This window comes from Bacillus sp. BHET2, from assembly GCF_005938125.1.
In the GTDB taxonomy this organism is placed as follows: domain Bacteria; phylum Bacillota; class Bacilli; order Bacillales; family Bacillaceae_B; genus Rossellomorea.
On the sequence record NZ_VCQN01000001.1, the window covers coordinates 57,672 to 173,014 of the forward strand.

The 115,343-nt window shown below is 41.2% G+C and carries 118 protein-coding genes, 1 riboswitch and 1 other annotated feature (1 of these 120 only partly in view); of the genes, 94 read left to right on the plus strand and 24 right to left on the minus strand.

Translation table 11 applies throughout. The annotated features are described in order from the left end of the window. The 4 genes from ahrC to spo0A form a co-directional block, all read left to right on the plus strand. Nucleotides 1–448, plus strand: the 3' portion of a protein-coding gene (ahrC, locus tag FGG79_RS00285; protein ID WP_138777482.1) for a transcriptional regulator AhrC/ArgR. 2 nt of this gene lie to the left of the window's left edge; only the last 448 of its 450 coding nucleotides appear in the window; only part of the start codon is in view: it crosses the left edge, with 1 base visible at nucleotide 1; the stop codon is at nucleotides 446–448. 115 nt (nucleotides 449–563) lie between these two features. After that, nucleotides 564–2,273 carry a DNA repair protein RecN gene (recN, locus tag FGG79_RS00290; RefSeq protein WP_138775496.1) on the plus strand — a complete coding sequence of 570 codons (1,710 nt, stop codon included), beginning with the start codon at nucleotides 564–566 and terminating at the stop codon, nucleotides 2,271–2,273. Nucleotides 2,274–2,399: 126 nt separating this feature from the next. Next, nucleotides 2,400–3,689 carry a SpoIVB peptidase gene (gene spoIVB, locus FGG79_RS00295; RefSeq protein WP_138775498.1) on the plus strand — a complete coding sequence of 430 codons (1,290 nt, stop codon included), beginning with the start codon at nucleotides 2,400–2,402 and terminating at the stop codon, nucleotides 3,687–3,689. A gap of 327 nt (nucleotides 3,690–4,016) precedes the next feature. After that, nucleotides 4,017–4,796 (plus strand): sporulation transcription factor Spo0A, encoded by a 780-nt coding sequence (spo0A, locus tag FGG79_RS00300; protein ID WP_138775500.1) that lies wholly within the window; start codon nucleotides 4,017–4,019, stop codon nucleotides 4,794–4,796. Between the two features lie 259 nt (nucleotides 4,797–5,055). Here the strand turns inward: spo0A and FGG79_RS21560 are convergent, their stop codons facing one another. Next, a complete protein-coding gene (locus FGG79_RS21560; RefSeq protein ID WP_171050729.1) occupies nucleotides 5,056–5,391 on the minus strand; it encodes a hypothetical protein in 336 nt (111 codons plus the stop codon). Between the two features lie 103 nt (nucleotides 5,392–5,494). On the opposite strand from FGG79_RS21560, the gene FGG79_RS00310 reads away from it, so the two are divergent. Beyond that, nucleotides 5,495–6,229, plus strand: coding sequence for a glycerophosphodiester phosphodiesterase (locus tag FGG79_RS00310; protein ID WP_138775504.1), 735 nt, complete (start codon nucleotides 5,495–5,497; stop codon nucleotides 6,227–6,229). A gap of 15 nt (nucleotides 6,230–6,244) precedes the next feature. Here the strand turns inward: FGG79_RS00310 and FGG79_RS00315 are convergent, their stop codons facing one another. Then, on the minus strand, nucleotides 6,245–6,484 hold the full coding sequence (locus FGG79_RS00315; protein ID WP_138775506.1) for a DUF2627 domain-containing protein: 240 nt from the start codon (nucleotides 6,482–6,484) through the stop codon (nucleotides 6,245–6,247). Nucleotides 6,485–6,609: 125 nt separating this feature from the next. Here FGG79_RS00315 and FGG79_RS00320 point away from each other — a divergent pair, with 125 nt between their 5' ends. The 18 genes from FGG79_RS00320 to FGG79_RS00405 all read left to right on the plus strand — a co-directional run bounded on the left by FGG79_RS00320 (nucleotide 6,610) and on the right by FGG79_RS00405 (nucleotide 32,204). Further along, a complete protein-coding gene (locus FGG79_RS00320; protein WP_138775508.1) occupies nucleotides 6,610–8,679 on the plus strand; it encodes a sigma 54-interacting transcriptional regulator in 2,070 nt (689 codons plus the stop codon). A gap of 133 nt (nucleotides 8,680–8,812) precedes the next feature. Beyond that, nucleotides 8,813–9,721 (plus strand): phosphate butyryltransferase, encoded by a 909-nt coding sequence (gene yqiS, locus FGG79_RS00325; protein ID WP_138775510.1) that lies wholly within the window; start codon nucleotides 8,813–8,815, stop codon nucleotides 9,719–9,721. 42 nt (nucleotides 9,722–9,763) lie between these two features. Next, on the plus strand, nucleotides 9,764–10,861 hold the full coding sequence (gene bcd / locus FGG79_RS00330) for a branched-chain amino acid dehydrogenase (RefSeq protein ID WP_138775512.1): 1,098 nt from the start codon (nucleotides 9,764–9,766) through the stop codon (nucleotides 10,859–10,861). Nucleotides 10,862–10,994: 133 nt separating this feature from the next. Beyond that, nucleotides 10,995–12,116, plus strand: a complete 1,122-nt coding sequence (gene buk, locus FGG79_RS00335) for a butyrate kinase (protein WP_171050730.1) — start codon at nucleotides 10,995–10,997, stop codon at nucleotides 12,114–12,116. Nucleotides 12,117–12,135: 19 nt separating this feature from the next. Next, nucleotides 12,136–13,560 carry a dihydrolipoyl dehydrogenase gene (lpdA, locus tag FGG79_RS00340; protein ID WP_138775517.1) on the plus strand — a complete coding sequence of 475 codons (1,425 nt, stop codon included), beginning with the start codon at nucleotides 12,136–12,138 and terminating at the stop codon, nucleotides 13,558–13,560. An 80-nt stretch (nucleotides 13,561–13,640) separates the two neighbouring features. Beyond that, the gene (locus tag FGG79_RS00345) at nucleotides 13,641–14,639 is read left to right on the plus strand and encodes a thiamine pyrophosphate-dependent dehydrogenase E1 component subunit alpha (RefSeq protein WP_138775519.1); all 999 of its coding nucleotides are present in this window, start codon (nucleotides 13,641–13,643) and stop codon (nucleotides 14,637–14,639) included. A gap of 14 nt (nucleotides 14,640–14,653) precedes the next feature. Further along, the gene (locus FGG79_RS00350; protein WP_138775521.1) at nucleotides 14,654–15,637 is read left to right on the plus strand and encodes an alpha-ketoacid dehydrogenase subunit beta; all 984 of its coding nucleotides are present in this window, start codon (nucleotides 14,654–14,656) and stop codon (nucleotides 15,635–15,637) included. A gap of 44 nt (nucleotides 15,638–15,681) precedes the next feature. Beyond that, entirely contained in the window at nucleotides 15,682–17,025 is a 1,344-nt protein-coding gene (locus FGG79_RS00355; protein WP_138775523.1) for a dihydrolipoamide acetyltransferase family protein, read from the plus strand. Between the two features lie 512 nt (nucleotides 17,026–17,537). After that, complete coding sequence (locus tag FGG79_RS00360) at nucleotides 17,538–21,890, plus strand: S8 family serine peptidase (RefSeq protein WP_138775525.1); 4,353 nt, start codon at nucleotides 17,538–17,540, stop codon at nucleotides 21,888–21,890. 211 nt (nucleotides 21,891–22,101) lie between these two features. Further along, nucleotides 22,102–23,892 (plus strand): methylmalonyl-CoA mutase family protein, encoded by a 1,791-nt coding sequence (locus FGG79_RS00365; RefSeq protein WP_138775527.1) that lies wholly within the window; start codon nucleotides 22,102–22,104, stop codon nucleotides 23,890–23,892. 16 nt (nucleotides 23,893–23,908) lie between these two features. Continuing rightward, on the plus strand, nucleotides 23,909–26,041 hold the full coding sequence (scpA, locus tag FGG79_RS00370; RefSeq protein WP_240794227.1) for a methylmalonyl-CoA mutase: 2,133 nt from the start codon (nucleotides 23,909–23,911) through the stop codon (nucleotides 26,039–26,041). Beyond that, nucleotides 26,041–27,090, plus strand: a complete 1,050-nt coding sequence (gene meaB, locus FGG79_RS00375) for a methylmalonyl Co-A mutase-associated GTPase MeaB (RefSeq protein WP_138775531.1) — start codon at nucleotides 26,041–26,043, stop codon at nucleotides 27,088–27,090. Before scpA ends, meaB begins: the two co-directional genes overlap by 1 nt. Nucleotides 27,091–27,193: 103 nt before the next feature. Then, nucleotides 27,194–27,631 carry a BrxA/BrxB family bacilliredoxin gene (locus tag FGG79_RS00380; protein WP_138775533.1) on the plus strand — a complete coding sequence of 146 codons (438 nt, stop codon included), beginning with the start codon at nucleotides 27,194–27,196 and terminating at the stop codon, nucleotides 27,629–27,631. Nucleotides 27,632–28,371: 740 nt separating this feature from the next. Then, nucleotides 28,372–29,142: a transporter substrate-binding domain-containing protein gene (locus tag FGG79_RS00385; RefSeq protein WP_138775539.1), complete on the plus strand. Its 771-nt coding sequence runs from the start codon at nucleotides 28,372–28,374 to the stop codon at nucleotides 29,140–29,142. Between the two features lie 76 nt (nucleotides 29,143–29,218). After that, nucleotides 29,219–29,878 carry an amino acid ABC transporter permease gene (locus FGG79_RS00390; protein WP_138775541.1) on the plus strand — a complete coding sequence of 220 codons (660 nt, stop codon included), beginning with the start codon at nucleotides 29,219–29,221 and terminating at the stop codon, nucleotides 29,876–29,878. Beyond that, nucleotides 29,871–30,587: an amino acid ABC transporter ATP-binding protein gene (locus FGG79_RS00395; protein WP_138775543.1), complete on the plus strand. Its 717-nt coding sequence runs from the start codon at nucleotides 29,871–29,873 to the stop codon at nucleotides 30,585–30,587. Before FGG79_RS00390 ends, FGG79_RS00395 begins: the two co-directional genes overlap by 8 nt. Before the next feature lie 106 nt (nucleotides 30,588–30,693). After that, nucleotides 30,694–31,680, plus strand: a complete 987-nt coding sequence (locus tag FGG79_RS00400) for an aromatic acid exporter family protein (RefSeq protein WP_138775545.1) — start codon at nucleotides 30,694–30,696, stop codon at nucleotides 31,678–31,680. Nucleotides 31,681–31,700: 20 nt separating this feature from the next. After that, complete coding sequence (locus FGG79_RS00405; protein ID WP_138775547.1) at nucleotides 31,701–32,204, plus strand: L,D-transpeptidase; 504 nt, start codon at nucleotides 31,701–31,703, stop codon at nucleotides 32,202–32,204. Between the two features lie 63 nt (nucleotides 32,205–32,267). Here FGG79_RS00405 and prli42 read toward each other — a convergent pair whose 3' ends face one another. Further along, nucleotides 32,268–32,363, minus strand: coding sequence for a stressosome-associated protein Prli42 (gene prli42 / locus FGG79_RS21565; protein ID WP_171050731.1), 96 nt, complete (start codon nucleotides 32,361–32,363; stop codon nucleotides 32,268–32,270). 188 nt (nucleotides 32,364–32,551) lie between these two features. Here prli42 and mce point away from each other — a divergent pair, with 188 nt between their 5' ends. The 6 genes from mce to gndA all read left to right on the plus strand — a co-directional run bounded on the left by mce (nucleotide 32,552) and on the right by gndA (nucleotide 39,389). Next, nucleotides 32,552–32,971, plus strand: a complete 420-nt coding sequence (gene mce, locus FGG79_RS00410) for a methylmalonyl-CoA epimerase (protein WP_138775548.1) — start codon at nucleotides 32,552–32,554, stop codon at nucleotides 32,969–32,971. Further along, nucleotides 32,971–34,518 (plus strand): acyl-CoA carboxylase subunit beta, encoded by a 1,548-nt coding sequence (locus FGG79_RS00415; RefSeq protein WP_138775550.1) that lies wholly within the window; start codon nucleotides 32,971–32,973, stop codon nucleotides 34,516–34,518. Before mce ends, FGG79_RS00415 begins: the two co-directional genes overlap by 1 nt. Before the next feature lie 76 nt (nucleotides 34,519–34,594). Beyond that, nucleotides 34,595–35,719: a tripeptidase T gene (locus FGG79_RS00420; protein WP_138775552.1), complete on the plus strand. Its 1,125-nt coding sequence runs from the start codon at nucleotides 34,595–34,597 to the stop codon at nucleotides 35,717–35,719. Nucleotides 35,720–36,037: 318 nt separating this feature from the next. Continuing rightward, the gene (locus tag FGG79_RS00425) at nucleotides 36,038–36,508 is read left to right on the plus strand and encodes a chemotaxis protein CheW (RefSeq protein WP_240794166.1); all 471 of its coding nucleotides are present in this window, start codon (nucleotides 36,038–36,040) and stop codon (nucleotides 36,506–36,508) included. Between the two features lie 19 nt (nucleotides 36,509–36,527). Beyond that, on the plus strand, nucleotides 36,528–37,781 hold the full coding sequence (locus FGG79_RS00430) for a DNA polymerase IV (protein ID WP_138775554.1): 1,254 nt from the start codon (nucleotides 36,528–36,530) through the stop codon (nucleotides 37,779–37,781). A 201-nt stretch (nucleotides 37,782–37,982) separates the two neighbouring features. Continuing rightward, complete coding sequence (gene gndA, locus FGG79_RS00435; RefSeq protein WP_138775556.1) at nucleotides 37,983–39,389, plus strand: NADP-dependent phosphogluconate dehydrogenase; 1,407 nt, start codon at nucleotides 37,983–37,985, stop codon at nucleotides 39,387–39,389. Between the two features lie 131 nt (nucleotides 39,390–39,520). Here the strand turns inward: gndA and FGG79_RS00440 are convergent, their stop codons facing one another. From FGG79_RS00440 to FGG79_RS00450, 3 genes are read right to left on the minus strand one after another with little or no spacing between them, the layout of a single operon-like run. Further along, nucleotides 39,521–40,627, minus strand: a complete 1,107-nt coding sequence (locus tag FGG79_RS00440; protein ID WP_138775558.1) for a Ger(x)C family spore germination protein — start codon at nucleotides 40,625–40,627, stop codon at nucleotides 39,521–39,523. Continuing rightward, nucleotides 40,624–41,703, minus strand: coding sequence for a GerAB/ArcD/ProY family transporter (locus FGG79_RS00445; RefSeq protein WP_138775560.1), 1,080 nt, complete (start codon nucleotides 41,701–41,703; stop codon nucleotides 40,624–40,626). Before FGG79_RS00445 ends, FGG79_RS00440 begins: the two co-directional genes overlap by 4 nt. 10 nt (nucleotides 41,704–41,713) lie before the next feature. Then, the gene (locus tag FGG79_RS00450) at nucleotides 41,714–43,210 is read right to left on the minus strand and encodes a spore germination protein (RefSeq protein WP_138775562.1); all 1,497 of its coding nucleotides are present in this window, start codon (nucleotides 43,208–43,210) and stop codon (nucleotides 41,714–41,716) included. A gap of 116 nt (nucleotides 43,211–43,326) precedes the next feature. Between FGG79_RS00450 and FGG79_RS00455 the strand changes: the two genes are divergently transcribed. After that, entirely contained in the window at nucleotides 43,327–44,163 is an 837-nt protein-coding gene (locus FGG79_RS00455; RefSeq protein WP_171050732.1) for a DUF2935 domain-containing protein, read from the plus strand. Between the two features lie 240 nt (nucleotides 44,164–44,403). After that, nucleotides 44,404–45,507, plus strand: coding sequence for an NADH:flavin oxidoreductase (locus FGG79_RS00460; protein ID WP_138775566.1), 1,104 nt, complete (start codon nucleotides 44,404–44,406; stop codon nucleotides 45,505–45,507). Between the two features lie 165 nt (nucleotides 45,508–45,672). Here FGG79_RS00460 and FGG79_RS00465 read toward each other — a convergent pair whose 3' ends face one another. Both FGG79_RS00465 and zwf read right to left on the minus strand, forming a co-directional pair. Beyond that, entirely contained in the window at nucleotides 45,673–46,293 is a 621-nt protein-coding gene (locus FGG79_RS00465; protein WP_138775568.1) for a cyclase family protein, read from the minus strand. A gap of 16 nt (nucleotides 46,294–46,309) precedes the next feature. Continuing rightward, a complete protein-coding gene (gene zwf, locus FGG79_RS00470) occupies nucleotides 46,310–47,812 on the minus strand; it encodes a glucose-6-phosphate dehydrogenase (RefSeq protein ID WP_481747245.1) in 1,503 nt (500 codons plus the stop codon). 310 nt (nucleotides 47,813–48,122) lie between these two features. On the opposite strand from zwf, the gene rnz reads away from it, so the two are divergent. Genes rnz through FGG79_RS00485 form a run of 3 tightly spaced genes read left to right on the plus strand, consistent with a single transcriptional unit; the run spans nucleotide 48,123 to nucleotide 50,394 of the window. Beyond that, nucleotides 48,123–49,049: a ribonuclease Z gene (gene rnz / locus FGG79_RS00475; protein WP_138775572.1), complete on the plus strand. Its 927-nt coding sequence runs from the start codon at nucleotides 48,123–48,125 to the stop codon at nucleotides 49,047–49,049. Nucleotides 49,050–49,062: 13 nt separating this feature from the next. Further along, nucleotides 49,063–49,611 carry a histidine phosphatase family protein gene (locus tag FGG79_RS00480; protein WP_138775574.1) on the plus strand — a complete coding sequence of 183 codons (549 nt, stop codon included), beginning with the start codon at nucleotides 49,063–49,065 and terminating at the stop codon, nucleotides 49,609–49,611. 27 nt (nucleotides 49,612–49,638) lie between these two features. Further along, nucleotides 49,639–50,394: a GNAT family N-acetyltransferase gene (locus FGG79_RS00485; protein ID WP_138775576.1), complete on the plus strand. Its 756-nt coding sequence runs from the start codon at nucleotides 49,639–49,641 to the stop codon at nucleotides 50,392–50,394. Nucleotides 50,395–50,542: 148 nt separating this feature from the next. On the opposite strand, the gene namA is transcribed toward FGG79_RS00485, so the two are convergent. The 3 genes from namA to proC form a co-directional block, all read right to left on the minus strand. Next, nucleotides 50,543–51,559, minus strand: coding sequence for an NADPH dehydrogenase NamA (gene namA / locus FGG79_RS00490; protein ID WP_138775578.1), 1,017 nt, complete (start codon nucleotides 51,557–51,559; stop codon nucleotides 50,543–50,545). Between the two features lie 96 nt (nucleotides 51,560–51,655). Continuing rightward, nucleotides 51,656–52,807, minus strand: coding sequence for a glycosyltransferase (locus tag FGG79_RS00495; RefSeq protein ID WP_240794167.1), 1,152 nt, complete (start codon nucleotides 52,805–52,807; stop codon nucleotides 51,656–51,658). 74 nt (nucleotides 52,808–52,881) lie between these two features. Beyond that, nucleotides 52,882–53,700 carry a pyrroline-5-carboxylate reductase gene (proC, locus tag FGG79_RS00500; RefSeq protein ID WP_138775582.1) on the minus strand — a complete coding sequence of 273 codons (819 nt, stop codon included), beginning with the start codon at nucleotides 53,698–53,700 and terminating at the stop codon, nucleotides 52,882–52,884. 144 nt (nucleotides 53,701–53,844) lie between these two features. Beyond that, nucleotides 53,845–54,065, minus strand: a binding site (T-box leader). 261 nt (nucleotides 54,066–54,326) lie between these two features. Between proC and FGG79_RS00505 the strand changes: the two genes are divergently transcribed. From FGG79_RS00505 to FGG79_RS00535, 7 genes are all read left to right on the plus strand, one after another. Further along, a complete protein-coding gene (locus FGG79_RS00505; protein ID WP_138775584.1) occupies nucleotides 54,327–55,286 on the plus strand; it encodes an MBL fold metallo-hydrolase in 960 nt (319 codons plus the stop codon). 16 nt (nucleotides 55,287–55,302) lie between these two features. Then, nucleotides 55,303–56,097: an SDR family NAD(P)-dependent oxidoreductase gene (locus FGG79_RS00510; RefSeq protein WP_138775586.1), complete on the plus strand. Its 795-nt coding sequence runs from the start codon at nucleotides 55,303–55,305 to the stop codon at nucleotides 56,095–56,097. Nucleotides 56,098–56,146: 49 nt separating this feature from the next. Beyond that, nucleotides 56,147–56,671 (plus strand): DUF3221 domain-containing protein, encoded by a 525-nt coding sequence (locus FGG79_RS00515; RefSeq protein WP_138775589.1) that lies wholly within the window; start codon nucleotides 56,147–56,149, stop codon nucleotides 56,669–56,671. 273 nt (nucleotides 56,672–56,944) lie between these two features. Next, nucleotides 56,945–57,796 (plus strand): GRP family sugar transporter, encoded by an 852-nt coding sequence (locus FGG79_RS00520; RefSeq protein ID WP_138777486.1) that lies wholly within the window; start codon nucleotides 56,945–56,947, stop codon nucleotides 57,794–57,796. A 13-nt stretch (nucleotides 57,797–57,809) separates the two neighbouring features. Beyond that, entirely contained in the window at nucleotides 57,810–58,595 is a 786-nt protein-coding gene (locus tag FGG79_RS00525) for a glucose-1-dehydrogenase (RefSeq protein WP_138775591.1), read from the plus strand. Nucleotides 58,596–59,173: 578 nt separating this feature from the next. Next, nucleotides 59,174–60,436: a Y-family DNA polymerase gene (locus tag FGG79_RS00530; RefSeq protein WP_138775593.1), complete on the plus strand. Its 1,263-nt coding sequence runs from the start codon at nucleotides 59,174–59,176 to the stop codon at nucleotides 60,434–60,436. A gap of 21 nt (nucleotides 60,437–60,457) precedes the next feature. Then, a complete protein-coding gene (locus FGG79_RS00535) occupies nucleotides 60,458–60,790 on the plus strand; it encodes a YolD-like family protein (RefSeq protein WP_138775595.1) in 333 nt (110 codons plus the stop codon). 58 nt (nucleotides 60,791–60,848) lie between these two features. On the opposite strand, the gene FGG79_RS00540 is transcribed toward FGG79_RS00535, so the two are convergent. Further along, complete coding sequence (locus FGG79_RS00540; RefSeq protein ID WP_138775597.1) at nucleotides 60,849–61,064, minus strand: CDGSH iron-sulfur domain-containing protein; 216 nt, start codon at nucleotides 61,062–61,064, stop codon at nucleotides 60,849–60,851. Nucleotides 61,065–61,195: 131 nt separating this feature from the next. On the opposite strand from FGG79_RS00540, the gene FGG79_RS00545 reads away from it, so the two are divergent. Beyond that, nucleotides 61,196–61,528 (plus strand): iron-sulfur cluster biosynthesis family protein, encoded by a 333-nt coding sequence (locus FGG79_RS00545; RefSeq protein WP_138775599.1) that lies wholly within the window; start codon nucleotides 61,196–61,198, stop codon nucleotides 61,526–61,528. A 40-nt stretch (nucleotides 61,529–61,568) separates the two neighbouring features. On the opposite strand, the gene FGG79_RS00550 is transcribed toward FGG79_RS00545, so the two are convergent. The 4 genes from FGG79_RS00550 to FGG79_RS00565 form a co-directional block, all read right to left on the minus strand. Next, a complete protein-coding gene (locus FGG79_RS00550) occupies nucleotides 61,569–61,997 on the minus strand; it encodes a hypothetical protein (RefSeq protein ID WP_138775601.1) in 429 nt (142 codons plus the stop codon). Nucleotides 61,998–62,085: 88 nt separating this feature from the next. Continuing rightward, nucleotides 62,086–62,949, minus strand: coding sequence for an aminoglycoside phosphotransferase family protein (locus tag FGG79_RS00555; RefSeq protein WP_481747260.1), 864 nt, complete (start codon nucleotides 62,947–62,949; stop codon nucleotides 62,086–62,088). 32 nt (nucleotides 62,950–62,981) lie between these two features. Beyond that, complete coding sequence (locus tag FGG79_RS00560) at nucleotides 62,982–63,914, minus strand: alpha/beta hydrolase (RefSeq protein WP_138777488.1); 933 nt, start codon at nucleotides 63,912–63,914, stop codon at nucleotides 62,982–62,984. A gap of 287 nt (nucleotides 63,915–64,201) precedes the next feature. Next, the gene (locus FGG79_RS00565) at nucleotides 64,202–65,104 is read right to left on the minus strand and encodes a hydroxymethylglutaryl-CoA lyase (protein ID WP_138775605.1); all 903 of its coding nucleotides are present in this window, start codon (nucleotides 65,102–65,104) and stop codon (nucleotides 64,202–64,204) included. Nucleotides 65,105–65,277: 173 nt separating this feature from the next. Here FGG79_RS00565 and FGG79_RS00570 point away from each other — a divergent pair, with 173 nt between their 5' ends. The 5 genes from FGG79_RS00570 to FGG79_RS00590 all read left to right on the plus strand — a co-directional run bounded on the left by FGG79_RS00570 (nucleotide 65,278) and on the right by FGG79_RS00590 (nucleotide 68,933). Beyond that, entirely contained in the window at nucleotides 65,278–66,465 is a 1,188-nt protein-coding gene (locus FGG79_RS00570; protein ID WP_138775607.1) for an acetyl-CoA C-acetyltransferase, read from the plus strand. A 36-nt stretch (nucleotides 66,466–66,501) separates the two neighbouring features. Further along, a complete protein-coding gene (locus FGG79_RS00575; RefSeq protein ID WP_138775609.1) occupies nucleotides 66,502–67,194 on the plus strand; it encodes a CoA transferase subunit A in 693 nt (230 codons plus the stop codon). 33 nt (nucleotides 67,195–67,227) lie between these two features. Continuing rightward, complete coding sequence (locus tag FGG79_RS00580) at nucleotides 67,228–67,875, plus strand: CoA transferase subunit B (RefSeq protein ID WP_481747261.1); 648 nt, start codon at nucleotides 67,228–67,230, stop codon at nucleotides 67,873–67,875. A gap of 303 nt (nucleotides 67,876–68,178) precedes the next feature. After that, nucleotides 68,179–68,409, plus strand: a complete 231-nt coding sequence (locus FGG79_RS00585; RefSeq protein ID WP_138775613.1) for a YqkE family protein — start codon at nucleotides 68,179–68,181, stop codon at nucleotides 68,407–68,409. Then, entirely contained in the window at nucleotides 68,388–68,933 is a 546-nt protein-coding gene (locus FGG79_RS00590) for a GrpB family protein (RefSeq protein WP_240794169.1), read from the plus strand. Before FGG79_RS00585 ends, FGG79_RS00590 begins: the two co-directional genes overlap by 22 nt. Before the next feature lie 29 nt (nucleotides 68,934–68,962). Here FGG79_RS00590 and FGG79_RS00595 read toward each other — a convergent pair whose 3' ends face one another. Both FGG79_RS00595 and mciZ read right to left on the minus strand, forming a co-directional pair. Then, nucleotides 68,963–69,886 (minus strand): aldo/keto reductase, encoded by a 924-nt coding sequence (locus tag FGG79_RS00595; protein ID WP_138775615.1) that lies wholly within the window; start codon nucleotides 69,884–69,886, stop codon nucleotides 68,963–68,965. Between the two features lie 78 nt (nucleotides 69,887–69,964). Next, nucleotides 69,965–70,090, minus strand: coding sequence for a Z-ring formation inhibitor MciZ (gene mciZ / locus FGG79_RS00600; RefSeq protein WP_138775617.1), 126 nt, complete (start codon nucleotides 70,088–70,090; stop codon nucleotides 69,965–69,967). A gap of 82 nt (nucleotides 70,091–70,172) precedes the next feature. Between mciZ and FGG79_RS00605 the strand changes: the two genes are divergently transcribed. Beyond that, nucleotides 70,173–70,721, plus strand: coding sequence for an NUDIX hydrolase (locus FGG79_RS00605; protein ID WP_138775619.1), 549 nt, complete (start codon nucleotides 70,173–70,175; stop codon nucleotides 70,719–70,721). A gap of 450 nt (nucleotides 70,722–71,171) precedes the next feature. Here FGG79_RS00605 and FGG79_RS00610 read toward each other — a convergent pair whose 3' ends face one another. Then, on the minus strand, nucleotides 71,172–71,762 hold the full coding sequence (locus tag FGG79_RS00610; protein ID WP_138775621.1) for a GNAT family N-acetyltransferase: 591 nt from the start codon (nucleotides 71,760–71,762) through the stop codon (nucleotides 71,172–71,174). A 132-nt stretch (nucleotides 71,763–71,894) separates the two neighbouring features. On the opposite strand from FGG79_RS00610, the gene spoIIM reads away from it, so the two are divergent. The 18 genes from spoIIM to FGG79_RS00695 all read left to right on the plus strand — a co-directional run bounded on the left by spoIIM (nucleotide 71,895) and on the right by FGG79_RS00695 (nucleotide 86,941). Continuing rightward, on the plus strand, nucleotides 71,895–72,548 hold the full coding sequence (spoIIM, locus tag FGG79_RS00615) for a stage II sporulation protein M (RefSeq protein ID WP_138775624.1): 654 nt from the start codon (nucleotides 71,895–71,897) through the stop codon (nucleotides 72,546–72,548). Nucleotides 72,549–72,659: 111 nt separating this feature from the next. Further along, nucleotides 72,660–73,118 carry a ferric iron uptake transcriptional regulator gene (gene fur / locus FGG79_RS00620; RefSeq protein ID WP_138775626.1) on the plus strand — a complete coding sequence of 153 codons (459 nt, stop codon included), beginning with the start codon at nucleotides 72,660–72,662 and terminating at the stop codon, nucleotides 73,116–73,118. Between the two features lie 184 nt (nucleotides 73,119–73,302). Beyond that, a complete protein-coding gene (locus tag FGG79_RS00625) occupies nucleotides 73,303–73,530 on the plus strand; it encodes a YqzK family protein (protein ID WP_138775627.1) in 228 nt (75 codons plus the stop codon). 6 nt (nucleotides 73,531–73,536) lie between these two features. Further along, nucleotides 73,537–74,430, plus strand: coding sequence for a site-specific tyrosine recombinase XerD (gene xerD / locus FGG79_RS00630; RefSeq protein WP_138775629.1), 894 nt, complete (start codon nucleotides 73,537–73,539; stop codon nucleotides 74,428–74,430). 200 nt (nucleotides 74,431–74,630) lie between these two features. Further along, nucleotides 74,631–75,815 carry a phosphopentomutase gene (gene deoB, locus FGG79_RS00635; RefSeq protein ID WP_138775631.1) on the plus strand — a complete coding sequence of 395 codons (1,185 nt, stop codon included), beginning with the start codon at nucleotides 74,631–74,633 and terminating at the stop codon, nucleotides 75,813–75,815. Between the two features lie 98 nt (nucleotides 75,816–75,913). Continuing rightward, a complete protein-coding gene (locus FGG79_RS00640; protein WP_138775633.1) occupies nucleotides 75,914–76,729 on the plus strand; it encodes a purine-nucleoside phosphorylase in 816 nt (271 codons plus the stop codon). 67 nt (nucleotides 76,730–76,796) lie between these two features. Beyond that, nucleotides 76,797–78,101: a pyrimidine-nucleoside phosphorylase gene (locus FGG79_RS00645; protein WP_138775635.1), complete on the plus strand. Its 1,305-nt coding sequence runs from the start codon at nucleotides 76,797–76,799 to the stop codon at nucleotides 78,099–78,101. Nucleotides 78,102–78,184: 83 nt separating this feature from the next. Beyond that, on the plus strand, nucleotides 78,185–78,316 hold the full coding sequence (locus FGG79_RS22230; protein WP_276607942.1) for a hypothetical protein: 132 nt from the start codon (nucleotides 78,185–78,187) through the stop codon (nucleotides 78,314–78,316). 319 nt (nucleotides 78,317–78,635) lie between these two features. Beyond that, on the plus strand, nucleotides 78,636–79,802 hold the full coding sequence (locus tag FGG79_RS00650; RefSeq protein ID WP_138775637.1) for a D-alanyl-D-alanine carboxypeptidase family protein: 1,167 nt from the start codon (nucleotides 78,636–78,638) through the stop codon (nucleotides 79,800–79,802). Nucleotides 79,803–79,934: 132 nt separating this feature from the next. After that, nucleotides 79,935–80,285, plus strand: coding sequence for an anti-sigma F factor antagonist (gene spoIIAA, locus FGG79_RS00655; RefSeq protein WP_044340116.1), 351 nt, complete (start codon nucleotides 79,935–79,937; stop codon nucleotides 80,283–80,285). Between the two features lies 1 nt (nucleotide 80,286). Beyond that, complete coding sequence (spoIIAB, locus tag FGG79_RS00660) at nucleotides 80,287–80,730, plus strand: anti-sigma F factor (RefSeq protein WP_138775639.1); 444 nt, start codon at nucleotides 80,287–80,289, stop codon at nucleotides 80,728–80,730. A 12-nt stretch (nucleotides 80,731–80,742) separates the two neighbouring features. Then, complete coding sequence (gene sigF, locus FGG79_RS00665) at nucleotides 80,743–81,507, plus strand: RNA polymerase sporulation sigma factor SigF (RefSeq protein ID WP_138775641.1); 765 nt, start codon at nucleotides 80,743–80,745, stop codon at nucleotides 81,505–81,507. A 228-nt stretch (nucleotides 81,508–81,735) separates the two neighbouring features. Further along, complete coding sequence (locus FGG79_RS00670; protein ID WP_138775643.1) at nucleotides 81,736–82,356, plus strand: stage V sporulation protein AA; 621 nt, start codon at nucleotides 81,736–81,738, stop codon at nucleotides 82,354–82,356. Continuing rightward, nucleotides 82,346–82,768 (plus strand): stage V sporulation protein AB, encoded by a 423-nt coding sequence (locus tag FGG79_RS00675; protein WP_138775645.1) that lies wholly within the window; start codon nucleotides 82,346–82,348, stop codon nucleotides 82,766–82,768. Before FGG79_RS00670 ends, FGG79_RS00675 begins: the two co-directional genes overlap by 11 nt. 22 nt (nucleotides 82,769–82,790) lie before the next feature. Beyond that, entirely contained in the window at nucleotides 82,791–83,387 is a 597-nt protein-coding gene (spoVAEA, locus tag FGG79_RS00680; RefSeq protein ID WP_138775647.1) for a stage V sporulation protein SpoVABEA, read from the plus strand. Beyond that, nucleotides 83,353–84,831: a spore germination protein gene (locus FGG79_RS00685; protein ID WP_171050733.1), complete on the plus strand. Its 1,479-nt coding sequence runs from the start codon at nucleotides 83,353–83,355 to the stop codon at nucleotides 84,829–84,831. The genes spoVAEA and FGG79_RS00685 overlap by 35 nt, the downstream gene beginning before the upstream one ends. 76 nt (nucleotides 84,832–84,907) lie before the next feature. Further along, nucleotides 84,908–86,209, plus strand: a complete 1,302-nt coding sequence (gene lysA / locus FGG79_RS00690; protein WP_138777491.1) for a diaminopimelate decarboxylase — start codon at nucleotides 84,908–84,910, stop codon at nucleotides 86,207–86,209. Between the two features lie 357 nt (nucleotides 86,210–86,566). Further along, complete coding sequence (locus FGG79_RS00695) at nucleotides 86,567–86,941, plus strand: GNAT family N-acetyltransferase (protein WP_138775651.1); 375 nt, start codon at nucleotides 86,567–86,569, stop codon at nucleotides 86,939–86,941. Nucleotides 86,942–86,970: 29 nt separating this feature from the next. Here the strand turns inward: FGG79_RS00695 and FGG79_RS00700 are convergent, their stop codons facing one another. Next, nucleotides 86,971–87,489, minus strand: coding sequence for a DUF309 domain-containing protein (locus FGG79_RS00700; RefSeq protein ID WP_138775653.1), 519 nt, complete (start codon nucleotides 87,487–87,489; stop codon nucleotides 86,971–86,973). A 168-nt stretch (nucleotides 87,490–87,657) separates the two neighbouring features. Here FGG79_RS00700 and FGG79_RS00705 point away from each other — a divergent pair, with 168 nt between their 5' ends. From FGG79_RS00705 to FGG79_RS00780, 16 genes are all read left to right on the plus strand, one after another. Continuing rightward, nucleotides 87,658–88,422 carry a segregation/condensation protein A gene (locus FGG79_RS00705; protein ID WP_138775655.1) on the plus strand — a complete coding sequence of 255 codons (765 nt, stop codon included), beginning with the start codon at nucleotides 87,658–87,660 and terminating at the stop codon, nucleotides 88,420–88,422. Further along, nucleotides 88,409–89,002, plus strand: coding sequence for an SMC-Scp complex subunit ScpB (gene scpB, locus FGG79_RS00710; RefSeq protein ID WP_138775657.1), 594 nt, complete (start codon nucleotides 88,409–88,411; stop codon nucleotides 89,000–89,002). The genes FGG79_RS00705 and scpB overlap by 14 nt, the downstream gene beginning before the upstream one ends. A gap of 149 nt (nucleotides 89,003–89,151) precedes the next feature. After that, nucleotides 89,152–89,634: a DUF3907 family protein gene (locus FGG79_RS00715; protein WP_138775659.1), complete on the plus strand. Its 483-nt coding sequence runs from the start codon at nucleotides 89,152–89,154 to the stop codon at nucleotides 89,632–89,634. A gap of 165 nt (nucleotides 89,635–89,799) precedes the next feature. Beyond that, entirely contained in the window at nucleotides 89,800–90,966 is a 1,167-nt protein-coding gene (locus tag FGG79_RS00720) for a D-alanyl-D-alanine carboxypeptidase family protein (RefSeq protein WP_138775661.1), read from the plus strand. Beyond that, nucleotides 90,959–91,552, plus strand: a complete 594-nt coding sequence (locus tag FGG79_RS00725; RefSeq protein ID WP_138775663.1) for a nucleoside recognition domain-containing protein — start codon at nucleotides 90,959–90,961, stop codon at nucleotides 91,550–91,552. The genes FGG79_RS00720 and FGG79_RS00725 overlap by 8 nt, the downstream gene beginning before the upstream one ends. Continuing rightward, nucleotides 91,553–92,080: a spore maturation protein gene (locus tag FGG79_RS00730; protein WP_138775665.1), complete on the plus strand. Its 528-nt coding sequence runs from the start codon at nucleotides 91,553–91,555 to the stop codon at nucleotides 92,078–92,080. It begins immediately after the preceding gene. 247 nt (nucleotides 92,081–92,327) lie between these two features. Then, nucleotides 92,328–93,059 (plus strand): pseudouridine synthase, encoded by a 732-nt coding sequence (locus FGG79_RS00735; RefSeq protein ID WP_138775667.1) that lies wholly within the window; start codon nucleotides 92,328–92,330, stop codon nucleotides 93,057–93,059. A gap of 258 nt (nucleotides 93,060–93,317) precedes the next feature. Beyond that, entirely contained in the window at nucleotides 93,318–93,848 is a 531-nt protein-coding gene (resA, locus tag FGG79_RS00740) for a thiol-disulfide oxidoreductase ResA (protein ID WP_138775669.1), read from the plus strand. Nucleotides 93,849–93,882: 34 nt separating this feature from the next. Then, the gene (gene resB, locus FGG79_RS00745) at nucleotides 93,883–95,553 is read left to right on the plus strand and encodes a cytochrome c biogenesis protein ResB (protein ID WP_138775671.1); all 1,671 of its coding nucleotides are present in this window, start codon (nucleotides 93,883–93,885) and stop codon (nucleotides 95,551–95,553) included. After that, nucleotides 95,534–96,709, plus strand: coding sequence for a c-type cytochrome biogenesis protein CcsB (ccsB, locus tag FGG79_RS00750; RefSeq protein ID WP_138777493.1), 1,176 nt, complete (start codon nucleotides 95,534–95,536; stop codon nucleotides 96,707–96,709). The genes resB and ccsB overlap by 20 nt, the downstream gene beginning before the upstream one ends. A gap of 120 nt (nucleotides 96,710–96,829) precedes the next feature. After that, nucleotides 96,830–97,546, plus strand: a complete 717-nt coding sequence (locus tag FGG79_RS00755) for a response regulator transcription factor (protein WP_138775673.1) — start codon at nucleotides 96,830–96,832, stop codon at nucleotides 97,544–97,546. Then, a complete protein-coding gene (locus tag FGG79_RS00760) occupies nucleotides 97,543–99,309 on the plus strand; it encodes an ATP-binding protein (RefSeq protein ID WP_138775674.1) in 1,767 nt (588 codons plus the stop codon). The genes FGG79_RS00755 and FGG79_RS00760 overlap by 4 nt, the downstream gene beginning before the upstream one ends. 275 nt (nucleotides 99,310–99,584) lie before the next feature. Continuing rightward, on the plus strand, nucleotides 99,585–100,139 hold the full coding sequence (gene sigX / locus FGG79_RS00765) for an RNA polymerase sigma factor SigX (RefSeq protein ID WP_138775676.1): 555 nt from the start codon (nucleotides 99,585–99,587) through the stop codon (nucleotides 100,137–100,139). Then, on the plus strand, nucleotides 100,111–101,337 hold the full coding sequence (locus FGG79_RS00770; protein ID WP_138775678.1) for a hypothetical protein: 1,227 nt from the start codon (nucleotides 100,111–100,113) through the stop codon (nucleotides 101,335–101,337). The genes sigX and FGG79_RS00770 overlap by 29 nt, the downstream gene beginning before the upstream one ends. Before the next feature lie 226 nt (nucleotides 101,338–101,563). Next, the gene (locus FGG79_RS00775; RefSeq protein ID WP_138775680.1) at nucleotides 101,564–102,427 is read left to right on the plus strand and encodes a peptidoglycan DD-metalloendopeptidase family protein; all 864 of its coding nucleotides are present in this window, start codon (nucleotides 101,564–101,566) and stop codon (nucleotides 102,425–102,427) included. A 115-nt stretch (nucleotides 102,428–102,542) separates the two neighbouring features. Then, a riboswitch (FMN riboswitch) is annotated at nucleotides 102,543–102,676 on the plus strand. Nucleotides 102,677–102,827: 151 nt separating this feature from the next. After that, on the plus strand, nucleotides 102,828–103,397 hold the full coding sequence (locus FGG79_RS00780) for an ECF transporter S component (RefSeq protein ID WP_138775682.1): 570 nt from the start codon (nucleotides 102,828–102,830) through the stop codon (nucleotides 103,395–103,397). 113 nt (nucleotides 103,398–103,510) lie between these two features. Here FGG79_RS00780 and FGG79_RS00785 read toward each other — a convergent pair whose 3' ends face one another. Further along, nucleotides 103,511–103,759 carry a ferredoxin gene (locus tag FGG79_RS00785; RefSeq protein ID WP_138775684.1) on the minus strand — a complete coding sequence of 83 codons (249 nt, stop codon included), beginning with the start codon at nucleotides 103,757–103,759 and terminating at the stop codon, nucleotides 103,511–103,513. Between the two features lie 223 nt (nucleotides 103,760–103,982). Here FGG79_RS00785 and FGG79_RS00790 point away from each other — a divergent pair, with 223 nt between their 5' ends. The 7 genes from FGG79_RS00790 to FGG79_RS00820 all read left to right on the plus strand — a co-directional run bounded on the left by FGG79_RS00790 (nucleotide 103,983) and on the right by FGG79_RS00820 (nucleotide 110,250). After that, entirely contained in the window at nucleotides 103,983–105,047 is a 1,065-nt protein-coding gene (locus tag FGG79_RS00790; protein ID WP_171050734.1) for a YpbB family protein, read from the plus strand. Continuing rightward, nucleotides 105,025–106,497 carry a RecQ family ATP-dependent DNA helicase gene (locus FGG79_RS00795; RefSeq protein ID WP_138775688.1) on the plus strand — a complete coding sequence of 491 codons (1,473 nt, stop codon included), beginning with the start codon at nucleotides 105,025–105,027 and terminating at the stop codon, nucleotides 106,495–106,497. Before FGG79_RS00790 ends, FGG79_RS00795 begins: the two co-directional genes overlap by 23 nt. Nucleotides 106,498–106,506: 9 nt before the next feature. Then, complete coding sequence (locus FGG79_RS00800) at nucleotides 106,507–107,106, plus strand: CPBP family intramembrane glutamic endopeptidase (RefSeq protein WP_138775690.1); 600 nt, start codon at nucleotides 106,507–106,509, stop codon at nucleotides 107,104–107,106. Next, the gene (locus FGG79_RS00805) at nucleotides 107,099–107,767 is read left to right on the plus strand and encodes a LysM peptidoglycan-binding domain-containing protein (RefSeq protein ID WP_138775691.1); all 669 of its coding nucleotides are present in this window, start codon (nucleotides 107,099–107,101) and stop codon (nucleotides 107,765–107,767) included. Before FGG79_RS00800 ends, FGG79_RS00805 begins: the two co-directional genes overlap by 8 nt. 194 nt (nucleotides 107,768–107,961) lie before the next feature. Beyond that, a complete protein-coding gene (locus FGG79_RS00810; protein ID WP_240794228.1) occupies nucleotides 107,962–108,480 on the plus strand; it encodes a phosphatase PAP2 family protein in 519 nt (172 codons plus the stop codon). Nucleotides 108,481–108,521: 41 nt separating this feature from the next. After that, on the plus strand, nucleotides 108,522–109,667 hold the full coding sequence (locus tag FGG79_RS00815; RefSeq protein WP_138775696.1) for a glycosyltransferase family 4 protein: 1,146 nt from the start codon (nucleotides 108,522–108,524) through the stop codon (nucleotides 109,665–109,667). A 127-nt stretch (nucleotides 109,668–109,794) separates the two neighbouring features. After that, complete coding sequence (locus tag FGG79_RS00820; RefSeq protein ID WP_138775698.1) at nucleotides 109,795–110,250, plus strand: DUF2663 family protein; 456 nt, start codon at nucleotides 109,795–109,797, stop codon at nucleotides 110,248–110,250. A gap of 104 nt (nucleotides 110,251–110,354) precedes the next feature. Here FGG79_RS00820 and FGG79_RS00825 read toward each other — a convergent pair whose 3' ends face one another. Genes FGG79_RS00825 through FGG79_RS00835 form a run of 3 tightly spaced genes read right to left on the minus strand, consistent with a single transcriptional unit; the run spans nucleotide 110,355 to nucleotide 111,434 of the window. Next, the gene (locus tag FGG79_RS00825; RefSeq protein ID WP_138775700.1) at nucleotides 110,355–110,924 is read right to left on the minus strand and encodes a manganese catalase family protein; all 570 of its coding nucleotides are present in this window, start codon (nucleotides 110,922–110,924) and stop codon (nucleotides 110,355–110,357) included. A 21-nt stretch (nucleotides 110,925–110,945) separates the two neighbouring features. Beyond that, entirely contained in the window at nucleotides 110,946–111,206 is a 261-nt protein-coding gene (locus FGG79_RS00830; RefSeq protein ID WP_138775702.1) for a spore coat protein CotJB, read from the minus strand. A gap of 6 nt (nucleotides 111,207–111,212) precedes the next feature. Continuing rightward, the gene (locus FGG79_RS00835; RefSeq protein ID WP_138775704.1) at nucleotides 111,213–111,434 is read right to left on the minus strand and encodes a spore coat associated protein CotJA; all 222 of its coding nucleotides are present in this window, start codon (nucleotides 111,432–111,434) and stop codon (nucleotides 111,213–111,215) included. A 257-nt stretch (nucleotides 111,435–111,691) separates the two neighbouring features. Between FGG79_RS00835 and FGG79_RS00840 the strand changes: the two genes are divergently transcribed. The 5 genes from FGG79_RS00840 to FGG79_RS00860 all read left to right on the plus strand — a co-directional run bounded on the left by FGG79_RS00840 (nucleotide 111,692) and on the right by FGG79_RS00860 (nucleotide 115,192). Further along, entirely contained in the window at nucleotides 111,692–112,327 is a 636-nt protein-coding gene (locus tag FGG79_RS00840) for a CBS domain-containing protein (RefSeq protein ID WP_138775705.1), read from the plus strand. A gap of 60 nt (nucleotides 112,328–112,387) precedes the next feature. Then, entirely contained in the window at nucleotides 112,388–112,771 is a 384-nt protein-coding gene (locus FGG79_RS00845; protein WP_138775707.1) for a hypothetical protein, read from the plus strand. After that, on the plus strand, nucleotides 112,764–113,528 hold the full coding sequence (locus FGG79_RS00850) for a metallophosphoesterase (RefSeq protein ID WP_138775709.1): 765 nt from the start codon (nucleotides 112,764–112,766) through the stop codon (nucleotides 113,526–113,528). Before FGG79_RS00845 ends, FGG79_RS00850 begins: the two co-directional genes overlap by 8 nt. 96 nt (nucleotides 113,529–113,624) lie before the next feature. Beyond that, nucleotides 113,625–114,536 carry a MerR family transcriptional regulator gene (locus FGG79_RS00855; RefSeq protein WP_138775711.1) on the plus strand — a complete coding sequence of 304 codons (912 nt, stop codon included), beginning with the start codon at nucleotides 113,625–113,627 and terminating at the stop codon, nucleotides 114,534–114,536. A gap of 71 nt (nucleotides 114,537–114,607) precedes the next feature. Continuing rightward, the gene (locus tag FGG79_RS00860; protein ID WP_171050735.1) at nucleotides 114,608–115,192 is read left to right on the plus strand and encodes an adaptor protein MecA; all 585 of its coding nucleotides are present in this window, start codon (nucleotides 114,608–114,610) and stop codon (nucleotides 115,190–115,192) included. The last annotated feature ends 151 nt before the right edge of the window (nucleotides 115,193–115,343 follow it).

A 115,343-nucleotide genomic window follows, 5' to 3' on the forward strand; every position in this document is an offset into this window, starting at 1 on the left:
GAACAAAGGGCAAAGACATATAAAAATTAGAGAAATTATTACGAATAGAGATGTGGAAACACAGGATGAGTTAGTGGAAAGCCTGAAGAATGCAGGCTTTAATGTGACCCAGGCGACCGTATCCAGGGATATTAAGGAGTTACATCTGGTGAAGGTCCCATTGATGGATGGAAGATACAAATATAGTTTACCAGCTGATCAGCGTTTTAACCCTCTCCAAAAACTAAAGCGCACACTTACCGATGCTTTCGTAAAAGTGGATCAGGCTGGACATATGTTAGTAATGAAAACATTACCGGGCAATGCCAATGCTATCGGAGCTTTGATTGATAACTTGGATTGGGAAGAAATCCTCGGTACCATTTGTGGAGATGATACGTGCTTGATCATCTGTCGAACAGAAGATGAGACCAAAATCGTCTCTGAACGATTTTTAGACATGTTATAAAGGTAAATTATATATAAACCGTATTGGGCTCTATAGCCCTTCATACAAAATCCAATAGGACGCTTTTCTTTTATGTTATTTGAGGGAAAGTTCCTTTTTATTTGAGGTGGATGTTTTGCTACAAGAACTATCAATCAAAAATTTCGCCATTATCGAAACTCTATCTCTTTCCTTTGAGGAAGGGTTGACCGTATTGTCTGGTGAGACTGGTGCAGGTAAATCCATCATCATTGACGCTATTCATCTATTGGTAGGCGGTAGAGGATCCTCTGAGTATGTTCGACATGGGGAGAAAAAGGCTGAAATTGAAGGGTTATTTATTCTTGATAATGAAACTCATCCTTGCTTTTTGAAAGCGGCAAGTTTCGGGATCGAAATCGAGGAAGGTATGATTGTCCTTCGCAGGGACATCTCGAGTACAGGTAAGAGTGTTTGTCGAATCAATGGTAAGCTCGTGACGATTGCCATCATGAGGGAAATTGGAGCTTCGCTCATCGATATTCATGGGCAGCATGAGCATCAGGAATTGATGAATGAAAGTCTCCATCTTTCCTTATTGGATCAATTTGGAGGAAAGGATATACTTTCATGCTTATCGAGTTATGGGCAAGTATACAAAGAATACCTTTCGATTTATAAACAACTGGGCAGGCTTAATGACAACGAGCAAGAGATGGCACATCGTCTCGATTTGATCCAATTTCAATTGAAAGAGATCCATGATGCGAATCTTCTACTGAATGAGGACGAAGAGCTTCAGGAAGAGAAACGGAAGCTCATGAACTTTGAAAGGCTATTTGAAGCTCTACAAACATCCTATGACAGCATCCAAGGTGAAAGAAAAGGGATGGACTGGGCAGGACTGGCGATGAGTCATCTTGAGACAGCTGCAGAGGTTGACTCGCAGCATGAAAAGACGCTGGAATCTGTATCGAATGCATATTATATGCTTGAAGATGCTGCTCATCAAGTGCGTGGGGCGTTGGATCAATTGGAATTCGAGCCGAATCGTTTGGATCATATCGAGTTGAGATTGAATGAAATCAATGGGTTGAAAAGAAAATATGGATCTTCCGTAGAAGAAATTCTGGCATATAGTTCCAAGATTGAAGAAGAAATTGAAACCATCATGAATAAGGACTCCCATGTCGAACAGTTACAGAGTAAATTACAGTCCCTTGAGAAAGACTTATCATTAGAAGCGAAAAATCTGTCACAAACTAGAAAAATATGGGCGAAGAAATTGACTGCAAGTATTCATGAACAATTAAAGCAGCTTTATATGGATAAAACGAAATTTGACGTGCGGTTTGTAAAGAGTGGAGAAAATGAAGAATTTTCGTTTCAGCATTTTAAGAAAGATGGATGGGATACGGTAGAATTTTACATATCAACTAACCCTGGTGAGCCATTGAAGCCCTTGTCAAAAGTGGCGTCAGGGGGTGAACTTTCCCGTATCATGCTCGCTCTGAAAACCATTTTTTCAAAGCACCAAGGGATTACTTCTATCATTTTTGATGAGGTCGATACAGGTGTCAGTGGAAGGGTCGCTCAGGCAATAGCTGAAAAGATTTATCAAGTTGCCGTACATTCTCAGGTCATGTGTATCTCTCACTTGCCACAAGTAGCTGCAATGGCAGATTGTCACTTGTTTATTTCGAAAAAGCTTTCAGGTGGAAGAACGAGCACGATGGTGAAGAACTTGCAAGAAAAAGACAAGATCAGAGAAATCTCCCGGATGATTTCAGGTGTTGAAATTACCGATTTAACATTAGAACATGCCAAGGAACTGCTCCAATTAGCAGGTTCCATTAAAGAGACATGAAAAGCTATCCAATTCGGGTAGCTTTTTTTTCATGATTACCAGTTATAAATGTGGCTCTTAAAGGCAAAATTAAAACTGTAGCCAATAGTTAGTGTTTGTGGATCAGAAGCGAGGAGAGTGAATATAGTGAGATTAGATTGGTTAAGAAAATGTATAGGTGGAATTCTCCTTGTTTCGCTTTGTCTTATTGGTTTTTACAAACCGGTTCAACAACTTGTCAATACACCGAACTCGGTAAGGGTGATGGAAGGGGATCAAGTTGCTCTCCCTAAGGCTACGTCCGTTACGGCTATGAGTTCGTCGCATAATGAACATGTTAAAGTTAACGAAGGGAAAGGTCAGCTGTCGATTCAAGGAAGTTCTGTAGGTAAGGACGAAGTTGTTTTCGAGCTAGCTGGACTACCCATTAAAAAGGTCGATGTTGAAGTACTGAAAGATTTTAAAGTGATTCCGGGTGGTCAATCAATTGGGGTCAAATTAAATACAGTTGGGGTGTTAGTAGTAGGGCATCATCTAGTTGAAACAGATTCAGGAAAGTTGTCACCTGGCGAAAAAGCAGGAATTCAGGTAGGGGACATGATTACGGAAATAAACGGAACAAAAATTGAAAAGCTTGCTGATGTTGCTCCTTTTGTTCAAAAAGCAGGGGAAGAAACAAAATCTCTTGACCTTGTCTTAAAACGTGAACAAAAGACAGTTAAGACACAATTGCTTCCGTTGAAAGAAAAAGGGGAAAATAACTTTAAATTAGGATTATATATACGTGATTCTGCAGCGGGAATTGGTACAATGACGTTCTATGATCCAAAGTCCAAGAAATATGGAGCGCTTGGTCATGTGATTTCTGACATGGATACGAAAAAGCCAATCGTAGTTGAAAATGGAGAAATTGTGAATTCAGAAGTGACCTCGATTCAGAAGGGTGCGGATGGAAAGCCTGGGGAAAAGTTAGCTCGTTTTTCATCCGATCGAAACGTTATCGGTAATATCACTCGAAATAGTCCCTTTGGGATATTTGGAGAATTAAACCAGTCCATCGAAAATGATTTACTTGATAAGCCGATGCCTATTGCTCTTTCTCATCAGGTAAAAGAGGGGCCGGCGCAAATCTTGACTGTTGTTGATGGGAAAGAAGTAGAAATGTACGATATAGAAATTGTCAGTACCATTCCTCAGAAATACCCTGCAACCAAGGGGATGGTATTGAAAGTGACTGATCCTGAGCTGTTAGAGAAAACAGGAGGCATCGTTCAAGGAATGAGTGGAAGTCCCATCATTCAAAACGGGAAAGTCATTGGTGCTGTCACCCATGTGTTTGTAAATGACCCGACCAGCGGCTATGGTGTACACATTGAGTGGATGTTAAGTGAAGCAGGAATCGATATTTATAAAAAAGATCATAACAGAGCAAGCTGAATATGAAAAACCCTTAGCAGAGTACCGAACGTGGGTGCTTATAAGGGTTCTTTTTTAGTCTAACGATACTTGGCCCTAAGCTGTTGGAAAATAAAGAATGTTTGCCAAAAGGAGCTGTATCTTGTTAAAATAAAGATTATTCGACAAACAGGATCGTTGGTATCGAATAGGGTCGAAATATAAAGAAAAAGTAAGGAAATCAAAGAAAATATATTATTTTTCAAGTTTTTTTCAAAAATAAAAGGAATTTAGGTTGCATTGTCGAAAAAGTAATTTAGAATAAAAAATACAGAGATGAATTAATTAGGATTGAGGAGGAAACCTGTAGTGAAATCGATTAAAGTATGTGTTGTGGATGATAACCGTGAACTAACGTCATTATTGGAGGACTACATTGCTTCGCAAAATGATATGGAAGTAGTAGGAATTGCTCATAATGGTCAAGATTGTTTAGACTTATTAGAAGAAGTGGATCCGGATGTCCTGGTCTTAGATATTATTATGCCTCATTTGGACGGTCTGGCTGTGCTCGAGAGACTTCGTGAAAGGAAGAATATTCCTAACGTAATCATGCTTACTGCGTTCGGACAAGAAGACGTCACGAAGAAAGCGGTTGACCTTGGAGCTTCTTATTTTATTCTAAAACCATTTGATATGGAGAACCTAGTGAGTCATATTCGTCAAGTTAGCGGGAAATCAAACTCAATCATCAAAAAACCTTCCTCATCCAGAATGAATACAGAGCAAAAGCCAAGAAACTTAGATGCAAGCATTACAAGTATTATCCACGAAATCGGTGTGCCGGCACATATTAAAGGTTATTTATATTTAAGAGAAGCAATCTCAATGGTTTATAACGATATCGAATTACTTGGTTCAATCACAAAGGTACTCTACCCCGATATTGCCAAGAAATATAACACAACGGCATCACGGGTGGAACGAGCGATCCGTCACGCAATTGAAGTGGCTTGGAGCAGAGGGAATATCGATTCCATTTCATCTTTATTCGGGTATACAGTAAGTATGTCAAAGGCAAAACCGACAAACTCAGAATTTATTGCCATGGTGGCTGATAAGCTTCGCTTAGAGCATATGGCTTCATGAAAGAGTAAGGATTAGTCTGTCAGTTCGGTTTCCATACTGAATAGTCCGAATGTAAAAACCCTATGAGCCCGATGGTTCGTGGGGTTTTCTGGTTCAACGGCCTTTAATTAAAAATGGCCAATTCCCATGAAATTCCTCTCCTCCCTATTATCATCTCTCCACACACCCTATACTTTAATTCCAGCCCACATCAATCTTGTCAGTAACAACCGCCTCTTTTCATTAGTAAATAGTGGTTAGCCCTTACAGCTTGTCCGTATCAACATAAGATACAATGTAAGGCAAAAACCTTAGTGAGGGAGGTGAGACTATGGGTAACTATCGTAATCGTGACAACGTAGGTGGAGCGTCTGATCGTTGTAGAAACAATGACGTGGCTGGTGCTTCCGACAACAACTTTAGAGTTCCTGTTAGAGCTTATATTAGAGGAGAAGATTTCTGTAGAGCTGTACGTCGCTGTAGTGATAACGACGTAGCTGGTGAAATGGACAACCGTCGCCGTAGATGTCGTTGCAATTGGTTCTAATGAACTAACACCATACTCAATCAATAAAAATCCTGAGATTCTCAGGATTTTTTTAATAATTTGGTTCAAAAAGTTCATCCTTTGAGGAAGGATTAAATAAGTATATAATGAATACACTCACACAATTCGAAGAATAAAGGGTTGTACATATAGATAAAGAGGGAGTGAACTCATGACACTAATCATTGCTCACCGGGGATCAGCAGGGACTCACCCGGAAAATACAATGGAGGCTTTTTATGAGGCTGAAAGAGTGAAAGCTGATGGAATTGAATTGGATGTCCAACTGACGAGAGATGGCGAAATTGTCGTGATTCATGACGAAACGGTTGATCGAACGACAAATGGAAAAGGGTTTGTCAAAGATTACACATTTAAGGATATACAAAAACTTCAAGCCAATTACAAATATAAAAGTAAATTATTTAAAAAAAATCGCGTTCCTTCATTGAGAGAAGTTTTTCAGTGGATGAAAGGTAATGAATTACTCTGTAACATTGAGTTGAAAAACAGCATTATGGATTATCCAGGCATGGAAGAAAAGGTGATTGAGTTGATCTGGGAGTTTGGATTCCAGGATCGTATCATTATTTCCTCTTTTAATCACTATTCGATTGTGGCTTGCTATCGTTTAGAACCTGAAGTAGAAATTGCACCACTGTATTCTTCCGGTTTATTTATGCCTTGGATATATGCTCAATCTTTAAGGGCGAGGGCTATACATCCCAATTTGAAGGCGGTTCGGGATGACATTATCATTGAAGCGATGAATAACGGGATCGCCGTCAGGCCCTACACGGTAAACAAGGTGGAGCAGATGGAGAGATTACTGGACTTAGGATGTTCTGCGTTCGTAACAGATTTCCCTGAGAAAGCAAGGAAACTGAGAGAAAGCAAAAAAGGCTAGCGCATACACATAGCGCTAGCCTTTTTTGTTGAATCGGGATTGGACTTTATTTTGTTTACGGTCGCGGTGCAGAACAAAACCAGCAATGAACCCTAAACCACATAAAAAGAAAACCAATCCAAGGATGAATTGCAGCCAAAGAAAAGGGATTGGGGACTGAAGAATTCCAAATAGCATATCTCTCATCAATTTAATTCCAAGTGCAGCAAGTGCTCCGGGAATCAGCATGATAATTAGGGCAATTAAACGGATCATGGGATTAATAACTCCTTTACGTTTCCATAATAAAATTTTAACGCCAAGTAGAGAATTGTCAAGTTATGAAAAGTAGTGTAACATTATGATTGTGAAAAAAATTGCATGTGTCGGGGTGAAGAATATTGCAAGAGGTTCTAATTGTCGGTGGTGGTAAGGGTGGAACAGCCATATTGCAAATCCTCCACGAAGTCTCCGTCATGAAAGTGATTGCAGTAATAGACCTAAATGAAAGCGCTTCAGGTATGAAAATGGCCGAAAAGCTTGGAATTCCCGTGGGTAAGGATTGGCGACCATTTCTTAGTGAATCTGTAGACATAGTGATCGAAGTGACTGGTGACCAAGAAGTGTTTGAAACCATCCGGGATAAACGGGGAAAGAATACGGTATTAATTCCTGGAAGTGTAGCCTTCCTCATCTCGAAGCTACTCGAGGATAAAGAAGACCTTATACACCAGTTAACGAGTGAATCCTTTAAAAGGGATCTTATATTTAATTCTACTGATGATGGCATGGTGGGGATCGATGATAAAGGGATTGTGATGCTCTTTAATAAAAGTGCAGAGCGAATGATCGGAAAGAGCGAGGAAAATGTCATTGGTCTTCATATATCGGATGTGATTCCTGAAAGTAAGTTAACCACCACGATCGAAACGAGACGAACTGAAATTCATCAGGAGGTTGTCTTAGGGAACGGGTTGAAAATCATTTCAAATCGAATTCCGATGATTACTGAACGGGATGAAATTATTGGAGCTTTTTCTGTATTTAAAGATATCACCGAAGTAGTGAATCTGGCAGAGGAAATAACCAATCTTAAAGAAATCCAGACGATGCTTGAAGCTATTATCTATTCCAGTGATGATGCAATTTCTGTCGTGGATGAAGAGGGGAAAGGTATCCTGATAAACCCTGCATACACAAGGATTACAGGACTTTCTCAAGAAGAAGTGATCGGTAAACCTGCAACAACAGACATTTCTGAAGGAGAGAGTATCCATCTTAAGGTCCTCCAGACCAGGAGGGCAATTCGTGGGACGAAGATGCGGGTAGGTCCGAAACGGAAAGAAGTCATCGTCAATGTGGCGCCTATTATTGTGAATAACAAGCTTAAAGGAAGTGTAGGTGTTATCCATGACATGTCTGAAATCCAGTCCCTTACCCAGGAGTTGGATCGTGCAAGGAGAATCATTCGTACCCTTGAAGCAAAGTATATGTTTGAAGATATAATTGGTGATTCAGAGGAAATGATGATAGCGGTTGAGCAAGCCAAACTAGGGGCGAAAACACCCGCGACAGTTCTTCTTAGAGGAGAATCTGGGACGGGGAAAGAATTATTTGCACACGCCATACACAATGCGAGTGATCGGAAATTCAATAAATTTCTGAGAGTCAACTGTGCTGCCTTATCTGAGAGCTTATTAGAAAGCGAATTATTCGGATATGAAGAAGGAGCATTTTCAGGTGCGAAGCGAGGCGGTAAGCGAGGGTTGTTTGAAGAAGCGAATAACGGCAGCATCTTCCTTGACGAGATTGGAGAGTTAAGTGCCAATACTCAAGCGAAGTTGCTGCGTGTCCTCCAGGAACACGAAATTGTGCGGGTAGGTGGGACCAAGTCAATTCAAATCAACGTCCGGGTCATTGCAGCCACCAATGTTAATCTTGAAAAGGGAATGGCGGATGGGTCATTCAGAGAAGATCTTTATTACCGTCTCAATCGAATGCCTATCCAGATCCCGCCGCTTAGACAAAGGAAGTCCGACATACCCATGATTTCAGAAGCCCTAATCACCAAAATCAATCAGGACTACGGTAGAAATGTCGAAGGGATCACTGAAGTGGCCATGAACAAGCTAATGAATTATCATTGGCCAGGGAATGTGAGAGAGCTTGAGAATGTTCTTGGCAGAGCCATCATTTTTATGAAATATAATGAAGTGAATATCGATGCTAAACATCTGCCGCAATTAGAAAACACCGCAAATCCAGTCGTTGCAATGCCCGCTACTTTTTCTAAAGGTGAAGTGGAAGATCTTGCGACCCAAGTGGAGCAGTATGAAAAAAATATAATTCAAAAGGTTTTAGAGCAGAATAATGGTAACAAAACGGCCACTGCTAAAGCATTGAATGTTTCTGTTCGAAATTTGTATTATAAAATTGAAAAGTATAACATTGAAATAAATAGCATGAAATAAATTGCGTGGTATGAAAAAAGTTGCAGGTGTTATGAGAGAGAGATAAAGCGTTTTCAACGTTTTTAAAGTTGGCATGCTTCTTGCATAATGTTAAATGGAGTCGAAAAAAGAAAAAGGGGTTGAAATAACTTACATGAATCTACAATCTTTAGTGGAAAAAGCAACCCAAATCGAACATTCAACTGTAGCAGTTGCAGCTGCAGGAGATAAAGAGGTGCTTGGAGCTGTCGCGATGGCAGTTGAAAAAAAGATGGCCGAATTCCTATTGTATGGGGACAAAGAGGAAATCCTTTCCCTTATGAAAGAGGTCGCACCACAGCTCCAATCTCATAGTAATATTAAAATCAAGCATGCATTTTCTCCGCAGAAAGCAGCTGAGCTTGCTGTGAAAGCGGTCAAGGAAAATGAAGCAGATGCGTTAATGAAAGGGAATGTCCCCACAGCTGTCATCTTAAAAGCAGTATTGAATAAAGAATGGGGACTCCGTACAGGCAGTGTATTATCACATGTTGCAGCATTTGAAGTAACTGGATTCGATAGGCTTACGTTCATTACCGATGCAGCAATGAACATTGCTCCTGATCTACAGCAAAAAGCACAAATCATTGAAAATGCAGTAGGGGTCGCTCGATCAATCGGTATAAGTCATCCAAAGGTTGCCCCGATAGCTGCAGTTGAGGTAGTGAACCCTTCCATGCAAGCAACGGTCGATGCAGCTTCTCTTACGATGATGAATCAAAGAGGCCAAATCCGACACTGTGTTGTCGATGGGCCGTTAGCCCTTGACAATGCTGTTTCCCACCATGCTGCAGAGCATAAAGGGATCGAAAGTGAAGTGGCAGGACAAGCGGATATCTTGCTTGTACCGAATATCGAAACAGGCAATGCTCTATATAAGTCCTTAATTTATTTTGCCAAGGCAAAAGTAGGAGCGGTCATTGCCGGAGCAAAAGCACCAATTGTATTAACATCCAGAGCGGACAGTGCAGAAAGTAAATTGTATTCATTGGCACTGGCTATATGCTCTGCTTCTTATAAATAATAATTAACACCAAAATTAATAACATTACAGGGGGAAATAATAATGAAAATTTTCAGCTATATGGAACAATACGATTATGAGCAATTGGTATTCTGTCAAGATGAAGCATCTGGATTAAAAGCAATAATCGCCATTCACGATACAACACTTGGACCTGCACTTGGAGGAACTCGTATGTGGACATATGAATCGGAAGAAGCTGCGATTGAAGATGCTCTTCGTCTTGCAAAAGGTATGACATACAAAAATGCAGCTGCCGGACTTAACTTAGGTGGAGGTAAAACGGTTATCATCGGTGACCCACGTAAAGATAAGAATGAAGAAATGTTCCGTGCATTTGGCCGCTATATTCAAGGGTTGAACGGTCGTTATATCACAGCAGAAGATGTGGGTACTACGGTTGCGGATATGGACTTGATCCATGAAGAAACGGATTATGTAACAGGAATTTCGCCAGCCTTTGGATCTTCTGGTAACCCATCACCTGTAACAGCTTATGGTGTATATCGTGGAATTAAAGCAGCAGCTAAAGAAGCATTTGGAACAGATTCCCTTGAAGGAAAAACAATTGCCGTTCAAGGTATTGGAAATGTTGCATACAATATGTGCCGTCATCTTCACGAAGAAGGGGCAAACCTGATTGTAACAGATATCAATAAAGAAGCTGTTCAACGCGCTGTTGATGAGTTTGGTGCAAAAGCTGTTGATATCAATGAAATTTATGGGGTTGAATGTGACATCTTTGCTCCATGTGCATTGGGAGCGATCATCAACGATGAAACCATTCCACAACTTAAAGCGAAAGTCATTGCTGGAGCTGCGAATAATCAGCTGAAAGAAACACGTCACGGTGACGCAATCCATGAAATGGGTATCGTCTATGCACCTGACTATGTTATCAACGCTGGTGGAGTCATTAACGTTGCAGATGAACTTTACGGATATAATAGTGAAAGAGCGATGAAAAAAGTAGAGCAGGTTTACAATAATGTAGAGCGTGTTATCGAAATTGCGAAACGTGATAACGTTCCTACTTACGTAGCGGCTGATCGTATGGCAGAAGAGAGAATTGATAAAATGCGCCGTTCAAGAAGTCAGTTCTTACAAAACGGACAACATATTTTAAGCAGACGTGGATAATTACAAGGAAAAACGCTTTACTTTGCTAAGAGTGAAGCGTTTCTTCCCTGTAAATGGGATATAGAATAGATTAAGGGGTTATCTATCATAGGGGGAAATTTCTACGTGCAAACATTACAATCTAGCTACCCAAATGGAGGTAACAAAAGTGCAAGAAAACAAACATCGAATACTCGTCATTAATCCTGGGTCGACCTCAACCAAAATTGGTGTCTTTGATGATGATCGCTCAATATTTGAAAAGACGATCCGTCATGATGCAGAAAAAATTAATGAATTCCCCAATATTATCGATCAATATGAATTCAGAAAAAATACCATTCTTCAAACATTGGATGAAGAAGGAATCAACATTTCCAAGCTAAGTGCTGTATGTGGACGTGGAGGACTTTTAAGACCGATTGAAGGTGGAACTTATTTAGTGAATGGAGATATGTTGAAGGATCTTAGAGAAGGATATTCAGGTCAGCATGCTTCTAATCTTGGTGGTATCTTAGCATTTGAAATCGCATCTGGATTAAATATTCCATCCTATATTGTTGATCCAGTTGTAGTGGACGAACTACAATCACTCGCAAGGGTTTCAGGGTTTTCACTTATTGAAAGAAAGAGTATCTTCCATGCTTTAAATCAGAAAGCAGTGGCAAGAAGAGTCGCGAAGCAAATCGGCAAGAAGTATGAGGACCTAAACCTGATCATCACGCATATGGGTGGTGGAATAACCGTAGGGGCACATCGATTTGGAAAAGTGGTTGATGTGAATAACGGATTACACGGTGATGGCCCATTTAGCCCTGAAAGAGCAGGGACTGTTCCGGCAGGCGATCTAGTTGATTTATGTTTCTCAGGAGATTATTATCGTGATGAAATCATGAAAAAACTTGTGGGTCAAGGTGGTTTAGTTGGGTATCTTGGGACAAATGATGCAGTCAAAGTAGAGAAAATGATTGAAAATGGCGATGAGGATGCCAAAGCTATATATGATGCGATGGCTTATCAAATTGCGAAAGAAATTGGTTCAGCCAGTGCGGTCCTCAATGGGAAAGTGGATGCCATTGTATTAACAGGAGGACTTGCATACGGGAAAGAATTTGTTAAAGCAATAAGCGATCGTATCAACTGGATAGCAGATGTCGTGATTCAGCCAGGTGAAAATGAACTGCAAGCTCTTGCTGAAGGAGCATTAAGAGTCTTACGAAATGAAGAGGACTATAAGGTGTATCCCGGAAATGTAAAGAAGGAAGCAAGAGTATAAGAACAAGGAGGACTCAAGATTGGCAGAAGAATATGATTTAGTCATTCTAGGGGGAGGTACAGGTGGTTACGTAGCTGCCATCCGTGCTTCTCAACTTGGTTTAAAAACAGCAATCGTGGAAAAAGGGAAGCTTGGAGGAACATGCTTACATAAAGGATGTATACCTAGTAAAGCCTTGCTTCGCAGTGCTGAAGTATATGCAACAGCTAAACATAGTGAAGACTTTGGAGTGAAAATCAATGGAGTAGAACTTGATTTCACGAAAGTTCAATCAAGGAAAGACGGGATTGTGGAACAGCTTCATAAAGGCGTTCAACACCTGATGAAACAAGGGAAAATCGATGTCTTTGAAGGACTTGGACGTATTCTTGGACCTTCCATCTTCTCCCCAATGCCTGGAACGGTTTCTGTGGAAATGAATAATGGTGATGATAACCCGATGCTTATTCCGAAGAATGTCATTGTCGCTACTGGATCAAGACCACGCTCACTGCCTGGACTAGATATAGATGGTGAATATGTATTATCTTCTGATGAAGCGCTTACACTAGAGGAGCTTCCAAAGTCGATCATCATCGTTGGAGGCGGAGTCATCGGAATCGAATGGGCTTCCATGCTTTCAGATTTTGATGTAGATGTAACCGTTGTTGAATATGCGGATGCAATCGTTCCTACTGAAGACCATGAAATTTCAAAAGAAATGCAGCGTTTAATGAAGAAAAAAGGAGTCAAAATCGTTACAGGAGCAAAAGTGCTTCCTGAGTCTCTGGAAAAAGGGGACGGAGAAGTTACGATTACTGCAGAGCATAAAGGAGAGCAAAAATCCTTTACAGCAGAAAAGATCCTTGTATCGGTTGGTCGTCAGGCAAATGTGGAAGGAATCGGGCTTGAAAATACTGATATTAAAATCGAAAGAGGTTTCGTACAAGTCAATGATTCCTTCCAAACAAAAGAATCTCACATTTATGCGATCGGTGATGTGATTGGTGGTCTTCAATTAGCGCACGTCGCTTCTCATGAGGGAATCAATGCCGTTGAACATATGGCGAATGAAAAACCTCATCCGATTGACTACTCACTGATTTCAAAGTGCATCTACAGTAACCCTGAGATCGCAAGTGTCGGGATCACCGAACAGGAAGCGAAAGAAAAGGGATATAACGTTAAGGTTGGAAAATTCAGCTTCAGGGCAATTGGTAAAGCGCTTGTTTACGGTGAATCAGACGGCTTTGTCAAAATTATTGCAGACTCTGACTCAGATGACATACTTGGCGTGCATATGATTGGTCCGCACGTAACCGACATGATTTCAGAAGCAGGACTGGCTAAAGTGTTAGATGCAACACCATGGGAAATCGCACATACGATCCACCCGCATCCATCCCTTTCCGAAGCCATCGGAGAAGCGGCCCTTGCAGTGGATGGTAAGGCAATTCATTCATAAGAAAATTAATTATTTAAATAGAAAAGGTAGAAATCCTTTCTACCTTTTTCAACCATTAGATTGTGTAGGAGGTAAAGAATATGGCAGAGAATCGTCATGAAGAATTAGGGCTTTCCAATGAGAAAGTATTAGAAATGTATGAAACCATGCTACTTGCCAGAAAAATCGATGAGCGCATGTGGTTACTGAATCGTTCAGGTAAAATTCCGTTTGTTATTTCTTGTCAAGGGCAAGAAGCGGCTCAAGTAGGTGCTGCGTTCGCATTAGATCGTGAAAAAGATTATGTTCTTCCGTATTATCGTGACATGGGTGTTGTTTTAGCATTCGGGATGACGACCCAAGAATTAATGCTTTCTGGATTTGCAAAAGCAGAGGATCCAAACTCCGGTGGACGTCAAATGCCTGGTCACTTTGGACAAAAGAAGAATAATATCGTAACTGGTTCATCTCCTGTAACCACTCAAGTGCCACATGCCGTTGGTATTGCGCTTGCAGGTAAAATGGAGAAGAAAGACTTGGTTACCTTCGTGACATTTGGTGAAGGATCTTCCAACCAAGGGGATTTCCATGAAGGTGCAAACTTTGCAGGTGTACATAAACTACCGGTTATTTTCATGTGTGAAAATAATAAGTACGCGATATCGGTTCCTATTGAAAAACAATTGGCGTGTGAGAATGTATCTGATCGTGCGATTGGATATGGAATGCCTGGAATCACGGTTGATGGAAATGATCCAATTGAAGTGTATAAAGTTGTGAAAGAAGCAGCGGATCGTGGTCGTCGTGGGGAAGGTCCGACTCTTGTTGAAACAGTTTCGTATCGCTTGACCCCTCACTCTTCAGATGATGATGACAGAAGTTACCGTTCTCCAGACGAAGTAGCGAAAGCGAAAACAAATGATCCAATCATCACGTTTGGTGCTTATCTGAAAGAAACAGGCGTTATGAATGACGACATTGAAAAAGAAATCAATGATCGTATTATGAAACTCGTGAACGAAGCAACGGATTATGCAGAAAACGCTCCATATGCTGAAGCAGAATCAGCAATGAAGTACGTTTACGCAGAAGAGAAGTAAGGGGGAATTCAATCATGCCAGTAATTTCATATATCGATGCTGTAACAATGGCAATTAGAGAAGAAATGGAACGGGACGATAAAGTATTTGTTCTTGGAGAAGATGTTGGTAAAAAAGGTGGAGTATTTAAAGCGACTCACGGATTGTACGATCAATTTGGGGAAGAACGTGTCATTGATACACCACTAGCAGAATCCGCAATCGCAGGAGTCGGAATTGGAGCTGCGATGTATGGAATGAGACCGATTGCTGAAATGCAGTTTGCTGATTTTATTATGCCTGCAGTGAACCAAATCATTTCTGAAGCTTCACGTATTCGTTATCGTTCAAATAATGATTGGAGCTGTCCAATGGTCATACGTGCTCCTTATGGTGGTGGAGTGCACGGAGCTCTTTATCATTCACAATCCGTCGAGGCCGTTTTTGCGAATCAGCCTGGATTGAAAATTGTCATGCCATCAACACCTTATGATGTAAAAGGGTTATTGAAAGCGGCTATCCGTGATGAAGATCCGGTTCTATTCTTTGAACACAAACGGGCTTACCGTCTAATCAAAGGTGAAGTGCCTGATGATGATTATACCCTTCCAATTGGAAAAGCAGATGTGAAGCGTGAAGGAGAAGACATAACGGTCATCACGTACGGACTTTGTGTTCACTTTGCTCTTCAAGCAGCCGAAAAGCTTGCCGAAGACGGAATTGAAGCTCACATCTTGGATTTACGTACAATCTATCCATTAGATAAAGAAGCAATTATTGAAGCGGCTTCTAAAACAGGAAAAGTCCTTCTTGTGACAGAAGACAACAAGGAAGGAAGCATCATGGGTGAGGTTTCTGCAATCATTGCCGAAAACTGTTTATTCGAGCTTGATGCTCCGGTTAAACGTCTTGCGGGTCCAGATGTACCTAGTATGCCGTATGCACCGACAATGGAGAAATACTTTATGATTAACCCGGACAAAGTTGAAAAAACAATGCGTGAACTTGCAGAATTTTAATAACAATATTTAACCATTAAACGCACAGTAAGGAGGGTTCCTCATTGGGTATTGAAAATATGAAAATGCCTCAGCTAGGGGAAAGTGTTACAGAAGGTACAATTAGTAAATGGTTGGTGTCACCTGGTGATACCGTAAATAAATACGATCCGATTGCAGAAGTTCAGACGGATAAAGTAAATGCAGAAGTGCCATCATCCTTTACAGGAACAATTAAAGATTTAATTGCTGAAGAAGGAGATACCCTCGAAGTCGGAGAAATCATCTGTTCGATCGAGATTGAAGGAGGAGGCTCGGCACCTTCAAAAGAAGCTCCAACAGAAGCTCCAACAGAAGCTCCAACAGAAGCTCCAAAAGAGAAAACCGGTGAAGCAGATCAAGTTGCTCCAAAACCACAAGCTCCTAGCAAAGATAGTGGGAATAAGGCAAGGTATTCTCCAGCGGTATTAAAGCTTTCTCAAGAGAACGATATTGATTTGAACCAAGTGGAAGGCACTGGTAATGGTGGTCGAATCACTCGGAAAGATTTAAAGAAAATCATTGAGTCTGGTAATATTCCGAAAGCAGGCGAAGCTCCTTCTCCTAAGACGGAAGCTCCTGCCACCCAGCAGGCATCTGTGAAGGCAGATACGCCACAACAGCCAGCCAAACAAGCTGCTCCTGCAGGTAATGTTCCTGTTAGTCCGGGGGATATTGAAATCCCTGTTTCAGGGATTCGCAAAGCCATTGCAGCGAACATGGTTAGAAGTAAGCATGAAGCACCACACGCGTGGACGATGATGGAAGTGGATGTAACGAATCTTGTAGATTATAGAAATTCTCTCAAGACAGACTTCAAACAGCGTGAAGGATTTAACCTGACATTCTTCGCATTCTTCGTGAAAGCTGTAGCTCAAGCTCTTAAAGAGTATCCACAAATCAATTCTATGTGGGCAGGCGACAAGATTGTTCAGAAGAAAGACATCAATCTGTCCATTGCAGTTGCAACAGATGACGCATTATATGTTCCAGTAATCAAGAATGCTGACGAAAAAACAATCAAAGGCATCGCAAGAGAAATTACTGAGCTTGCTGGAAAAGTACGGAGCGGTAAATTAACTTCCCAAGATATGCAGGGAGGAACATTTACTGTGAATAATACCGGGTCATTTGGTTCGGTACAATCGATGGGTATCATTAATTATCCGCAAGCAGCGATTCTTCAAGTAGAATCGATCGTGAAACGTCCGGTTGTCATGAACAACGGAATGATTGCCGTTCGAGATATGGTGAACTTATGTATGTCACTTGATCACCGCGTACTGGACGGTTTGGTATGTGGAAGATTCTTGCAGCGTGTAAAAGAAATATTAGAAAATACTTCGAAAGAAAATACATCTGTCTATTAATAGAAATGGGGACTAACCATAGGTGGTTAGTCCCCATTTTTTTATGCCAGTAGATAGAATGGGTCATATCATCACTACATTTCATAATTAGAGTAGGGAAATATTCCTAGAATATTACTAGAAGAATATTCTAGGAATATCCCATTTTCTATGAGCAGGACATTTTCCTAATCAGAGCACGCAAGAATCTCCTCTATATACCTTATCGCTCATTTATCTCTTCCTTCATTTGAAGAAATATTAATTCCCGGTCATTTTACCCCAATAAAAGTGCAATTGTAACTAAAATATTCCTACAGTAATATTTGACGCGTAACTATGTGCCTATGTAAATGTGAATGAGTTGTGACTATTCTATCAATTACTGAATATTCAGATTTATTTCGACATATATTTACAACGTTCCACGCCCTTTGTTGGTTATCTTTGGATTAACATCTACTATTTTCCAAGTAGGTGAATGAGGAGGTGACAAATTTAAGGTGGAATCAAAATGACTGGGAGGGAATTAGATGAAAGTTAGAAAGGGAAAGATAAAATGGTTATCCATTCTACTCAGCTTAGTAATGTTTGTTCCTTTGATGTTTCCATTCAATGCAGGGGCTGCAAACACCTCACAATCTGCACTAGTGAAAGAAAAACCATCCACTTCAGCAAAAGACTCAGCAAAAGTCAGCCCACAATCTAAGATCACATCAGCCTTACAGGATCAATTCAAGAAAGAGAAGCACGTCACATACTTAGTGAAATTCAAGGATCAGCTCGATCCTGAGGCAGTAGCTAAAAAAGCGACCGTTAAAGCGGAAAAGCAGAAACTGTCTGCTAATAGTAAAAAACTATTAACGCGAAATATGGTCGTTTCTGAACTTCGGGCTACTGCCCTTGAATCTCAAGCACAAGTGAAAGAATACTTAACGAAAGAGAAGAAGTCAGGCGCAGTGAAGGAAATCAAAGACTTCTATGTTGTAAACGGAATGGCCGTTACAAGTACAAAGAAAGTCATGGAGAAAATTTCAACCTTTGCAGAAGTGGATAAAATCCTGCCGAATGAAACGAGACAAATAATCCAGCCTGCCAAGGCAAAGGCTTCTTCCGGGGCTGTACTGGACAAGGAAGCCAATAATAGTCCGGCATCGATAGAGTGGAATATCGACCGGGTTGGAGCACCGGCGGTTTGGGAAATGGGGATCGACGGCGCGGGAACGGTCATAGCCTCTATTGACACCGGTGTACAGTGGGATCACCCAGCATTAAAAGAAAAATATAGAGGGTATGATCCTCAAAATCCTGGTTCACCAGACCACGAATTCAACTGGTTTGATGCGACAGCCGGACAGAGTGCACCTTATGATGATCAGGGACACGGAACACACACTGTCGGAACTATGGTCGGGTCTGATCCTGACGGAGGCAATCAGATTGGTGTAGCTCCAGGTGCCAAGTGGATCGCCGTCAAAGCGTTTACAGCAGATGGCGGAACAGATGTGGATTTACTGGAAGCAGGGGAATGGATCCTGGCTCCTAAGGATGCAGAAGGAAATCCTCATCCTGAAATGGCTCCTGATGTTGTCAATAACTCTTGGGGCGGTGGAGCAGGACTTGATGAGTGGTACCGGGATATGGTATCTGCATGGAGAGCGGCAGAAATATTCCCTGAGTTCTCCGCTGGAAATACAACTTTATTCAATCCTGGAGGACCCGGTTCAATTGCGAACCCGGCAAACTATCCGGAGTCTTTCGCGACAGGTGCAACGGATATAAATGATCAACTGGGCAGCTTCTCATTACAGGGACCTTCTCCTTATGAAGAGATTAAACCTGAGATTGCAGCACCTGGAGTGAATATTCGTTCTTCCGTTCCCGGAGGCAATTATGAAGGCGGTTGGAACGGAACATCAATGGCCGGTCCTCATGTAACGGCTGTAGCCGCTTTATTAAGACAGGTGGATGCAAGCTTAACAGTGGATGAAATCGAAGAAATTCTTATGACGACCGCTGTTCCGTTAACGGACGGAACGTTCCCGGATTCGCCAAATAACGGATATGGCCATGGGCTGGTTAATGCGTTTGATGCTGTATCATCCGTTATGAGCGGGATCGGGAAAGTGAAAGGGCAGGTTGCTAAAGAAGGTGATGACTCGGAAGCTCCGGTCATTACTCATGAAGCACCTACAGAAGCTTTCAAAGAAATGAATTTACCATTACAAGCAGAAGTAAGCGACAATATAAGCGTAACAAACGTCACACTCCACTATCAGAATCAGCAAGGTGACTGGGTATCGGTCGATGCTGCGAAAACCTCAGGCGACTATAAGTCAGGAACCTATGAAGCCACGATACCCGGAGAGGACCTCACAGGAGATGTAGTCACGTATAAATGGTTGGCATTGGACTTCGGGGGGAATGAAGTCGAATCAGAACCTTTTACGGTCAATCTTCTACCAGGAATAACAGTCGGGTTTGAGCAGGACTTTGAAGCTGCTGCTACTGGGTGGACTTCATATGGTCCAGGAAACAGCTGGGAGCAGGGAGTACCGGAAAGTGGTCCAGGAAATGCAACTTCTGGAGACAACGTATATGCCACAAATCTGGGTGGTACGTATGACAACAGTGCAAACATGTCACTTCAGATGCCTCCGATCGATTTACCTGATGGGGCAAGCTTCTTACAATTCAAGCAGTGGCATGAACTTGAACGAAACTATGATTATGGTCATGTGTTTGTATCCACCGATGGGGAAGAGTGGACACAAATGATTCGAGTCAATGGGGATTCAGAAGGTTGGATCGACGGTGAAGTGGATCTAAGTCAATATGCCGGCCAGCGCATTTACATCGCATTCAATGTTACCTCCGATGGAAGCGTTGTGAAACAAGGATGGTATCTTGATGATGTGAAGCTGAGTGGGGAATCAATCCTTCCAGCTAAGAAAATGAACCTTGGGTTGAAATCGAAGGATGAGAAATCAACTTCAGTTTCAAAAAAACCAAAAGTAAATCCTGAAGACATTACAGTAGCAAAACAAGTAGCGAAAGATGGAAAAAATGCTGAATCAGGTCCAGCGCCTGTACTTCTTCCACTACAGGCAGAGGTGAATGTTTTAGAAACAGGTCGCTCGGTTTATACGAATCCTGCCGATGGATCGTATGAAATGACTCATGCAGCTGGGGAGTTCACGCTTCAAGCATCAACGTATGGGTTCAGATCCCAAACACAAAATGTAACAATTGAAGCCGATCAAACATCTACTGCTAACTTCATTCTGGAAGAAATCCCTCAAGGGAATATAACCGGAACCGTGACAAATGAAATGTCAGGGGAACCGGTTGAAGGAGCGACAGTCTTCTTACTTGAAGATGCTGTGGTAGAGCCCGTTGAAACAAATGCAAATGGAGAATATGAATTAGAAGCTTATGAAGGGGACTATACCCTTAAAGTGGTGGCCCCTTATTACTATAGTAAGGAAATGAGCGTCACAGTTGAAGGTGGAGAAGTTACAACAGCTGACGTCACGTTAGAGCCATTCATTGGTTATCCAGGAGAGATTGGATACGATGATGGAACAGCAGAAAATGCCCGTGCATTCTATGATGCAGGTAATGGCTGGGCAGTGAAAATGTCTCTTGAAGAAGGAAATGATACCGCACTGGTGACCGGAGGACTCTTCCGATTCTGGGATACAGAATGGCCAGTACCAGGAGGAACTGAATTCCAGGTAGCCGTGTATGATGCAACTGGACCAGACGGGGCACCTGGCAAGAAAATCGCAGGTCCGTTTGATGGAACCGCGTTACGCAATGGCGAATGGACGCACGTAGACCTGAGCCAACATGGCATCATGGTTGAAGGAGACTTCTACATGGTTTACATTCAATCTGCTCCAAATCCCAATACACCAGGACTGGGAACAGATGAAGATGGCGAATATGCAGCAAGAAGCTGGCAGTTCGTTGGTGGAGCTTGGTCGCCATCACCAGAAGATGAAGGAAACTATATGATTCGTGCAACTGTGAACTATGAGGTGACTTCACCGGTTATCACATCTCCTAAAGACGGTTCATTTACAAACAAGGAATCAGTAATAGTTGAAGGTACATCAGCACCGACTACAACCGTTCATCTCTTTAATGGAGAAGAGGAAGTGGCAACAGCTGAAACAATGGAGGATGGGACATTCTCTGCAGATGTTTCCTTGCACGATGGGGAAAATGCATTGACAGCGAAAGCAGCGACGGAACAAGGTATGACTGGTCCTTCAGATACAGTAACGGTCACACTTGATCAAGCGAAGCCTGAAATTGCCATCACATCACCAGAAGATGATATGAAAACAAATCGTGAAGCCGTCACAGTAAAAGGGACGGTTACCGATGAGAACCTTGCATGGGTGAAAGTTAACGGTGAGAAAGCTTCCGTTAGTGAAGGTGAATTCAGTCATCGAATCCTTCTAAATGAAGGAGAAAATGTAATCAGTGTAGTAGCGAAAGATAAGGCAGGAAACAAAAAGAAACAAAGTGTCACCGTTTTTGCGAAGTTCGGTGATATTGCGATTGATAATCTTCTCCCTGCAGAAGATAAAGAATTGAAAAAAGGCGAATCCGTCAAAATCGAATTCGACAGTGAGCCGGGCTTGGATGCGACATTCGTCATTCAAATGCCACTTACAAATGCGCGATCTCAAGTAACGAATGCCAATGAACTACCAATGATGGAAACCTCAGAAGGTCATTACGTTGGTTACTATACGGCCACATCAAACGTAAAGGCACCAGGAGCTGTCATTGAAGTCAAAATTTCAGATGATTATGGAAATGTCACGACCAAGCGTGCAGAAGGTAAATTGTATATCAATACAAAAAAATAAGTGATAATGGAAGAAGAGTTGGTACCTTCAACTCTTCTTCTTTTTTGTATTCATTGTCCTGAGAGATTGAAGAAATCTGATTTTTTTTATATACTAAAATAGTATTAGTATAAACATTTCGAATTTTCAATGAGCACTCCTACTAATTTAGTTGAATTTTTTAAGTAATTATGTAAACGATTACAAAATTGTGATTTGGAAGAGGGGTATTATGAAGCTTAGTGATATGAAAGATCAATCATTCAGTCGTCGCACACTTACAGATTGGCAGGCAGCTGCTGAAATAGCGTTAAAGGGAAAGGGGATACATTCTTTACATACGAACACTTATGAAAATATTGAGCTTAAGCCGTTATATACAGAGGAAGATGTTCCAAAGCGAGATAGAGTGAGGGACTATATTCCAAATGTTGAAGGGAAAGTGGAGCTTTCTCCGAAATGGTTTATCGCTCAACCAATCAAAAGGGAATCATGGGGAGAACTTACATCAGCATTGAAGGATGTACTATCGCGGGGGCAGAACTGTCTTTCGTTTTCCATTGGAGAATTAAATGGTGCAAAACATGTCTATGAATTTATGAAAGAAATGCGAGAATTCGATACCCCCATTTTTTCGATTGATAAGAAGACATCATTATCGATCCATCGAATGGAGACGTTCACTGAATTGAAGGGAATGAAAGGGATTGTTGGATTCGATCCCCTCTCAGAAGGAGAATGGTCGGATAAAGATAGATTAGATGAATGGTTGATGGTTGCAGAAGAAGGAGACATTCATCTTCCTGATGTTAAGACGTTGATCGTCAATTCAGTTCCTTACCATAATAAAGGAGCCAGTGCGACTCAGGAGCTGGCCTATGCACTAAGTGAGGGTGTCACATACATTGATGCCCTTAAGGAAAAGGGATGGGCTTTGGAGAAAGCGGCTGAAAAAATGCACTTCCATTTTTCAGTAGGTAGTCATTTCTTTATGGAAATTGCGAAAATCAGGGCATTTAAGAAATTGTGGCAGGAGGTATTATCTTCTTATGGATTGGCAGAGGAGAGGATTTCAGGCTCCATAAGCACGAGTGCAGAAACGTCTCAATTTAATAAATCAACCCTTGATTCCTATGTCAATATGCTCCGCGGAGGTGGAGAAGCTTTTTCTGCGATCCTCGCAGGGGTCGATTATTTGGTCGTTACTCCGTTCAATGAAGTGAGTGGTGAAGTGAATCCATTCTCTGAAAGGATCGCCCGCAATACTCAACTCATTCTCGGTGAAGAAGCCCACCTGGATAAAGTCATAGACCCGGGTGGCGGTTCTTATTATGTAGAATGGCTATCAGAAGAAGTCGGGAAGCTTGCCTGGAAGGAATTTCAACAAATAGATGAGAGAGGCGGGATCCTGGTTTCCCAGGCAAATGGTTCTATACAAGAAAAAATAAATAAAGTGAAAGAAGCCCGCATTCATGATTTAGCCACACGAAAGAACTCGATGATCGGGACAAATATTTATGCAAACCTGGAAGAATCACTTCCAGTTACATCGTCAATTACGGGCGAGAGGCTGTCACTTCCTTTTGAAAGCTTAAGGAGTCGGGCACAGAAGCTTGCAAGTAAACCGGTAGCTGGTCTGATAGGGTTAGGAGAGTTGAAAACCCACAAGCCCCGTGCTGACTTTGTAAAAGGGTTTTTAGCCACCGGAGGCATTCAGGCTCACCAGAGTAAGGAGTGCTGGTCAAAGGAAGATCTTCTTCATTTCGTGGAAGAAACCCGTTATTCGTACTATGTGGTATGTGGGAAAGACGAAGAGTACAATGACCAACTTTCAATGATCGTAGAATCCATCCATGGAATAGATTCTGCTATTGTGATTGACATAGCAGGGAAAATTCCTGAGGAGAGTAAAGATGAATGGGATCGTATGGGATTGAACGGGTCCATCTTTAATAAACAGAATATGCTTGAAAAATTGGATCAACTATTAACCATTTGGGAGGAGGGGAAAGACATTGACTAAGCCTGATTGGCAACAAATCAACCCGTATTCAAATGAGGGAACAACGAGAAAGGTTTTCTTGTCGGACAATACGTATGAGACGAATGAAAAAATTTCTATAAAACCTCTTTATTCTGAGGAAGATACTAAGAATATTTCTGATGGAGTAGATCTTCCTGGCTTGGCTCCGTATACAAGGGGGCCGTATCCAACCATGTATGTGAACCGGCCTTGGACGGTAAGGCAATATGCAGGTTTTTCGACTGCTGAAGAAAGCAATGCCTTCTATAGAAGAAATCTAAGTATGGGGCAGAAGGGGCTATCTGTCGCGTTTGATTTAGCTACTCATCGAGGCTATGATTCGGATCATCCCCGTGTCGTGGGAGATGTAGGGAAAGCAGGGGTGGCCATTGACTCCATTTTGGATATGAAAATTCTGTTTGACGGGATTCCTCTCGATCAAATGTCTGTTTCCATGACTATGAATGGAGCGGTGTTACCGATTCTGGCGTTTTTCATCGTTACGGCAGAAGAACAAGGGGCATCACAAGAGAAACTTGCCGGTACGATTCAAAATGATATTTTAAAAGAGTACATGGTACGTAATACGTATATCTATCCTCCGGAAACGTCGATGAAAATCATTGCGGATATATTTGAATATACGTCTAAGCATATGCCGAAGTTCAATAGCATCAGTATTTCAGGGTATCATATGCAAGAGGCTGGTGCACCTGCAGATATAGAGCTTGCTTATACGCTGGCGGATGGTCTTGAATACGTGCGGACTGGACTAAAGGCTGGAATTGATATCGATTCCTTTGCTCCAAGACTCTCATTCTTCTGGGCGATTGGAATGAATTATTTTATGGAAGTGGCGAAAATGAGGGCGGCGCGAAGAATCTGGGCAAAAATGATGAAGACATTCAACCCTCAGAATCCAAAATCGATGGCTCTCCGTACTCACTCCCAGACGTCTGGCTGGAGCTTAACAGAGCAGGATCCTTATAATAATGTCATTCGCACATTACTTGAGGCACATGCAGCAGCGATGGGACATACGCAATCGCTCCATACGAATGCACTGGACGAAGCGATTGCCCTTCCGACAGATTTTTCTGCCCGCATCGCACGTAATACTCAGCTATATCTACAAGAGGAAACGGGCATTACGAAAGTGATCGATCCATGGGCAGGTTCCCATTATGTTGAAACCTTAACAGAACAGCTAATGGAAAAGGCTTGGGAGCATATAGAAGAAATTGAAGAGCTTGGTGGTATGACAAAGGCCATCGAAACCGGTTTACCGAAGATGCGTATCGAGGAAGCGGCTGCCAGAAGACAAGCGATGATCGATTCAGGTGATGAGTCTATTATAGGAGTCAACAAGTATCGCCTTGATAAGGAAGATCCAATTGATACACTGGACATTGATAATACGGTTGTCAGACAAAAACAGATTGAACGAATACAAAAGCTGAAAGAAGAGCGAAATGAAGAGAAAGTCATCAAAACCCTCGATGCATTGACTCATGCAGTTGAAACGGGAGCAGGGAATCTTCTTGAAAAAGCCGTTGATGCAGCAAGGGCAAGGGCTACATTAGGAGAAATATCCGATGCGATTGAAAATGTATCGGGAAGACATAAAGCAACGATACGGAGTATAAGTGGGGTGTACAGCTCGAATTTTTCAAATGAACAAGAAATTAATATCGTGAAAGAGATGACAGAGGAGTTCTTGGATAACGAAGGAAGACGGCCGCGTATTCTCATTGCTAAGATGGGACAGGACGGTCACGATAGAGGTGCGAAAGTGATCAGTACTGCGTTTGCCGACCTAGGGTTCGATGTGGATATTGGACCGTTATTCCAAACGCCTGAGGAAACTGCTCTACAAGCGGTTGAAAATGACGTACACGTAATCGGGGTAAGCTCTTTAGCCGCTGGTCATAAAACCCTCCTTCCTCAATTAGTAGCGGAGCTTAAGAAACTCGGCAGAGAAGACATCCTTGTGGTCATCGGTGGAGTGATTCCAGCCAAGGACTATGACTTCCTTCTAAGCAATGGGGCATCTGCCGTCTTTGGACCTGGAACGATCATTCCTGTCGCTGCCCAAAAAGTCATTAAAGAGATTTATGAAGTGCTGGGCTATGAGGAAGTGGCTGAATAATGACAGAGTATCAGTCGGGTCGAAAGAAACGGTTTGTGAAAAAGAGACAGGATCCTGTATCCATAACCGAATTAAAGGAAGGGATCCTAAACGGCAATCGCAGCTATTTGGCAAAAGCCATTACGTTGATTGAAAGTAATGCGGAGGAACATTATGCATTGGGGCAAGAGCTGCTTCAGGAGTTGTTGCCCTTTACAGGTAAAAGCTTTCGGATCGGTATTACAGGTGTGCCTGGTGCAGGGAAAAGTACATTTATCGAACAGTTCGGTGAAATGTTATGCGAGCAAGGTCTACGCGTTGCTGTTCTTGCAATTGATCCAAGCTCCTCCATATCAGGAGGGAGCATATTAGGGGATAAAACAAGAATGGAGCAGCTATCGAAAAACCCCTGCGCCTTTGTCAGACCCTCCCCTACTGCAGGTACATTGGGAGGGGTTCATCGCAAGACAAATGAGACCCTTCTTTTATGTGAGGCAGCTGGGTATGACCTTGTCATTATAGAGACAGTAGGAGTCGGACAAAGTGAAGTCATGGTAAGGCAGATGGTGGATTTCTTCCTATTACTTGTCATTACTGGGGCCGGTGATGAGTTACAAGGAATGAAAAAAGGGATCATGGAGCTTGCGGATGCATTGCTAGTAAATAAAGCCGATGGAGAAAATAAGCCTCTCGCTGAGAAAACAAAAAGAGAGCTTAATCAAATCCTTCATTTCCTTATTCCTGCTACGAAAGGTTGGAGCTCAAAGGCATATACCTGTTCAGCATTGAAAAATGAAGGATTGCGGGAACTGTGGAATGTGATCCAGCAGTTTGAAGAGCAAACAAAAGAACAGGGTGTCTTTGAGGGAAGAAGACTTCTTCAAAAACAGGAATGGTTCCATACCATGCTGAAAGAAAGGATCCTGTCAGATTTCTTCTTTCATCAGAGCATCAAGTCCTCCCTCCCGCGAATGGAAGATCGGGTGAAAGAGGGAGGCTTTACGACTTCCCAAGCAGTGGAAGAATTGCTGAAACGATATAAAGAAGCAATCCTTGATGGGAATAGTTAATTTTAATTGAAAGATATGGTTTGAAATTGTTATGATAAGGGTACATCAAATTCCCTCGTTTTGTGGAGAATGATTAAGTCAGCGATTAAAGGAGAGTTTAAGCATGGATATAGATTTCAATTTATTAATGAATGACGTAGTACGTCAAGCTCGTCAAGAAATTGAGACAGCAGGATTTACTCAATTAACGACTGAAGAAGAAGTGGATCAGGCATTTACTAAAGAAGGTACTACATTGGTAATGATCAACTCCGTTTGTGGATGTGCAGGAGGAATTGCTCGACCAGCGGCCGCTCATTCCATTCATTATGATAAGCGACCGGATCAATTAGTAACGGTTTTCGCCGGTCAAGATAAAGAAGCGACAGCGAAAGCACGCAGCTACTTTACTGGCTACCCGCCATCTTCACCATCATTTGCATTGTTAAAAGACGGAAAGCTATTAACAATGGTAGAAAGACACGAAATTGAAGGTCATGACCCAATGTCAGTCGTAAACAAAATCCAATCTTACTTCGATCAGTATTGCGAAGAAGTTTAAGTAAGGTGAAAATAGCCCGTCAGGTTACTCACAGATTAAGTGAGAACTTGACGGGTTTTTTTATTGGTTTGCGTTTACTGATTTATTCATTCAGTTTTTTTTATCATCCTCTTAACTTGCTTCGTTCATTTCTTGACGATAAAAGTGACCGTTTTTCAATATTTTTCTTTTTTAGTTTGTGATCCTCGAATTTATTTTTTGGATGAGAGGTAGTATAAAAAAATGGACCGTTCCTTTCCGCTACAGGCACTTGCTTTCCGGCGGGGAGGAAATCTGGCCTCCTCGACGTTCCGTCTGCGGGGTCTCGACCTTTCCTCTATTTCCCGCAGGAGTCAAGTGCCTTCCGCTACAATCCACTATGTGTTTCTATATTCTGCCTGTCTAATGACGGATAGACAAACACAAAGAATCTAAAAAGAGCACCAAATGAACCTCATTATAATTGCCTATATCCTTACCTTCATTTTCCTCTTCAAAACGGACAGAGTCATATACATTCAGAACCAATATACAGTTTGTAGATTTGCATATATTTTGAATAAAAACAGGCGGGTTTCATCTCTTTATTCTTGAATGAACATAGAAATCCCCAAAATACAGGTGAATATTTTCAGAATATATAAACATTTATCGATAATTATAAAAACTATTGAATAAAAATTAATCTCTGCTACAATACGAATATAGTAATTAATATACATTATATATTATATTTATACATAAATAAGGGAGGAACTAACATGAAAAAGCTATTATCTATCGTATTATTATTGATTGTTTCTACTACTCTAGCTGCATGCGGCACTGGGGAAGAGAAGGCAGGAGAATCAAAGAAACTTATCATGGGGACGTCAGCTGACTATAAACCATTTGAATATGTTGATACAGCCAACAGTGATGAAATCATCGGATATGATATTGAACTTGCCAATATGCTTGCTGATGAAATGGGATATGAAATCGAAATCAAGGATATGGAATTCAGCGGATTAATTTCTGCCCTGAAAACCGGTCAAATAGATTTCGTGCTTTCTGCCATGACACCAACGCCGGAACGTCAAAAGAACGTTGACTTTAGTGAGATATACTACACAGCTAAAGATATGATCATCTCCACAAAAAAAAGCGGAATTCAAAGCGAGAAAGATCTTGACGGGAAAACAGTAGGCGTTCAATTAGGGTCCATTCAACAGGATGCGGCTCAAGAACTTTCAAAATCGATTCAGCTGAAAGTAGACACACGTGACCGTATTCCTGAGCTAATACAAGATCTGCAAAATGGACGTTTTGACGCCATCATCATTGAAAATACAGTGGCAAACGGCTATCTGGATAAAAATGAAGAACTTCAAGGAAACACAATGAATGTGGACGAAGAGGAAGCTGGTTCCGCCGTTGCTCTTCCGAAGGACAGTGAGCTTACAAGTGAGTTCAATCATGCACTGAAGAAGCTTAAAGACGATGGAAAGTTAGACGAACTGGCTGAAAAATGGTTTGACGGAGAACAGTAAATTGATGAAGGGCTAACCCCTCAAAAGGTTAGCCCTTCCTACTTCAAATCAAACCACTTACTTGGAGGAGATTGCAATGCCATTAGATTTTGAACAACTGATTCCTTCCATTCCTTTTATTCTGGAAGGGTTGAAAGTCACTCTTAAAATTGTCGGGTTAGCAGGGGTGCTTGGATTTGCATTCGGTATTCTTCTCGCCCTTTGTAAAATTAGTTCCATCAAACCATTAACAATACTCGCCGATATTTATACATCCGTATTTAGAGGAACCCCTTTGGTTCTCCAGCTAATGATCATCTTTTACGGTTCCCCTCAGCTTTTAGGCACACAAGTTGAACCATATACTGCTGCGATTCTAGCTTTTTCCCTAAATTCAGCGGCCTATATTTCTGAAATCATCCGTGCCGGAATCAATGCAGTGGATAAAGGTCAAAAAGAAGCTGCAATGGCTCTTGGTGTTCCGTACCGCTTAATGATGAAAGACGTAATCTTGCCTCAGGCGATTAAAAATATTTTGCCTGCCTTAATGAATGAATTTATAACGCTAACAAAGGAATCCGCGATCGTCACCGTTATCGGAGCAGCCGATGTAATGAGACGATCGTATATGGTTGGTAGTGATTTGTATTCCTTCTTTGAACCGCTTCTATTCGCAGGGATGATCTACTATGTGCTTGTCATGATTCTCACTTTATTAGGGAAAGTACTGGAAGGGAGACTACGTGGAAATGATTAAAGGAGAAAAGATTACAAAGTCGTTCGGAAAGCTTCAAGTATTAAAAGGGATCGATTTCTCAGTCGAAAAAGGGGAGGTCGTCGCCCTGATCGGTCCTTCCGGATCAGGGAAATCCACTTTGCTGCGTTGCTTGAACTATCTAGAAGAACCATCCTCAGGGTCGATTTATTTTGAAAGTGCTCTCGTTAAGGGGAAGAATATAGGTAAAGTAAGACAAGATGTCGGAATGGTTTTTCAGCATTTTCATCTCTTTCCTCATATGACTGCATTAGAAAATGTTATCTACGCGCCGATGAAAGTGAAGGGGATTAATAAGGCGGAAGCCGTTAAGTTAGGGAAGGATCTTCTAACAAAAGTAGGGCTACAAGAAAAAAGTGACGAATATCCGAACCGGTTATCAGGCGGTCAAAAGCAGCGGGTGGCCATTGCAAGAGCGCTTGCAATGGAACCGAAAGTCATGCTATTTGACGAACCGACGTCTGCTCTTGATCCAGAAATGGTGAAAGAGGTTCTTGAGGTCATGAAATCACTCGCCCTTACAGGAATGACGATGATCATTGTGACACATGAAATGGGATTTGCGAGGGAGGTAGCTGACCGGATTATGTTCATGGATGATGGAAAGATCATTGAAGAAGGCGAACCCCAGCCATTTTTCGCTAACCCGCAAAGTGACCGTGGAAAAGAATTCCTCGAAAAAATACTATAATTATTGAAGGGATTAACGATTTGATTCGTTAATCCTTCTTTTTATGTCAAGACTATTTTATGGTATTCTTAAGAAGCAAAAAAAGAGAGAGATAGGAGAACGATGAATGTTTCGAATCGGGTATCGTACACTTAAGACAGGAATCGGGACAGCTGCTGCAATCAGTATTGCACAGTGGTTTCATTTGGATAATTTTGTATCTGCCGGAATATTGACGATTCTGTGCATTCAGAATACGAAGAAAAAATCGGTGAATGCGTCATGGAGCCGATTTCTAGCATGCGTGATTGCCATGGTGTTTTCTGCAGCCTTCTTTGAATTTTTGGCTTATCATCCCGCCGTCATCGGGTTGCTGTTACTCGTATTTATCCCCATTACAGTTGCTCTGAATATTAAAGAAGGAATCGTCACGAGTTCCGTTATCATTCTACATATATACTCGGCAGGTAACGTAACCCCGGGGCTATTTGAAAATGAATTAGGAATCATCGTAATTGGCATCGGGATTGCCCTTATTATGAATCTGTATATGCCAAGTGTTGATAAAAAGATGATTGAGTATCAAGAAAAGATCGAAGCGAATTTTTATAAGATCTTCTGTGAAATGATCAATTATTTACGGACCAATGACAGCAAGTGGGATGGCCGTGAAATCACGGAAACAGAACAATTACTCAAAGAAGCGAAGACCATTGCCTTTAAGGATGTGGAAAACCACTTCTTAAGGGACGAGAACTTATATTATTTGTACTTTAAAATGAGGGAGAAACAATTTGAGATCCTTCAGCGTATCCTTCCTATAGCCACATCGATTTCCTTGACGGTGGAGCAGGGGAATCGCATTGCTGAGTTTCTTGAAGAGCTTAGCGATCATATCCATCCAGGAAACACAGCTTTATTTTACTTAAAAAAATTGTACGATATGAAAGTGGAGTTTGAACAAATGGATTTACCAAAAACGAGGGAAGAGTTCGAAACCCGTGCGGCTCTTTATCAGTTTGTTCAAGAAATGGAGCAGTACCTTCTGCTGAAGAGTTCGTTTAAAGGAATAAGGAAGGATGAAAGTGAACAAAGAGAAGTAAACTACACCTAAAACATGAAAAAGGTGATAGGATGCGATTACTTCTTGCCATAATATTGTTTGCTTCTCCTATTTGGCCACTAGGAAGAAACCCGATGCCGGGAGATCCGTTTATAATCGTGAACAAGGAGAACAATCAATTGGCTTATATAGACAACGGGGAAATTCAGGGAACCTTCCATGTAGCAACGGGGAAAACAACGTCCCTTACCCCGGAAGGCTTATTTAGTGTAACGGTTAAAGCGAAAAACCCTTATTATCGTAGAAAGAATATTCCAGGTGGGGACCCGAGAAACCCCCTTGGATCGAGATGGATAGGTTTTGATGCAAAAGGTACGGACGGCAGAATCTATGGAATCCATGGGACAAATCAACCTTCCTCGATAGGCAAATACATCTCGAACGGTTGCATTCGAATGAACAATAAAAATGTTGAATACCTGTTTGATAAAGTACCAATTGGAACCAAAGTACTGGTCGTGAAAACGAAGAAAAACTTCAATCTGCTGGGAAAAGAATATGGTGCATTAAAATGAAAAGGATCTGCTGATCGACAGAGTCGAAAAGCAGATCCTTTCATTTTTATGAAAGTTTTTGTTTTATAGTAAGAAAGTCAGTCCTGCCATGATCGTGGATGCTATCATTGCGAACAGCATAACAAGTACAACTATCTTTTGCACTTTTTTATTACCCATTGTATCTCTCCATTCTCCCACCTAAGCATGAGATAATTTTCAATTCTATTTTATCGTGAATGGTAAGAGAAGACAACCATTGGAAATTAAGAAAACGCTTTAATTATTCGTATGAATAGGAGGAAATTCGACAACATTTATGGAATACTATATGGGTGGAGCATGTAAACAACAGGGGGATGATAAGGATGAAAAAGGTAGACCATATCGGTATAGCAGTATCATCAATAGACAATGTTCTTCCATTTTACGAAGATACGCTTGGGCTTTCACTGGTCAAGATTGAAGAAGTGGGTAATCAAGGCGTGAAGGTTGCATTTTTAGATGGTGGAAATATTAAGCTTGAGTTACTCGAGCCCTTACATAATGATAGTCCGATTTCCACGTTTATAGAAAAGAAGGGTGAAGGCATCCATCATATTGCCTTTGGCGTGGAAGGAATCGCGGAACGGATCGCGGAACTTCAGACCAAAGGAGTACGAATGATCAATGAAACGCCTAAGACTGGTGCCGGTGGAGCGGCAGTTGCGTTCATGCATCCAAAGTCAGCTCACGGTGTACTCTATGAGCTTTGTGATAAATCAAACATCAAGGGGGAGCAAGCATAATGGATATCTATGAAAAAATAAATGAACTATATGACCGCAGAAGAGAAGTTGAACTTGGTGGCGGAGATAAAAAAATAGACAAACAGCACGAAAAAGGAAAGTTGACTGCAAGGGAACGAATCGATATTTTAGTGGACCCGGGGAGCTTTGTTGAACTGAACCCATTCATCGAGCACCGATGCTCAGACTTTGGACTTGACGGGGTACAGGGCCCAGGGGATGGGGTAGTGACAGGTTATGGGAAAGTGAATGGGAAACCCATTTATTTATTCTCCCAGGATTTCACAGTTTTTGGCGGGGCATTGGGAGAGATGCACGCGAAGAAGATATCACATGTCATGGATCTGGCAGTCAAGAATGGTGCGCCTTTCATTGGACTAAATGACTCAGGTGGAGCAAGAATTCAAGAAGGGGTCGTATCGCTAGACGGCTACGGGCATATCTTCTATCGGAACTCCATTTATTCAGGAGTAATTCCACAAATATCTGTCATCATGGGTCCTTGTGCTGGTGGAGCGGTTTATTCACCTGCGATAACGGACTTTGTCTTTATGGTGGATGAAACAAGTCAAATGTTCATCACTGGACCTAAAGTCATCGAAACCGTAACTGGGGAGAAAATTAGCTCTGAGGATTTAGGAGGAGCTAAGGTTCATAACTCTATTAGCGGGAATGCCCATTTCAGAGGGAAAACGGAAGAAGAGGTGCTCGGGGAGGTTCGGAAATTATTAGCCTATTTACCTCAAAATAATGAAGAGAAACCCCCTCGCTTAGAAGTGGATGAAAAAGATGATTACCGTGCGAATCTAACGGACCTTATTCCATTTGATGCGATTCGTCCGTATGATGTAAGAACGGTGATCAATGAAATTGTAGATGAAAATAGCTTCATGGAGGTTCAAAAGGAATTTGCGAAAAATATTGTTATAGGATTGGCCCGTATTAAGGGAGAAGTCGTTGGACTTGTTTGTAATCAGCCAAAATTCATGGCTGGAGGGCTCGACATAGACTCTTCTGACAAGGCATCCCGCTTTATCCGTTTTTGCGATTCTTTCAATATTCCGTTGATCACGTTTGAAGATGTAACAGGTTTCTTTCCTGGTATCAAGCAGGAGCATGGAGGCATCATCCGTCATGGTGCGAAGATTCTTTATGCCTATTCTGAAGCGACGGTTCCAAAAATGACGGTAATTTTACGAAAAGCCTATGGAGGCGCATATGTAGCCTTGAATAGTAAATCGATTGGAGCAGATTTGGTGTTTGCATGGCCGAATGCAGAGATTGCCGTCATGGGTCCGCAGGGAGCAGCGAATATCATTTTTGCGAGGGAAATTGCAGGCAGTGAGAACCCCGAAGAGCTTCGTGAGCAAAAAATTGAAGAGTATAGGGAGAAATTTGCGAATCCTTATGTAGCGGCATCTAGAGGGATGGTGGACGATGTCATTGATCCCCGTGAAACCCGAATCAAATTGATTCAAGGATTGGAAATGATGAGAAATAAGCGAGAAGAACGTCCGAAGAAAAAGCATGGAAATATCCCATTGTAAAAGTGGTACCATTTGTTGTAGATGACTATTCACGCTATACTATAGAAGTGAATACATATTTGTGGAGGTCTATTAAATGATTAATCATGAACGTTTATTAAATGAATTCCTGGAATTGGTTCAAATCGATTCGGAAACGAAAGAAGAAGCAGAAATCGCGAAAGTATTAACACAAAAATTCTCTGATCTTGGAGTAGAGGTATTCGAAGATGACACGATGGGAGAAACAGGTCATGGAGCTGGCAACCTGATCTGTACTCTAAAAGGGAATAAAGAAGGCGTAGATACGATTTACTTTACTTCTCATATGGACACAGTGGTTCCTGCAAAAGGGGTTAAGCCAACTCTTAAAGATGATGGCTACATATACTCTGACGGTACGACCATTCTTGGCGCGGATGATAAAGCAGGTCTTGCAACAATGCTTGAATCTGTTCGTGTTCTAAAAGAAAATAATATCTCTCACGGTGATATCCAGTTCATCATCACTGTAGGTGAAGAGTCAGGATTAGTAGGAGCAAAAGCTCTGGATTCCACTCTAGTGAAAGCGAAATATGGTTTCGCTCTTGATAGTGACGGGAAAGTCGGAAATATAATCGTAGCTGCACCAACACAAGCTAAAGTAAGAGCGACCATTTACGGGAAAACGGCCCACGCAGGAGTAGCTCCTGAAAAAGGTGTTTCTGCCATCACGATTGCAGCGAAGGCAATCTCTAAAATGCCTCTTGGCCGCATCGATGAAGAAACAACAGCCAACATCGGCCGCTTTGAAGGTGGAAAAGCAACGAATATCGTATGCGAACAAGTGGATATTCTTGCAGAAGCACGTTCATTAGTCCCTGAAAAAATGGAAGCACAAGTAGAGAAAATGAAAGCGGCATTTACATCCGTTGCTGAAGAAATGGGCGGAAAAGCGGAAGTCAATGTGGAAGTGATGTACCCTGGCTTTAAGTTTAACGATGGTGACGAAGTAGTGGAAGTGGCAAAACGCGCGGCCAAGAAAATCGGTCGCCCAAGTGAACTTCAAACAAGCGGAGGCGGAAGTGATGCGAACGTCATCGCAGGCTTTGGTGTGCCAACTGTCAACCTGGCAGTAGGCTACGAAGAAATCCACACGAAGAGCGAAAGAATGCCAGTCGAAGAACTAAACAAACTATCTGAAATGGTAATAGCAATCATTCAAGAAGTGGCTGGAGAATAGAAAAGCGCAGGCGGCTCGAACAGAGGTGACAAGCATAAGGCGAACCTGCCGGAAAGGCGTCCTGTGCCTTTTTGGCAGGTTTGACTTATGACCTCGAGCCTCGAGCCGCCGGAGCTAGACAAATAGAAAAGCGCAGGCGGCTCGAACAGAGGCGACAAGCATAAGGCGAACCTGCCGGAAATACAATAAAAAATGTCCACGGACCGAAGTTCAACCTTCGTTCGTGGACATTTTCTTCTTTTATACGAGCACCTAACCTTTTGAAATATGGTACATTAGTAATATACATAATTGATGTTTGAGAGGGGACGTTATACATTGCCGAAAGTAGTTGTATTTCATGCTGGAAAAGAAGAATATGCTCTGCCGATTGAGAACGTAGTATCGATTGAAAAGGTGGAAAAAGTGAGATCTATCCCTCATTTTCCCCAATTTGTTCTTGGACTTGTCAAGGTAAGGGGAGAGCTGATTCCGGTTCTTGATTTAGGGAACATCCTTTATAACACCTCTGCAATGGCTGAAGCAGGCATGTTCCTTCTCGTCATTCAAACGAAAACGATGCAAATCGGTATGGTCGTGAAGGAAGCGAAAGAAATAATTGAAGTATCTGCTGAATCGATTACTAACGTAGGTTTATTTGCTTATTCGAAGACCAATTATTTTTCCGGAATCATTAATCTTGAAGATGCGCTAATAACCCAAATTGATCCGGATGTTTTAGTTGAGAGTTTAGAAGGTATTAAAGAGATAAAGGATTACGTAAACGAACAGAAGGCTTACCAAAACTAGACAAGAAAGACGCGATTGTATGAATCCACATTATCCTAAAAATGGACGAGTGATTCTTCATGTAGACATGAATAGCTTCTATGCCTCTGTAGAGATGGCATATGATCCTACCTTACGAGGAAAACCTTTAGCTATAGCAGGGAATCCCAAAGAAAGACGAGGCATTATCGTGACATGCAGCTATGAAGCAAGGAGCTTCGGCGTGAAAACGACAATGCCTCTTTGGGAAGCCAAAAAGCTCTGCCCGAAACTTATTATCATGACACCGAATTTTGACCGTTACCGCGCTGCCTCTAGAGGGATTTTTGATATCCTTAGACAATACTCAGATTTGGTTGAACCTGTTTCGATCGATGAAGGCTATGTGGATATTACTGATTCCTTCGATAAAGGGTCCCCATTGCAAATTGCTTCAGATATTCAAACCCAAATTAAAGGTCAACTCGATCTACCGTGCAGTATCGGGGTGGCACCGAATAAATTCTTGGCCAAGACCGCTTCAGATATGAAAAAACCTATGGGGATCACTGTTTTACGAAAACGTGATATACCCAATAAGCTTTGGCCCCTTCCAGTCATTGAAATGCATGGCATTGGTCAGAAGACCGCCGAGAAGCTGAGTACGATCGGCATTCATACATGCAATGATCTTGCTCATGCGAATGACATCCAGCTGAAATCCCTGCTTGGAATCAATGGTCTGCGTCTCAAAGAACGGGCCAATGGGATTGATAGGCGAAGTGTGGACCCTGACTCGATTTATGATTATAAGAGCGTTGGAAATTCGACTACTTTACCAAAAGATACAACGAATCAACATGAACTATTAATGGTGATTGAGAAGCTTTGTGGAAGAGTGTCGTCACGCTTGCAGCAGAAAGACGTGGTGGGTATGACGATCCAGCTCATGATCAGGGATAAATTCAGGAAAACGATTACGCGAAGCAAAAAACTAGAAAATCCGATTTATAAAAAAGAGGACTTATTTCGCTTCGCTAAGGATTTAATGTTAAAGCACTGGAATGGAGACCCTGTAAGATTGTTAGGAGTCACCGCGCAAGATATCGTGGGAAAAAGTGAAGCCACCGAACAGCTGGATTTATTCTCTTATAAAAAAGTAGCTGAAAAGGAGCCTCTCTATAACGTCTTATCAAAGCTTCAGGACAAGTTTGGGAAGGACTCCATCTCCCAGGGAGTAAAAGGGAAAAATAAAAAGAAATCCTTTGATTCAAAACAAGACACAAGCTTTAATAAAGATTTTTTAAGAGAATGACATGAAAAAAAAGGGACAACTTAAGATAGATGAATGACGCTTTAGACTGAATATTTGCATCATCATGCTGTTCTTGTTAGATTAAATGAAAGTGTTCATCATTTTTTTGTGATAAGATACATTTCTTTTATTCACCATTAGATTTTTTCAGGGTGATAATAGGGATGGAAAACTATAATAGTGGAAAGGAAGTTGACGAACATGTCTCAAGGAATTGGTGTAATCGGTTTAGCCGTAATGGGTAAAAACCTGGCATGGAATATTGAAAGCCGTGGATATTCTGTTTCTGTATATAATCGTTCCCGTGAAAAAACGGACGAAATGGTAAGCGAGTCAAAAGGGAAGAATATTGTCCCTACATATACGATTGAAGAATTCGTCCATTCTTTAGAAAAGCCTAGAAAGATCTTATTGATGGTAAAGGCCGGTAATCCGACTGATGCGACTATTGAGCAACTGAAGCCTTTCCTTGAAAAAGGAGATATCCTAATCGATGGAGGAAACACATTCTTCGAGGATACACGTCGCCGTAACCACGAATTAAGCGATCTGGGCATTCATTTTATCGGAACAGGTGTGTCCGGTGGTGAAGAAGGTGCTCTGACGGGTCCGTCGATCATGCCTGGTGGCCAGAAGGAAGCATATGATCTTGTTGCTCCGATTCTGAAGGACATCGCAGCGAAAGTAGATGGGGATCCTTGTACGACATACATTGGTCCAGACGGTGCAGGTCATTATGTGAAAATGGTGCATAACGGTATCGAGTATGGGGATATGCAGCTGATTGCAGAATCCTACTTCCTGATGAAGAATGTTCTGGGCCTAAGTGCTGAAGAACTGCATGAAGTGTTTGCCGACTGGAATAAAGGGGAGCTAGACAGCTATCTCATCGAAATCACAGCAGATATCTTCACGAAGAAAGACGATGAAACCGGTAAGCCGATGGTTGATGTCATCCTGGATAAAGCAGGACAGAAGGGTACCGGAAAGTGGACCAGCCAAAGTGCTTTAGATCTAGGTGTTTCCTTACCAATCATCACTGAATCTGTCTTTGCCAGATTCATCTCAGCTATTAAGGATGAGCGCGTGAAGGCCAGCAAAATGCTTAAAGGTCCGGACGTGGAGCCATTCCAAGGAGATAAAAAAGCGTTGGTTGAATCGATCCGTAAAGCTCTTTATATGAGTAAAATTTGTTCCTATGCGCAAGGTTTCGCACAAATGCGCTCTGCCTCCAATGAATACAAATGGGATTTACAATACGGAGATATCGCGATGATCTTCCGCGGTGGCTGCATCATCCGTGCTCAATTCCTGCAAAAAATCAAAGAAGCCTATGACCGGGAGTCAAATCTGACAAACCTTTTACTCGATCCTTACTTCAAAGAGATTGTCGAAAGTTATCAATACGCACTGCGTGAAGTCATCAGTGTAGCCGTACAGAATGGTGTACCGGTACCAGGCTTCTCAGCTGCCTTGTCTTATTACGACAGCTATCGTACTGAAACGCTCCCAGCGAACCTGATTCAGGCTCAGCGTGACTATTTTGGTGCACACACATATGAGCGTGTGGATAAAGAAGGTATATTCCATACTGAGTGGATGAAATAATAAATCAAGAAAAGCTCCTTTCCTGGTTTGGAAAGGAGCTTTTCTTATAAAAATCGTCTAAAGAGGTGAAAATCTATTGTATTATACATTCCGTGAAAAACTAAGAAAAGCCTTTCATTTTCGCACCCCATTTATTTCGTCTGTCCAGCATTTATCAACTTCATCTTTATATCCACATTCATATCGATGGTAGGATACACTTCTTCCCAATTTAATTTCTTCCAATCTTCATAAGAAAGTTTGTTTCGTACGTACCCTCCTATACCAATGGGGTCGACGTTTAATTCCTGTGTCAGTTTTAATAGCTCCTTTGATTTTTTTATTAAATATTCATTGATTTCTTTCTCCATCTTTTTCTGTGATTTCTCTGAATCTGTTAGTTCATCCTTGGTGTACTCCAGGACGCTTCCTTTAAGCTCGATAGACATCTTGACGGAAATCGGCTTATGATCCTTTATTTCTATATCCATTTCCCAATTTGTTTTCTTATAATCAAACATTAATTGATCAGGAAAGGCATGCTTGTCATTAGGTGGAGCGATTTCAATGCTGAACGTACCTTTTGGTGTGTCTTTTCGTAAGGTAAAGAGCACGCCTGAAAGAGTAGGAGAGAGATGATGAACAAATTGATCATCATTAAAGAGAGCATATCCATCAATACTGATATTCCGATCCCTAATTTTGTAGTAGGGCATGATGGGATCGATTCCATCATCAAAATAATCTCTGTTAAATTGGTATGTGTTATAGTTAATTCGCTCATTTTCACTATCCAGTTTTTCTAAAAATGTGCGTAAATAGAGGGAACTGTTCGTGTCGTCAACCGGTTGAAACTCCAACATCTCTCGAGCTGTTCCTTCTGCGACGGCAAAGTATACCCTTGGTCCTAAACTTGGATCACGCATATAGGTATCTAATATATCTTTAATTCCGACCTTCGCTAAATCTGTTCCAAACAAGGCTACGGTTATCTGACCACTGACAAGTTTAAGATTTGAACGATGATTAAATCGAATTCTGGAATCCTTGCTGGATTTTGCGTTGACTGTTAAGATCTTATTTTGATAAACTCCTTGCTTCGTCACATTTGGGAAGTTAACAGTAACCATGAGTGGGACTTCCTTATCCTCTGAAAGGTCATAGCCAACAGCATCTATCATCCCTAGTTTATCAATAATATTTTTTTCGCATCCTGCCAGTAAGCATACTAACGCTACAGTACCATACAATAATTTCATAATGTCACCTTATTCTGCTTTAATTTATTCAGTCCTATCAAGAAGATTAATAAAAGTGGTAGCAAAAATGCGATGCCCACATCTATGTACGTCAACCATTTCAACCACTGATCGACCTCCCTAATAATATCCGGTATAAAGGATACGAGTGTACCAATCGTTAGCAGGAATAAACTGATAAAGTTGGACCGGAGTTTCTGAAACGAATGTGAAACCAACTCTTTGCTTGCCCATAAATACATGACTACGGTAATTAAGACTTTTAAAGCGAATAGGGTGAAAATTAGATTTTCCACCCGCTCAACAAATGGAAACTTTACATATTCAATTAAGGTGATGACAGGATAAAGATCATTGATTAAGTAATCAAAGCTGAAAAACCCAAAGCAAACAAAACTTACGGAGATATAAATGAAAGAAGTAATTGCATTTCCAAAGAAAACTCCTTTTGTGAAATTCTTCTGAGCATAAGGGATGAGAAACAGGCTAAGTTCATAGCCAAGAAAGGCAGAATAAACATTTAATCCACCGGAAAGTATATCCTTTTCCCCTTGCATGATGAAAGTTGTCATTCGTGTGAAACTGAATTCTGAAAGATGAAAGGTAAGTAAAAGCATTGTCCAAATGGTCATGAAGAATAAGATGACAGTCGCCTTTCCAATTTCATATATGCACCCTTTCAATAAGAAAAAGCTCAGGAGAAAAAACATGCCCACAAAAACAATGGAAGGGGTATCCCGAAAAAATAGCATTTGTAAGAGTAAAATGTATTTTTTTGCAACTAAGGTTGCGAGAAGGGTGAAAACAACACTTATGAATAAATAAAAAGGAACGAAAAGCCACTTAGGAAAAACATTCTCTATTATGACAAAAATGGATTGACCTTTTCCCCATTTATTTACCAGCCCTATCAATAATATATTTAACGTGACAATACCAAATAAAATGAAAAGACCAATCCACCCATTGGTACCAAAGGCTTCCGCAGATAGTCTAGGAATACTGAACAATGTAACTCCGGATTGAATCATGTATATGAGTAGTGCTATTTGAAAGGGATGGAGCTTTTCTCTCATGTTTAATCGCCTACTTTTTCATCTTATTGATGTCTTCATTTGTGGTTCTGACTTGTTCTGGACGATCCTTGATTAACATGTAAGGTGCCCTGATAATTGTGTCCAGCCAATCGTTAAAGAAGGTGGGAGAGAATGGGATCATGTATGGTGTCTTTAAGGAGGTGAGCGTAGTCAAATGAATGACTAACAGTCCCAGGCCGAACACCAACCCCATATTTCCCCAGAATCCCGCAAGTAAAATGAAAGAAAAACGTACGATTCTGATTGATGCACTCATCACATAGCTCGGGATGACAAAAGAAGAGATAGCGGAAATAGCAACCGCGATAATTAAGATATTACTTGTTATTCCTGCTTCAACGGCTGCCTGCCCTATTACAATCCCTCCTACAATCCCAATCGTTTGTCCAATCTTAGTAGGGAGACGGGCCCCAGCTTCCCTTAGAAGCTCAATGACCAATTCAAGAAAAATAGCTTCAATTAATGGTGGAAATGGTACTTTGCTGCGAGATTCAATTAAGCTTGGAAGTAACTCCTGTGGGACCATTTCATAATGGAAGGTTGTGATGGAAACATAAATGGCAGTAAAAGCAACAGTTATGATAAATGCAAACATCCTAAGTAATCGAATAAATGTACCGGTCATCCACCTTTGGCTGTAATCATCCACGGATTGGAAGAAGTCAAAAAAACTGACAGGAGCACAAAAAATATATGGGCTTCCATCCACAATCCCTATTATTTTCCCTGCCAATAATTTTGAAGCACCAACATCTGGCCGTTCTGTTGTGAAAAACTGGGGAAAAGGAGAGAGTGGTTGATCATCAATCATTTGGACGAGAATGTTAGTGTCGAGAATGCCAGTATATTCAATATCGTTGATACGTTTTTTCAAGAATTCCAATTCCTCTTTTGGTGCAATATCTTCTATATACATGATTGTAATCGAAGTTTTTGTAATTTCACCTGCACTTAAGCTCATCGTTTTTAAATGAGAGCTTTTTAAACGTTTTCGAATGAGTCCAATATTCACTTCGGCTGATTCGATAAAGGCTTCGTGTGGCCCTAATATAATAGACTCTGTTTCAGATTCTTCAATGCTGCGTTTCTCACCGCCACCAGCCTTCAATGAAAATACCCGATTTTCAAATGAAAGAACGACATCGCCATTTAGAACCCCGACCACTGCTTGTTTATTTGAAGTGATTTCATTTAGTCCGGAAGAATCTATATCCCGTTGAACCTCACTTGTTTCCCCTTTATTAACCCAATCCAATAATTCCTCTTTCAGGATTTGTCTATTTACAAGGTTGTCGAAATAAATAAATTGAATGCCATGCTCCTTGAAGTGACGGTATCGTAAGTCTTCACAATCTTGAAACTGTTCTAATACATGGCTGAAATCCAATGGGTCTTGATCATTTTCCAAAGAAGATAATGGGTATGCATTATCTGGTACGGTCTCTTCTTTCAAAGTCATTTTTTTCACTAATGATAGCAATCCCATACTAAACCCTCATTTACCTACTGTTTGTGCTATTTTTTCCTAAAAAGACTTTCTTATTCTAAGCATGAAGACTTCTTCTTCTTAATAAGGTTAAGTAGAAGAAGGAGGAGTGTATGATGGGATTTGAGAAAATCACGCCATGGCAAGAACATGAATTCTGGTTAGGGATACTGAAAGACCATGCCTATTTTATCCGGGATTATTTAAGCCCAGCAGAAGTGAAGTGGGTCGAGCAGGCAGAATATTATATTGAGTGGTTTCAAAATGTGGAAGAAGAAATGATGAAAATTTCTAAGGACCTGCCCGTCGCATCTCCAGAAATGATTCAACTTTCAGAATGGGCCCAAGATGTTTCATACCAATATTACACATTCGAAGGACACCTACTCCATTTACGCCTCTATAATCAGGTGAACTTAAATTTATCACCTAGCTATTTGAACGGGACATTGGCGGAAAATAGGGAGTACCTTAGAATTTTAAAAAGCTACTCGAAAGGAGAGGAGTATCCATTACTCCAGCTGGTTGATTTAATGGATATGTGGCTTGATGACCAGCGGGGGCATGCGTCATTGCTCGCTGATATATTGGATAGTGCAGAAATTGATTTGATTGAAAGGGCAAGTGCTTTAATGGTGCAGTTTTCTCAATTTATGGTGAAAAATGATATGTTCAAAGGATATCTGCACTTTACTCAGCCAGGATTTCCTGCTCAAATCCGATTTGCCGAAGATGTTTCCATACAAGTAGTCGCCTTTACCAAGTTGGTAGAGGAAGTACTCAATCTGTATGTTAATGATGAAGTACTGAATAATTCTACCCTCCGATTTCTGGAACATCATTTTCCAGAAGCTTGTTATTTCATGAAAAAGCTATCCTATTATGCACCTGCCATACATTATCCAGACTGTAAACTGACAAAACCTACCTTGCGTAATGATACAAAAGCTTGAGGGACGAATCCTCAGGCTTTGTATGTGCCAGCCCTTCTTTAGATACCCAGCAAATGATAAAGTCGAAGAACAAAAGAATGGTAATTCTACAACGGAGTACTTGGCTGAATGGTTATCATTCAATACATAAGAGCATATTCACAGTGATATGTGCAATGCATTGCTGTTAAACAGATTTCTTTCATATTCTGAATGTATTTGAAATAATGAAAGAGCATAAAGAATAGAGGAGGAATCGAAATGAGTCAACCAAATACATCGACACAACCATTATTTCGACCATTCAAGAGTGAAAAAATAAGCTTGTCTAATCGCACGGTTATGGCTCCTATGACACGGGGGTTCTCACCTGGCGGAGTGCCAGGTGAAGATGTTGCTGCCTACTATCGCCGTAGAGCCGAAAATGGAGTAGGTTTGATCGTGACGGAAGGGACTGGAATTAATCATCCGTCGTCTGTTTCAGGGGCGAGTATACCTCTGTTCCACGGTGAAGAATCACTGAATGGATGGGCAAATGTCGTGAAGGATGTCCATAAAGCAGGTGGCAAGATCGTTCCACAACTATGGCATGTGGGGATGACCCGTAAAAAGGGAGAGCTCCCAAATGAAGAAGCGCTGCCCGTTGGACCATCAGGACTAAGCTTAGCGGGTGAAAAAGTAACTGAGCCGATGTCGGAAGAAGAAATCGTCCAGTTGGTAGAAACGTATGCACAAGCCGCAGCAGATGCGAAACGTATTGGCTTCGACGGTATTGAGCTTCACGGTGCTCATGGTTATTTAATCGACCAATTCTTCTGGGAGAATACAAACAAACGTACAGACCGTTATGGAGGAGACCTAGTCGGCAGAACACGTTTTGCCGTTGAGGTGATCGAAGCCTGCAGACGTGAAGTGGGACCTGATTTTCCGATTATCTTCCGTTTTTCCCAATGGAAAATGAATGATTTTAATGCGAAGCTTGCGAAAACGCCTGATGAACTGGAGCGTTTCCTGGAGCCGCTTGTAAATGCAGGCGTAGACTTATTCCATTGTTCCACACGCCGTTTCTGGGAGCCTGAATTTGAAGGATCTGATTTGAATCTGGCGGGCTGGACGAAGCAGCTAACAGGCAAACCTGTAATATCCGTAGGATCGGTTGGACTCGATGGAGAATTCACTAGCTTCTCAGGCGCGAATACGACAAGTCTTGAAGGATTGATTGAAAGACTTAACGGGGAAGAGTTTGACCTCGTTGCCATAGGTCGTTCTCTCTTAATGGACCCTGAATGGGTAAGGAAAGTGGAGGAAGGTAGAGTAGACGACTTGCTACCATTTGATAAAGAAGCTTTGCAAAAATTGTATTAATGTATTCTTGTGGCAAGTGGTGCTGATGATTATATGCAGGTGTCTCTCTAATAGGGGCATCTGTTTTTTTGTGTGAGGGTAAAGTTCATCCATAAGGCGCCAAACAAAACAAAAAAACGATAAAAAAAACTCCCTAGCAATAAACTAGAGAGTTTTATCAAATGGTTATCCGATCATTTCATCAAATAACAGTACACGTGCTGGTGATGCATCAGTATTTTCTATTTTCAGTGGAGCCGCAACCATGAAGTATTGGCCGGCTTCGATATCTTTCAGTTGGAGACCTTCCATGATGATGACGCCACTTCCCATCAAGCTACGGTGGGTAGGATGACCTTCCTGAGCTCTTTCGATGCCAAGGGCGTCTATCCCAACGCCAGAGATCTTCTTATCTGCAAGGTAGGCAGCAGCATCTTCTGCTACATAGATGAATTCAAAGTTAAACTCCGTATCCAATGAATTCTTCGTTTTGAAAAGGATGAAGTCATTCTCTTCGATTTCCAGTCCTTGAATATCCTTAAGGCTAATTTTTTCATCGACTTTTGTTAGATCAAATACTTTAACAGGACGAACGAGCTTCTCTATATCAATGGTTTCAATCGTCTCTCCGTCGTTGATCATGTGTAGGGGAGCGTCAACATGCGTTCCGGTATGCACGTCCATTGAAAGTCTTGACTCTGTCACATGACCATTCGTATTCGTTTCAATCGTCGGTTGTTTTTCGGGTTTGTTCTTATAAACGGGCATCCCGTTAAAGATTGGAGCTGTTACATCATAAATTTTCATTGATTCCACACCTTTCTTAGCATTGGTCTACGTCTAGATTTGCAATCGGCCACCAGTAGAATCCATCTTTCGCAAGTAGATTGTCAGCGGCTTTCGGACCCATCGACCCTGCTTCGTAGTTCGGGAATTCTCCGTCTCGTGTATGTTCCCATACTTCAGAGATTTTGTCGACGAATGCCCATGATAATTTCACTTCATCCCAATGGGTGAAGTTCGTTGCATCTCCACGCAGACAATCGTACAAAAGTTTTTCGTAAGCTTCCGGTGTATTCATCCCATCTACGCTGTTATTGGCAAAATTCAGTTTCACAGGAGTCGTTTCGATGTTCTGGCCGGATTTCTTCACGTTCAGGTGAAGGGTGATTCCTTCTTCAGGCTGAATGTGAATGACAAGCAAGTTAGGAGCCAGAGGCTTGTCCGGGTTGTAATACAGGTTCATTGGGATCTCCTTGAACTGGATGACAATTTTTGTTGATTTTGCCTGCATTCTTTTTCCAGTACGGATATAGAAAGGGACACCGGCCCAACGGAAGTTATCAATCATCAACTTTCCAGCAACATATGTTTCGGTGTTAGATTGATCATCTACGTTTTCTGCTTCCCGGTAACCTGGTACATCCTCATTACCGGTTTTACCAGGACCGTATTGTCCGCGAACGAAATAGTCTTTTACTTCATCATGTTCAAATGGACGAAGGGATCTTAAGGCACGCACTTTTTCACTGCGGATTTCGTCTGTCGTCAATTTGATTGGTGGCTCCATGGCAAGCAAAGCAACCATTTGCAGCAGGTGGTTTTGGACCATATCCCGGAGAGCTCCGCTTTTTTCATAATAACGACCTCGATCTTCTACACCAAGTTCTTCAGATGACGTGACCTGGATATTTGAGATATATTGGTTATTCCATAGTGGTTCAAACATCGCATTAGCGAAACGGATGACTTCGATATTTTGGACCATTTCTTTCCCAAGGTAGTGGTCAATACGATAAATTTGGTCCTCAGAGAACGATTCACGAATCTGGCTATTTAGTTTTTCGGCTGAAGGAAGGTCGTGACCGAATGGTTTTTCAATGACTAGTCGTTGGAAACCGTTCGTATCGGTTAAACCTTGATTCTTCAGCTGCTCTGTAATTGTTCCAAAGAATTCAGGAGCCATCGCTAAGTAGAAAATTCGATTTCCTTCTAATTCATACGTTTCATCCAGCTCATCTGATAGGTTCTTAAGTGCTTTATAGGAATCGCTGTTTGAAACATCGTTTGGTTGATAGTAGAAATGAGAGACAAACTCATCGATGTTATCATCACTGCCCAATGCTTTATGTACCGATGTTTTTACATGTTCTTGAAATTCTTCATTTGACCAATCTCGGCGTGCTACACCTACAACGGCAAAACGCTTTGAAATTTTTCCTTTACGGAACAAATGATAAAGAGACGGATATAGTTTCCTTTTTGCTAAATCACCTGTCGCTCCAAAAATGGTAATCAGAGACGTCGGAGTAGTAGAATTATTCAATGTCATGACCTCACTTTATCTTTGGTGTACCTCTTCTTTATGTGTTTCTTCTTATTTAATACCTTATACAATTACTTAATTTTAAAGACTTATGGTTCATTTAGCAAATTATATGCTGAAGACTTTTCCCTAATAAATAATGAAAACGTTTTATGTTTTCTGCAATCATCTTCGTCTTTATGTTGGCTTTAAATTTCATTCTTATAACTAGAGAAGAATCATGATTCACCCATATCAGGGAAGGAAAGGGTAAATAAAAGGGGAATATGCTAAAATATAGTCACCATGGCAATCTTAGGAGTGAATGAAGTTGGAATTGTTATTTTTAGGTACAGGCGCTGGGGTACCAGCTAAACTCCGCAATGTAACCAGTATCGCTTTGAAACTATTAGAAGAACGCGGTGCGGTTTGGCTTTTTGATTGTGGGGAAGCGACGCAGCATCAAATTTTACATACAAGTTTAAAACCGAGAAGGATCGAGAAGATTTTCATCACCCACTTACACGGTGACCATATTTATGGACTGCCAGGATTATTGGGGAGTAGGTCCTTTCAAGGGGGAGAATCCCAGTTGACGGTGTATGGGCCGAAGGGAATCAAGGAGTACATCCAGGTCTCTCTTTCTGTCAGCCGGACCCATCTTCGATATCCGCTGGAAGTGGTTGAAATCGATGAAGGAGTCATTTTTGAAGATCAGGGGTTTATCGTGGAAGCAAGGGAGCTCGATCATGCTCTCCCCACTTTCGGGTACAGGGTAGTCGAAAAAGACAAACCAGGAGCCCTTCAAGTCGAGCAATTACAGGAAAGGGGCATTCAACCGGGTCCCCTTTACAAGAAGTTGAAATTAGGTGAAACTGTTCAACTGGAAGATGGGTCCAAAGTGGATGGGACGAATTTTCTTGGACCTTCGATTCCTGGGCGGGTCATTACCATTCTAGGCGACACAAGGATTTGTTCTAATGCTGTAAAGCTTGGTCAATCCGCTGATGTACTTGTCCATGAGGCAACCTTTAATCGGGAACAAGAGGAGATGGCCCGTGAATACTTCCACTCCACGACCAAACAGGCAGGGGAGACCGCACTTGCGGCAGGAGCTAAAGTACTCTTTTTAACTCATATTTCTTCCAGATATGCCAAGGAATCATGGGGGGAACTGGAGAAGGAAGCGAAAGATGTGTTTCAGAATACGTATATTGCCAGCGACTTTATGGAGTATGATATACCGTTAAAGAAGTAGAGGGGAGTCGAAAATGAAAACAATCTATATCGTACGTCATGCGAAAGCGGAAGGGCAGTCCTTTCATTCTCCATTAACAGAAACCGGAGAGAGTCAAGCAATTCAATTGGCTTCTTTTTTAGAAAACCGATACATTCAATCGATATACTCCAGCCCTTTTGTCAGGGCACGTGAGACCATCGCACCGTTTGCTAAACAGTCGGGATTAACGATTCAGGTAGACGCCCGATTGGGTGAAAGAGTGTTAAGCGATCATGATTTGCCAGATTGGAAAGACAAACTGAAGGAGAGCTTTGACGATTTCTCTCTATCATTCCCTGGTGGTGAGTCCAATCAAATGGCAATGGACCGGGCTATTTCTTTCATCGATGAAGTGACAAGTAATGACGAGGATCAAATTGTTTGTGTGAGTCATGGAAACCTAACGACGCTTCTTCTGAGGTTATTTGACGAGAATTATGGATACGATGAACTGTTCGCTCTCTCAAACCCCGATGTTTATGTAGTGAAAGTGAAAGAGAATGAGGCATCCGTTCACCGTATTTGGAGTAAGGAAAACTAACTGATAGAGAAAAAAGGGGAATTCCAATTGAAAGAAATTACATTTGACCAAATTTATTATCCAGGACATACGGAGACGGAAACGGATTTTTATACACATGTTCATTTTCCAGATATGTTAACAAGGTATGATAGTAATTTTCTGCAATTCAAGAAATTGCCGACACCTGCTGAATTTAAAGTGGCCGCAAACTTCTTACGTGAATTTCATCAATCAAAGGGACAGAAGCATGTAAAGTTCATTTTCCCTCCCGATCAGAAACCTTCGGTAGAATTGATGGCTCTGCTTGAACATGAAGACTATGTGACAGGCTTTAATGAACTGTACCGGATTGAACCGAACCAATTTCCACGATTGGAAGGCAGCCCTGATATAGAAATAAGAGAAGTGATCAAGGGGGACCTTGATGCTTATCTTACATTTCAATATGAGCAGGACATGGATTTTGGTACTGCATTTGCTGATCAAAAGGTAAGCATGCATAAACGGAATTATCAAAACCCTGGCTTGATGCAGGTTCTTGCTTATTATAAGGGAACCCCTGCCGGATCCGTGGATGTGATTATCAAGGACGCTACTGCGGAAATAGATGGATTGATGGTTCACGAGACGTTTCAGAAAAAAGGTATTGGAACCAGGCTTCAACAGTTTGTGATGGACCGATTCCATGATAGAACCATCATACTTGTAGCAGATGGGGAGGATACTCCGCGACAGATGTATCAAAAACAAAACTACCGGTGCATCGGGTTCAGGTATGAAGTTCAGAAGGTGTATGAATAAAGTGCTGATATTTAGCATTATGGTGTCACTGGTTTACTTGAAGTTTGAACGAGAAAACGCCTGAATACCTTCCAACAAGGCTGTTTTTTTATCAAGAAAAAAAAGAGTGAAGTATGCACTAGCATGCTTCACTCTTTTTGCTAAACTATTACCAGCCGCGCTCATATTGTTTAGGTGCTTCGATCTCCACGCCTAACTCATTCGCTGCCGTTCTTGGCCAGTATGGATCCCGGAGTAATTCACGTGCGAGCAGAACCAGGTCAGCACGTTCGTTCTGCAGAATTTCCTCTGCCTGTATGCCTGTCGTGATCAGGCCAACAGCCCCTGTATCGATGTCTGATCTATGCTTGATTGTCTCAGCAAGCTTCACCTGATAGCCGGGGAAGATCGGGATTCTTGCAGGGACAAGGGCACCGGAGCTTACGTCAATCAGGTCGACTCCTTGTTCTTTCATCCATTTCCCGAATGCCACATAGTCTTCAACGTCCAAGCCGTCGTCGTGATAATCCTTGGCAGAAACACGGACAAGCAGCGGTCCGTCCCACATTTGTTGAATACCATCAATGACTTCACGGAGAAAACGATAGCGGTTTTCTGCAGATCCACCGTATTCGTCCGTTCGTTTATTGGAAAGAGGAGACAGGAATTCATTAATGAGATACCCGTGGGCAGCATGAACTTCAATTACATCAAATCCTGCTTCCTTCGCTCTTCGTGCTCCGTTGATGAAGGCCGTGATTGTATCTTTAATATCACCTACTGTCATTTCAACAGGTATCTTCATTTCGTCATTAAATGGGATGGCTGATGGAGCGAGGATATCTCCTTCAAGAACAGCTTTTCTTCCTGCGTGAGCGAGCTGGATCCCTGTCTTTGCGCCCTGCTCCTTGATTAAGCCGACTAATTCTTTTAGCCCTTCAATATGACCGTCATCCCAAATCCCTAAATCCTGAGGAGAAATTCTCCCTTGGGGGGTGACAGCCGTTGCTTCCTGAATGATGAGTCCGACTCCGCCTACTGCGCGGCTCGTATAGTGAGTACGATGCCAGTTTTCGACTTTCCCGTCTTCATTGTGTGAAGAGTACATGCACATGGGCGCCATTACGATTCTGTTCTTCAATTCCACATTATTAAGCGTATATGGTTCAAATAACTTTGCATTCATTTCTGATCACCTTCCAAGACATATTTATTTCGGGTTTCTAAATAGTGTTTCACACAGATTATAACAACACCCTTTTGGTTGGAAAAGAAATGTGCTCTATTTTCTTTTTTGTTTCAGTTCTTTCAGTGAATAAACCGTTCCTCGCCATTCGATGCCTCCACGTTTATAGGTTAAGAAAGTGGCTCGTCCTATCGAATAGATAAATAATAGGGCGGTAACAGGCAATACAAAAAAGAGAAGCGGTGATTCATTTGTCATTGTCTTCATAACCTTTACATAGGAAATACCAATGAAAAATAGGATCATCAAACTTACAATTTGAATCGGAAATACCCCTGAAAATAATGTCATGAATGGAAGAACAGTAGAGCAGAAGACTCCGATCATGGCAAACAAAACAAGAAGGATGGAGTAATGGAGGCCGGCAAACGTATTTTTTTCCAAGCCGTTAAAGGCTTCTTTCAATGAGCGGTACCACTCCACCTCCAATGACTGGAGGGCCGTGAGAAGGTTTTGCCTTTTGCCATGTTTTTTTATGTGAATACCCAGCTGCAGGTCATCATCTGGCATGTGCTTGATCTTCTCATGCGTACCGATTTCCTCATAGGCAGACCGGGTGATAAGGTTGAATGCGCCAATGCCCATCCCTATTTTAGAAGAGGGCTCGTTCGCTTTCCACGGGCGTTTATAAAACGAAAATCCAAATAAAAAATACGATACGAAACTTTTTAACCAGAAGGATTGTGATTGAATATAAGGAGCAAGAGTGAGGTGATCAAGTCCTTGAGATTGCAGGACTGACACGGCTCGTGATAAAGCTGTGGAGTCTTTGAAAATGACATCGGCATCTGTGAAAAGGATGAGTTCACCCTCTGACTTCTGATAGCCTTTATATAACGCGTTATTTTTTCCGAGCCAGCCCTTTTCTAATGAGTCGATCTGAAGGACGGTGATCCGTTTGTCCATTTTTGCCAGGGTATCCATTTTCCCTCGCGTCCCGTCGGTTGAGCGATCATTGACGAGTATCCATTGGATTTGATCATAATCCTGTTGCAGTTGAGAAACAATGCTTTCTGTTATCGCTTCTTCTTCATTTCTGGCTGGCACGATAATGGATAGAAGCGGTCCCTGATTCTTATAGGAGAAGTCCTCAATCGAAGAAAGTTTCGATAATCCCCTCCACATATCGATGGAAAGAATAAACCAAACGGCAAGTACAGCACAAAGTAGAATGAATAGGAGCGTCACTAGAGTCGACCTTCTTTTTTGCTCTGATTGTATCAATGAAACACACAAATTGCGAATCATGGTGGGTTTGACGTTTATTTTTTAAGCGATTGCTTCTTTAATTCGTTACCCAAAACCTCAGAACGATTTTTCGCAGAAGAGACACATTGGAAAAACGCATTTCTTACCTCATAGTCTTCCAATTCAGCGATCCCTGCCTCAGTTGTTCCACCTGGACTGGTTACGTTTCTTCTTAATTCCTGTGCTTCTAAACCGGATTTTTCCAGCATGGCGCTTGCTCCTGCGATTGTTTGAGTGACCAGGTTTTTAGCGAGTTTTTCTTCAAGACCTAGTTCTACTGCAGCATTTTTAAGTAATTCCGCCACATAGTAGATATAAGCCGGCCCACTTCCTGATAGAGCCGTAATAAGGTCCAATTGCGTTTCCTCTACTTCTACCGCTGTTCCGACGGATTGGAATAAAGTTGTCGTCCATTCCTTTTGAGAGTGTGAGAGGGAACTGTTAAATGAGACGGCTGTTGCTGATTTTCCCATGGCAGCACTTGTATTCGGCATGGCTCTTGCAACGGCCCCGTTAAAGGAGAGCTTTTCGCTTATATGTTCCATGGTGATCCCTGCCAAAACAGAAATGATCAATGTGTTCTTTGAAAGGTAGGCGCCAACCGATTGTGCTGCTTCATGAAAGTCTTTAGGTTTCATTGCGAGGATGACGATATCAAACGGCGAGTCATGATTCACCTGCCGGACACCGAATTCATTCACGACCTCGTCCAAACGCTGCTGATTACAACGATTGGTTACATACACTTCTTCACTATTCAATACGCCTGCCTTCAATGAGCCACTTATTAATGCATGAGCCATCGATCCTGCTCCAATAAACAATGTCTTCATTCGTTCATTCCTCCTTGTCTGTTGAAAAAGCGATGTTAACGAATCCTGTTGCTTTTCTTTTTTACTTAGTAAATTGGAAACCCTGGAGATGAAAGCAATCTCCCGTTTTACAGTGACAATGAAAAAAAGCAGACCTTCTCATCCATAAAGGACGAAAGGGTCTGCTTCCGTGGTACCACCTTGTTTTGTTCATTACTCAATAGAAGAGATGAACACACTCATTTCCATGTAACGCTGGAAAACGTTCTGATTTAAGACGCTCAAAAGGAAGGTTCACAAACGGAGGGGACGACGGTGCCTTTCAGCCGGTGAGCACCGATCTCTATTGTCATCCATTCATTACTAGTCTTTATCATCGCTTTTTCTTATATTGTTATATAAAATGATTCTCCTGCATGAAAGATATATTATAGGTGATTATCTTCGAAATGGCGCTTATCTGTCAAGTGTTTATTTCAGTATATTCAATCACTTTAAAAATGACATTTGTTAGGGAAAAATGTACACTAATAACTGAAGGGTCATTCATTTTTGGTTAATGTAAGAGAACTGGATTTCCAAATGGGAAAGGCTGACTCTGCATCATATGTTGCCTACCCTTTTATTATGAAGAATGTGGTGAAAATATGACAAACTTAGTGAATGGTATTGCAAAGATTACGTTATCTACTCCTTTTGCCGTGGGAGATGTGAATGTATATGTCGTGAAGGGAGATGCTCTGACGCTTGTGGATGTTGGTCCGCTAACCGATACAGCTTGGCAGCAATTGACCGAGCAGCTGGCCTTAGTAGGATACACACCTAAAGACATCGATCAAATCGTTTTGACCCATCATCACCCGGATCATGCCGGGTTACTCGAGAGGTTTCCTTCCTCTGTAAACGTATATGGTCATAACTATAACCGGTTTTGGCTGTACCGTGATGACCATTTTCATGACGTCTACGACCGATTCTTCTTGCAGCTGGCGATTGAATCCGGACTTCCAGAGAAGTATCTACCGGCCATCCCTAAATTTAAAAGCCCTTTGAAATTTATGGGTCAGCGAAATTTGGATGTGGTGATAAAAGAAGGGGATGTGATTCCAGGTATGGAAGGTTGGTCGATTATCGAAACGCTTGGGCATGCCCAAAGTCACTTATCTTTTTACCGGGAAAAGGATGGTGTGCTGATAGCGGGAGATCATATCTTGGCATCTATTTCACCGAATCCGCTCATTGAACCACCCTTTGAAGGTGGGGGTGAGCGTTCAAAGCCATTGCTCCAATACAATGCTTCACTGAAAAAACTGATGGATATACCCATTTCCCTTGCCTACACAGGTCATGGAGATACTATTACGGATGTTCATGGGTTAATTCCGAGGAGATTAGGGAAACAAGATGAGAGAGCACAAGGTGTTCTGGAGATGATTAAGGGAAACCGCATGACCGTTTTTGAGATTTGTAAGTTGTTATTTCCTTCCGTGTATCGAAAGGAACTCGGTTTGACACTTTCGGAAACGATCGGTCAATTGGACTATTTGGAATCGCTGCATTACATAAAGAAAGAAAACTTTGATGGCATTTATTATTATTTTGCTTAGAAAGATGTGATTGGGAATGAATAGGAGAATAAAAGGAAAAACCATTGTCATTACGGGAGCCTCAGGCGGGCTCGGTGAACAGATGGCGATCAAGGCAGCGGAATATGGAGGAAATCTTGCTTTGATTGCGCGTCGTGTTCACTTGCTTGAAGCATTAAAAGAAAAACTTCAAAGGGAATACAACTGTAAAGTAGAAGTGTATCCGTTAAATGTAACAGAGTATGAGGAGGTTCAACGCACGTTCAACGCCATCCTGCAGGAGTTTGGATCTATTCATGCATTGATCAACAATGCCGGTTTTGGCATTTTTCAAGAAGCACATGAAACATCCTTTCAAGATGTGAAGGGGATGATGGACGTGAATGTTCTTGGGCTTATGGCATGTACAGGGGAAGTTCTTCCCTTTATGCGCGAACAAGGTTTTGGGCATGTGATGAACATTGCTTCCCAAGCAGGGAAATTTGCCTCACCCAAGTCCAGTGCGTATTCTGCTTCTAAGCATGCTGTCCTTGGGTATACAAACAGTCTTAGGATGGAAGCGAAACGATACGGGGTGAAGGTGACAGCGGTGAATCCTGGCCCCATTGCCACAGACTTCTTTACTATTGCCGATGAGTCAGGAACATATGTGAAGAATGTAGAGAAGTTCATGCTGGATCCAAGGAAGGTCGCAGAAAAAGTGGTAGATTCGCTATTTACCAATGCGAGGGAAATTAACCTGCCCCGATGGATGAATATGGGAAGCCGGTTCTATCAAATGTTTCCATCTTTTGTAGAAAAAGTAGGAAATACCCTTTTTTTCAAAAAATAGTGAAACCATCCGGTGCTTCCGTTCGTCTAATTAAATAAGGGGGGAGTCTATGAAGAAATGTTTGATTGTTCTGATACTTGGTTTCTGTATTCTATTTTCCGGCTGCGGGCCATCGACGTCTGTCAATTCATCACAAGCAAGCGCAGATTTCATAGGCTTTGTCACCCAGCTCGAAAATGATCAAGTACTGATTAATGATGTCTGGTTTTCTTTCGATAATCAAACCGTCATGGTTACTGACAAGGAGAAAGAGCTAGATAAAGAGGATATAGAGATGGGCAAGAAAGTGAATGTTAGATTTGATGGTGAGCTCCAGGAATCCTATCCAAGGAGAGCAGCGGCAGATCAATTCATTTTTATGACAGATCAAAAAAGTAAGGTTGAAACAAATGCTGTTCAATTAGTCATGAGAGATCCCCGGTTTTCTCAAGTTGTCATACAATCCATTGAAAAAAATCCTACCGGTCTATATTCATTACGATTCAAAGACCTTTCCATCGACAAGGAGGTCCATGTCATTGTGAATGTCGAGAATGAAAGAGTCATTGTACCTATACATACTTCCGTCAAATAACAAAGAAGAAAGCGTTGGCATATAATCAACGCTTTCTTCTTTTTGTTCAAAGACCCTCACTTTCTCCAACTGATCTTTGATCGCTTTCGTCACAAGTAATCATCTTCATCATCCACTGATTATTTATGTTCCACCTCACATTGAGATTATACCGGTGAAAATAGGGGTATGCATCAATGTAGGAAATTTTTATGATTTTTTAGTCCAAATGGCTAGGATGTATGTTTCAGAGGAAAACTATGATTATTGTCGGAAAAAGGATGTGGAAGTATGATAGGGATTCTTTTAGCCCTAATCCCCGCGGTAGCGTGGGGAAGTCTTGTATTTGTAAGTGTAAAACTTGGAGGGAATGCCTATAGTCAAACGGTTGGGATTACCGTTGGCTCATTGCTGTTTGCGGTCGGAGTTTTCTTCATCAAGTCCCCTGAATTAACATTATTTGTATGGGGGATCGGCTTTATTTCCGGTGTCTTCTGGGCAGTTGGACAAGTGAACCAGCTAGCGAGTGTGAAATTCATCGGCGTTTCAAAAACGGTTCCGATCTCAACGGGTATGCAGCTGATTGGTACCACGCTCTTTGGCGTTTTAGTATTTAAAGAATGGAAAACGACTGAAACGATTCTTCTTGGCAGCGGGGCCGTTCTAGCCCTTATTATCGGTGTCGTCCTAACCTCTTTCACTCAAAAACCCGAGGGGGATGAAGGTTCCCAACTTAAAAAAGGTCTACTGACGTTGCTTCTTTCAAGTGCTGGATACATAGCCTATGTCGTCATTTTAAGATGGTTTAATATTGACGGATGGGAAGCCATTTTACCTCAGGCGATTGGAATGTTTATCGGAGCTGTTGCCATCACTTTAAGGCATAAGCCGTTTAATAAATATACGATCCGAAATATCCTGACAGGTCTCATGTGGGCATCAGGGAACTTAGGGCTATTGCTTGCTCTTCCCCGTATCGGGGTGGCGACCAGCTTCTCCCTTTCCCAAACGGGGATCGTTATTTCTACACTCGGCGGGTTATTTTTCCTCGGTGAAAAGAAATCCAAAAAGCAAATTCTTCTCGTGATTGCAGGATGTGTTCTCATCATTACCGGTGGAGTTCTCTTAGGCTTTACTAAAGATTAAGGAGGAATTAGACATGTATTCAGATTTAACGGATAAGGTTGTCATCATTACAGGTGCTGCTACAGGAATCGGGAAAGCCATTGCAAAGAGATTTGCAAGTGAAGGGTGTAAAGTGGTAATTAACTATTTCAAAGAAGAAGAAAACCCACAAGAACTGGTACAGGAAATTGAACAAGCCGGGGGGACAGCTTCCGTCATCCAAGGCGACGTCTCGAAGGAAGAAGATGTTCAAAACTTTGTCCAATATGCCCATGACATATATGGACGACTCGATATTTATGTGAACAACGCAGGAGTTGAAAATGAAGTCCCTTCGGAAAATCTATCGATTGAAGATTGGCAAAGAGTCATCAATACAAATCTAACAGGTACTTTTCTCGGGTGCCGGGAAGCAGCGAAGTACATGCTTGATCACAAAATCAAAGGATCAATCATCAACGTTTCCTCCGTTCATGAAATCATTCCATGGCCACATTTTGCTCATTACGCAGCCAGTAAAGGTGGAGTGAAATTACTCATGGAGAGCCTGGCACTGGAATTTGCTCCTGATGGGATACGGGTGAACAATATCGCTCCAGGAGCCATCGATACCCCTATCAATGCCGAGAAATTTTCCGATCCTGAAAAGAAAAAAGGGGTGGAAAAGCTCATTCCACTCGGTTATATCGGAGAACCGGAGCAAGTTGCTTCCTGTGCAGCCTTTTTAGCCTCAGACCAGGCAAGCTATGTCACAGGTACAACCCTCATCGCTGATGGTGGCATGACAAAATACCCAGGATTCCAAGCAGGCAAAGGCTGATGCATGGATCTGATAAGGCCAAAATCATTATGTGATTTTGGCCTTTTTTGAATTTGTCGGGCCAACCCAAGCCACCTCCGCTTTTCTTGTTGTCCAGCTCCAGGGCTTAGAGGCTCGAGGTCATAAGTCAAGACCACCAAAAAGGCAGAGTGCGCCTTTCCGGTGGTCTCGCCTTATGCTTGTCGCCTCTGAGCAAAGCCCTTCCGCTTTTCTTTTGCCCAGCTCCAGGGCTTAGAGGCTCGAGGTCATAAGTCAAGACCACCAAAAAGGCAGAGGGCGCCTTTCCGGTGGTCTCGTCTTATGCTTGTCGCCTCTGAGCAAAGCCCTTCCGCTTTTCTTTTGTCCAGCTCCGGCGGCTAGTCCCTCGAGGTCACAACTGAAAAATCCCATAAGGCAAAAGGCGCCTTTTGGGATTTCCCAGTTGTGCTTGTCGGGCCAACCCAAGCCACCTCCGCTTTTCTTGTTATTCTCTCGGTTTCCATTTATTTAAGTTGAAAGCGAACGTATATTCGTATAGAATCATAGATATACTATATAAGAACGTTTGTTCTATTTTAGGTAAAATGGAGGACGGATATATGACTGTCGATTACAGTGTGCTACCACACCACAAGATTTTGTGCATCGATATGAAGAGCTTTTATGCTAGCTGTTCGGCTGTCATCATGGGACTTGATCCCCTTGAATGCCACTTAGCCGTGGTAGGGGACAGGGACAGGCAAGGGAGTATCGTATTAGCTGCCTCACCGAGGATGAAGAAGGACTTTGGAATCAAAACGGGCTCACGGATGTTCGAGATTCCAGACGATCCAAGAATCCAGCTTGTGGAGCCGAAAATGGCGACGTATGTCCGGATCTCAACAGAGTTGACCCGGTTGTTTCACCGTTACGTGCCTAAGGATGCCATCCACACGTATAGCGTGGACGAAAGCTTTATCAAGATTGACGGGGCGACGAATCTATGGGGAGATGCGACGACCATCGCTCACAAAATTAAAGATGATATGGAGAGGGAGTTCCAACTTCCATGCGCCATAGGAATCGGCCCGAATATGCTGTTATCCAAATTGTGCCTGGATCTTGAAGCAAAGAAAAAGGGGATTGCCGAGTGGACATATGAAGAAGTTCCAGAAAAGCTGTGGCCGCTGTCTCCGCTACGTGAGATGTGGGGGATTGGGGGGCGCCTTGAGAAGAAGCTTAATCGCATGGGCATATTCTCTATCGGCCAATTAGCGAAGTATGACCTAGAGAAACTCGAGGCTAAGTTCGGTGTGATGGGGAATCAGCTTCATTATCATGCCTGGGGAGTTGATTTGTCTGAAATAGGTGCTCCAATCATGGATGGACAGGTCAGCTTCGGCAAAGGTCAGATCCTGTTACGGGATTATAAAGAGAAAAAGGAAATCAAACGTGTCATTTTAGAAATGTGCGAAGAAGTTGCAAGGCGTACCAGGACCCACCGAAAGGCAGGAAGGACCATCAGCTTTGGAGTCGGCTACAGCCACGAAGAATTTGGTGGAGGATTCCATCGGTCCAGGACGATAGAGGAACCGACTAATATTACTATGGATTTGTACCGGGTATGCCTTGCGTTATTTGAAGAGAATTATAACGGCAAAACCGTGCGGAAAATCAATATTGCCCTCTCTAATATAGTCGAGGATGCATCATTGCAGGTTTCATTATTTGAACCCGACCGCTGGGAAAAGCGGGAGCTCGGATATGTAGTGGATCGAATCCGAAATAAATATGGTTCAGGTGCCCTGCTTCGTGCCGTTTCCTACACGGAAGCGGGGACGGCAAGGCATCGTGCCCGCCTTGTCGGCGGACATAAATCGTAACGAATAGGGGAGGTGAGAGAGTTGATCCGTGATCGAGGAAGAATCAAATGGACATCTATGATGCTGCCAGAGCATGTGAAACTGTTAAGAGATTGGGCGAAGGAAGATACGCATGAAAAGAGGATAGAGCTTGATGAACAGGAATTCGATAGGATGAATGAAGTCGTTGCTGAGGCTATGGAGTTCGGTAAGGTGGTGTCAATTACTCACTATGTAAAACATCGTCATCAATTATTGATTGGAACGATTCATCATGTCGACTCACTGGAGGGGAAGCTGCATGTCGTAGACAAGTTTGAAGACGTACACTATTTTCCACTTGCAAGCGTTGTGGACATTCGCTTTTTTGATTAATCCAATAAAAAGGAGAGACTTCACTTTAATATTACTTGAGGGAAGCCTCTCTTTTTAGTTACTCTTCGTCTAATACCTTTTCTGCACGCACACATGAATCAAATTTTCCTTTATGAGATGCGTCACAAAACGGCATGTTTGTGGATAAACCACAGCGGCAAAGAGTAAATACTTGCTTAGTTGGAAATACATTTCCATCTGCATCGATTAGTTCAACGTCACCGCTTACACGAAAAGACCCATTATCATTCACTTTAATTTGCGCTTTTGTCATGAAAAACCACCCTTTCTAGAAAATACAAAAGAATTCCCCACTATCGATAGTAAAGTGAAAAGGACAAAAAAGCAATATTCAAAAGGAAATAGAGGAAATGTGATACGATAGGGAATAAAGGAGGGTGAAGAATGAATATCGAACTAACAAACGAAGCAACCCAAAAGATCCAAGATAAAATAGAAAACAAACAAGGTCACCTGAAATTAAAATATGATACAGAAGGCTGTGGCTGTGTTGTAAGCGGCATCCCTACCTTATGGTTTATCAATCACCCTGTTGAAGGTGAAGATATAATGATAGAAACAAACAGCTATCCGATCCTGGTAGAAAAATCAAAGATGGTTTTCCTGGATGAAGAGCTGAAAATTGATTTTTCTTCCCAAAGTAACACATTTCAATTGAAAAGCCCCGGTCAGATCATTAATGGACGAATGAACTTTCTGTTGTTTCCGGGAGAATAATGATGAAAGCCTTGGGTCGCTACCCAGGGCTTTTGTTTTTTTAAAACAAATAATACCAACAAAACGTAACAAGCAATCCCCCAGCAGAAAAAAGAAGCGTTCCAACAAAGAAAGGGGAGTAGGAAGGCGTGAAAATCTTAATCGGGGAAGAAAGCCCGAATTTCTTTAAGAACAAAATATCGGTATTCATATTAAAATGGGAGTGATAAGGGATGACCCAGCTCACAAACAGGAAGAAGGTACTTGAAATAAACAGTGCATCCAGGAATGCCAAGTGGTAAAAGAAGTAGATGGATGTATTAAACAGGGTTTCGATGAAAAGGGTAAGAGAAAGGAAGAAGAGCTGTTGGCGGAATGCGGTTAATTTATTAATAAAGAAAATCTCAAATTTACCCCATAGAGAAGCGAGCATGGCGATTAAGGCAATTCCGCCGAAAATATTCCCAAAGGCAAGTGCAATCTCTTTCATGACATCCTCTCCCTTTTCATTCCATATGTAATAATGAAATTCTAGCACATAATTCCATTTTTTGTATAGAGGAGGAAGAGGGTACCCATTATTCCCTCAATAGTTCATCAAACATACGAGCCAATGAAATTCCCGTTTTCCACCCGTCCTCACCATCTTCAACAGACCAGGAGGCAGATAGGACCGAATGACAGAGCCCGTAACGAATCAAACGTTCATAAGACAGGGAAAGAAGGGAAGTCAGTGTCCGTGTCCTGTATCGAAGAAGGTCTAATGGCACGTCCCATTTCTTCCATTCATTCAACATAAACTGAATACAGTCATACTCTCTTTCCCCGATTAGTCCTTTGGGGTCAATGACCGTCCAGCCGGAGGATTCCGAGAAAAGGATATTTCCGTGATGCAAATCCCCGTGTAGAAGAAAGAGATCGGTAGACGTATTCAGTAACTCAAGATAGAGTCGTTCAGCTTTTACGACTAGTTCTTCAGGGAGTGGCCCCGTTCCCCCATTGAATCGTTTCCTTAAACGCCCGATCCCGTTTGACCATGAGTGGACGGTAGGATAGGGATGGGCGGAAGCGGGTTTATGCCACAAACGGCGAGCAACCTGGGAAAAAATCTTCAGCACTTCTTCTTCCTCGTCTAAAAAATGAAGGGAATCCCCAGGTGTCAAACGATCTAAAAGGATCCAGCCCTCTTCTTTATTAAAATCAATGACTTCCACCATGCCCTTTCCCTGGAAATCCTGAAGGGCATGAAACTCATTGGAAAAATCGTTGTTAGGATATCCGATTTTCAAAACGGCATCTTGCTCTAGAGCAAGATGGACAGGAATTACAAAATTGTAGCTTAATGAAAAAGGCTTACCAAAGGTTAATTTGAATCGATCCTTTAACGACTCCATGAGTTCTTCCACGCTCGAGATCCATTCTGTCCCTGAAGCGCCATACATGGTTTGGATTTTTGATTTGAAATCAGTTGGAATCAAGAGACATCATCCTTTTCGTTTAGTACAAATTGATGGAGAAACCGTTGAATCACCTGTTCGTATTGTTCAGGATTGTCATTATATGATTGAGCATGTGTACCCTGGAAATCGAGAAACAGTTCTTTCGGGCCCTGCTTTTTATCAAACAAATCCTTTGTCATCTGAGGTAGGATAAAGTCATCATTTGTACTATGAATAAATAAAACGGGTTTTTGGATGTTTTGAACAACCGAAATGGGGGACAAATCCTTTAACGTGTACCCTTGCCGCAGCTTTAATGTGCCGCTAACGAGGGGGAGGAGCAATCTTGCGGGCATCTTCACTTCAATCCCCATTCTGTAAGCGAGCTGTTCGCCAAAATCAGAGAAAGGACAATCAGCAATATAAAAATCTGCCCGATCTTCCACACCCCCGGCATATAAAAGCATAGTCGCCGCTCCCATGGATTCGCCGTGGATCCCGAAGAAAACGTCCTCTCCTTCGCGCCGAATCAACTCATCCACCACAGCCTTTAAATCATTTTTTTCAAAATATCCGTAGCTTGTCGTCTTTCCACCGGATTCGCCGTGACGCCTGTGGTCATAAATCACGGCATTAAATCCCTGTTTGATGAAAAGATTCATATACTTAATCGAATTCCATTTATTTTCCGTCACCCCGTGGGAAAAGACCATGAATTTTTGATGGGGGTACGGCTTAACAAAAATCGTTTTAATATCATATCCGTATGGAGAAGGAATAAGGGCCTCGACTTTAGGAAGCGCATCAAAATCTTTTTCTATAAGTCGGGTCGATTCTGCTTCCCGTGAACGAATAAAGTCATCTCCTTTTTTTGGTAAATACATAAACCGATGTGTAATATACACCCCAAGCAGACCTATGGACGAAAGGGTACCGCCAAGGAAGGCAAGTTTTCTTCTCAACGTCATCACCTCAAACATAATTATTCTTACGTTTATTGTAGCAAATGGAGGAAAAAAGAGGAATTTTTGAGCGGAACCGCATAGAAAAAGTGCCTCAATAGAGACACTTTTTTTAAGATAAAGAACTTACGATTTGGCGTTTTGATCTTTAGCGGGGTGGATGGATTTATCCATTTCCTCTTTCACCATGGTGTTTGAAACCGTATCTGTGTTCGGTTTCCCTTTGTGACTCAAGTGACACCTCTCCTTCACGTTTTAACTATTTTAGAATGTTCGAAGGAGAGTGTTGATATTCACGATTGATTCAACTCGTACAGGCGGTAGTAACCGCTTTCGATCGGGCGGCTGACATGAGGCTTAACGAGCTCGATGGCGTAGGCAAGCTTCTCTAAATCAATTCCAGTAGAGATCCCCATTTCTTCCATCATGTATACTACATCCTCGGTCGCTACATTCCCTGTCGCACCAGGGGCAAACGGGCAGCCACCGAGACCGCCTGCACTTGTGTCAAAGCGGTCAACCCCCGCCTGCAAAGCAGCAAGGATATTGGAAAGTGCCATCTTCCGTGTGTCGTGGAAATGGGCCGTAAGTAAAGTGTTTGGCAATTCCTGTTTCAGTAAAGAGAAGAGGCCATAAGCTTCTACCGGATTCGCACGGCCGATCGTATCTGCGACGCTTAATTCGTCAACGCCCAATGAAACAAATTCCCGGCAAAGAGAAAGTGCATCCTCCTGAGCGATTTTCCCTTCATACGGACAGTGAAAGGCGGTAGAGATACAAGCTCTTACGAAATAGCCTTGCTCTTTTAACTCAAGTATAAGAGGGGCAAGTCCTTCAATAGCTTCTGCCGTTGTCTTATTAATGTTTTTCTGATTAAAGGTATTACTCACGCCGACAAATACAGCCACAGATCGGCAGTCTGTTTCATACACACGTTCAATCCCTCTTTTATTGGGAGCTAGAACGATATCCCGTGAATCAGTGGTCATACAGGAGTTGACGATGTCACTTGCATCCTGCATTTGCGGCACCCATTTCGGAGAAACGAACGATGTCAGCTCCATTTCCCTGATACCTGATTGTTTCAGCCGGAAAATAAATTCCTTTTTTACATCCGTAGGAACAAAGTTCTTTTCATTTTGTAATCCGTCTCTTGGACCAACTTCGATAATCGTTGCATTTTTAGGTAAATTCATAATTTCCCTCCCCCCTTCATTTTAAGAAAATTTCGACATATAAATCAATATAAAAATTTTTTGACGAATTTAGAGGAATTTAACCGCTTACATAGAATGAGTTAAAGTGGAACTGTTTTTAACGAAAAGGAACATGCAGACTAATCAGTCAGAAGAGAAAGGGAGGAAGTAAGATGTCGAACGAAGTCGTCATTGTAAGTGCCGTACGAACAGCCATCGGAAGCTTTAACGGATCGTTAAAAGGTATTTCAGCTCCGGAACTTGGAGCGATTGTCATTAAAGATGCCCTCGAAAAGGCTGGTATAAATGCAAGTGATGTAGATGAAGTGATCATGGGGAATGTGTTGCAGGCAGGGCTAGGTCAAAATCCCGCCCGTCAGGCAGCCATCAAGGCGGGACTGCCAGAGCAAGTACCGGCCATGACCATTAACAAAGTGTGTGGATCAGGATTAAAAACGGTCCATCTGGCAACGCAGGCAATCCTTTCTGGGGATGCGGATATCATCGTTGCAGGTGGAATGGAAAATATGAGTCAGGCTCCCTATTTATTAAAAGGAGCAAGAGAAGGATATAAAATGGGAGACCAAAAAGTGGTCGATAGCATGATTACCGACGGCCTATGGTGTGCTTTTAATGATTACCATATGGGTGTGACTGCAGAAAATCTTTGTGACCGTTACTCACTTACCCGTGAAGAGCAGGACGAATTTTCTGCCTGGAGCCAGCAAAAGGCAAGCGCGGCGATAGAAGAAGGCCGATTTAAAGATGAAATCGTTCCGGTTCATATCCCTCAGCGAAAAGGAGACCCTGTCGTATTCAACCAGGATGAATTCCCTCGTAAAGGATCAACAGCAGAGAAGTTATCTGGTCTTCGGGCAGCTTTCAAAAAAGACGGGACTGTAACAGCCGGAAATGCATCTGGCATCAATGATGGGGCTGCTGCAGTGGTCGTCATGTCCAAGAAGAAAGCAGACGAACTGGGCATTACTCCTCTAGTGACGATAAAAGGTAACGCCAATGCAGGTGTGGACCCAAGTGTTATGGGAATCGGTCCAGTTGCCGCCGTTAAAAAAGTATTGGAAAAAACAAAGCTGACAATCGAAGATATGCATCTGATTGAAGCGAATGAAGCATTTGCCGCCCAATCATTAGCGGTCGATAAGGAACTACAATTCAAGAAGGATGCTCTGAACGTGAATGGGGGAGCGATTGCATTAGGTCACCCAATCGGAGCTAGTGGAACGCGAATACTCGTGACACTGATTCATGAAATGAAGAAAAGAGGCGTACAAAACGGACTGGCTACCCTTTGCATCGGTGGAGGTCAGGGTGTAGCAACAGTCGTTGAACTTCATAAATAAGAAACCGGGAAGATCCAGATTCGAGGAGGGAATACAATGAAAGAAGTATACACTTCATATGACGAAGCAGTGGCAGACATTCATGATGGCGCCACATTAATGGTCGGAGGATTCGGTCTTTGTGGAATCCCCGAAAAACTCATCCTGGCCCTTGTAGAAAAAGGTATAAAAAATCTAACGGTTATTTCAAATAACTGCGGTGTAGACGACTGGGGATTAGGTTTATTATTGAAAAATAAGCAGATTGATAAAATGATCGGCTCCTATGTCGGGGAAAACAAAGAATTTGAGAGACAGGTTCTATCGGGAGAGCTTGAAGTGGAGTTGGTTCCTCAAGGTACGCTTGCAGAGAAAATCCGTGCGGGGGGAGCAGGGATTCCTGCATTCTACACGCCGGCAGGAGTCGGCACACCAGTAGCTGAAGGAAAGGAAACACGTTCATTTAATGGGAAAGAATATTTGCTGGAAGAAGCGTATACGGCAGACTTCTCCCTTGTTCGGGCATGGAAGGCGGATAAGATGGGGAATCTGATTTATAACAAAACGGCTCAAAACTTTAACCCAATGATCGCGGCAGCAGGAAAAGTGACGATTGCCGAAGTCGAAGAGCTTGTTGAAATCGGGGAAATCAATCCGAATGAAGTGCATACCCCAAGCATCTACGTGCAACGACTGATTAGAGCAGATCAGGAAAAACGCATTGAAAGAAGAACAGTGAAACAAGCATAGAAGGGAGAGTGGAACGGGATGGATCGTGCCAAAATGCGTGAAACAATTGCAAGAAGAGCGGAAAAGGAAATAGAAGATGGTTTCTATGTAAACTTAGGAATCGGGATGCCTACACTGGTAGCCAACTATATGACAGAAAACAAACAGGTTGTTCTTCAATCAGAAAATGGATTACTTGGAATTGGTCCTTATCCAGTAGAAGATGAAGTAGATGCTGACCTCATCAATGCAGGGAAAGAGACCGTTACGGCGATTCCAGGATCCTCTTACTTTGATAGCTCAGAATCTTTCGGGATGATTCGCGGTGGCCATATAAATATCGCAATCCTCGGTGGGATGGAAGTAGCTGAAAACGGGGACCTTGCCAACTGGATGATTCCAGGGAAGATGATCAAGGGAATGGGCGGTGCAATGGACCTTGTTCATGGTGCTCAGCGCATCATAGTCATCATGGAGCATGTCAATAAAGCGGGTGAGAGTAAAATCCTGAAAGAATGCACCTTACCTCTGACAGGAAAAGGTGTCGTTCACCGGATCATCACGGATCGGGCCGTGATGGATGTCACGGATGAAGGCTTACTGTTACGTGAAGTAGCAAATGGATTCTCAGTGGAGGATATCCAATCATCAACGGATGCGACCCTTATTGTAGGAGAAGACGTTAAGCTGGAAGCATATTGATGTAGAAAGCCGGTTAGAAGGGGGAGGTCTCTTTCTAACCGGCTTTTTGTTACTGGGGGTAAGCAGCTGGGAAGGGGAATAGAAGTGCCGCGAAAATTGTCGGATTTACCATGATGGTCGATATCTTGAAAGTACGGTTGATAAAATGAAAAGACGGTCGATAAATCTACATAACGGTCGATAAATTCGACGAACGGTTGATATATTCCTATAACGGTCGATAAATCCAAAACAAGTACATAGTCCCCTTTGACTAATACCAAAAAAAGATTTATAACTATGAATGATAGGGGGAATCATCACATGTCCAAGAAAAAGAAACAAGAAGCAGAATTAACATTGAAAAATTCAGTTAACCATGATCTCTTTGAACAATTGAAGCAAAAGAAGAAAGAACTTGAAAAAGTAGAGTCAGTTAAAAAAGAAGAAGAGCGGCTTAAAAAAATAGAAGAGAAAAAGCAACGGGAGAAAAACAAGAGCTTTGAAGAATTACTGGACGAAAGCAATATGAATTGGAAGAATTACAAGGATTAATGAGGGATGTAAAAGTAGTACCTTATCAAGCTGACTGGAAAGAGAAATTCGAAACGGAAAAGTGTGATCTCACAATGCTTCTGCCAGACGCAACCATCCATCATATCGGTTCAACCTCTGTAACAGGCTTAGTCGCTAAACCGATAATCGATATAATGGTAGAAGTCCCCATCCTTACAAGCATTGATAAACAGTCTGATGAGTTCGGTCAACGAGAGTATGTAGGGAAAGGGGAAAATGGCATTCCGAACCGCCGTTTTTTCTATAAGGGAGAAGGAAATGCCAGAGCCGTACACCTTCATATTTTTCCTTATGGAATCGATCACGTAATCAGGCACTTAGCCTTCCGTGATTATTTAAGAGAACACGACGGGGAAGCTCAACAATATAGTGAACTCAAATCAAGGCTTGCAAAGAGATTCCCACAGGATATGGAAAGCTATATTCAAGGCAAGGATCAATTTGTGAAGAATATGGAACAAAAGGCGTTGAATTGGTATAAAAATAAGCGAGAAGGGAACTAAAACCCTGGCTCGCTTATTTTTTTACTCACTTAATCCCTATGTTGCTCATACCGTGATAATTTGGTTAATTGTTTAAGCATATCTATCTCCTGAGGGGATAAAGGGCCTGCATTCACAGCGTCGATATTCTCCTGGAGCTGTTGAACAGAACTTGCTCCAGGAATCACTGCAGCGACCGATTCGTGGGACAGAATAAACTGAAGGGCAAGCTCATTCATCTGGCGTTTGTCTCCCATTTTGTTATGAATGGACTTGATCGTTTCCTGAAGTTCTGAATAGGAATAGTCAAGATATCCATTCTCTTTCATTTTCGCAGAAGCTTTGGAAAGCATTTTTTCAGAGAGAAGCCCTTTTGCCAAAGGCCCCCGTGCCACGATACTCACATTGTTCTCATCTAGTAATTCCATCCACTCTTCCGGACGGCGGTCAAGTAAGCTGTACTGCATCATCACACTCTCAATAGTGGCTTTACTCAGAAATTGCTTAATAACATTTGGTCTGATGGAAGAAATACCGTAGTGGCGTATCAAGCCTTCCTTCTTTAATTCCTCAAATGCTTCGATTGTTTCGTCAAAATGATCTTCAATCGTACCACCATGAAGCTGATATAGGTCGATATAGTCCACTTTCAGGCGAGATAAGCTATCCTTTACAGCAGACTTGATATAGGATTTTGAAGGATCCCAGTGCCAGCCATCCTCTACGTCATTCCAGCGGTTCCCTACCTTTGTTGCCAATATGATATCGTTCCGGACATCACGGATGGCGTTGCCGACAATTTCTTCATTCTGGCCAAAGTCGTATAAATCAGCAGTATCAAGATAATTGATCCCATTTTCTAAAGCATGTTGCACAATTTCTTTGGCACCCTTTTCTTCAGTTCCAAGAGACATACATCCGAGGCCCATTTTTGATACAAGTAAATCCGAGTTTCCTATTTGTCTTTTTTCCATTGTATCCGTCCTTTCGACATTCGCACTCTCTATTATATTAACGAAAGTTGGGATGAATAAACAAAGGAAACGGTTTTTCTAGCGGGTCGATTCAATCCATTCCTTTACCGTGACGAAGGATTGATTATATTCCTTAAGCTTTGCCTTGATTTCCCATGCTTTTCCTACAAGGATGATCCGGTTTTGTTCAGTAATCACCTTCAAGGGGTTTCACCTCGATCCTCGAATCAGATATGGTAAAATGTATGAGAAATCGATCAATGACAGAACAAGGAGAGTTGAACGGATGAAAAAATTTGAAGAAAAGACAATCACAACGGAAACAATCTATCAAGGGAAAATCATAGATCTTCAAGTGGATGAAGTAGAGCTCCCCAACGGGAAGACTTCCAAACGGGAACTAGTTAAGCATCCTGGGGCTGTGGCCGTAATTGCGCTGACACCGGAAGGGAAATTAGTGATGGTGGAGCAGTATCGAAAAGCACTGGAAAAATCTATTATCGAGATCCCAGCAGGGAAGCTTGAGCCGGGGGAAGAGCCAGATAAAACCGCCCTACGTGAATTGGAGGAAGAAACGGGTTATGGATGTGAGAATCTCGAGCACCTGATTTCGTTTTACACGTCACCCGGATTTGCCGATGAACTCGTTCACTTGTATGTCGCTCATGATATTTATCCAATCGAGGAATCAAAAGAAGCGGATGAGGATGAATTTGTCGAGTTAATTGAAGTGACAGTAGAGGAAGCAAAGCAGCTTATGAATGAAAAGCGGATCTACGATGCCAAAACCGCATATGCTGTACAATATCTGCAACTACAACAGCTTACAAAGTAGTAGTGGTATAAGAGAGAAGAAACGTTCGGAATGAGAAGTTCTTGGTCAAGCAAAGCTGGACTCCGGTTGAGATGGAGTCCAGCTATTTGGATGGGTATGATAGAAGACGCATAAACAGAAAAAGTGACGCAATAACGGTTGGTTTTGACGCATAAAATTAAAAAGTGACGCAATCACGACCGATTTTGACGCAATAATTCTCAGAATGACGCAATCGGGTCTACTCTCTGTATTCCAGCAAGTACGAACCAGTACAGTTTCACTTAAACATTCATTAAGTTTAACTGTTTTAACTCAAATGTATGAAGAAAAACCGGATTTTCAAACTTATCGGCTTCTAAGGAAAGTTTGTTCATGCATTCACAAGATAAACTAGCTATATTTATACCAACTATCATCCCTCGAAACAAGAGACCACCCCAAAAGGATGGCCACTTTCTATACAGCCTCTTATAATGGTCTATGTCCTTCTAAATCCCCGGGAATCATGGAATAAATACATGTATTCCGGGGGTCTACCCCATTCTCATCAAGGTGATCATGCCGGCTGATGCCTTCTTGCACAAACCCCAGTTTTTCAGGGACCTTTCTTGACGAAGTATTTCTCTCATCGCAGCGAATTTCGATGCGTTGACAGGAGAGATGATTGAATGCAAAGTTTGTTAAAGCCTCGACTGCTTCAACAATATAACCTTTTTTTGTGTGCTTTGTGTGCAGCCAGTAACCAATTTCTACTTTAGGGACATCCCAATCGATGCGATGAAACCCGGTCGATCCAACAAATTCATCGGATTGTTTTAGGTAGATATGGAGACGGATATCGGTCCTCCTGATGAATGTTGCATAGGATTCCCGGATCCCGGACTCTACATCTTCAAGGGTAATTTCTTTGCGTGCGAAGGGCAGCCACGGTTTTAAATCGTTTCTAGACTCAGAGATTGCGGTATAAACGTCAGGACCGTCCCCTGGCATACAAGGTCTAATGTACAGTCTGGACGTTTCGATTCGATCGGGAAACTCGATTAAACTTGATTTGCTCATGACAATTCCCTCCTAGTTTGCGACAAGGTTTCTATGATTATACGTTTATCCATATAGAAGTTCAATAGAATAGAATAAACATGTCCTTCCCTACATATAGATTAGTAATCGATATCTAGGAGGAGCACTGTGATGCGCAAAAAATTATCTAATTCAAACCCACTCGTCCAACATGTACAAGCACATTCCTCAATCTATTTATTTATCATTACACTGTTTTTAATGGGCATCATTTTTGGTGCGATTGTTGTGAATTCATTGTCGTTCGCCCAGAAGGAAGATCTCTATTTCTATTTAAGTAAGTTTTTTAGCGAGATGGAAGATGGCAGTATGACATCGGCTGAAGAGTTGTTCAGGCAGAGCTTTCTTCATAATGTAAAGTATCTTGGATTAATCTGGCTTTTGGGTATCTCAATTATTGGACTCCCTCTCATCTTCGTCCTATTATTTATGAAGGGTGTGGTAGTTGGATTTTCAGTAGGCTTTCTTGTGAATCAAATGGGATGGAGCGGATTTTTATTATCGTTTGTTAGTGTGCTACCACAAAATATTATTATCATACCTGCATTTATTTTCATAGGAGTGGTCAGTGCCAGCTTCTCCCTTACGTTGATTCGGAAGATTTTTATGAGGCAAACGTCGTCCATGCAATTTCAAATGATTCCGTTCTTATCCCGGTACGTCATTTTCTTTGTGGTAGCCATCGGAATAGTGACCATCGCGGCAAGCGTTGAAGCATATCTATCTCCTAATTTAATGGAAATGGTTATTTCGAAATTAAAATAAAATGATTCTTATTTAAGAATCATTTTATTTATTTGATTATAATTATTTTATTTTGCTTATTCTTCCCTTTTTGATATAATAGTAAAGACATTGACGAGGGAGGAAGGGACTATGGAAAGCCGTATTGAACGAATCAAAAAACAACTTCATTCTGCTAGCTACAAGCTTACGCCGCAGCGCGAAGCAACCGTACGCGTGTTATTAGAACACGAAGAAGATCACTTGAGCGCCGAAGATGTATACCTCCTCGTTAAGGAAAAATCTCCGGAAATTGGACTGGCCACCGTATATCGTACGTTGGAATTGCTATCTGAACTGAAAATTGTGGATAAAATTAACTTTGGCGATGGTGTATCGCGCTATGATCTCAGACAAGAAGGAGCAGCCCACTTTCATCATCATTTGGTTTGCATCGAATGTGGAGCGGTTGATGAAATTCAAGAAGATCTCCTTGAAGACGTAGAAACCATTGTTGAGCGAGATTGGAAATTTAAAATAAAAGATCACCGACTTACCTTTCATGGCATATGTTCAAGATGCCAGGATAAAGAAGAAGATTCAGAAGAATAAGCTGTTGTCAAAAGGCCTTAAAGACTCCTGTTGTTGTTTCTCTTTGGAAACATCCCATACATACTCTTTAAGGCTTTTTCATATTTGGACAGAAATTTTAATCGTTTTGACTCCATAAGGTATAAAACCGTTTAAAAACGTCATAGCTTGTATTATAGACGTGACGAATATGGGGGATGACAAAATGGTAAAAGGAGTTCAAATGGTTTGGCAAACCATTAAAGTGTTCATTTTATTTACTGGATCCACGATTTTATTTTACTATGGTATTATGTGGATAAGTGAGGAATACGAAGGGTACCACAGATATGATGAACCTGAGGGAGCAGCAGTGAAGGTATATTCTTCTGTGACAGAGGAAAATAGCCATTGGTATGATCGGTTATTATTTTTTTATATGAACGGGGAGTAATGCAGCGTGGAAGACCATATTCAAGATTTCATGCACTTTTTAATAGTAGAAAAAGGACTTGCTAAGAACACGATTGAATCGTATCAGCGGGACTTAAAGAATTATTCACTATACTTAACGAAGGTGGAGGAAGTATCGGAACTGAACGGCGTTTCGAGGGTGAATATCGTCCAGTTTCTCGGCCATTTAAAGAGCCAGGGGAAATCTTCAAAGACCGTAGCTAGGCACGTGGCATCAATCCGTTCCTTTCATCAATTCCTCTTAAGGGAAAAGGCGACGGACCAAGATCCGACTGTGCATATTGAAACACCGAAAACGGAGAGGACACTTCCTAAGATATTAAGCATTGCTGAAGTGGAAGCACTACTCGAAGCACCTGAGGAATCGACACCGCTGGGTATGAGGGACAAGGCGATGCTCGAGCTCCTTTATGCGACGGGAATTCGGGTCAGTGAACTCATTCAGCTTAAATTAGAAGACGTACATTTGACCATGGGCTTTGTCAGGTGCATCGGAAAAGGCAACAAAGAGAGAATTATTCCCATCGGACAGACTGCCATGAAAATATTGAAGGAATATTTAGATGATACACGATTGAAATTAAGAAGCAAGAAGCATCGTGATGACCACTTATTTCTAAATCACCACGGAAAAGGTCTCACAAGACAAGGTTTCTGGAAGAATTTAAAAATACTTGCCAAGAAAGCCAATATCGAGAAAGATTTAACGCCGCACACGCTCCGTCATTCATTCGCAACCCATTTGTTGGAAAATGGGGCGGATCTAAGAGCAGTCCAGGAGATGCTTGGTCATGCTGACATTTCCACCACCCAAATCTATACACATGTGTCAAAAACCCGCTTAAAGGATGTCTATTCACAATTTCATCCCAGAGCATAACAAGAGAGCCTTTAAAGAAAATCAATTCTTTAAGGGATCTCTCTTGTTTTTTTTGATGGGGAAAAGTAAAATATAGATGTCAGACTTCTGACGTTAAATTCTGTCGATTGTATCCAAACAGAAAAGGGTAAGATACGGTTGAAGGTAAGAAAATGTAACCGCTTTTTTTAGAAAGCTTACTATATAGGAGGTTTACTTGAATGAGTAACTATACATACAAACGAGTTCACTTGATCGTAATGGATTCTGTGGGCATAGGCGAAGCGCCTGATGCAGAACTATTTAATGATAAAGGATCTGATACTCTCGGTCACATCGCCGAACATATGAATGGACTGAATATGCCGAATATCGGGAAGCTGGGCTTATCGAATATTAAGGAAGTTAAAGGGATCGAAAAGTCCGATCAGCCGCTTGCTTTCTACACGAAAATGCAGGAGGCTTCTGTTGGGAAAGACACAATGACAGGGCATTGGGAAATAATGGGCCTTCATATTGATACACCGTTTAAAACCTATCCTGATGGTTTCCCAGAAAAATTGATCCAGAAGCTTGAAGCCGAGACAGGAAGAACCATCATCGGGAACAAGCCTGCAAGTGGAACGGAGATCATTGAAGAATTAGGGAAAGAGCATATGGAAACGGGAGCTCTTATTGTCTATACTTCTGCTGATCCGGTCCTTCAAATCGCAGCTCATGAGGACATCATTCCAATTGAGGAACAATATAAGATTTGTGAAATTGCTCGTGAAATCACCAAAGATGAAGAATTTCTAGTAGGCCGTGTGATTGCCCGTCCATTCGTTGGGCAACCGGGTGAGTTTAAGCGTACGTCGAATCGTCATGATTATGCATTGAAACCGTTCAACCGTACGGTCATGAATGAAATGAAAGATTCAGGTTATGACGTCATTGCTCTTGGTAAGATTTCAGATATTTATAATGGCGAAGGAGTTACTAATTCTATTCGGACGAAGCATAATATGGATGGGATGGACAATCTCATTAAAACCTTCGACCAGTCATTCACGGGATTAAGCTTCTTAAATCTTGTAGACTTTGATGCCTTATATGGTCATCGCCGCGATCCTGAAGGGTATGGAAAAGCCTTGGAAGAGTTTGATGCACGGCTACCTGAAGTATTCGAGAAAATGACAGAAGACGATCTTCTTATCATTACAGCCGATCACGGTAACGATCCGACTGCTCCAGGAACAGATCATACGAGAGAATATGTTCCTCTTCTTGTTTATTCAAAACGATTTGAAACAGGACAAGAGCTGCCTATCTCTAAAACGTTCGCTGATATCGGGGCAACAGTGGCAGATAACTTTAATGTAACCATGCCGAAATTTGGTCAAAGCTTTTTAACACATTTGAAGTAAGAACAGGATACTCGGAGAGAAGTGAGGAGAGAGGACCTTTTAGTATCGGTCATTCCCTCCTCTTCCTACTTGAATAAAAAGAAAAAGGAGCCAGGAATATGAATTACGAAAAAATACAAAATGCAGCAAGTCATTTGAAAAATCAATATACAGGTGAACCGAAAATCGGCCTCATCCTGGGATCGGGATTAGGAGTGCTGGCGGATGAAATCCAGAACTCAGTGAAGATCCCTTATAAAGAAATCCCTGATTTCCCCGTATCTACCGTCGCTGGTCATGCCGGGCAGCTGGTCTTTGGTCAGTTAGCAGGTCAAGAAGTTGTGGCTATGCAAGGTCGTTTTCACTATTATGAAGGTTATGGCTTCGATAAAGTTACCTTTCCTGTACGTGTCATGAAGGAATTGGGTGTTGAAGTGCTGATCGTAACGAACGCGGCTGGTGGAGTAAATGAGGAATTCAATGCAGGTGACTTGATGCTGATTACAGATCACATCAACAATATGGGCGGGAATCCACTTATCGGGGCTAATGACTCCCGTTTAGGAGCAAGATTCCCTGACATGTCAGAGGCGTATTGTAGAGAACTTCGTCAAAAGGCGAAAGAAATTGCCGCTACTCTTTCTATTGACGTGCAAGAAGGTGTTTACGTGGGAAATACAGGACCTACATACGAAACACCTGCTGAGGTTAGACTTGCTCGTACACTTGGTGGGGACGCAGTCGGAATGTCCACTGTACCTGAAGTAATTGTGGCTCGTCATGCCGGAATTAAAGTATTGGGAATTTCATGCATTTCAAATATGGCAGCTGGAATTCTAGATCAGCCCCTTTCACATGATGAAGTGATGGAAACAACTGAAATGGTACGTGCCAACTTTTTAGCCTATGTGAAAGAAATCGTAAAATCTATATAGATTCAGTACTTATGAACAAACAGCGTCTAAAAGACGGTGATTAATACTAGAAAAGTGGGTGAATACCATGAGAATGGTTGACTTAATAGAGAAAAAGCGTGAAGGAAAAGAACTGACTACTGAAGAAATCAACTTCATCGTTGAAGGGTATACAGAAGGAAATATCCCTGATTATCAGGTAAGTGCCCTTACAATGGCAATTTTCTTCAAAGACATGAGCGATAGAGAAAGAGCAGACCTTACAATGGCAATGGTAGAATCAGGAGATCAAATCGATTTATCTGCCATTGAAGGAATTAAGGTAGATAAACACTCTACAGGCGGTGTTGGTGATACAACAACACTTGTTTTAGGACCACTGGTTGCCTCGGTAGGTGTACCTGTAGCTAAGATGAGTGGAAGAGGTCTTGGACACACTGGAGGAACCATCGATAAACTTGAATCCGTAGAAGGCTTCCATGTGGAGATTGAGAACGATGAGTTCATCCGTTTGGTGAACAAGAACAAATTAGCTGTTATCGGACAAAGTGGTAATTTAACACCAGCAGATAAAAAGCTATATTCCTTACGTGACGTGACAGCAACGGTCAATAGCATTCCTTTGATCGCAAGTTCCATCATGAGTAAGAAAATCGCAGCCGGTGCAGATGCAATTGTGCTAGACGTGAAAACTGGTGCAGGTGCCTTCATGAAGACATTAGACGATTCAAAAGCACTTGCAAAAGCAATGGTGAACATCGGGAATAATGTTGGTAGAAAGACGATGGCGGTCATATCCGATATGAGCCAGCCCCTCGGATTTGCCATCGGAAATGCCCTTGAAGTGAAAGAAGCGATTGATACGTTAAAAGGAGAGGGTCCTGAAGACTTAACAGAGTTATGCTTAACACTGGGAAGTCATATGGTCTACCTGGCTGAAAAGGCATCAACTTTACAGGAAGCTAGAGAGCTCTTACAGAAAGCGATTGAAGATGGATCGGCTCTTGAAAACTTCAAAGTATTCTTAGAGTCACAGGGTGGAGATGCGTCAGTAGTGGACGATCCGGCTAAGCTTCCACAAGCACAGTATAAAATTGAGCTTGAAGCGAAAGAAGACGGATATGTTTCTGAAATCGTTGCTGATGCAGTAGGAACTGCAGCAATGTGGTTAGGCGCAGGCCGTGCGACAAAAGATTCTGTTATCGATTTAGCAGTCGGTCTTGAATTGCGAAAGAAAATTGGTGATTCTGTTAAAGTAGGGGATTCACTAGCAACAATCTACAGTAACGATGAAAACATTGACAATGTTAAAGAAAAACTATATGAAAGCATTAAAGTAACATCTGCACATGTAAAAGCACCGACGTTGATTCATACCGAAATCACAGGTTGATTTTCGATCAATCGAAGCCCTTGCCAAGAGGATTTATTCTCTTAGGCAAGGGCTTTTTTTGTTGGGAATGGGATAGAAGAGGTTTGAGTCAGAGTGATGTTACAAAAGAAGGTATTCTTGCTCAGAATGACGCAATCAATCGAACAGAGGCATTTTCTTACCTTGAAAGAGAGCAAATAGATGATGTGTTAATCCTTTCGTTTCCAAATCTATAGAGTTTGAGTCTAATAAAAAGCTAATTTCGAAAGGCTCTTTTCGCAAAGATTGTTGTTTTCTAACAAAGGAGCTGCAAAGGCTCTGTCTAATAGTGTGTGCGATAGATGGTGAGGGGAACAGCTACGCTTTCCGGCGGACGAACGGGCCAATATAGATTTACCCTACAGTGAGATAACAAATTTCCGCACTATTTGCATGACTCCATAAGAGACCACGAGCAGGTTTGGAATTTTACCAATGTTTGTATAAAAATGATGCAGTTGGAAAAACTGGGTCTATGAGGATTGTAATAACGAGATTTGATTGGAGGACAGTTGGATGAAACGTTTAGCGTATATAGTGGTGACATTTGTATTAATGGCTTTTCTATCTCCTTCTATGGGATTGGCTCAAGAGAAGAAGTCAGAATTAGCTGAAGTAGCGAAATCGGCTATTTTAATTGAACGTGATACTGGAACGGTACTATATGAGAAGAATAGTCATGAAAAGCTGGCACCAGCGTCCATGACAAAAATTATGACCATGATGTTGATCATGGAAGCCCTCGAAAAGGGTCAAATTAAATGGCAAGACAAGGTTCGCGCAAGTGAATATGCGGCTTCCATGGGTGGGTCACAAATCTTCCTTGAGCCCGGTGAGAGCATGTCGGTAGAAGAAATGCTGAAAGGGATTGCGATCGGATCTGCCAATGATGCATCTGTAGCGATGGCAGAGCATATTGCAGGAAGTGAAGAAGCCTTTGTTGAAAAAATGAACAAAAAGGCAAAAGAACTGGGGTTAAAGGATTCTCATTTCAAAAATCCTACAGGCTTACCGTCCAAAGATCATTACAGTTCGGCACATGATATGTCCATGATGGCCAAGGAACTTCTTAAATATGAAGGGATCACAAAATTCACAGGCAGCTATGAATCATACTTGAGAGAAGGATCCGATAAAAAATTCTGGTTGGTAAATACAAATAAATTGGTTCGCTTCTATGAAGGGGTGGACGGCTTGAAAACAGGTTTCACCAATGAAGCGAAATATTGCTTAACAGCCACAGCGAAAAAAGACAACATGAGAGTAATCGCAGTTGTGTTCGGTGCACCAACGCCGAAGGAGAGAAATAATGAGGTAAGTAAAATGCTTGATTATGCCTTCAATCAGTATTCGACTAAACCATTATTCAAAAAAGGTGAATCACTAGCACAGGTGAAGGTTTCGAAAGGGAAGGAAAATAAAGTGAATGCGGTAACTGATGAACCCATTTCTCTTCTAACACAAAAAGGGGAAAAATTAGATGAAGTGGAACAAAAGATCACACTCAAGAAAGACCTGAAAGCTCCTATCAAAAAAGGGGACCAAGTTGGGACCTTAGTTGTGATGAACAAAGGGAAAACAGTAGTAAAAAGCACCCTTGTTGCTAAGAAAGATGTAAACGATGCAAGTTGGTGGGAACTATACAAAAAATCCTTTGGGCTTTTCACGAAGGTAGGAAAGTAACGAGGTAAGAATTCTTTCATGAAAATAACCTCTAATTATGACGAATTCCTTCTAGTTTTGTCATGGAGAAGGATTTCACTAAAAGAATAGCGAAATGACTCACTATACGACAGAGAAGGAGGCTTTCTGATAGTGAGTCTTGCTATTAACTTAGAAGTCAAAAAAGATGTATTGTGTGTCCGTTTAAGTGGTGAGTTGGATCATCATACTGCTGATGAATTGAGGGAAAAAGCTTCAAATCTGATTGAAAGTGAGAATGTAAAGCATATCATTTTGAATTTAGAAGAATTAAGCTTTATGGATAGTTCAGGTTTAGGTGTCATTTTAGGTCGATACAAGCAGATTAAACAAAAGCATGGAGAAATGGTAGTGTGTGCGATTTCCCCTTCTGTAAACCGATTATTTGAAATGTCTGGGTTGTTTAAGATTATCCGTCTTGAACCGTCTGAAGAAAATGCATTACAAAGATTGGGGGTCGCCTAACTTGAGAAATGAGATGAATATCCAATTTAGTTCTTTAAGCCAAAATGAATCCTTTGCCCGGGTCACCGTTGCTTCATTTATTGCCCAGTTGGATCCGACGATGGATGAGTTGACTGAGATCAAAACCGTCGTATCTGAAGCTGTAACCAATGCGATCATACATGGCTATGAGAATAAACCTAATGGCACAGTTTATATCTCAGTCATCATGGAAGAAGATGGATTTATTGATATGACCATTCGCGATGAAGGAATCGGGATTGGAGATGTAGAAGAAGCACGCCAACCACTTTACACATCCAAACCTGAACTCGAACGTTCTGGAATGGGCTTTACCATTATGGAAAATTTCATGGATGAGATCGAAGTGTCATCACACCCAGGTACAGGCACTACGGTAAGGTTGAAGAAGCACTTGACTAATAGTAAAGCGCTATGCAATTAAGGAGTCGTGCCCATGGATGTCGAAGTGAAAAATGAAAAGGAACAGACCTTCTTAAAGGATCATGAGGTGAAGGAGCTTATAAAGCAGAGCCAGGCTGGTGACCAAAGTGCGAGGGACCTGATTGTCCAAAAGAACATGCGCTTGGTTTGGTCCGTGGTTCAACGCTTCCTCAACCGGGGGTATGAGCCTGATGATCTCTTTCAGATAGGCAGTATCGGGTTGCTGAAATCAGTGGATAAGTTTGATTTAAGCTACGACGTCAAGTTCTCGACATACGCAGTTCCGATGATAATCGGAGAGATTCAGCGCTTCATCCGGGATGACGGAACAGTAAAAGTCAGTCGTTCTTTGAAGGAAATGGGGAACAAGATACGAAAAGCGAAGGATGAACTCTCCAAGAAATTTGGAAGGGTGCCGACAGTAAGTGAGCTCGCCGATCATCTCGAGTATTCGGTAGAAGAAGTGATCATGGCTCAGGAAGCAAGTCGTGCTCCTTCGTCCATTCATGAAACCGTTTATGAAAATGACGGAGACCCTATTACCCTATTGGATCAGATTGCTGATAATAGTGATAATAAATGGTTTGACAAGATCGCGTTAAAAGAAGCGATACGTGAACTTGATGATAGAGAACGTCTGATCGTGTATTTAAGGTATTACAAAGATCAAACCCAGTCGGAGGTAGCGGACCGGCTCGGAATATCGCAAGTCCAGGTATCGAGGCTCGAGAAGAAAATATTACAAACGATGAAAGATCAAATGCATACAGATTCTTAGGCAAAATAACCTTACCGGTTCATTTTCTGAACCGGTAAGGTTATTTTTTTAGTGGCCAATTTTGAAATTGTTTCCATTTCTAGTTTACTCAGTCCATAAAGAGGCAATCATCCGTCATACTTGCCTCTTTATGGAACCGGACCATCAAGGTGACCATTACATAATTAATTTCCGTTAATCCATACTATTGGTACGAAGGGAAAATCATGTTGTCAGGAAGTGAACTACATGGAAGGGATATTATATATTCGCTTACGTCATCGAGTGCAGGTAAGGGAAGGGAGTATGGTCAATCTCGGGCAGCTTGCTCAACTGATAGCACCTGAAGATCGTGTAGAAGACCTCAGGCAAATTCAGATCCACCAAGTGACGCCATCTGATAAGAATATTATTGTGGTCGATGTGATGAAGGTAATAAGGGAAATACACAATGATTATCCGGATTTGGATATTCAAACGATCGGGCCTGCACAGTCTATTATCGAAGTGATTTATGAGAAAAAGAAAGTCTCTCTCCCATTATTCATTGGCGTTTGGCTATTATTATTCGTAGGTGCGGCCCTGGCGATCATGAATTTTCATGAAGATGTAAGTATGAGAGAAGTTCATCAAAAACTGTATCATTTTGTGACTGGAGGGGTGGATCCTCATCCATTATTATTCCAGGTTCCCTATTCATTTGGTTTAGGCTTTGGAATGATCCTATTTTTTAATCATGTTTTCCGAAAAAGACTCAATGAAGAGCCGAGCCCTCTTGAGGTTGAAATGTTTAATTACCAGCAGGATTTAGATCAATACGTGATTATGCATGAAAATAAAGAAAGTCAGAAAAATCTAGATGACCATTAATGTAGTGATCACCGTATTTATTGGTTTTGCTGGTGGACTGGCAGTAGGCTCTGGCTTTGTGGCCTTTTTAACAGTATTGGGAATTATCCCTCGATTAACGCAACTGACGAAAACGATGAAAATGATTCATTACTATGAACTTGCTGTCATAAGTGGAGCACTAGTCGGGGGGTTTATAAGTTTAAATGAATACACGCTTCATTTTTCTCCATTGGTCCTTATCCCTCTTGGTTTGGCAAGTGGCACATTTATAGGACTATTGGCTGCTGCCTTAACAGAAGTATTGAATGTATTCCCCATTCTGGCAAAGCGAATTGGGATCGATGGTCAAATTGTCATCTTAATTATGGCCATTGTTTTCGGTAAAATTTTCGGCTCTCTATTTCATTGGCTCTACTTGGTTCATCAATAAATTGTAAGAGGCAGGGGTTCGTATGGACAATAGAAGGAAAGTGATTCTGGTAACAGACGGAGATGAATATGCAAAACGTGCCGTCGAATGCGTTGCGACAGAATATGGAGGACGATGTATTTCAAGCTCCAAAGGGAATCCATCTGTTTTGTCAGGACCGGAAATTGTGAAGTTAATCAAGAGAGCCAAGAACGACCCTGTCTTTGTCATGTTTGATGATAGTGGATTCATCGGAGAAGGTGCCGGGGAACGGGCCTTGAAGCATGTTGCGAATCATCATGAGATTGAGGTTCTTGGGGTTATCGCAGTAGCCAGTAAAACCCGCCAAGCTGAATGGACCAGGGTCGATGTATGCATTGATAAATTTGGAGAACTGACGCCTTTTGGGGTGGATAAATTTGGTGTGCCGGAGATGGACGTAGGGAGATTGACGGGTGATACCGTGTATTGCCTTGATGAACTGAAAGTCCCGATTATTGTCGGTATTGGAGACATTGGGAAAATGGCCAGAAGAGATCACTATTCACAAGGTGCCCCCATTACGAAAAAAGCAGTGGAGATCATTTTAGAAAGGAGCGGATATCATGCCTCAAAAGACGAAGGAAACACCGATTTCTAAAGATCTAACCGTAATAGAAGATTATATGAAGAATCATGTAGGACTAAATACCAGTTTTGATATAGGTGTACGTAAACTCATGATTTTGAAAAAGGGTGTACATTTTTACTATATAAACGGGCTTACCGATGCTGCCTATATTATTGAAATTGTAGAGGAACTTGTTGATATCAATGACAATGAGCGTGCGACTAGTAAATTATATGACATTGTCTATAATCGGCTTGTTCACCAATCGGTAGAACCGGTTCATACGATTGAAGAAGCGGTAGATGAAGTGCTTTCAGGATTAATAGCAGTCTTTGTAGAAGGCTATGATGAGGCATTAATCGTTGATGTTCGAAGTTATCCGGGAAGGCAGCCGTCAGAGCCGGATACAGAAAAGGTCGTTCGCGGTTCCCGTGATGGGTATGTAGAGAACATTATAGTAAATACGGCATTAACGAGGCGAAGAATAAGAGATCCACGATTGCGTTTTGAAATCTTTCGAATAGGGGAGAGGTCAAAGACGGACATTTCCATAGCGTATATAGATGATGTCGCCAATCCTAGCTTGATCGAAGTGATAAAGAAAGAATTGAAAAGTATTAAAATCGATGGTTTGACAATGGCGGATAAGACAGTAGAGGAGTTTCTTGTAAAGCAGGGGTATAATCCATATCCATTAGTAAGGTATACAGAGAGAGCGGATGTCGCCGCCACACACTTATTAGAAGGCCATGTGCTGATCTTTGTTGATACATCGCCAAGTGTCATCATAACACCGACAACATTTTTCCATCATCTTCAGCATGCTGAGGAGTATAGACAGTCACCGGCTGTAGGAACATTTGTCAGGTGGACGCGATTTGTCGGTGTGCTTGCTTCTTTATTCCTTCTGCCTTTGTGGTACTTGTTTGTCCTGGATCCTTCATTACTTCCGGAGGTCATTAAGTATGTAGGTCCTCAGGAACAGACCAATATACCGGTTATCGTTCAATTATTTATTGCTGACATGGGGGTGGAGATGTTTAGGATCGCCGCCATTCATACTCCGACACCGCTATCAACAGCTATGGGCTTAATAGCTGCAGTTTTGATTGGTCAAATTGCAATTGACGTCGGCTTGTTCCAACCTGAGGTGATATTGTATGTGGCGGTAGCTTCGATCGGTACGTTCGCGACCCCAAGTTATGAGTTGAGTGTAGCGAATAAGATGGCAAGGCTTCTTCTTCTTGTATTTGTCGCTTTCTTCCATATCCCTGGATTAATGATCGGGAGTACGCTTTTCATTTTATATGTAACGAATATTAAATCCCTTAATACACCGTATCTTTGGCCATTGCTTCCGTTTAGTCCCAAAGCATTTATGCAGATCCTTGTAAGGAAATCAGTCCCCGGATCTAAGATTCGACCTAGTATCGTCCAGCCAAGGAATAAGTACAAACAACCTGCAAAATCATAGAATATTGCAACAACTCTCATTCTGTGGTAAATTACGTTTAATTAGGTGAGGTTTAAAGAGAGGAATGAGTCGTTCCGTGCTTCTTCATGGTTCAGCAGAGATCAAAAATGATTCTTTAATGATTGGTGGGGTGAGCACCATAGAATTGGCATCTCGATTTGGTACCCCCCTTTATGTTTATGACATCGCATTAATTAGAGAGAGAGCCAGAGGGTTCAAACAGACCTTTGATTCCCTTGGAGTGAAAGCAGAAGTTGCCTATGCCAGTAAGGCGTTTTCCTGTATCGGAATCTTTCAATTAATGAAAGAAGAGGGTTTATCTCTGGACGTGGTATCAGGAGGAGAGTTGTTTACTGCCTTGAAGGCTGATTTCCCTCCAGGACGCATTCATTTTAATGGGAACAATAAGACCAGGGAAGAACTTGTAATGGCCATAGAAAACCAGGTTGGCTGTATTGTAGTAGATAATTTTCATGAGCTTCAGCTTGTACATGAAGTATTGCAGTCGCTGGCACGCACAACAAAGATTTTATTGAGGGTCACCCCTGGAATTGAAGCTCATACGCATGATTATATATTGACTGGCCAGGAAGATTCGAAATTTGGATTTGATTTGGGTAACGGTCAGGCCGAAGAAGCGATGAAAATGGCTATGAACATTGATGCAATTGAATTGTTAGGATTACATTGTCATATAGGCTCGCAAATTTTTGAAACCACGGGCTTCATACTTGCGGCCAAAAAAATCATTGAAAAAGTCGCTCAGTGGAATTCACAATTCGGCTTTGTCCCCAAAGTCATCAATTTAGGTGGAGGTTTTGGGATTCGCTACACGAAAGACGATGACCCGATACCCCCTTCTCAATATGTGAAAGAAATGATTGATGCTGTGAAAGAGGAAGTGGGCAGATATGATCTACCCATGCCGGAAATTTGGATAGAGCCGGGCCGCTCCCTTGTTGGTGATGCGGGGACCAGCCTTTATACATTGGGGTCACGTAAAGAAGTTCCAAATATCAGGAAGTACCTCGCCGTCGATGGAGGAATGAGCGATAATATCAGACCGGCCCTATACAAAGCTAAATATGAAGCAGTCATAGCGAATAAAGCAGGTAGAGAAACGGAAGAAACGGTTTCCATAGCAGGTAAATGTTGTGAGTCCGGGGATATGTTGATATGGGATCTACCACTGCCATCATCTGAATCCGGTGATCTACTTGCTGTTTTCTGCACGGGGGCATATGGATACTCGATGTCAAATAACTATAATCGGATACCACGCCCTGCTGTAGTGTTTGTAGAGAATGGCACAATAACCTTAGCCGTCAGAAGGGAATCGTATGAGGATATGGTTGCACTTGATATGACATATAAATAATTGGTATATAGTCTTTAAGTATATCGTACTTAAAGACTACTTTTTTGTATTCTGGATTACATACTTTAACAAATTTCATTTTTACTATACAATAACAATGACATAAGCGAATATAGTGTAGACAAAGGAGTCAGTCATGAAAATCAGTAATAGAAGATTATTCTTGATTTTAGTTACAGTAGGTCTTGTCTGGGGAGTCATTTACTGGATGTTCATTGCCGGAAACTAATGTGTTTGGATTTGCTTAATAAAAGTAAATTTAGTAAGATAAATAAACGTTCGCATCAATTAAATTTCTAGTTTTTGTCTATAATAGATAATAAATAAAGTAGACATAAAACATAACGAGGGGTAAATATGTTAATTCGGTATAAAAAGGCGTTTGAAAAGATTGCAATGGGATTATTATCTTTCATGCCAAATGAAAAGGATTTGAAGAAGCTTCAACAAACAATGAAGCAATACGAAACTGAAGAAAATTGGCAGCTCTTTTTATGGAAAGAAGAGGACATAGTAGGCTTGATTGGCGTATACAAAACAGACAGCACGTTAGAAATTCAACATATATCCGTTAATCCGTCCCATCGTCATGAAGGGATCGGGAAAACGATGGTGAACCATTTAAGAGAGATGCATACAGAGCATGAGGTTAAACCGAATTCAGAGACCGCCTCTTTTTTTGAGAAGTGTGATGAAATCGGTCCTCCAGAAGAGAATAGCGAAGAACAATAAAGAGGTAAACCACCTTATATTGAAGGTGGTCAGCCTCTTTTTTTTCGTAAAGCATTTTTCCGTTCTAAGATTATATCAGATCGGTCTCGCAAGGAATGGCGGTGAACAATGGCCGAATTTGTGAGGTCACTCGGCGAACACCAGGTGAATCCATTCTTGTTGCAAAGGGTTTGCACTTGAGTTACCAATGATGCATCGGCTAAGGGTATATTTATGCTACGATATGGCCGGTTTTGACTTAATTCATTAGTGATATCAATAAGCTTGTCTTGAAGTTTCTTGGCTTGGATTCCAAGGTTAGCCAATGCTTCTTGATTCATTTGAATATTTCGGATCGCCTTCGTGAATGTCCGGGATGCACCCGATTTATTCTCTCTTCTGTAATGATAGAAACCAACGGCCACTTGGATAAGGCCTACCCAGTGAGAAGAGCGGTTCTTTGGATCCGTTTCCTTCCAATATTCTTCCAGTACTTCATGGCACTCAAAGTAGTCACGATTTCCGTGGAAATACATTAGAAACTCTAAGTATGCTTGAGGATATGCCAAATAAATCCCTCCGTTTGATGTAAAGTAGTTAAATTGTAGCACAGTCCTCTGATTAATCGACAGGTTACCAACTTAAATACAAAAACTTTCTATTGGAGAATAGTGGTCAATCTACTATACTATTAAGTAGCTATCAGGAATGAACGTAATTAGAAATTTGGTGATAAAGTGGAATACAATGTGAAAATTGACGCTTTTGAAGGTCCGTTAGATCTTCTATTGCATCTGATTAACTCCTTGGAAATTGATATATATGATATTCCTATGGCTCAGATTACTGAGCAGTATATGTTATATGTACAGACGATGAAAAACCTGCAACTTGATGTTGCCAGTGAATATTTAGTGATGGCCGCAACGCTACTTGCCATCAAAAGTAAAATGCTTCTTCCTAAACATGATGAAGGTCAGTTAAATGATGAAATTGAGTTTGAAGAGGAAGATCCCCGTGACGAACTAGTGGAACGGTTGATCGAATACCGTAAATTTAAAGAAGCGGCAAATGAGTTGAAGTACCGTGAGGAGGAACGTGGACAAGTATACACCAAGCCTCCCAGTGACCTTTCTGAATTCACGGAAGAGGTGGATTTAAAGAATAGTGAAGTTCAAGTATCCTTATATGATATGCTCGGTGCGTTTCATAAATTATTAAGGCGTAAAAAGTTGCAGAGGCCGGTTCAAACGAGAATAACCAGACAGGAAATATCCATTGAGAAGAGAATGAATGATATTTTGCAGAATTTACGGAGCATCAAAGAGCGCACATCATTTACAAGCCTTTTTCCATCTGATAATAAAGAACATCTTGTTGTTACGTTCCTTGCTGTGCTTGAATTAATGAAGCGGCAGCAAATTGTAGTCAACCAGGAAAAAAACTTCACAGAAATATTTGTGGAAGCAGGAGAGGAGGCGGGACTTGTTGAACAATATTAGTTGGAAAGGCATCCTTGAAAGTTTACTGTTTGCGGCGGGAGACGAAGGTCTTTCCCTTAAACAGGTTTGTTCTGTTCTGGAAATAGGCGAGCAGGAAGCGACAGATGTCATCGAAGAGCTAAAGACAGATTATTTGGAGGACTCGGGTCGGGGTATTTATATCATTGAAATCGCCGGGACATTTCAGTTGGTGACGAAAAAAGGCAATGCTGACTATATGAAGAAACTGGTAGAGTCCCCAAATGTAAGCTTTTTATCTCAAGCAGCACTTGAGACTCTTGCGATCATTGCATACAAGCAGCCAATCACGAGAATGGAGATTGAACAAATACGAGGTGTGAAAACTGAACGTCCCATTCAAACCCTTGTGTCAAAAGGACTTGTGAAAGAAGTTGGCAGGGCGGAAGGAACTGGTCGCGCTTACTTATTTGGTACGACGAAAGAATTTCTGGATTATTTCGGATTAAAGAGCATAGACGAGCTTCCACCTCTGCCTGAAAATGTCCAGGACGAATTTATGCAGGATGAAGCGGATCTATTCTTTGAAAAATTTCAGGAAACGATGGAATCGAACGAATAAAAGACGTTTTCTCAATTGGCAGGACCACATGACTCTGAGTGGTCCTGCCTCCTTTCACGAAGTATAGTTCTGAAAATTCAAACAAATAAAGCGGAAGTTGTTTTTTAGGGAACTAAAAGGGATAGTCGGAGGAAGACGGAGGGGAATCGATGAATGATTTCATGTTGAAAACGCAGGTTCAGGTTGCTCAACGCTTTCTTGAAGATGCGATCATACAATTTGAGGGGTATCTCAATGGAATAACCATAAAGACTCTCTTGATGGAAAAACGAGGGGATAGGGCTTATTACGAAGGATTGCTTTCAAACTTAAGAAGACTCCTCGTATATTGTGAGGAAGGAATGGATGCTTGCCAACGTATTATTCAAAATGAACCCTTCGAACGAAATCATGCCGAGAGGATCCTCTATAAGATTTATCATAAATGCATTGTTGAATATTATTCTCCCCGATATAAGCTGTGGTTTGAAGATGGTCGCATTACCTATCCTGAAGGAAGTACCATCCGTTTCCGACAAGAACCACCTGATTGCTTTGCTGGCCTGTTGAGGAACGTTGAAGGGGAATTTCATACCCTGAGAGAAGCATTATTTGAGTTTGAGAGTGAGTTCAGAACTAAGAGACTGCTTTAATACAAATAGAGCGATGTCTGACACAACTGATTATGATGGTTGTGTTTTTTTGATGGACCAAATAACAAATGCTCTCATACAACATGTGATCGGTTTCCGATTTTCATTCATATTACCCTTTGTCCTGCATAAACTTGTACAAACACGTTAGAGTTAAAGGAGTAGATGGGTGTGAATCGAAAAAGAGTGAAATTTTACATATATTATGTTCTGATTATTGCTATTCTGTTTGTTGCCGTTTCCAATCAGGTTCAGGCCTCCCCTTCTGTCAGTTCTCAGAAAGCGATTCTAATGGATCAGGAAACAGGAAGAATTCTTTATGAAAAAGATGCCCATAGTCAGAGCAGGATTGCGAGCATTACAAAAATCATGACAGCTATCCTTGCAGTAGAGTCTGGAAAAATGGACAAAGAAGTAACGGTCTCCTCTAATGCTGCAGGAACAGAAGGTTCATCCCTTTACTTGAAAGCGGGCGAAAAGATCAAGCTTGAAGATTTGGTATACGGACTTATGATGAGGTCCGGCAATGATGCTGCTGTCGCCATCGCTGAATATGTAGGGGGCAGCCTCGACGGATTTGTGTTTATGATGAATGAAAAAGCGAATGAAATTGGAATGGTCAATACTCATTTTTCCAATCCACACGGCCTCGATGATCATGAAGATCACTATTCTACTGCATACGATATGGCATTACTGACGAGGTATTCAATGGCAGATGAAGTGTATAAGGAAATTGCAGGGACTAAGGTTCACACCGCCCCTAATCCGGAAGAAAAATGGGATCGAAAGTGGAAGAATAAAAATAGATTGCTCACAGAGTTATATAAATATAGTACGGGTGGGAAAACAGGATACACAAAATTGGCGAAAAGAACCCTTGTGTCGACTGCTTCAAAGAGTGGAGAGAGCCTGATCGCCGTGACCTTAAATGGCCCAGATGACTGGAATGATCATATTGGCATGTTTGAATATGGATTTAAGCAATTCGATTATAAAATTGTCCTCGAAAAAGGTTTAATTAAAAAAATAGATGACGAAGTATACAAAGATCATGCCTACCTGAAACGGGATTCTGTTTTATCGTTGACTGATGATGAAGTAGAGGATGTAAAGGTCGAGTACAAGATGCTGAAGCCTAAACAGGAATGGGTAAAGAATCAAAACGTACCTGATGTCGTCGGCAGGGCAGTGGTTTATTTAGGTGACAAGGAAGTGGACACTCTTCCAGTATTCTATAAAACTTCAAGCGCAACAGAAGAAGAAAAGAGCTGGTGGAAATTCTGGGCTTTTTCTTTTGAATCACTAATGGGAGTGCGTCACCATGGTTAATCTCATTTGGGTAGGCATGACGATCATAGGGATAGTTTTTGCTATGATGAACGGAAGAATGGAACAAGTGAACGAAGCGATTTTCACTTCAGCCAATGAAGCAGTAACACTCTGTATAGGATTGGTCAGTGTATTAGTCTTTTGGTTAGGGATCATGAGGATTGCCCAGGAAGCCGGCTTACTTGATAAATTAGCCAAACTGTTCAGGCCGTTTGTGACTAGATTGTTCCCAGAAGTCCCGGAGGATCACCCTGCAATGGGGTACATCCTTTCGAACATGATGGCGAATATGTTCGGATTAGGGAATGCTGCAACCCCATTGGGCATTAAGGCAATGGAGCAATTGAAGGAGCTTAATGGGGGCAGAGATTTCGCGAGCAGGTCGATGATTACGTTTTTGGCAATTAATACCTCAAGCATCACCATCATTCCGACGACCGTCATTGCGATCCGCATGAAATATGATTCTGTGTCACCGACTGAAATTGTAGGACCAACCCTTATTGCTACGATGCTTTCAACTATCGGTGCGATTATGATTGACCGTTATTTTCATTATAGGCGTACTCGTCGAGAGGTGAAGTAGATGTATTGGATAACCACAATTTCACTTTGGCTAATCCCGCTTATGATCGGCTTTATATTAATTTATGGGACGATCAAAAAAGTGCCCACCTATGAAGTGTTTGTCGATGGGGGGAAAGAAGGACTTAAAATTGCTGTGTCGATCATTCCATTTCTGATTGGTATGCTGGTGGCCATTACGATTTTCCGGGAATCAGGTGCACTTGAATTCTTTGTGGGCCTCATCCGTCCCGGTCTGCTTGCATTGGGAATTCCTCCGGAAATCGTGCCACTGGCGATTATCAGGCCGATTTCCGGAACGGCTGCCCTAGGTATGATGAGTGACATTATCGCAACACATGGTCCCGATTCATTCATTGGTAGGCTGGCTTCTACCTTACAAGGAAGTACAGACACAACTCTTTACGTATTAACGGTCTACTTCGGAGCCGTGGGAATCCGAAAAATGGGAGATGCCCTAAAAGTTGGTCTCCTCGCAGATCTAGTCGGTATTGTAGCAGCCATCTTCATCGTTACGATGATGTTTTAAACTCTGTCTTTCTAAGTTCCCCTCATCTATCGCACTAACTCATAGACAGAGCCTGGGTAGCTCCTATTCTAGAAAAAAACAATCTTTGCGAAAACAGCCTTATGAAAAGAGTCATTATATGTCAACATCAAGGCATAAAGGAAAAAGACTGAAATGGTCGATTTTTCTTTATGCCTTTCTATTTTGTCTGGATTATGTAATAATTCATGAAGACAAATGTATTGAAAATTAAATGAGGTGAAAGACCGTGGAACGATTACAGAAGGTTATTGCTCACAGTGGAGTGGCATCCCGTCGTAAAGCAGAGCAATTAATTATAGAAGGCAAAGTTAAGGTCAATGGAATAGTAGTGAAGGAACTGGGGACTAAGGTGTCTAACTCTGATAGAGTTGAAGTGACAGGTGTTCAAATCGAGAGAGAAAATAAAGTATATTACATGCTTTATAAACCAAGAGGGGTTATCTCTGCTGTGACTGACAATAAAGATCGTCAAGTCGTAACGGATTTCTTCCCTGAAATAGAGGAAAGAATCTATCCGGTAGGAAGGCTCGATTATGAGACGTCTGGGATCCTGCTGCTAACCAATGATGGAGATTTTGCTAACGCTCTTATGCACCCGAGTAATGAAATTGAAAAAACATACGTAGCTAGATTAAAAGGGATTCCACCTAAATTCAAGATCCGTGAACTTGAAAAAGGGGTTAAATTAGAGGACGGTATGACTGCACCTGCTAAAGTGAAAGTGATGAGTATTGATAAGAAGCAAGGGAAATCAATCGTCGAGATCATCATTCATGAAGGTAGAAACCGTCAAGTTCGTAGAATGTTCGAGGCTCTTGGTTATCCGGTTCAAAAGCTGAAGCGTGAAAGATATGCATTCCTTTCCCTTCATGGCTTGAATGCAGGAGAAGGAAGAGAACTGACTCCGCATGAAGTGAAGCAATTAAGAACTTTGGCCGAAACGGGCAGTTTACATTAAAGAATGACATAGAAAGTGTCACATATCATTCATATAATTCACCCTGACTTTCAGGTGATAAATGATATAATAAGAAAGGAATTTCACCCTGTAATCATTGTGATATTTCTCTGCTTAGTATGAAGATATGACACATCACATTATAGCAGGGACTGATCTCATAAGAGAAATCTTATGACTTCAGGCCCTTTGCTACTGTAAAGAGAGATAAATTTCTCCACACTTTGAGAACGTTTTCACTATGGGAGGCACTCGTAAATGAATAAAAAAAAGCGCAGATTACTTATCCGGACAATTATTCTGATTGTGCTGACTTCTGCGGTTGCATATACGTTATATGCAAACTTCACGAAGGATGAAAGAGGGATGTTAAAGGTAGGCGACAAGGCACCTGATTTTGTGCTTATGGATATGGACGGGGCTACCCACCGTTTATCAGACTATAAGGGAAAAGGGGTCTTCTTGAATTTCTGGGGCACATGGTGCAAACCGTGTGAAAGGGAAATGCCTTATATGAATAATCAGTACAAGAAATATCAAGATCAAGGTGTACAAATTTTGGCTGTGAATGTTGGTGAATCAAATTTCCTTATTAACCGATTTATATCTAAACATGGGTTAGAATTCCCCATTTTAGTAGACAAAGAAGAGGAAGTTCAAAACGCATATGGAATCGATCCGTTACCAACTACTTTTCTCATCAACCCAGAAGGGAAGATTGAAAAGATCATAACAGGAACGATGACAGAAGATGACATCATTGAAGATTTAAAGAGCATCAAGCCTTAACTCGGCAGTTTAACTTGATATAAGGAGTTTTAACATGAAAGAGATCAAATGTGTATGCGGTCATGTAAATCCAAAGGGTACCGTCCTCTGTGAATCCTGTGGGCGAGCGTTAACGGACGAAGCGATGAACGAGAAGCTTCACGATATGCGCTATGAAGGTAGTGCGAGGCGCTCCCAGACATATAACAAATCCATTATTGATAAGATTTGGAATTTCTTTTCTTCTGTGAAGGTTGGTGTATGGTTAATTCTCCTTACCCTAATCGCTTCTGCAGTCGGAACGATATTACCACAAGAACAATACATACCTAACGGGCAGCCGGCTGACGAGTATTACGAAGATGTATATGGTTTCTTCGGGGAATTGTACTACACCCTAGGATTTCATGATTTATATAGCTCCTGGTGGTACCTTCTCTTAATCGCATCGATCGGTATATCCCTCGTCATTGCAAGCCTTGACCGGGTCATTCCCTTATACCGGGCACTCAAGAATCAGCGTGTTTCCAGACATATTGGTTTTTTGCAGCGTCAACGAATCTATGGGAAAACAGATTCCATCGAAAGCAAAGATTCCTTACCTAAAATAAAAGAAAAATTAATACAAAAAAAATATAAGGTAAGAGAAGAAGATGGGAACATTCTTGCAGAGAAAAATCGTTTCTCAAGATGGGGTCCTTATGTGAATCATATCGGTCTTATCATCTTCCTTTTCGGAGGAATGCTTCGATTTGTACCTGGGATGTATATTGATGAAACTGTTTGGATCCGTGAGGGCGAAACGAGAGCCGTGCCTGGAACGGACCAGGAATATTACTTGGAAAACAAAGGCTTTACCCTAGAAACTTATGATAAGGATAAAGATAAGGAAGTGTTTGGTGAAGCGATCGATAAAAATGGTACCATTGCAAAGAATTTCCAATCAGATGTGATATTATATAAAGAGTCGGGTGATCGTATACCTGGGCAAAAGGCTGTACGTACGAAAGAGCAGGAGGATTCGATTAAAGTGAACCATCCTCTTAAATTCGGAAGTTTCGCCGTGTATCAAACCAGTTATAAATTAGATGAATTCAAGTCAATGTCCTTTACCTTTGATAATAAAGGATCGGGGAAAACGTTTGGTGAATTCACAGTCGATTTGTTTGATCCTCAAGACGTGTACAAATTTAAGGATGGATATAAAGCAGAATTGATGGGATATTATCCTGATTTCTCAGGTTTTAATGAGCAGGGAGAACCCCAAACGAAATCTCCGTTACCAAATAACCCTGCGTTCCTTTTTAAACTGTTCTCTCCTGAAACTCCTAAAGGGGAAATTAGTTTTGTAGGAATCAAAAAAAATCTAGAGCCACTTGGGGAGAACGAATATAAGTTATCATTTGCCGGAGTGGAAACGAGAGATGTGTCGGCGTTAACCGTACATAAAGATCTCACTTTATGGATTTTGGCTCTTGGTGGAGCCATTTTCATGATTGGAGTCATCCAAGGGGCCTATTGGCATCACAGGAGAATCTGGATCAGGCGGGATGACGACGAAGTCATCGTAGCAGGTCATACGAATAAAAACTGGCATGGCTTAAAGAATGAAATTGACTCTGTACTGGATGGTACTGGAATAAACGAGCCTGAAGATCAACAACAAAAGGATGAAGTAAGGAGGAATAAGGATGTCAACGACAACAATGGCAGAGTGGAGCAGTAATTTACTTTATATCTCCTTTATCATGTATTTGATTGCTACGTTATTTTTTGGCGGAAGTATCCGTCAAAAGAATACAACGGAAACAAATCAGAAGAAATGGGGATTTATCGGTATTTCCTTAACCCTAATCGGATTTGCTTCTCAACTGGGTTATTTCTTTCTAAGATGGGGAGCTTCTGGACATGCTCCAGTAAGCAATTTATTTGAATTTACGACATTCTTCGGAATGATGCTTGTCGGAGCATTCATTATTCTTTATTTTATGTATAAGACCACGATACTTGGTGTGGTTGCACTTCCATTCGCCTTATTGGTGATTGCTTACGCGAGCATGTTTCCTAAAGATATCAGTCCCCTGATACCTGCTCTGCAAAGTGATTGGTTGAAAATACATGTGACGACGGTTTCAGCAGGGGAAGCCATATTATCCATCAGTTTCGTAGCTGGTCTCATTTATTTATTGAAATCAGTCCAACATACAAAAGGAAGCAAACAGTCATTCTGGCTGGAGATGGTAATGTATTCTATGGTTGTCGTTTTAGGGTTTGTAGCAGCCTCAACGGTTTTTACCCTAGGGAATTACGAAGCAAACTTTCAATATGTAAATCAACAGGGTGCAGATGCGATTTCCGAATACACGCTACCAGCTCTTGTTGGACCGAATGAGGGCGAATTATTAACCGATGATGTAATGAAACCACTTGTCGAAATGCCTGCTCTTATAAATGCGAAGAAGTTAAATACGGTCATTTGGTCTATAATGATCGGTACAGGTCTATATCTTATTCTACGTTTGATCTTCAGAAAGCGGATAGCCGCGAAAATGCAACCATTAGTGAAGAATGTTAATTTGAATCTAATGGATGAAATTGGGTACCGTTCTGTTTTAATTGGTTTTCCGGTCTTTACTCTTGGAGGACTCATCTTTGCCATGATCTGGGCGCAAATTGCGTGGACTCGTTTCTGGGGATGGGATCCAAAAGAGGTATGGGCATTGATTACATTCTTATTCTATGCAGCCTTTCTTCACCTTCGTATGTCAAAAGGCTGGCAAGGTGAGAAATCTGCATGGTTAGCCGTCGTAGGTGTGGCAATCATTTTATTCAACCTTGTGGCAGTTAACCTTATTATTGCAGGGTTACACTCATATGCTTAATCAATCATAATGAATGGAAGGGAGCTGACAAAAAATGAGAATTCAATTCTCTTTGAGTCAGCTTCTTTTTTCATATAAAATATAGGATAATAATCAAATAGACAAAAGGGGGATCATCCCATGGACGAAAACATTCGTATTTTAGTTGTAGATGATGAAGATAGAATCCGTAGATTATTAAAAATGTATTTGGAAAGAGAAAACTATGCAATTGATGAAGCGGAAAATGGAGAGCAAGCGTTAGAAATGGCCCTTGAACATAATTATGACTGTATCCTATTGGATATAATGATGCCTGGTATGGATGGGATCGAAGTGTGTAAACATCTTCGTGAAAGCAAGGCAACCCCTGTCATCATGCTAACGGCAAAAGGGGAAGAAGTGAACAGAGTACAGGGGTTTGAGGTTGGTACCGATGACTACATAGTAAAACCCTTTTCTCCACGGGAAGTTGTCCTGAGGGTGAAAGCGTTATTAAGACGCTCAACAAAATCCGGTTTTATTCAAACGGATGCGAAGGCAAAAGACCTCATCGTATATCCACACCTTACGATTGATAATGATGCTCACCGTGTCTCGGCGGATGGAATCGATGTCAATTTAACACCTAAAGAATATGAACTACTCTATTTCCTGGCCAAGGCGCCGGACAAAGTATTTGACCGGGAACACCTCCTGAAAGAAGTGTGGCATTATGAATTCTTTGGTGATTTACGTACGGTTGATACACATGTTAAACGCCTGAGAGAGAAGCTGAATAAAGTTTCAGAAATGGCGGCGAAAATGATCGTCACCGTATGGGGAGTTGGCTATAAATTCGAGGTAACAAATGAATGAGACTTTGGCGTAGCGTAGTTGGGAAGCTATGGCTGACGATCCTGCTATTAGTTTCATTTGTGTTATTTATATTGACGATTCTCTTACTGGAATTCTTTCAGAACTACCATGTTGATGTAGTTGAGAAGGAACTGACTCATACCGCCGAAAAAGTAGCAAGGGTCATTGAAAATCATAATGATCTGACCCTTGGGATGGAGCTTGGAAAAGAAATCATTGATGAACCTGTGAATATCATCATTTCATTAGATCAAAATGAATCACTTTATTCTCATGATTCTACCGTCTTCCAAAAGGAAATTCACGACTACATCTCAAAAGACAAACAATTGCAATCTGTCAAAATGAAGAAAAAAACTGTTAAGAAAGAAATTGAATTATCCTCGGAAATGACATCGAATCGGTACGAGAATGTCATTATTGTCGGAACTCCCCTTCACATTAACGGGGAAGACGGGGCTGTTTATCTCTACCAGTCCCTTGGTGTCATAAAGGATACGACTCGCCAGACCACGAAGTTAATCTTGCTGGCTGCTGGGATTGCCATCATATTAACCACCATTTTTGCATTCTTTCTTTCCACTCGAATCACGGCTCCGCTTCGAAAAATGAGAGAGGCAGCCTTTGAAGTAGCGAAAGGTAAGTTTGACACAAAAGTGCCTATCTTGACGAAAGATGAAATAGGTGAGCTTGCAACGGGGTTTAATCAGATGGGCAGGCAGTTAAAATTTCATATCAATGCATTAAGTCAGGAGAAAGAACAACTTTCCTCCATTTTAAGCAGTATGGCCGACGGAGTCATCACCTTTAATAGAGATGGCACCATCCTGATTACCAATCCTCCAGCGGATCGTTTTTTACAGCACTGGTATTATGAACAGAGTGAAGACAGTGAAGATGCGATTCCTACGACGGTGAAAGAATTATTGCAGAGTGTGGTCGTAACCGAAATGGAACAAACTGATGAACTGAGTCTGCAAGGACGGTCGTATGTGGTGATTGTTAGTCCCCTCTACAATAACAATACGATTAGGGGAGCGGTTGCCGTCGTTCGTGATATGACGGAAGAGAGGAGATTGGATAAGCTCCGAAAGGATTTTATTGCAAATGTCTCCCACGAATTACGTACTCCGATCTCAATGCTTCAAGGATATAGCGAAGCGATTGTTGATGATATCGCAGGATCCGAAGAGGAACAGAAGGAGATTGCCCGCATCATCTATGATGAATCACTGCGGATGGGGCGATTGGTGAATGACCTACTCGATTTGGCCCGTATGGAAGCAGGACATATCACGCTCAATAAAGACGTGATTGGAGTGATGGGATTCACAGAAAGAGTCACGAACAAATTCATTGGTCTTGCCAAAGAGAAAAAGGTCTCCATTTACTTTGAAAGCGACGTGAAAATCAACAGTGAAATCTTAATGGATCCTGATCGTATCGAACAAGTATTAACAAACCTCATTGATAACGCTTTGAGACATACACCAACAGGTGGGAAAGTAACCGTCGTGTTGACTGAAGGCAAGGGTGGTTATCTGTTTCATGTGAAAGACACGGGTTCCGGTATACCGGAAGAAGATCTCCCGTTTGTATTCGAACGTTTTTATAAAGCGGATAAAGCCAGAACAAGAGGGAAGTCAGGTACAGGTCTTGGGTTGGCAATTGCTAAGAACATCATTGAGTCCCATAAAGGTCATCTTCAAGTGCAAAGTAAAGTGAATCAAGGGACAACCTTCACTTTCTTTCTCCCTAATTAGCTAAGAATCGATGATATCCATAGAAACTTGGCGATTTTTCTTGTTACATGGGAAACATTCTTTATATAGTAAAAACGTTGTTGAAAAAAGCCAACAAAGGGACTTCCCTTGTTGGCTTTTTAATTGGCTCTTTACGCAAAGAGTGTTGTTATCCACCGTTTATAGACTGGATAAATTAATATAAGTCTTTCTTTTTCTTCCTGAAAATACTATATTGATAGTGTGTAACTTTTTTACATATATTACGACTAATAAATTGACGGGGAGGGAATCAAATGAACTCCGTTTTTGAAAAATTATATTCCACCTATCATCAGGACGTATTTCAATTCCTCATATATATGGTACGGAATAAACAATTGGCTGAAGATTTGGTTCAAGATGTATATATACGAGTACTTAAATCTCATGAGCACTTTGAGGGGAAAAGCTCAGAAAAGACTTGGCTTTTTTCTATTGCAAAGAATGTAGCCATCGATCATTTCAGAAAACAGAAAAATTGGAAGAATCGTATTATGGATAAATTCGATTGGAATCGGAATGAAGTAATGGATGTTGAGGCACTGCCGGAAGAAATCGCTGTTGCAAATGAAGAAATTCAAGTATTGTATGACTGCCTAAAATATTGTTCTACTGACTATAGAATGGTGATTATCATGCGTTACTTACAAGAACTTTCAATTATTGAAACCTCTGAGGTGCTCGGCTGGTCTGAAAGTAAAGTGAAAACAACCCAGCACAGGGCAATAAAATGGTTAAGAATTGAAATGAATGGACGGCTCCCAAAGGAGGAGAGAGAAATTGAACAAGTCAGAATGGAAAAATCGTGATATCGAAGAACTTGTAAAAAAACTTCCTCAAATTAAAGATGAACGAACTTCTCAATACATCTATGCACGAATAAAGCGAGAGAATAAGAAGAAAAACTTTGTTCTATTCAACCGGTTCTTTCCAGCTGTGGCAGCACTTGCGGCTATATTAATTATGATATTGCTTGCGCCAACGGTACTAACTGAATTAACGGATAATAGCATGGAGAAATCCGAATTAAATACTGCTGATAGGTCAGGAAGTTCTGAGGAAAACAAAAAAGCTGTAATGAGTACTGAATCGGAGAAATCTGATAAGCTACCTGAACCGAATAAAGATCAAAAAATGACCTTAACAGATAGTGATCAGAGTACGGCAGAGGAAAAAATTGTCTCTGGAAATAGTTCTTCCGATCGATTATCTCTTTATGCAGACGATCTTCAAGGAAATGATTATTATACGTTTGGGCTTGTGTCACAGGAAGCAGTTCCTATACCTGTATCTGTCATTGATAGTTCTAATGGTGAAGACTGGTTATCCCGACATGAACAAATTGCTGAGAATATACCTGAAGCGGACTGGGGACTTGAGGAATACCTTCCTTTAAAAGGAAAATTTACACATGATCAAAACAAAGTGATTTTCACTTTGGATGCAGATCATTCTTATAGTGGCAGTAGCGCAGTGGAATACGCTTTCTATCATTCTCTTCAATATTCATTCCAGCATAAGGGAATTGATGAGGTTGTGCTTCAAGAGCAGGATGGATCTGTTCCACAATTCAGTTCAACAGGAGAATTCTCGAAGATTGATGTGACTGGTGAAACTCGCACAGCTTATTATCTATATTCTCCGAATGGAAAGGACCGATATTTGGTCCCAGACAACATAGACCGCGGAAATGTCAAAGAGTCGATCGCAGCTATGAAGCAGGCAGACTCAAGTTTATTTCAAAGTGTCATTCCGAAAGACATCAATATAAGTGTAATGGAAACGGATGAATACGTAACGGCCAGCTTCCTGAATGAATTGAACTTGGAAACATTGGACGATACAACCGCTCTTGAAATGATTGAGGGGATACTATTAACAAGCAGAAGTGCGGGATATGAAAAGGTTCTATTTGAGAATATTAAACAGGAAAGTTGGAACGGATTCCACTTCAATGAGCCGATTGAGACGCCGATCAGCCCCAATAGAAAAGATTTAATGAATTAAGTTTGTACTGATGACCAGAAACGGACGAAATCCGTTTCTGGCTTTTTTTGTTTAGTGAATGATTGGGGAGGCTTGATTGAGCTTTCATTGAACAAGATAGAAAGCCACAACTATAAAAGAGGTATATTTATCTCATACTTAGACAAACTACTGAAAGGAAAATTATCGCAGGATGAAGATCGTTTTCAAATGAATCCATCCCGGTATCTGGTTAAGGAGGTCAATCATGATTTTGGATTATGTGAAAAGATTCATCGTAGTACTGTTGGCATTATGGGTGAGCCTCATGTTCATTACTGGACGGACCGCAATAGCAGAGAGTGATGAGGTTTCACAGGAGACCGTAACCTGGACGTTTCCAGTTGAAGGAGTCATTACAGATTCATTCGGTACAAGGTCTGGTACCCATAAAGGTATGGATATAGGTGGGGAGATCGGTTCACCGGTGTATTCAGTTGACAATGGGATCGTTAGTAAATCGTATCTGTCTCCAAGCTATGGTCACGTTGTATTCGTTAAGCATGAGAATGGGTATGAAACCGTATATGCACATCTTGAAAGCAGGATAGTGGGTGAGAACCAAGAAATCAGACAAGGTGAACAGCTAGGAACGTTAGGAAATACCGGGAGATCAACTGGAGCTCATCTTCATTTTGAAGTACACAGAGGGGAATGGACCATTGATAAAGAGAATGCAATCGATCCCTACCGTGTGTTTGGACATGGAGAGGTTGGTCAGCTTGTTTTTGCCAATGAGAAGGAACTCCTTCAGACAGTGGTTGCTCAGGTAGCGGGCTCAAACGTCAATCATGTTGTCGAAAGCGGAGAAACCCTTTGGGGGATTTCTCAAAAATACAACATTTCTGTTGAGGAGATAAAAAAAGCCAATGAGCTGCGTAACACTCATTTAACGATTAGTCAGATAATTGTGATTCCTCGTACTGATAATGCAAATTATGTTGTGAAAAAGGGTGACACATTGAATTCGATCTCTGTAACGCAAGGAATTGATGTGAATGAAATCGTTGCGGTGAACGGACTGGATATAAATACTCCTATATACCCACAGCAGACCTTGAAGATTCATTGAGGATACAGGTAATACCCGGAGAGTGGGGAGAACTTTCATATATTTCGAATTCGAACTGTTTTTCTTCACATAATCCCCATCATTATGTATAATGAGAATGTATAAAAAAATAAAGATTCGTCTTCGGGGCAGGGTGGAATTCCCTACCGGCGGTGATGAAACAATTGTTTCTAAGTCCGCGAGCCTTTAGGGGCAGGATTTGGTGAGATTCCAAAGCCGACAGTATAGTCTGGATGGGAGAAGATGAAGGTTTGTGCCAGAACGTTTAGAAAAGGGAAGCTAAACGTTTATTAGGGTATGCCTTTCATTCTCCTAGATTTAGTATCTAGGAGTTTTTTAATGCAACCTTAGGTTTAAGCTATCTTCGATTTAAGATGAATCTCCAAAAGGAGAGAGAATGATGAAAAAAATGAATACACGCACGTTTGTCACAGTTGGTATGTTAAGTGCCATTTCCTATGTGTTAATGTTGTTCAACTTCCCAATACCACCATTTCCAAAATTTTTAATGGTAGACTTCAGTGATGTCCCTGTTTTAATCGCGACAATAACACTCGGTCCACTTGCAGGTGTCTTAGTGGAATTGTTTAAAAACGTGATCGACTATGTTATGACAGGAAGCGATACTGGCGTTCCGATTGGTCATGTCGCCAACTTTATGGCAGGAGTGCTTTTAATTCTTCCTACGTATTTTATCTATTCACGTTTTCAATCGAAAAAAGGTTTGTTGATTGGATTGATCACAGGTACTGTAGTGATGAGTATAAGCATGGGAATATTAAATTATTTTGTTTTCCTTCCGGCCTATAAATACTTTATGAATTTCGAGCTTCCGGCAGAAATCATCATTACAGGGATCGTACCATTCAACATCTTAAAAGGAATTCTCATAACTACCGTATTTACTTTACTATTTGTTCGCCTTCAAGGCTGGCTATCAAGACAAACAGCCTTAAACAAAGCGGCATAAAGATTAAATATAATGAAACCCCTCAAAGTGTTTGAGGGGTTTTTCTATTGAATTTTTTATAGAATTGTAAAGAAAAGGCTAAGGAGAAACTTTCTCCTTAGCCTTCATTCTCACTATTCAAACTTAAGTGCATCACCGTCGAATGGTTCTTCAGATATTTTAATGGAATCTGTAGGGCAACCTTCGAATGCATCAACCATATCATCTTCTAATACGTCAGGAACTTCAACAGTCCCCTGGTTATCATCTAATGTTACAAATGCAATACCTTCATCATCATAGTCGTAAATATCTGGTGCCGCAGCCCCACATGCTCCACATGCAATGCATGTGTCCTTGTCAACGATCGTATATTTTGGCAAAGAAAAAACCTCCCAATTAAATAATTCTATATAATTCATCATTATACATAGTGTAAGTTTATGAAAAATCACTTAATGTTTATTTTATAGAGGATTGAATGACTTTTCAATAGTTACGTGCTCTCTTTTTATTTTTATCCTATATAAGAAAAACAAAACATGGTTATAAACCAAATTCATGGTACAATATTTGACAATAACCAACATAGTAAGGAGTAGAGAATTGACCTATCTTAATTATGTGATTTTATATTGCTTGTTGCAAATTAATGGAGAGCGATCGATTTACTCTGTTTTTCATATCTTAAAAGGGAAAAAGTCTTCCCAATCAATCCAGGATGCGCATATTTTTCAGTTGCAGCCGTTTTTTCTTTCATTACCTAAATTGAAGCGTACGTATTTTGATTATAAAATAAAGGAATTAGAAACCGCTGATCTCGTCAAGATTGTGGGAGATGGAAAGGTGATCGTGACGGAAGTTGGAACCAATAAGGTAAAAAAAGATTTTCTGGGGAAAGCTTTCCCCTCTGAAATGAATGGACTCATCTATGGTGACCAGACACGTCTGTTTTGGATGAGATTGATTCTCCTTGTACAGGTCCTTTCAAATGCAAAAAAACAGGAATCGCTCTATTTTCCAGTTCAACGAAACAAGAGTATTCAGGAATGGGTAAAGAACTGCTTAAGAGCCCACCCTAATATCGATCATTTCACTTCTTCACTTTTTCATGAGCTATATGCCATCTTGAATACCCAGAAAGTGGATCCATCCATTCTAGTCTACCGCCTATCCGGCTTTAAGGATTTTGGTTGGACGGAACTGCAGGTGGCTGATATGTTAAATATGGATGAAGAAGAATGTCGCTTTCGATTCTTACATTTAGTACACAGTATGTTGTCAGATTTAGCAGAGGAACCATCGACATACCCTATATTATATTCGATTAGTTCAAAAAGTGATCAAAATCAAAACCTGACTATTTCCACTAGTAAAACGTACGATTTGTATAAAAGAGGGCACTCCATAGAAGAAATTTCACGGATAAGAAAGTTGAAAATAAATACGATTGAAGATCATTTCATTGAACTAGCCTTAACAGAGAATGGTTTTGATATTTCCCCGTTTATTAACGAACTAGAGTATCAAAACGTACTTAGAGTGATGAATGATATGAAAACCAAAAGACTAAGACCGATAAAAGAAAAGCTTCCACAATTATCTTATTTTCAAATTCGGGTCGCAATTGCAAAGGCAGGTGAAGAACGTGAATTTGCAACAAGAGCTTAAAGAACGATTTGGCTACTCTTCATTTAGAAAAGGGCAGGAAGAAATCATCCGCTCCGTATTAAATCAACAGGATACAGTAGCAATGCTTCCAACTGGAACCGGAAAGTCATTGTGTTATCAATTGTCAGGATATTTGAGAGATGGTCATGTGTTGATTGTTTCTCCATTGCTGTCATTAATGCAGGATCAAGTGGAGCAGATGAAAGTGTTGGGAGAAAAGCGTGTCATCGCCCTTAATTCATTTTTGCCGTTTGTAGAAAGAAGGACGGCTCTAGAACAGTTGCACCTCTATAAGTTTATTTTCATATCACCGGAAATGCTCATGAGTTCAGGAGTGATTTCATCCTTGAAACCATTGAATATTTCTTTATATGTCATTGATGAAGCTCATTGTATCTCACAATGGGGTCCGGATTTCAGGCCGGACTACCTAAAGCTTGGAGAACTCAAAGGAAAAATTGGTCATCCAACCACCCTGGCTTTAACGGCTACGGCCACAGAGGAAGTAAGGAAAGATATTTCACGTGTGCTGGAAATGGACCAGGCTGTTGAAATGGTCTATTCTATTGATCGTGGAAATATCGGATTATTTGTCAAAAAGGTTACAAACCAACATGAAAAGCTGAATACTCTATTGGAACTTGTGTCAGGCTGGGGTGGGCCCGGTATTATTTATTTCTCAAGCAAACGAATGGCAGAAGACGTTGCTCATTGGCTAGGAGAAAATGGAGTGTCACGTGTAGCTTACTATCACGGAGGAATGGAGCAAGAGGATCGTATATTGATTCAGCAGCAGTTTCTATCGGAGAAGTTGAGAGTGATATGTGCGACTTCCGCATTTGGTATGGGTGTTAATAAAGAGAATATTCGTTTTGTCATCCATTTTCATTTCCCTACAAGCATAGAAGCATTCCTTCAAGAAATCGGAAGAGCCGGAAGGGATGGCGAGAGTAGCGTTGCAGTCGTGCTATACTCTGAACAGGATCTTTCATTGCCATTACAGCTTATTCAAAGTGAGTTACCTGAAGACACTCAAATCCAGGGGTTTGTTAAAGAAAACACGAAAAACAGAACGAAAGAATTAATTGAGCCTTTACAGCTTTCAGAGGTGCAATTTCGTTTTCTTACTTATTATGTCTCAGAGCTCTCACAGGACCTGTCAATCGATACTGATAGATTGATAGAGAAGGTAAAACAAATTCGTGATAATCGTTTGCAATACAAAAAGGACAAGCTTGTCTTCATGATACAGTGGCTTCAATCTAGGTCATGCAGAAGAGAGAAGCTCCTTCATTATTTTGATGAGAACATACAACAACAAATCAGTTTCTGCTGCGATCTATGCGGGAATTCCCTCGACGATTTCACGAGTCATTCTTTTACTTCAAGCACCTTTGATCCCGAGGTGGCTACTTGGGAAATAAGGTTGGAAAAATTATTGTTAGGATAAGTGGTAACGATGCAGAAACAAGGAGAAATCATTCAACAACTTTCTAAGAAGCAATTAACATTTCATTTGTATTTTACTCAAATAGTACTATTAACGATTGCCTTTGGATTAGGTATATTTTTATTTGATAGCTGGACTGATTTTTGGAAGCAATTCCACCTTTCGACATCGATTATAACCATTGGACTTACTAGCGGCTTGCTTATTGTGATAATCGATGTCGTATTAATGAAGAAGTTACCGTCTAAATACTATGACGATGGTGGTGTCAATGCCCGTATTTTTACAAATAGGGGTATTGGAGAAATTGCCCTGTTAGCTTTGTTTATCAGCTTCAGTGAAGAGGTATTATTTAGAGGTGTTGTGCAATTTCATTTTGGATTGATCGTTTCAAGTATTATTTTTGCTCTCATACATTTTAGGTACTGGGCCCATTGGTTTTTGATTGTCAATGTTGTACTGTTAAGTTTTTGGATCGGCTTCATTTATGAACAAACAGATAATTTAGTCGTAACCATCATCATGCACTTTGTTATCGATTTCTTACTAGGATTACACATGCGTAAGAAAGGAAGACAGGGAAGTAAAGAAGGGATGTCTCATGAGTAAAGACCCATATCGAGATCAAGCGGCGAAATTAAAGAAAAAAATTGAACGTGTAAAAGAGGAAGTACCGGTGAGAAAGAGAGAGCCGCTCCCTCCACGGAGTGAACTGCATAGAGAGAAACAGAAGAAGAACAAATGGAAGATGAAGTATCCATTAATCAGCATGCTGCTATTATTTTTCATTCTATTGCCTTTGACCGTTTTTAGTATATATTCTTATTTTGATCATAGAAATGGACCTCTGATTGTTCTTTCAGATGATGTAGATGACGTGGTGGAAGTCCGTTATGATCATTCAGAAAGTGAAGAAAGTGAAGAAATGGCAGATTCTAAAGAGGAAGAAGAACCTCCCTCCAACACTCAGAAAGAAGAGGAAAGGAAAGAGCCTGTTTCCAACAACAACGGGAAGAATCAGCAGGCCCCTGCTAATCCACCTGTAAAAGAGGAGGAAGTGGTCAAAGAAGAGCCAAAGCAAGAAAAGGAGAAGGAACAACCGAACTACAAGATTGTGTCTCATACGGTTAAACCTCAGGAAACGCTCTATCGAATCGCCATGAACTACTACCATTCCCCTTCTGGAGTGGACCGGATTAAAGAATGGAATAAGATTCAAGATAATGAAATTCAAACAGGACAAGTATTGGAAATTCCATTAGATCAATAACGCTCACCCACCCAAAGTTGTTTGTGGTGGGTGTTTTTTTATTGTCAAAGAGTGCTATTTGTATAGCCTTTACAATTACTTTTCAGCATCTTCTTAAAAAATTTACCTTTCTTTATAAGGAGCGTTACAAATGAAAATTATAATGATAGTGCAGTGGTCCTGACAATGAGAGGGGAGATGGTTTGGTGGATAGAATGATGACTCGTTTTCGGAAGGTAGACGATATGTTGTTTTACAGAATCAATGGAAGCAGGCAGTTGTACCGATCATTCTTTGGGTATATTACTCATCTTGGAGGTGCAAGGGTCACGCTCGCATCTATTCTGTTTCTATTTATCATTAGTGAGTATTTCACACATATCAAACAAACAGTTTCCGTTGCCTTGGTTTCATTAGTCATCAGCCATATCTTGATGACGATTATTAAAAAATTGGTCAGAAGAATCCGTCCTTATATCACGTTACCTAACGCTATTCTTCACGGTTATGAATTTAATGATCATTCATTCCCATCAGGTCATTCTACGGCTATTTTCTCAATCACTATCCCATTTATGATTCAGTATCCAACTACCATGCTTATTCTTTTTCCATTGAGTTGGCTCGTTGGGTATTCAAGAGTCGTCCTTGGTGTCCATTATCCTTCAGATGTATTAGCGGGAGCATTTCTTGCTTTTGCAACTGCTTTGATTATGCTTTTGTTTATTTCATAAACTAGGGAAGGATCCAGGCAATCTTATAGGGGGAGATATAAATGAGAGTAGCGCTATTTTCTGATACGTACCATCCACAAGTCAACGGAGTGGCTAGAACCTTAAAAAGGTTGACAGAACATTATGAGAAAAGAAGGATTGAGTATAAAGTATTTGTACCAGATTACCAGGATAAAAAAGAATCTTACCCAAATGTACAATCTTTCACAAGTTTTCCTTTTTTTCTATATCCAGAGTGCCGAACGGCCATTGCCAATCCAAAGACAATCATCAGGCAGTTAAAAGATTTTTCCCCATCGCTGATCCATGTCACTACACCATTAACCATGGGTTTATTTGGAATCCAGGGGGCGAAGAAAATGAATCTTCCCCTTGTGGCCTCTTATCACACCCATTTTGATGTGTATCTGAATTATTATAAAATGATGTGGGTGTCTCCTCTATTATGGAAATATTTGAAATGGTTCTATTCACAAGCAGATCGCATTTTTGTTCCTTCAGAAGAAACGAAACTTCATATGGAAAAGCAGGGGTTCAGAGACTTGTCCATTTGGAGCAGGGGAGTCGATTGTGAAACCTATTCACCCACCAAGAAGAGTTCTTCCATAAGGGAAACATATAAGATTACAAAGAAATATATCCTCCTATATGTAGGACGACTAGCTCCAGAAAAAGACTTGAAAACCCTTGAAAAAACGATCAAATATCTTCCTCAAGAAGTGAAAAATCAAGTTCAATGGCTCATTGTAGGGGACGGTCCAATGAGGGAAGAGCTGATGGTAAAGACTAAAGAAGAAAGTGTGATCTATACAGGCTATTTAACCGGCCATGAACTGGCAGAGGTGTATGCATCATCGGATTTATTTGTATTCCCTTCTGCTTCTGAAACATTTGGAAATGTGGTACTGGAAGCATTTGCATCAGGACTGCCAGCAATCGTAGCCAATAAAGGGGGAGTTACAAATATTGTTGAGCATGATCAAACTGGGAGAATAGCCGAAGCTCATCAGCCTCAATCGTTCATTCATCATATTGTTGAAGTGCTGAGTGAAGACCGCCTCCAGTATATGAAACGAAAAGCCCTTCAAATGGCCCAAAAACAATCCTGGGACCAGATTTTTGATCAACTCATCGAAGAATTTTGTGAAGTTAGTCATTTTCATGGGCAAAATCAAATGTTTGGATAATGAACTACTACATCCATTTCAATAGAATACGTGTAGGTATGGGATCTGAAGAGATCCTTTTTTGATTTTACTAGTCTATCACGTTGGACATGCCCATAGACTATAGGGAGGAAAGGAGAGGGTGGAGATGGAGCGTGGGAAACAGGATTTTGGGGAATGGACAGATCATGCGACAAGACAGATGCTACATAACTTGATTGAAAAAAAACAAACATTTGATAAAGCCAAAACCTTGCATCTTTATACTTTATGGGGAACAATGTTTGCCTCCTTTTATTTTCTATATTACCTTACTAAATTTGTACTTGGACCATTTTCCTACTCATTCGCTGCGATGTTTTCTGTATTCGTGTCGAACACATTCCATTTGCTCTTGGCTATGGTTTTAGTGGGGCTTTTCGGGGCATCAAAAATTTTATATGACAAGAAGGAGAAAAAGGAAAAAGAATTCCATGCATTAAGATGTGAAGTCATTGACAGGAGCAAGGATTTATGGAAAGAAGAAGCATGGAAAAAAAGGCATCAAGTATTCGAACAATTAAAAAAAGAATGGGATATCAATCTATTTCACGGCACAAAATAAGTTCCAAGGGGGCTTTAGTTAATGAGAAATAGACTCACAGCGAACAAGACCCGTAACCCCTTGCGGATCTTGCTGCTAGTGAGCCTAAACGTTGATCGCATCCTTTAAAAAAACACCTTTTTATCTCTCTCATCCTTAAGTATTTCCACCGCTTCCCGGAAGCGTTGGGAATGAATGATTTCACGCTCCCTTAGAAAGCGCAATCCATCATTCAGGTCTGGATCGTCACTCATATTGATGATCCATTGATATGTTGCTCTCGCTTTCTCTTCAGCGGCGATGTCTTCATAAAGATCCGCAATTGGATCCCCTTTAGCAGCAATATAAGACGCAGTAAACGGAACGCCGGCTGCATTCTGATAGAAAATCGCCCCATCATGATTGACATAATTTGCATCAAGACCGGCATCTTTCATCTGCTGTGGAGTGGCGTCTTTAATTAACTTATAGACCATCGTTGCAATCATTTCCAAGTGAGCAAATTCCTCTGTTCCAATATCTGTTAAAAGTCCGATTACTTTATCAGGAATCGAATATCGTTGATTGAGGTATCGGAGGGCAGCCGCAAGTTCACCATCTGCACCACCATATTGCTCAATTAGAAATTTCGCTAATTTAGGATTGCATGTACTTACTCTCACTGGATATTGAAGCTTTTTTTCGTAAACCCACATATGCATGTACCTCCTTCATCCTTATACTTGCCATGGCCAAGGGGCATCCTTCCAGTCCCAAGGATAATTGGAATAGCTATATCCATATTGGGTTAAAGGTCCGAATTCCTTTTCAAACTTTTTTTTAATTTGTTTGCGTGTTTTAATATACATATTGTATTGAGAGATGGCATCGTAGTCTTCCGGGTGGGTATCCAGATAAAGTGTGAGATCGACAATGACAAAATCTACGGCTTGCAGTTCTTCTAGAACCTCATAATAATACGGGGGTAGCTGTTTCATAGAAGTTTAATCTCCTTTCATTTTTTCGTAGGGGCTATAATAAGGGTCATAAAACACTTTCCACAATGTCCCTTTTTGTAAGGCTTCCTTCGGTGAATATTGTTCAAGGTTTGGGGGTTGGAACCCTAAATAGAGATTTGGGGGCGTAGAGAATACTTTACGTGTAATTGGCTTGCAAGGATCGAACGGACTTACATACGGATAATAATCTTTATAGTATTCATTCAAGGGAATTCCTCCTTTAATAAACGTCCTAAAGCAATGGTGGTGTTGGGGATTTCTGAAAGTCTTGTGGTAAACGACAACCCTTGCTTTACCTTCATAACACCTGTATCATTAACCACAAACTAAAAACAAAATCCTTCGTAACATCATATGAACGAATGAAATGGAACATGCAAATTAATTAAATTCACAAATATGAAGGAAAACGCTATGAAAATGTTGAATATATAGGTTAAAGAAATTATTGATGAGGTGGTCAAATGTTTGTAAAAAGTGCCATGATACCGAAACACAAATGCTATGTGGTAGATGAGAACGATTCAATTGAAAAAACGCTGACGGTTCTCGAACATCATAAAATCGATGGAGTGCCAATCCTTTCAAATGAAGAGTTTAAAGGTGTAGCAACCCGTTATAATATTTATCAAAGTTTCTTCCTTTCAGGTATGGAAAAAGAAGCCTTTCTCAAGGAGAAAAAAGCAAGAGATATCGTTACAAAAACCGACAAATACATTACTGATAAGGATGTATTTGAAAATGCGTTGATCGAATTAAAGGATTCACCTATCCTGCCTGTCGTGGGTGATAATAAAATGTTCCTTGGACTCGTTACTCGTTTTGACGTCCTCGATCAATTTAGAAGCGCATTCGGCATGGACCAAAAAGGAGTGCGAATCGCCTTCTCTTCTGTAGAAACGGAAGGACGGATTGCTCGACTCGGTGATATCATCCAACAATATTCAGAATCTGTCATCTCTCTTGTTACTTTCGATGAAACAGATAAATTATTAAGACGTATTGTCCTAAAGGTTGAAAAGAAGGACAATATGGAGAAATTCCTCAATAAGTTAGAGAAATCAGGATTCCGTATCCTTGATATCCATGAAGATGAATAATTGAAGAAAACCCTGTATGAAACGAAATCCCTCTCATAAGATTTATGGGAGGGATTTTTTTTGATCAATCATGTTGTTAAGATACTTTTCACCTTGCTATTAGGGTATTTATTCATTACATGGTTTCCGGTAGAAGAACGATTAAATAACCCTGAGTTCATTGTGGAATTAGTGTTAAACCCTGTGCAATTCTTTGCTTCTTCCTTTGCCTTTATGATCGGACTAATGGTTCAAGGGAATGTATTAACAGTCGAATTCTCATCGATTCTTCACTTATTAAGAGGGAAACTACATAAAGAATTATTGCTCGTCCCAATTCATATAGTTGTGATTTGCCTCTTGGGCACCTATGGATTATGGCAAACAATGATTTTTTCCTGCTTAGCCATTTTTTATGGTATTATTTCAATAGATTTCCGCCGTCAAGGAGGCCACAATGCTTGAATTCAGTCTTTTATTATTGGTAGGAGGAGTAAGTCTTCTCCTTTTGATGCTATACGAAGCAAGTCGAAACGCTGTCAAAAAGGAAGAAGTGAAACTTCTAGGATTCCCTGATCATATGGCACCAATCTCCCTCTTTTTTATTTCGGATATACATAAACGAGAAATTTCTGATGATATCATTGAAGAGGTTGAAGGGAAGGTCGATATTGTCATCATCGGTGGAGACCTACTTGAAAGAGGAGTACCCTTTTCAAAAGTCGAAAAGAATCTAGATAAACTCATGAGTATCGGGCCGGTTTATTTCGTTTGGGGCAATAATGATTATGAAGTTGACACGAGTAGACTAAAGCAAATATTTAAAAATAAAGGGATCAAGGAAATCGTCAACTCCTCAATGAAAGTGCCAATCCATAATGGTGAGATTAATTTAATAGGAGTAGATGACGCCAGTACCCAGAGGGCAGACTACCAAGCTGCAATAAAGCAAACGGATTCTGTTGAATTTAACCTATTGATCAGTCATGATCCACGGCTTGTTAAACACATAAGGATGGAAGATGGAATTGATTTAATGATTAGCGGCCATACCCATGGAGGACAGATTCGTTTGCTAGGGTGGGGTATGTATAAAAAAGGAAGACTTGAAAAGCTATCTCAGACCACCTTATTAGTAAGCAATGGTTACGGGACTACTGCTGTACCATTACGGTTGGGAGCACCTGCTGAAACCCACCTTTTGACTATCAGTAAGAGATAAAATGAACATAAGTTATTCATTACCTATACAAATTTTACACATAGCGGTTTCTCGATTATAATTTTAGGGACATGAGAAATACTTGGGGGACTATTTATGAGTCATGAAAAGAAATTAGAAGGTAAATATAATATTAAAGCTGTGTCTACAATTTTAGGGATACAACCAGGTACATTGAGGGCGTGGGAGAGAAGGTATCAGATTATTGCGCCTGTAAGGAATGAATCGGGTCACCGCTTGTACACTGAACAGCATTTGAATATATTGAAGTGGCTGGTTGGAAAGGTTGATCAGGGGTTCACCATCAGCCAAGCGGTTGCGCTACTGGATAAACAAGAGCTTGAGGACAATGAGGTTACCTCCACTGAACAAAAGGATCGTACTCAAACCATTTCGGATGATTTATTAAAGGCTTTGTTACGTTTTGACGAAACGAAAGCACATGAAATTATCAACCAGTCGTTTACTGTCTATACGATTGACAAAGTGGTGATCGACATTCTTGGAAGCTTACTCGTGAGAATAGGGGACCTGTGGGAAAATGGGGAGATTACAACGGCACATGAACATTTTGCTACCTCCATCCTCAGGTCCCGTATTGGCATCATCATGCATTCGTTTCCCCACAATGGTATCCTGCCTAAAGTAGTCGCGGTTTGCGGACCAGGTGAATGGCATGAATTAGGATTATTGATTTTCACTCTTTATGTCAGGAGAAAAGGCTTCGAAGTCATCTACCTGGGATCCAGCATAAAAGAAAATGATATTGATGTTGTTCTTGATGAAGTTGATCCTAAATTTCTCTTCTTTTCCTGTACCCTTTTGGAAAATGTGAACAATCTTCTTTCCCTTGTTTCTTCATTAAAAAAGGAGCGGGGTGATCTTGAAATAGGCATCGGGGGATTTGCAGTCGATCATCTTACAAAAGAATTAAAAGAACAGTACACAGAGCATATCGTTGGACAGTCTAAACAAGAGTGGGAGCAGTGGTTGAAAAGTAAATTGTAAGTAGAAGATGCACTGTTTCCTGCCCCTTACATAGTATGATGATAAATCGTCACACTCTAGGGGGTACGAAGATGAAGCTCGAAAGAATTTCTGATAATAAAATTAAATTTTCTATAAGTGTGGAAGAGTTAGAACAAAAAGGTTTATTTGAACAAGACCAATGGAAAGATTCCTACATGTGGCATGATCTTTTTGAAGATATGTTAGATGAAGTCCAAGGAAAATTTGGTATCGAAACACAAATGGAAATCACGGTGGAGATAGAATCCTTCGATGACCATGAAATTTGTATGATCCTTACCTTGGAATCAGAAGATGATTTTTCCGACTGGGAAGATGGAAACGAAATAATGCCGTCTATGAATGAGCGCGATGTTCTGGTTTATTTGGATGATTTCGAGGATTTGTTAGACCTCTTTAAGCGAATAAATGATATGGGTAATGTGAATAACTCGCTCATCCAATTCAGCATTTTTTACTATGAGAAAAATTATTACGTGCTTATAGAAAATTTACTTGAAGGAGATAGCTTCATTTTGGAAGCGATTTGTGCCGAGTATGGCCAGCAATCCAAAATCACGAAGTATATTCTGATGGAATATGGTCGTGTTGTGTTATTGAGGGACTCTATTGAAAAAATATTGTTTTATTTTTGACGAGCTGGACCAAAGATTGGTGATGGAAACATGTATAGAATCTTTACCCCCCTTGAAATAGATGTTTTATCACAGGAATCTGGTAGGGAAATAATCTTTTTTGCACTTTTAGGAATTATCCCTGAAGGTGCTTTTTTTAAGTCATCGTTAA

Excerpts from the sequence above, each read along its gene's own strand:
- FGG79_RS00760 (WP_138775674.1), top strand. The coding sequence starts at position 97,543 with ATGAGACTTTGGCGTAGCGTAGTTGGGAAGCTATGGCTGACGATCCTG.
- FGG79_RS00525 (WP_138775591.1), top strand. The coding sequence starts at position 57,810 with ATGTATTCAGATTTAACGGATAAGGTTGTCATCATTACAGGTGCTGCT.
- FGG79_RS00395 (WP_138775543.1), top strand. The coding sequence starts at position 29,871 with ATGATTAAAGGAGAAAAGATTACAAAGTCGTTCGGAAAGCTTCAAGTA.
- FGG79_RS00450 (WP_138775562.1), bottom strand. The coding sequence starts at position 43,210 with ATGGGATTGCTATCATTAGTGAAAAAAATGACTTTGAAAGAAGAGACC.
- FGG79_RS00515 (WP_138775589.1), top strand. The coding sequence starts at position 56,147 with ATGAAGAAATGTTTGATTGTTCTGATACTTGGTTTCTGTATTCTATTT.
- FGG79_RS00345 (WP_138775519.1), top strand. The coding sequence starts at position 13,641 with ATGGCAGAGAATCGTCATGAAGAATTAGGGCTTTCCAATGAGAAAGTA.
- FGG79_RS00560 (WP_138777488.1), bottom strand. The coding sequence starts at position 63,914 with ATGACGTTGAGAAGAAAACTTGCCTTCCTTGGCGGTACCCTTTCGTCC.
- FGG79_RS00480 (WP_138775574.1), top strand. The coding sequence starts at position 49,063 with ATGAAAACAATCTATATCGTACGTCATGCGAAAGCGGAAGGGCAGTCC.
- FGG79_RS00610 (WP_138775621.1), bottom strand. The coding sequence starts at position 71,762 with ATGAGCAAATCAAGTTTAATCGAGTTTCCCGATCGAATCGAAACGTCC.
- FGG79_RS00545 (WP_138775599.1), top strand. The coding sequence starts at position 61,196 with ATGAATATCGAACTAACAAACGAAGCAACCCAAAAGATCCAAGATAAA.
- FGG79_RS00810 (WP_240794228.1), top strand. The coding sequence starts at position 107,962 with ATGATGACTCGTTTTCGGAAGGTAGACGATATGTTGTTTTACAGAATC.
- gndA (WP_138775556.1), top strand. The coding sequence starts at position 37,983 with ATGTCTCAAGGAATTGGTGTAATCGGTTTAGCCGTAATGGGTAAAAAC.
- resA (WP_138775669.1), top strand. The coding sequence starts at position 93,318 with ATGAATAAAAAAAAGCGCAGATTACTTATCCGGACAATTATTCTGATT.
- sigX (WP_138775676.1), top strand. The coding sequence starts at position 99,585 with ATGAACTCCGTTTTTGAAAAATTATATTCCACCTATCATCAGGACGTA.
- FGG79_RS00670 (WP_138775643.1), top strand. The coding sequence starts at position 81,736 with ATGGAAGGGATATTATATATTCGCTTACGTCATCGAGTGCAGGTAAGG.
- FGG79_RS00650 (WP_138775637.1), top strand. The coding sequence starts at position 78,636 with ATGAAACGTTTAGCGTATATAGTGGTGACATTTGTATTAATGGCTTTT.
- FGG79_RS00830 (WP_138775702.1), bottom strand. The coding sequence starts at position 111,206 with ATGAAACAGCTACCCCCGTATTATTATGAGGTTCTAGAAGAACTGCAA.
- FGG79_RS00440 (WP_138775558.1), bottom strand. The coding sequence starts at position 40,627 with ATGAAATTATTGTATGGTACTGTAGCGTTAGTATGCTTACTGGCAGGA.
- FGG79_RS00540 (WP_138775597.1), bottom strand. The coding sequence starts at position 61,064 with ATGACAAAAGCGCAAATTAAAGTGAATGATAATGGGTCTTTTCGTGTA.
- FGG79_RS00505 (WP_138775584.1), top strand. The coding sequence starts at position 54,327 with ATGACAAACTTAGTGAATGGTATTGCAAAGATTACGTTATCTACTCCT.
- FGG79_RS00430 (WP_138775554.1), top strand. The coding sequence starts at position 36,528 with ATGAATCCACATTATCCTAAAAATGGACGAGTGATTCTTCATGTAGAC.
- FGG79_RS00530 (WP_138775593.1), top strand. The coding sequence starts at position 59,174 with ATGACTGTCGATTACAGTGTGCTACCACACCACAAGATTTTGTGCATC.
- FGG79_RS00365 (WP_138775527.1), top strand. The coding sequence starts at position 22,102 with ATGAAGCTTAGTGATATGAAAGATCAATCATTCAGTCGTCGCACACTT.
- FGG79_RS00555 (WP_481747260.1), bottom strand. The coding sequence starts at position 62,949 with ATGTATGGCGCTTCAGGGACAGAATGGATCTCGAGCGTGGAAGAACTC.
- FGG79_RS00405 (WP_138775547.1), top strand. The coding sequence starts at position 31,701 with ATGCGATTACTTCTTGCCATAATATTGTTTGCTTCTCCTATTTGGCCA.
- FGG79_RS00800 (WP_138775690.1), top strand. The coding sequence starts at position 106,507 with ATGCAGAAACAAGGAGAAATCATTCAACAACTTTCTAAGAAGCAATTA.
- FGG79_RS00640 (WP_138775633.1), top strand. The coding sequence starts at position 75,914 with ATGAATTACGAAAAAATACAAAATGCAGCAAGTCATTTGAAAAATCAA.
- FGG79_RS00815 (WP_138775696.1), top strand. The coding sequence starts at position 108,522 with ATGAGAGTAGCGCTATTTTCTGATACGTACCATCCACAAGTCAACGGA.
- FGG79_RS00460 (WP_138775566.1), top strand. The coding sequence starts at position 44,404 with ATGAGTCAACCAAATACATCGACACAACCATTATTTCGACCATTCAAG.
- fur (WP_138775626.1), top strand. The coding sequence starts at position 72,660 with ATGGAAAGCCGTATTGAACGAATCAAAAAACAACTTCATTCTGCTAGC.
- FGG79_RS00380 (WP_138775533.1), top strand. The coding sequence starts at position 27,194 with ATGGATATAGATTTCAATTTATTAATGAATGACGTAGTACGTCAAGCT.
- mce (WP_138775548.1), top strand. The coding sequence starts at position 32,552 with ATGAAAAAGGTAGACCATATCGGTATAGCAGTATCATCAATAGACAAT.
- FGG79_RS00645 (WP_138775635.1), top strand. The coding sequence starts at position 76,797 with ATGAGAATGGTTGACTTAATAGAGAAAAAGCGTGAAGGAAAAGAACTG.
- FGG79_RS00350 (WP_138775521.1), top strand. The coding sequence starts at position 14,654 with ATGCCAGTAATTTCATATATCGATGCTGTAACAATGGCAATTAGAGAA.
- FGG79_RS00725 (WP_138775663.1), top strand. The coding sequence starts at position 90,959 with ATGGTTAATCTCATTTGGGTAGGCATGACGATCATAGGGATAGTTTTT.
- meaB (WP_138775531.1), top strand. The coding sequence starts at position 26,041 with ATGACAGAGTATCAGTCGGGTCGAAAGAAACGGTTTGTGAAAAAGAGA.
- bcd (WP_138775512.1), top strand. The coding sequence starts at position 9,764 with ATGAAAATTTTCAGCTATATGGAACAATACGATTATGAGCAATTGGTA.
- resB (WP_138775671.1), top strand. The coding sequence starts at position 93,883 with ATGAAAGAGATCAAATGTGTATGCGGTCATGTAAATCCAAAGGGTACC.
- FGG79_RS00625 (WP_138775627.1), top strand. The coding sequence starts at position 73,303 with ATGGTAAAAGGAGTTCAAATGGTTTGGCAAACCATTAAAGTGTTCATT.
- yqiS (WP_138775510.1), top strand. The coding sequence starts at position 8,813 with ATGAATCTACAATCTTTAGTGGAAAAAGCAACCCAAATCGAACATTCA.
- FGG79_RS00455 (WP_171050732.1), top strand. The coding sequence starts at position 43,327 with ATGGGATTTGAGAAAATCACGCCATGGCAAGAACATGAATTCTGGTTA.
- FGG79_RS00310 (WP_138775504.1), top strand. The coding sequence starts at position 5,495 with ATGACACTAATCATTGCTCACCGGGGATCAGCAGGGACTCACCCGGAA.
- sigF (WP_138775641.1), top strand. The coding sequence starts at position 80,743 with ATGGATGTCGAAGTGAAAAATGAAAAGGAACAGACCTTCTTAAAGGAT.
- spoVAEA (WP_138775647.1), top strand. The coding sequence starts at position 82,791 with ATGGACAATAGAAGGAAAGTGATTCTGGTAACAGACGGAGATGAATAT.
- FGG79_RS00390 (WP_138775541.1), top strand. The coding sequence starts at position 29,219 with ATGCCATTAGATTTTGAACAACTGATTCCTTCCATTCCTTTTATTCTG.
- FGG79_RS00825 (WP_138775700.1), bottom strand. The coding sequence starts at position 110,924 with ATGTGGGTTTACGAAAAAAAGCTTCAATATCCAGTGAGAGTAAGTACA.
- FGG79_RS00715 (WP_138775659.1), top strand. The coding sequence starts at position 89,152 with ATGAATGATTTCATGTTGAAAACGCAGGTTCAGGTTGCTCAACGCTTT.
- FGG79_RS00675 (WP_138775645.1), top strand. The coding sequence starts at position 82,346 with ATGACCATTAATGTAGTGATCACCGTATTTATTGGTTTTGCTGGTGGA.
- FGG79_RS00565 (WP_138775605.1), bottom strand. The coding sequence starts at position 65,104 with ATGAATTTACCTAAAAATGCAACGATTATCGAAGTTGGTCCAAGAGAC.
- FGG79_RS00595 (WP_138775615.1), bottom strand. The coding sequence starts at position 69,886 with ATGGAAAAAAGACAAATAGGAAACTCGGATTTACTTGTATCAAAAATG.
- buk (WP_171050730.1), top strand. The coding sequence starts at position 10,995 with ATGGAGGTAACAAAAGTGCAAGAAAACAAACATCGAATACTCGTCATT.
- FGG79_RS00775 (WP_138775680.1), top strand. The coding sequence starts at position 101,564 with ATGATTTTGGATTATGTGAAAAGATTCATCGTAGTACTGTTGGCATTA.
- FGG79_RS00550 (WP_138775601.1), bottom strand. The coding sequence starts at position 61,997 with ATGAAAGAGATTGCACTTGCCTTTGGGAATATTTTCGGCGGAATTGCC.
- FGG79_RS00755 (WP_138775673.1), top strand. The coding sequence starts at position 96,830 with ATGGACGAAAACATTCGTATTTTAGTTGTAGATGATGAAGATAGAATC.
- FGG79_RS00360 (WP_138775525.1), top strand. The coding sequence starts at position 17,538 with ATGAAAGTTAGAAAGGGAAAGATAAAATGGTTATCCATTCTACTCAGC.
- FGG79_RS00860 (WP_171050735.1), top strand. The coding sequence starts at position 114,608 with ATGAAGCTCGAAAGAATTTCTGATAATAAAATTAAATTTTCTATAAGT.
- FGG79_RS00730 (WP_138775665.1), top strand. The coding sequence starts at position 91,553 with ATGTATTGGATAACCACAATTTCACTTTGGCTAATCCCGCTTATGATC.
- FGG79_RS00585 (WP_138775613.1), top strand. The coding sequence starts at position 68,179 with ATGTCCAAGAAAAAGAAACAAGAAGCAGAATTAACATTGAAAAATTCA.
- FGG79_RS00400 (WP_138775545.1), top strand. The coding sequence starts at position 30,694 with ATGTTTCGAATCGGGTATCGTACACTTAAGACAGGAATCGGGACAGCT.
- FGG79_RS00720 (WP_138775661.1), top strand. The coding sequence starts at position 89,800 with ATGGGTGTGAATCGAAAAAGAGTGAAATTTTACATATATTATGTTCTG.
- FGG79_RS00510 (WP_138775586.1), top strand. The coding sequence starts at position 55,303 with ATGAATAGGAGAATAAAAGGAAAAACCATTGTCATTACGGGAGCCTCA.
- FGG79_RS00805 (WP_138775691.1), top strand. The coding sequence starts at position 107,099 with ATGAGTAAAGACCCATATCGAGATCAAGCGGCGAAATTAAAGAAAAAA.
- FGG79_RS00570 (WP_138775607.1), top strand. The coding sequence starts at position 65,278 with ATGTCGAACGAAGTCGTCATTGTAAGTGCCGTACGAACAGCCATCGGA.
- FGG79_RS00820 (WP_138775698.1), top strand. The coding sequence starts at position 109,795 with ATGGAGCGTGGGAAACAGGATTTTGGGGAATGGACAGATCATGCGACA.
- FGG79_RS00840 (WP_138775705.1), top strand. The coding sequence starts at position 111,692 with ATGTTTGTAAAAAGTGCCATGATACCGAAACACAAATGCTATGTGGTA.
- FGG79_RS00695 (WP_138775651.1), top strand. The coding sequence starts at position 86,567 with ATGTTAATTCGGTATAAAAAGGCGTTTGAAAAGATTGCAATGGGATTA.
- FGG79_RS00415 (WP_138775550.1), top strand. The coding sequence starts at position 32,971 with ATGGATATCTATGAAAAAATAAATGAACTATATGACCGCAGAAGAGAA.
- proC (WP_138775582.1), bottom strand. The coding sequence starts at position 53,700 with ATGAAGACATTGTTTATTGGAGCAGGATCGATGGCTCATGCATTAATA.
- FGG79_RS00445 (WP_138775560.1), bottom strand. The coding sequence starts at position 41,703 with ATGAGAGAAAAGCTCCATCCCTTTCAAATAGCACTACTCATATACATG.
- FGG79_RS00465 (WP_138775568.1), bottom strand. The coding sequence starts at position 46,293 with ATGAAAATTTATGATGTAACAGCTCCAATCTTTAACGGGATGCCCGTT.
- FGG79_RS00385 (WP_138775539.1), top strand. The coding sequence starts at position 28,372 with ATGAAAAAGCTATTATCTATCGTATTATTATTGATTGTTTCTACTACT.
- deoB (WP_138775631.1), top strand. The coding sequence starts at position 74,631 with ATGAGTAACTATACATACAAACGAGTTCACTTGATCGTAATGGATTCT.
- FGG79_RS00315 (WP_138775506.1), bottom strand. The coding sequence starts at position 6,484 with ATGATCCGTTTAATTGCCCTAATTATCATGCTGATTCCCGGAGCACTT.
- FGG79_RS00850 (WP_138775709.1), top strand. The coding sequence starts at position 112,764 with ATGCTTGAATTCAGTCTTTTATTATTGGTAGGAGGAGTAAGTCTTCTC.
- ccsB (WP_138777493.1), top strand. The coding sequence starts at position 95,534 with ATGGCAGAGTGGAGCAGTAATTTACTTTATATCTCCTTTATCATGTAT.
- FGG79_RS00780 (WP_138775682.1), top strand. The coding sequence starts at position 102,828 with ATGAAAAAAATGAATACACGCACGTTTGTCACAGTTGGTATGTTAAGT.
- spoIIM (WP_138775624.1), top strand. The coding sequence starts at position 71,895 with ATGCGCAAAAAATTATCTAATTCAAACCCACTCGTCCAACATGTACAA.
- FGG79_RS00420 (WP_138775552.1), top strand. The coding sequence starts at position 34,595 with ATGATTAATCATGAACGTTTATTAAATGAATTCCTGGAATTGGTTCAA.
- namA (WP_138775578.1), bottom strand. The coding sequence starts at position 51,559 with ATGAATGCAAAGTTATTTGAACCATATACGCTTAATAATGTGGAATTG.
- prli42 (WP_171050731.1), bottom strand. The coding sequence starts at position 32,363 with ATGGGTAATAAAAAAGTGCAAAAGATAGTTGTACTTGTTATGCTGTTC.
- FGG79_RS00855 (WP_138775711.1), top strand. The coding sequence starts at position 113,625 with ATGAGTCATGAAAAGAAATTAGAAGGTAAATATAATATTAAAGCTGTG.
- FGG79_RS00685 (WP_171050733.1), top strand. The coding sequence starts at position 83,353 with ATGCCTCAAAAGACGAAGGAAACACCGATTTCTAAAGATCTAACCGTA.
- FGG79_RS00580 (WP_481747261.1), top strand. The coding sequence starts at position 67,228 with ATGCGTGAAACAATTGCAAGAAGAGCGGAAAAGGAAATAGAAGATGGT.
- FGG79_RS00605 (WP_138775619.1), top strand. The coding sequence starts at position 70,173 with ATGAAAAAATTTGAAGAAAAGACAATCACAACGGAAACAATCTATCAA.
- FGG79_RS00575 (WP_138775609.1), top strand. The coding sequence starts at position 66,502 with ATGAAAGAAGTATACACTTCATATGACGAAGCAGTGGCAGACATTCAT.